This is a genomic window from Agathobacter sp. LCP21S3_B2 (assembly GCF_052118705.1).
Classification (GTDB): Bacteria; Bacillota; Clostridia; order Lachnospirales; family Lachnospiraceae; genus Roseburia.
This window is the reverse complement of record NZ_JBQKGQ010000001.1, coordinates 173,014-288,356: the sequence shown is the minus strand read 5'-3', so window position 1 is coordinate 288,356 and position 115,343 is coordinate 173,014. Positions and strand designations below refer to the sequence as shown.

The 115,343-nt window shown below is 40.6% G+C and carries 104 protein-coding genes (2 of these 104 only partly in view); 5 read left to right on the top strand and 99 right to left on the bottom strand.

Features of this window, described 5'->3' with window-relative positions; genetic code table 11:
• The 34 genes from ACTQ1L_RS01355 to rlmH form a co-directional block, all read right to left on the bottom strand.
• Nucleotides 1–7,522: the 5' portion of an InlB B-repeat-containing protein gene (locus tag ACTQ1L_RS01355; protein ID WP_441365168.1), read on the bottom strand. Its footprint begins 944 nt before the window's first position; the window shows 7,522 of its 8,466 coding nt (coding positions 1–7,522); the start codon lies at nucleotides 7,520–7,522; its stop codon lies off the left edge, out of view.
• 69 nt (nucleotides 7,523–7,591) lie between these two features.
• On the bottom strand, nucleotides 7,592–7,816 hold the full coding sequence (locus ACTQ1L_RS01350; RefSeq protein WP_441365167.1) for a hypothetical protein: 225 nt from the start codon (nucleotides 7,814–7,816) through the stop codon (nucleotides 7,592–7,594).
• 350 nt (nucleotides 7,817–8,166) lie between these two features.
• Nucleotides 8,167–8,802 (bottom strand): AAA family ATPase, encoded by a 636-nt coding sequence (locus ACTQ1L_RS01345; RefSeq protein ID WP_441365166.1) that lies wholly within the window; start codon nucleotides 8,800–8,802, stop codon nucleotides 8,167–8,169.
• A 56-nt stretch (nucleotides 8,803–8,858) separates the two neighbouring features.
• On the bottom strand, nucleotides 8,859–9,797 hold the full coding sequence (locus ACTQ1L_RS01340; protein ID WP_441365165.1) for an RluA family pseudouridine synthase: 939 nt from the start codon (nucleotides 9,795–9,797) through the stop codon (nucleotides 8,859–8,861).
• A gap of 275 nt (nucleotides 9,798–10,072) precedes the next feature.
• Complete coding sequence (locus ACTQ1L_RS01335; RefSeq protein WP_441365164.1) at nucleotides 10,073–10,666, bottom strand: signal peptidase II; 594 nt, start codon at nucleotides 10,664–10,666, stop codon at nucleotides 10,073–10,075.
• Nucleotides 10,667–10,722: 56 nt separating this feature from the next.
• Nucleotides 10,723–11,241 carry a cell division protein SepF gene (locus tag ACTQ1L_RS01330; RefSeq protein WP_321111830.1) on the bottom strand — a complete coding sequence of 173 codons (519 nt, stop codon included), beginning with the start codon at nucleotides 11,239–11,241 and terminating at the stop codon, nucleotides 10,723–10,725.
• Nucleotides 11,242–11,309: 68 nt separating this feature from the next.
• Nucleotides 11,310–12,008 carry a YggS family pyridoxal phosphate-dependent enzyme gene (locus ACTQ1L_RS01325; RefSeq protein ID WP_321111829.1) on the bottom strand — a complete coding sequence of 233 codons (699 nt, stop codon included), beginning with the start codon at nucleotides 12,006–12,008 and terminating at the stop codon, nucleotides 11,310–11,312.
• A 42-nt stretch (nucleotides 12,009–12,050) separates the two neighbouring features.
• Entirely contained in the window at nucleotides 12,051–13,442 is a 1,392-nt protein-coding gene (locus ACTQ1L_RS01320) for an HlyD family efflux transporter periplasmic adaptor subunit (RefSeq protein WP_441365163.1), read from the bottom strand.
• 56 nt (nucleotides 13,443–13,498) lie between these two features.
• The gene (locus ACTQ1L_RS01315; RefSeq protein ID WP_441365162.1) at nucleotides 13,499–13,921 is read right to left on the bottom strand and encodes a twitching motility protein PilT; all 423 of its coding nucleotides are present in this window, start codon (nucleotides 13,919–13,921) and stop codon (nucleotides 13,499–13,501) included.
• Between the two features lie 95 nt (nucleotides 13,922–14,016).
• Nucleotides 14,017–14,991, bottom strand: coding sequence for a D-alanyl-D-alanine carboxypeptidase family protein (locus ACTQ1L_RS01310; protein WP_321111827.1), 975 nt, complete (start codon nucleotides 14,989–14,991; stop codon nucleotides 14,017–14,019).
• Nucleotides 14,975–15,370 (bottom strand): methylglyoxal synthase, encoded by a 396-nt coding sequence (locus tag ACTQ1L_RS01305; protein WP_012742580.1) that lies wholly within the window; start codon nucleotides 15,368–15,370, stop codon nucleotides 14,975–14,977. Before ACTQ1L_RS01305 ends, ACTQ1L_RS01310 begins: the two co-directional genes overlap by 17 nt.
• Nucleotides 15,371–15,382: 12 nt before the next feature.
• Nucleotides 15,383–16,495: an FtsW/RodA/SpoVE family cell cycle protein gene (locus ACTQ1L_RS01300; protein ID WP_441365161.1), complete on the bottom strand. Its 1,113-nt coding sequence runs from the start codon at nucleotides 16,493–16,495 to the stop codon at nucleotides 15,383–15,385.
• Between the two features lie 40 nt (nucleotides 16,496–16,535).
• Nucleotides 16,536–16,727 carry a cell division topological specificity factor MinE gene (locus ACTQ1L_RS01295; RefSeq protein ID WP_321111825.1) on the bottom strand — a complete coding sequence of 64 codons (192 nt, stop codon included), beginning with the start codon at nucleotides 16,725–16,727 and terminating at the stop codon, nucleotides 16,536–16,538.
• A 2-nt stretch (nucleotides 16,728–16,729) separates the two neighbouring features.
• Entirely contained in the window at nucleotides 16,730–17,479 is a 750-nt protein-coding gene (gene minD, locus ACTQ1L_RS01290; protein WP_321111823.1) for a septum site-determining protein MinD, read from the bottom strand.
• Between the two features lie 33 nt (nucleotides 17,480–17,512).
• Nucleotides 17,513–18,169, bottom strand: a complete 657-nt coding sequence (locus tag ACTQ1L_RS01285) for a septum site-determining protein MinC (protein WP_441365160.1) — start codon at nucleotides 18,167–18,169, stop codon at nucleotides 17,513–17,515.
• Nucleotides 18,170–18,182: 13 nt separating this feature from the next.
• Nucleotides 18,183–21,005, bottom strand: a complete 2,823-nt coding sequence (locus ACTQ1L_RS01280; protein ID WP_441365159.1) for a peptidoglycan D,D-transpeptidase FtsI family protein — start codon at nucleotides 21,003–21,005, stop codon at nucleotides 18,183–18,185.
• Nucleotides 20,995–21,516 carry a rod shape-determining protein MreD gene (gene mreD, locus ACTQ1L_RS01275; protein WP_321111820.1) on the bottom strand — a complete coding sequence of 174 codons (522 nt, stop codon included), beginning with the start codon at nucleotides 21,514–21,516 and terminating at the stop codon, nucleotides 20,995–20,997. Before mreD ends, ACTQ1L_RS01280 begins: the two co-directional genes overlap by 11 nt.
• Nucleotides 21,517–21,530: 14 nt before the next feature.
• Complete coding sequence (gene mreC / locus ACTQ1L_RS01270; RefSeq protein WP_441365158.1) at nucleotides 21,531–22,460, bottom strand: rod shape-determining protein MreC; 930 nt, start codon at nucleotides 22,458–22,460, stop codon at nucleotides 21,531–21,533.
• Between the two features lie 23 nt (nucleotides 22,461–22,483).
• Nucleotides 22,484–23,485 carry a rod shape-determining protein gene (locus tag ACTQ1L_RS01265; RefSeq protein WP_321111818.1) on the bottom strand — a complete coding sequence of 334 codons (1,002 nt, stop codon included), beginning with the start codon at nucleotides 23,483–23,485 and terminating at the stop codon, nucleotides 22,484–22,486.
• 23 nt (nucleotides 23,486–23,508) lie between these two features.
• Nucleotides 23,509–24,198: a RadC family protein gene (gene radC / locus ACTQ1L_RS01260; protein ID WP_321111817.1), complete on the bottom strand. Its 690-nt coding sequence runs from the start codon at nucleotides 24,196–24,198 to the stop codon at nucleotides 23,509–23,511.
• A gap of 71 nt (nucleotides 24,199–24,269) precedes the next feature.
• Nucleotides 24,270–25,568 carry a methionine gamma-lyase family protein gene (locus ACTQ1L_RS01255; RefSeq protein ID WP_441365157.1) on the bottom strand — a complete coding sequence of 433 codons (1,299 nt, stop codon included), beginning with the start codon at nucleotides 25,566–25,568 and terminating at the stop codon, nucleotides 24,270–24,272.
• Nucleotides 25,562–26,548, bottom strand: coding sequence for a tRNA (adenosine(37)-N6)-dimethylallyltransferase MiaA (gene miaA / locus ACTQ1L_RS01250; RefSeq protein ID WP_321111816.1), 987 nt, complete (start codon nucleotides 26,546–26,548; stop codon nucleotides 25,562–25,564). The genes ACTQ1L_RS01255 and miaA overlap by 7 nt, the downstream gene beginning before the upstream one ends.
• The gene (gene mutL / locus ACTQ1L_RS01245) at nucleotides 26,545–28,506 is read right to left on the bottom strand and encodes a DNA mismatch repair endonuclease MutL (RefSeq protein ID WP_321111815.1); all 1,962 of its coding nucleotides are present in this window, start codon (nucleotides 28,504–28,506) and stop codon (nucleotides 26,545–26,547) included. Before mutL ends, miaA begins: the two co-directional genes overlap by 4 nt.
• An 11-nt stretch (nucleotides 28,507–28,517) precedes the next feature.
• On the bottom strand, nucleotides 28,518–31,142 hold the full coding sequence (gene mutS, locus ACTQ1L_RS01240) for a DNA mismatch repair protein MutS (RefSeq protein ID WP_441365185.1): 2,625 nt from the start codon (nucleotides 31,140–31,142) through the stop codon (nucleotides 28,518–28,520).
• 65 nt (nucleotides 31,143–31,207) lie between these two features.
• Entirely contained in the window at nucleotides 31,208–32,827 is a 1,620-nt protein-coding gene (locus ACTQ1L_RS01235) for an FAD-dependent protein (RefSeq protein WP_441365156.1), read from the bottom strand.
• Nucleotides 32,828–34,105, bottom strand: coding sequence for an aminoacetone oxidase family FAD-binding enzyme (locus ACTQ1L_RS01230; RefSeq protein WP_441365155.1), 1,278 nt, complete (start codon nucleotides 34,103–34,105; stop codon nucleotides 32,828–32,830).
• Nucleotides 34,106–34,135: 30 nt separating this feature from the next.
• Nucleotides 34,136–34,510 (bottom strand): hypothetical protein, encoded by a 375-nt coding sequence (locus tag ACTQ1L_RS01225; RefSeq protein WP_441365154.1) that lies wholly within the window; start codon nucleotides 34,508–34,510, stop codon nucleotides 34,136–34,138.
• A 49-nt stretch (nucleotides 34,511–34,559) separates the two neighbouring features.
• A complete protein-coding gene (locus tag ACTQ1L_RS01220) occupies nucleotides 34,560–36,224 on the bottom strand; it encodes a putative polysaccharide biosynthesis protein (RefSeq protein ID WP_441365153.1) in 1,665 nt (554 codons plus the stop codon).
• Nucleotides 36,225–36,263: 39 nt separating this feature from the next.
• Nucleotides 36,264–36,761 carry an rRNA maturation RNase YbeY gene (gene ybeY / locus ACTQ1L_RS01215; RefSeq protein WP_321111810.1) on the bottom strand — a complete coding sequence of 166 codons (498 nt, stop codon included), beginning with the start codon at nucleotides 36,759–36,761 and terminating at the stop codon, nucleotides 36,264–36,266.
• On the bottom strand, nucleotides 36,758–37,918 hold the full coding sequence (locus tag ACTQ1L_RS01210; RefSeq protein ID WP_441365152.1) for a hypothetical protein: 1,161 nt from the start codon (nucleotides 37,916–37,918) through the stop codon (nucleotides 36,758–36,760). The genes ybeY and ACTQ1L_RS01210 overlap by 4 nt, the downstream gene beginning before the upstream one ends.
• On the bottom strand, nucleotides 37,915–38,910 hold the full coding sequence (locus tag ACTQ1L_RS01205; RefSeq protein WP_441365151.1) for a PhoH family protein: 996 nt from the start codon (nucleotides 38,908–38,910) through the stop codon (nucleotides 37,915–37,917). Before ACTQ1L_RS01205 ends, ACTQ1L_RS01210 begins: the two co-directional genes overlap by 4 nt.
• A 64-nt stretch (nucleotides 38,911–38,974) precedes the next feature.
• Nucleotides 38,975–39,502, bottom strand: coding sequence for a sporulation protein YqfD (locus tag ACTQ1L_RS01200; RefSeq protein WP_441365150.1), 528 nt, complete (start codon nucleotides 39,500–39,502; stop codon nucleotides 38,975–38,977).
• The gene (locus ACTQ1L_RS01195) at nucleotides 39,492–39,752 is read right to left on the bottom strand and encodes a YabP/YqfC family sporulation protein (protein ID WP_012742602.1); all 261 of its coding nucleotides are present in this window, start codon (nucleotides 39,750–39,752) and stop codon (nucleotides 39,492–39,494) included. The genes ACTQ1L_RS01200 and ACTQ1L_RS01195 overlap by 11 nt, the downstream gene beginning before the upstream one ends.
• 37 nt (nucleotides 39,753–39,789) lie before the next feature.
• Nucleotides 39,790–40,269 (bottom strand): 23S rRNA (pseudouridine(1915)-N(3))-methyltransferase RlmH, encoded by a 480-nt coding sequence (rlmH, locus tag ACTQ1L_RS01190; RefSeq protein WP_441365149.1) that lies wholly within the window; start codon nucleotides 40,267–40,269, stop codon nucleotides 39,790–39,792.
• A 46-nt stretch (nucleotides 40,270–40,315) separates the two neighbouring features.
• Here rlmH and ACTQ1L_RS01185 point away from each other — a divergent pair, with 46 nt between their 5' ends.
• The gene (locus tag ACTQ1L_RS01185; protein ID WP_321111805.1) at nucleotides 40,316–40,807 is read left to right on the top strand and encodes a hypothetical protein; all 492 of its coding nucleotides are present in this window, start codon (nucleotides 40,316–40,318) and stop codon (nucleotides 40,805–40,807) included.
• Nucleotides 40,808–40,848: 41 nt separating this feature from the next.
• On the top strand, nucleotides 40,849–41,427 hold the full coding sequence (locus tag ACTQ1L_RS01180) for a xanthine phosphoribosyltransferase (protein ID WP_321111804.1): 579 nt from the start codon (nucleotides 40,849–40,851) through the stop codon (nucleotides 41,425–41,427).
• 134 nt (nucleotides 41,428–41,561) lie between these two features.
• Here the strand turns inward: ACTQ1L_RS01180 and ACTQ1L_RS01175 are convergent, their stop codons facing one another.
• The 53 genes from ACTQ1L_RS01175 to sigK all read right to left on the bottom strand — a co-directional run bounded on the left by ACTQ1L_RS01175 (nucleotide 41,562) and on the right by sigK (nucleotide 95,191).
• Nucleotides 41,562–46,127 carry a PolC-type DNA polymerase III gene (locus ACTQ1L_RS01175; RefSeq protein WP_441365148.1) on the bottom strand — a complete coding sequence of 1,522 codons (4,566 nt, stop codon included), beginning with the start codon at nucleotides 46,125–46,127 and terminating at the stop codon, nucleotides 41,562–41,564.
• A 2-nt stretch (nucleotides 46,128–46,129) separates the two neighbouring features.
• A complete protein-coding gene (gene ispG, locus ACTQ1L_RS01170) occupies nucleotides 46,130–47,176 on the bottom strand; it encodes a flavodoxin-dependent (E)-4-hydroxy-3-methylbut-2-enyl-diphosphate synthase (RefSeq protein ID WP_441365147.1) in 1,047 nt (348 codons plus the stop codon).
• Nucleotides 47,177–47,202: 26 nt separating this feature from the next.
• Nucleotides 47,203–48,240 (bottom strand): RIP metalloprotease RseP, encoded by a 1,038-nt coding sequence (gene rseP / locus ACTQ1L_RS01165; protein WP_321111837.1) that lies wholly within the window; start codon nucleotides 48,238–48,240, stop codon nucleotides 47,203–47,205.
• An 11-nt stretch (nucleotides 48,241–48,251) separates the two neighbouring features.
• Complete coding sequence (gene dxr, locus ACTQ1L_RS01160) at nucleotides 48,252–49,394, bottom strand: 1-deoxy-D-xylulose-5-phosphate reductoisomerase (protein WP_441365146.1); 1,143 nt, start codon at nucleotides 49,392–49,394, stop codon at nucleotides 48,252–48,254.
• A gap of 85 nt (nucleotides 49,395–49,479) precedes the next feature.
• Nucleotides 49,480–50,283, bottom strand: coding sequence for a phosphatidate cytidylyltransferase (locus ACTQ1L_RS01155; protein ID WP_441365145.1), 804 nt, complete (start codon nucleotides 50,281–50,283; stop codon nucleotides 49,480–49,482).
• Nucleotides 50,283–51,008 (bottom strand): isoprenyl transferase, encoded by a 726-nt coding sequence (locus ACTQ1L_RS01150; RefSeq protein WP_441365144.1) that lies wholly within the window; start codon nucleotides 51,006–51,008, stop codon nucleotides 50,283–50,285. Before ACTQ1L_RS01150 ends, ACTQ1L_RS01155 begins: the two co-directional genes overlap by 1 nt.
• A gap of 155 nt (nucleotides 51,009–51,163) precedes the next feature.
• Complete coding sequence (frr, locus tag ACTQ1L_RS01145; protein ID WP_321111797.1) at nucleotides 51,164–51,718, bottom strand: ribosome recycling factor; 555 nt, start codon at nucleotides 51,716–51,718, stop codon at nucleotides 51,164–51,166.
• A gap of 33 nt (nucleotides 51,719–51,751) precedes the next feature.
• A complete protein-coding gene (gene pyrH, locus ACTQ1L_RS01140) occupies nucleotides 51,752–52,447 on the bottom strand; it encodes a UMP kinase (RefSeq protein WP_012742613.1) in 696 nt (231 codons plus the stop codon).
• A 2-nt stretch (nucleotides 52,448–52,449) separates the two neighbouring features.
• The gene (locus ACTQ1L_RS01135) at nucleotides 52,450–53,277 is read right to left on the bottom strand and encodes a polymer-forming cytoskeletal protein (RefSeq protein WP_441365143.1); all 828 of its coding nucleotides are present in this window, start codon (nucleotides 53,275–53,277) and stop codon (nucleotides 52,450–52,452) included.
• 21 nt (nucleotides 53,278–53,298) lie between these two features.
• Nucleotides 53,299–54,252, bottom strand: coding sequence for a polysaccharide deacetylase family protein (locus tag ACTQ1L_RS01130; RefSeq protein WP_441365142.1), 954 nt, complete (start codon nucleotides 54,250–54,252; stop codon nucleotides 53,299–53,301).
• A gap of 179 nt (nucleotides 54,253–54,431) precedes the next feature.
• Complete coding sequence (tsf, locus tag ACTQ1L_RS01125; RefSeq protein WP_441365141.1) at nucleotides 54,432–55,517, bottom strand: translation elongation factor Ts; 1,086 nt, start codon at nucleotides 55,515–55,517, stop codon at nucleotides 54,432–54,434.
• A 27-nt stretch (nucleotides 55,518–55,544) separates the two neighbouring features.
• Nucleotides 55,545–56,279, bottom strand: a complete 735-nt coding sequence (gene rpsB, locus ACTQ1L_RS01120; protein ID WP_441365139.1) for a 30S ribosomal protein S2 — start codon at nucleotides 56,277–56,279, stop codon at nucleotides 55,545–55,547.
• A 162-nt stretch (nucleotides 56,280–56,441) separates the two neighbouring features.
• Nucleotides 56,442–57,047, bottom strand: coding sequence for a hypothetical protein (locus ACTQ1L_RS01115; protein ID WP_441365137.1), 606 nt, complete (start codon nucleotides 57,045–57,047; stop codon nucleotides 56,442–56,444).
• A gap of 1 nt (nucleotide 57,048) precedes the next feature.
• A complete protein-coding gene (locus tag ACTQ1L_RS01110) occupies nucleotides 57,049–58,014 on the bottom strand; it encodes a DUF6115 domain-containing protein (protein WP_441365135.1) in 966 nt (321 codons plus the stop codon).
• Between the two features lie 20 nt (nucleotides 58,015–58,034).
• Entirely contained in the window at nucleotides 58,035–58,802 is a 768-nt protein-coding gene (locus tag ACTQ1L_RS01105; protein WP_441365133.1) for a FliA/WhiG family RNA polymerase sigma factor, read from the bottom strand.
• Between the two features lie 50 nt (nucleotides 58,803–58,852).
• Complete coding sequence (locus tag ACTQ1L_RS01100) at nucleotides 58,853–59,143, bottom strand: hypothetical protein (RefSeq protein ID WP_441365131.1); 291 nt, start codon at nucleotides 59,141–59,143, stop codon at nucleotides 58,853–58,855.
• Nucleotide 59,144: 1 nt separating this feature from the next.
• Complete coding sequence (locus ACTQ1L_RS01095; RefSeq protein ID WP_441365130.1) at nucleotides 59,145–59,630, bottom strand: chemotaxis protein CheD; 486 nt, start codon at nucleotides 59,628–59,630, stop codon at nucleotides 59,145–59,147.
• Between the two features lie 14 nt (nucleotides 59,631–59,644).
• On the bottom strand, nucleotides 59,645–60,265 hold the full coding sequence (locus tag ACTQ1L_RS01090) for a chemotaxis protein CheC (protein WP_321111783.1): 621 nt from the start codon (nucleotides 60,263–60,265) through the stop codon (nucleotides 59,645–59,647).
• Between the two features lie 69 nt (nucleotides 60,266–60,334).
• Nucleotides 60,335–60,805, bottom strand: coding sequence for a chemotaxis protein CheW (locus ACTQ1L_RS01085; RefSeq protein WP_441365129.1), 471 nt, complete (start codon nucleotides 60,803–60,805; stop codon nucleotides 60,335–60,337).
• A 15-nt stretch (nucleotides 60,806–60,820) separates the two neighbouring features.
• Nucleotides 60,821–62,932 carry a chemotaxis protein CheW gene (locus ACTQ1L_RS01080; protein ID WP_441365128.1) on the bottom strand — a complete coding sequence of 704 codons (2,112 nt, stop codon included), beginning with the start codon at nucleotides 62,930–62,932 and terminating at the stop codon, nucleotides 60,821–60,823.
• Between the two features lies 1 nt (nucleotide 62,933).
• On the bottom strand, nucleotides 62,934–63,995 hold the full coding sequence (locus tag ACTQ1L_RS01075) for a protein-glutamate methylesterase/protein-glutamine glutaminase (RefSeq protein WP_441365127.1): 1,062 nt from the start codon (nucleotides 63,993–63,995) through the stop codon (nucleotides 62,934–62,936).
• Nucleotides 63,996–63,999: 4 nt separating this feature from the next.
• Nucleotides 64,000–64,728, bottom strand: a complete 729-nt coding sequence (locus tag ACTQ1L_RS01070; RefSeq protein ID WP_441365126.1) for a flagellar brake protein — start codon at nucleotides 64,726–64,728, stop codon at nucleotides 64,000–64,002.
• Between the two features lie 12 nt (nucleotides 64,729–64,740).
• Nucleotides 64,741–65,616: a MinD/ParA family protein gene (locus tag ACTQ1L_RS01065; protein WP_441365125.1), complete on the bottom strand. Its 876-nt coding sequence runs from the start codon at nucleotides 65,614–65,616 to the stop codon at nucleotides 64,741–64,743.
• Nucleotides 65,616–66,854, bottom strand: a complete 1,239-nt coding sequence (gene flhF, locus ACTQ1L_RS01060) for a flagellar biosynthesis protein FlhF (protein WP_441365124.1) — start codon at nucleotides 66,852–66,854, stop codon at nucleotides 65,616–65,618. Before flhF ends, ACTQ1L_RS01065 begins: the two co-directional genes overlap by 1 nt.
• A complete protein-coding gene (flhA, locus tag ACTQ1L_RS01055; protein ID WP_441365123.1) occupies nucleotides 66,855–68,897 on the bottom strand; it encodes a flagellar biosynthesis protein FlhA in 2,043 nt (680 codons plus the stop codon).
• A 39-nt stretch (nucleotides 68,898–68,936) separates the two neighbouring features.
• Nucleotides 68,937–70,094, bottom strand: coding sequence for a flagellar biosynthesis protein FlhB (gene flhB / locus ACTQ1L_RS01050; protein ID WP_321111775.1), 1,158 nt, complete (start codon nucleotides 70,092–70,094; stop codon nucleotides 68,937–68,939).
• Nucleotides 70,078–70,857, bottom strand: a complete 780-nt coding sequence (gene fliR, locus ACTQ1L_RS01045; protein WP_321111774.1) for a flagellar biosynthetic protein FliR — start codon at nucleotides 70,855–70,857, stop codon at nucleotides 70,078–70,080. The genes flhB and fliR overlap by 17 nt, the downstream gene beginning before the upstream one ends.
• Nucleotides 70,858–70,863: 6 nt before the next feature.
• Nucleotides 70,864–71,142: a flagellar biosynthesis protein FliQ gene (fliQ, locus tag ACTQ1L_RS01040; RefSeq protein WP_308655767.1), complete on the bottom strand. Its 279-nt coding sequence runs from the start codon at nucleotides 71,140–71,142 to the stop codon at nucleotides 70,864–70,866.
• A gap of 11 nt (nucleotides 71,143–71,153) precedes the next feature.
• Complete coding sequence (gene fliP / locus ACTQ1L_RS01035) at nucleotides 71,154–72,050, bottom strand: flagellar type III secretion system pore protein FliP (RefSeq protein WP_441365122.1); 897 nt, start codon at nucleotides 72,048–72,050, stop codon at nucleotides 71,154–71,156.
• Nucleotides 72,043–72,429: a flagellar biosynthetic protein FliO gene (locus ACTQ1L_RS01030; RefSeq protein ID WP_321111772.1), complete on the bottom strand. Its 387-nt coding sequence runs from the start codon at nucleotides 72,427–72,429 to the stop codon at nucleotides 72,043–72,045. Before ACTQ1L_RS01030 ends, fliP begins: the two co-directional genes overlap by 8 nt.
• Before the next feature lie 29 nt (nucleotides 72,430–72,458).
• A complete protein-coding gene (fliY, locus tag ACTQ1L_RS01025) occupies nucleotides 72,459–73,637 on the bottom strand; it encodes a flagellar motor switch phosphatase FliY (RefSeq protein WP_441365121.1) in 1,179 nt (392 codons plus the stop codon).
• Nucleotides 73,638–73,643: 6 nt separating this feature from the next.
• Nucleotides 73,644–74,621: a flagellar motor switch protein FliM gene (fliM, locus tag ACTQ1L_RS01020; protein ID WP_321111770.1), complete on the bottom strand. Its 978-nt coding sequence runs from the start codon at nucleotides 74,619–74,621 to the stop codon at nucleotides 73,644–73,646.
• An 80-nt stretch (nucleotides 74,622–74,701) separates the two neighbouring features.
• Nucleotides 74,702–75,223 carry a flagellar basal body-associated FliL family protein gene (locus ACTQ1L_RS01015; protein ID WP_441365120.1) on the bottom strand — a complete coding sequence of 174 codons (522 nt, stop codon included), beginning with the start codon at nucleotides 75,221–75,223 and terminating at the stop codon, nucleotides 74,702–74,704.
• A gap of 23 nt (nucleotides 75,224–75,246) precedes the next feature.
• A complete protein-coding gene (locus ACTQ1L_RS01010; protein WP_441365119.1) occupies nucleotides 75,247–76,071 on the bottom strand; it encodes an OmpA/MotB family protein in 825 nt (274 codons plus the stop codon).
• Nucleotides 76,071–76,862 carry a motility protein A gene (locus ACTQ1L_RS01005; RefSeq protein WP_321111767.1) on the bottom strand — a complete coding sequence of 264 codons (792 nt, stop codon included), beginning with the start codon at nucleotides 76,860–76,862 and terminating at the stop codon, nucleotides 76,071–76,073. Before ACTQ1L_RS01005 ends, ACTQ1L_RS01010 begins: the two co-directional genes overlap by 1 nt.
• A 162-nt stretch (nucleotides 76,863–77,024) precedes the next feature.
• Nucleotides 77,025–78,581 (bottom strand): flagellar hook protein FlgE, encoded by a 1,557-nt coding sequence (locus ACTQ1L_RS01000; protein WP_441365118.1) that lies wholly within the window; start codon nucleotides 78,579–78,581, stop codon nucleotides 77,025–77,027.
• An 83-nt stretch (nucleotides 78,582–78,664) separates the two neighbouring features.
• Entirely contained in the window at nucleotides 78,665–79,045 is a 381-nt protein-coding gene (locus tag ACTQ1L_RS00995; RefSeq protein ID WP_441365117.1) for a TIGR02530 family flagellar biosynthesis protein, read from the bottom strand.
• 26 nt (nucleotides 79,046–79,071) lie between these two features.
• The gene (locus ACTQ1L_RS00990; protein WP_441365116.1) at nucleotides 79,072–79,785 is read right to left on the bottom strand and encodes a flagellar hook assembly protein FlgD; all 714 of its coding nucleotides are present in this window, start codon (nucleotides 79,783–79,785) and stop codon (nucleotides 79,072–79,074) included.
• Between the two features lie 23 nt (nucleotides 79,786–79,808).
• Nucleotides 79,809–81,383: a flagellar hook-length control protein FliK gene (locus ACTQ1L_RS00985; protein ID WP_441365115.1), complete on the bottom strand. Its 1,575-nt coding sequence runs from the start codon at nucleotides 81,381–81,383 to the stop codon at nucleotides 79,809–79,811.
• A 22-nt stretch (nucleotides 81,384–81,405) separates the two neighbouring features.
• Nucleotides 81,406–82,305 (bottom strand): MotE family protein, encoded by a 900-nt coding sequence (locus tag ACTQ1L_RS00980; RefSeq protein ID WP_441365114.1) that lies wholly within the window; start codon nucleotides 82,303–82,305, stop codon nucleotides 81,406–81,408.
• 14 nt (nucleotides 82,306–82,319) lie between these two features.
• Complete coding sequence (gene fliJ, locus ACTQ1L_RS00975) at nucleotides 82,320–82,757, bottom strand: flagellar export protein FliJ (RefSeq protein WP_321111761.1); 438 nt, start codon at nucleotides 82,755–82,757, stop codon at nucleotides 82,320–82,322.
• Nucleotides 82,757–84,070 carry a flagellar protein export ATPase FliI gene (gene fliI / locus ACTQ1L_RS00970; protein ID WP_321111760.1) on the bottom strand — a complete coding sequence of 438 codons (1,314 nt, stop codon included), beginning with the start codon at nucleotides 84,068–84,070 and terminating at the stop codon, nucleotides 82,757–82,759. The genes fliJ and fliI overlap by 1 nt, the downstream gene beginning before the upstream one ends.
• Before the next feature lie 21 nt (nucleotides 84,071–84,091).
• Entirely contained in the window at nucleotides 84,092–84,955 is an 864-nt protein-coding gene (locus ACTQ1L_RS00965; protein WP_441365113.1) for a FliH/SctL family protein, read from the bottom strand.
• On the bottom strand, nucleotides 84,948–85,952 hold the full coding sequence (gene fliG, locus ACTQ1L_RS00960) for a flagellar motor switch protein FliG (RefSeq protein WP_441365112.1): 1,005 nt from the start codon (nucleotides 85,950–85,952) through the stop codon (nucleotides 84,948–84,950). Before fliG ends, ACTQ1L_RS00965 begins: the two co-directional genes overlap by 8 nt.
• Nucleotides 85,953–85,958: 6 nt before the next feature.
• On the bottom strand, nucleotides 85,959–87,560 hold the full coding sequence (locus tag ACTQ1L_RS00955) for a flagellar M-ring protein FliF C-terminal domain-containing protein (RefSeq protein ID WP_441365111.1): 1,602 nt from the start codon (nucleotides 87,558–87,560) through the stop codon (nucleotides 85,959–85,961).
• Nucleotides 87,561–87,573: 13 nt separating this feature from the next.
• Entirely contained in the window at nucleotides 87,574–87,888 is a 315-nt protein-coding gene (fliE, locus tag ACTQ1L_RS00950) for a flagellar hook-basal body complex protein FliE (protein WP_321111756.1), read from the bottom strand.
• 29 nt (nucleotides 87,889–87,917) lie between these two features.
• A complete protein-coding gene (gene flgC / locus ACTQ1L_RS00945; protein ID WP_308655786.1) occupies nucleotides 87,918–88,358 on the bottom strand; it encodes a flagellar basal body rod protein FlgC in 441 nt (146 codons plus the stop codon).
• Nucleotides 88,359–88,385: 27 nt separating this feature from the next.
• A complete protein-coding gene (flgB, locus tag ACTQ1L_RS00940; protein WP_441365110.1) occupies nucleotides 88,386–88,775 on the bottom strand; it encodes a flagellar basal body rod protein FlgB in 390 nt (129 codons plus the stop codon).
• Nucleotides 88,776–89,003: 228 nt separating this feature from the next.
• Complete coding sequence (codY, locus tag ACTQ1L_RS00935; RefSeq protein WP_441365109.1) at nucleotides 89,004–89,780, bottom strand: GTP-sensing pleiotropic transcriptional regulator CodY; 777 nt, start codon at nucleotides 89,778–89,780, stop codon at nucleotides 89,004–89,006.
• A gap of 6 nt (nucleotides 89,781–89,786) precedes the next feature.
• A complete protein-coding gene (topA, locus tag ACTQ1L_RS00930) occupies nucleotides 89,787–91,871 on the bottom strand; it encodes a type I DNA topoisomerase (protein ID WP_441365108.1) in 2,085 nt (694 codons plus the stop codon).
• Nucleotides 91,871–92,950 carry a DNA-processing protein DprA gene (gene dprA / locus ACTQ1L_RS00925; protein WP_441365107.1) on the bottom strand — a complete coding sequence of 360 codons (1,080 nt, stop codon included), beginning with the start codon at nucleotides 92,948–92,950 and terminating at the stop codon, nucleotides 91,871–91,873. Before dprA ends, topA begins: the two co-directional genes overlap by 1 nt.
• The gene (locus ACTQ1L_RS00920) at nucleotides 92,947–94,479 is read right to left on the bottom strand and encodes a YifB family Mg chelatase-like AAA ATPase (protein ID WP_441365106.1); all 1,533 of its coding nucleotides are present in this window, start codon (nucleotides 94,477–94,479) and stop codon (nucleotides 92,947–92,949) included. The genes dprA and ACTQ1L_RS00920 overlap by 4 nt, the downstream gene beginning before the upstream one ends.
• A 91-nt stretch (nucleotides 94,480–94,570) precedes the next feature.
• Nucleotides 94,571–95,191, bottom strand: a complete 621-nt coding sequence (gene sigK / locus ACTQ1L_RS00915; protein ID WP_173536574.1) for an RNA polymerase sporulation sigma factor SigK — start codon at nucleotides 95,189–95,191, stop codon at nucleotides 94,571–94,573.
• Between the two features lie 71 nt (nucleotides 95,192–95,262).
• Here sigK and ACTQ1L_RS00910 point away from each other — a divergent pair, with 71 nt between their 5' ends.
• On the top strand, nucleotides 95,263–96,159 hold the full coding sequence (locus tag ACTQ1L_RS00910; protein WP_321111750.1) for an RluA family pseudouridine synthase: 897 nt from the start codon (nucleotides 95,263–95,265) through the stop codon (nucleotides 96,157–96,159).
• Here ACTQ1L_RS00910 and ACTQ1L_RS00905 read toward each other — a convergent pair.
• Nucleotides 96,127–96,726 carry a DUF5662 family protein gene (locus ACTQ1L_RS00905; protein WP_321111749.1) on the bottom strand — a complete coding sequence of 200 codons (600 nt, stop codon included), beginning with the start codon at nucleotides 96,724–96,726 and terminating at the stop codon, nucleotides 96,127–96,129. The two genes, ACTQ1L_RS00910 and ACTQ1L_RS00905, sit on opposite strands and share 33 nt — an antisense overlap.
• Nucleotide 96,727: 1 nt before the next feature.
• Complete coding sequence (locus ACTQ1L_RS00900) at nucleotides 96,728–98,596, bottom strand: alpha-amylase family glycosyl hydrolase (protein ID WP_441365105.1); 1,869 nt, start codon at nucleotides 98,594–98,596, stop codon at nucleotides 96,728–96,730.
• Between the two features lie 151 nt (nucleotides 98,597–98,747).
• On the opposite strand from ACTQ1L_RS00900, the gene ACTQ1L_RS00895 reads away from it, so the two are divergent.
• Nucleotides 98,748–99,059, top strand: coding sequence for a DUF1292 domain-containing protein (locus ACTQ1L_RS00895; protein WP_308655796.1), 312 nt, complete (start codon nucleotides 98,748–98,750; stop codon nucleotides 99,057–99,059).
• Here ACTQ1L_RS00895 and ACTQ1L_RS00890 read toward each other — a convergent pair.
• The 6 genes from ACTQ1L_RS00890 to ACTQ1L_RS00865 all read right to left on the bottom strand — a co-directional run bounded on the left by ACTQ1L_RS00890 (nucleotide 99,056) and on the right by ACTQ1L_RS00865 (nucleotide 109,236).
• A complete protein-coding gene (locus tag ACTQ1L_RS00890) occupies nucleotides 99,056–100,888 on the bottom strand; it encodes an ATP-dependent helicase (protein ID WP_441365104.1) in 1,833 nt (610 codons plus the stop codon). The two genes, ACTQ1L_RS00895 and ACTQ1L_RS00890, sit on opposite strands and share 4 nt — an antisense overlap.
• Nucleotides 100,889–100,901: 13 nt before the next feature.
• Nucleotides 100,902–102,356: a glutamate--tRNA ligase gene (gene gltX, locus ACTQ1L_RS00885; RefSeq protein WP_441365103.1), complete on the bottom strand. Its 1,455-nt coding sequence runs from the start codon at nucleotides 102,354–102,356 to the stop codon at nucleotides 100,902–100,904.
• A gap of 123 nt (nucleotides 102,357–102,479) precedes the next feature.
• Nucleotides 102,480–103,628: a hypothetical protein gene (locus ACTQ1L_RS00880; protein WP_441365102.1), complete on the bottom strand. Its 1,149-nt coding sequence runs from the start codon at nucleotides 103,626–103,628 to the stop codon at nucleotides 102,480–102,482.
• Entirely contained in the window at nucleotides 103,618–104,430 is an 813-nt protein-coding gene (locus tag ACTQ1L_RS00875) for a hypothetical protein (RefSeq protein WP_441365101.1), read from the bottom strand. The genes ACTQ1L_RS00880 and ACTQ1L_RS00875 overlap by 11 nt, the downstream gene beginning before the upstream one ends.
• 8 nt (nucleotides 104,431–104,438) lie before the next feature.
• A complete protein-coding gene (locus tag ACTQ1L_RS00870) occupies nucleotides 104,439–105,677 on the bottom strand; it encodes a DUF5716 family protein (RefSeq protein WP_441365100.1) in 1,239 nt (412 codons plus the stop codon).
• Between the two features lie 16 nt (nucleotides 105,678–105,693).
• Complete coding sequence (locus ACTQ1L_RS00865; RefSeq protein ID WP_441365099.1) at nucleotides 105,694–109,236, bottom strand: DUF5717 family protein; 3,543 nt, start codon at nucleotides 109,234–109,236, stop codon at nucleotides 105,694–105,696.
• A gap of 333 nt (nucleotides 109,237–109,569) precedes the next feature.
• On the opposite strand from ACTQ1L_RS00865, the gene ACTQ1L_RS00860 reads away from it, so the two are divergent.
• A complete protein-coding gene (locus ACTQ1L_RS00860; RefSeq protein ID WP_441365098.1) occupies nucleotides 109,570–110,658 on the top strand; it encodes a pyridoxal phosphate-dependent aminotransferase in 1,089 nt (362 codons plus the stop codon).
• A gap of 167 nt (nucleotides 110,659–110,825) precedes the next feature.
• On the opposite strand, the gene gltA is transcribed toward ACTQ1L_RS00860, so the two are convergent.
• From gltA to ACTQ1L_RS00840, 4 genes are all read right to left on the bottom strand, one after another.
• Nucleotides 110,826–112,217, bottom strand: a complete 1,392-nt coding sequence (gene gltA / locus ACTQ1L_RS00855) for an NADPH-dependent glutamate synthase (protein ID WP_321111739.1) — start codon at nucleotides 112,215–112,217, stop codon at nucleotides 110,826–110,828.
• Nucleotides 112,217–113,107: a sulfide/dihydroorotate dehydrogenase-like FAD/NAD-binding protein gene (locus ACTQ1L_RS00850; protein WP_012742672.1), complete on the bottom strand. Its 891-nt coding sequence runs from the start codon at nucleotides 113,105–113,107 to the stop codon at nucleotides 112,217–112,219. Before ACTQ1L_RS00850 ends, gltA begins: the two co-directional genes overlap by 1 nt.
• 240 nt (nucleotides 113,108–113,347) lie before the next feature.
• Nucleotides 113,348–114,292 (bottom strand): TIGR03943 family putative permease subunit, encoded by a 945-nt coding sequence (locus ACTQ1L_RS00845; protein WP_321111737.1) that lies wholly within the window; start codon nucleotides 114,290–114,292, stop codon nucleotides 113,348–113,350.
• Between the two features lie 53 nt (nucleotides 114,293–114,345).
• On the bottom strand, nucleotides 114,346–115,343 hold the 3' portion of the coding sequence (locus tag ACTQ1L_RS00840) for a CobW family GTP-binding protein (RefSeq protein WP_441365097.1). 82 nt of this gene lie beyond the right edge of the window; the window shows 998 of its 1,080 coding nt (coding positions 83–1,080); its start codon lies beyond the right edge, outside the window; its stop codon occupies nucleotides 114,346–114,348.

Genomic DNA, 115,343 nt, shown 5'->3' with positions numbered 1-115,343 from the left:
CACTACCTTTCGGAATCGTCACTAATTCTACTGCGCCATTCAGCCCAGTTCCTGTCCATCCGGCAAAGGTATAACCTTCACGAACCGGATTATTCAATACGATATTTTCACTATTCACATAATATTCCGTTGGATTGCTCTTTCCTTCCTCCAGAGCACCTTCTTCAAGCTTATAGGATATTGTGTACTTTCTTTGATAATACAGCTTAAGTACCAGACTGCCATCACCTGCAACCACTCCGGACGTAATCGTTTTCATACCTTCATTATCGTAAGAAGGCGAAAATTCATATCCTGAATACACTTTTGCCCTAGTGCTTACATCAACACTATCTCCTGTTGTACCATGCAGGATATCCGTGTCCCTTAAAATTGCAGCTGTATTATCTGTGGTTATCAGATAATGTTCGACTTTGTACATTGTATCTTCATTTGGTCTCCACTGTGCATACAGGACATTCTTTTTTTCTGGGTTTACTACAACTGTGTAATTCGCATTTTCAGAATAACTAATACCTGTACCATCTGCTGACGTATTCCAGCCAGCAAACGAATATCCCAGTCTTTCAAACTTATTTTCAGCTGTTTTCAAGGTAGCTCCTGCCTCTGTAGACACATCTTCCATACTTTCTTTAGCATCCTCTGCATTTTTATCATATACAAGAGTGTATGGTTCTTTCGGCTTCTCTGGGGGTTCTGGCTTCTCTGGGGGTTCTGGCTTCTCCGGGGGTTCTGGCTTCTCTGGGGGTTCTGGCTTCTCCGGGGGTTCTGGCCCCTCCGAAGTTTCTGGCTTCCATGTAGCAACATATACTCTGTTACCAACACTACCTTTCGGAATCGTCACTGATTCTACTGCGCCATTCAGCCCAGTTCCTGTCCATCCGGCAAAGGTATAACCTTCACGAACCGGATTATTCAATACGATATTTTCACTATTCACATAATATTCCGTTGGATTGCTCTTTCCTTCCTCCAGAGCACCTTCTTCAAGCTTATAGGATATTGTGTACTTTCTTTGATAATACAGTTTCAACACAAGACTGCCATCACCTGCAACCACTCCGGACGTAATCGTTTTCATACCTTCATTATCGTAAGAAGGCGAAAATTCATATCCTGAATACACTTTTGCCTTCTTGCTTACATCAACCCTATCTCCTGTTGTACCATTCAGGATATCCGTGTCCATTAAAATTGCAGCTGTATTATCTGTGGTTATCAGATAATGTTCGACTCTGTACATTGTATCATCATCAGGTCTCCACTGTGCATACAGGACATTCTTTTTTTCCGGGTTTACTACAACTGCGTAATTCGCATTTTCAGAATAACTGATACCTGTACCATCTGCTGACGTATTCCAGCCAGTAAACACATAACCTGGTCTTTCAAACTTGTTTGCATCTGTTTGCAAGGTAGCTCCTGCCTCTGTAGACACATCTTCCATACTTCCTTTAGCATCCTCTGCATTTTTATCATATACAAGCATATATGTATCTGCAACATAGTACAGCTTAATAATCAGTGAACCATCTGCAAGTATTGTATCTGCGCCACTGCTCTGTGCCACATAATCGGGCTGATATGTATATCCAGCAAAATCACCCTCCGAATTTTTAGGAGTGAACGAAGCTTTTTGTCCAGTCACACCTGAAAGATATTCTTTTTCAGCATGTTCATCATCTGCCACCCCACCCTGAACCTTAATATGCCATACCGCATAACTGGTATCTTTATTCGGTTCAAATCTTGCAATGAACTTACAGTTTTCATTGTTGGGTACGGTAATACTAATGTCAGTAGCTGAAACCAACGCCACACTTCCCCGATCATCGACACACTTATACCATCCTGCAAAATGATATCCCTGATTTGCATTTGCCTTAAAGGTTACTTTCCCGGTTCCGTTGTAATTCCATTTGACCATCTTGCCTGTTGAATAATCGAAAATGCAGTCAGCGGGAACATAATTGTCTGACACAGAAACTGACACTGTACCTCCACGTATGCTGTCCTGATACTGGTCAGTAACCGCCTGATTCGAATCAGTTGTCTTTACCTGTGCTACTGCTATCTGAAGAAATTTTTTTGGAATCCACTTTGCATATAGGCTAACACAATTCTCATCAGTTTGATCAGTTTGATTAGTTTGATCAGTTTCAAAATTCCATTTATATATGCAGTTTTTATCCTTATACCATCCATCAAATGTATAATAGTCATCTGTTGGATCTTCAGGACATATCACCGCTTTGCCCTTAAGCGAATCATAAACGGAATATATGTTTTCACTACCTACTTTGCGGTTATCCGGAAGATTCCAATAGAATTTCACAGGAATGCCAATATAAGAAAGCTCTATCGTCATCGGATCTTTGTCATTTCCACCTGTTGTACACCTTTTTGTACCGTCATAGTAGGTTGTGGTTCCATTTACAAATTCACTCTTCCACAGCGAATTCTCATTCATCATAATCGTCTTGTCCCCAGACATAAGAGATTCAACCTTGAAGCGATAAAAATATGGATTAGTATTCGGCCAATTATTCCATACTGTAAAACTGTTTTCTGCAGGAACCGGGTCGCTAATTCCAGAAACCTTTGTTTTAATTGGAGAATATCTGTTTTGAATAATCTCCTTAAATTTACCATCATCAAGTCCCGTTCCTGGTTTTGTGATTGAATCATCTGAATTGTACAAAATCTTAATATTTGCACTGGTAATTCCTAATTCTTCAGCCTTATTCTGTGATGGTTTATCCTTGTAGGTAACATTCCACTTCACGTGGAACTCATTTGGATCATACTCAAACGTAAAGTCAAGCTTATCTGTGTTTTTATCCAGATTACGATACTTGTTCTTTACATCATCTTCTGTCGGTGAAGTCATTTTGTAATTTGGAATATAACATATCACCATATACTTATAATCAGAGCTTCCCTTAAGGTTAATTTCATAGTTCGAAGATGTACTATTCCCTGACGGTTCCGGAAAATCCACTTTCTTATCCAAGGACTCTACGTGTACATACTCATCCTTTTGGGAAGGACTTCTATACACTTCTACCGTAACATTCTTTGCCCTCGTATCATCATTCTGTGTCTTGTGATCCACTTTAATTGTTCCACTTAAGGTAAGATCATATTCCCAATGGGCATACACAGTTACGTCATTCATCTGTTTATGCAATGTCTCCGCTGTCACCTTCGTGCCACCGACTTGCTGTGTAAACCATCCGGTAAATCTGTAATTGTCATCTCCCTGCACCTTTGCCACAGGCATATTTCCATAAGCACTCATATAGATAATATCTTTACGTTTGATTGGCTCAGAACTTTCATTCTCAATGAGCACATTTTTGCCCTGTAAATTATCATCGAAATTCAGCTTGTATTTTTTAGCTGACCACTGAGCATACAATATGTCCATGCCCTCTGCAAGCGGATAATAATCCCCTGGTCTGTAGCCGGTTCCACTTCCATCACTCTTCGTGTTCCAGCCGGTAAAGCTATAGCCATTTCTAATAAATGCACTTTCGCTGACTACAACCTTTTGATCTGTCACACCCTTTGTATTGGCTGTAATTCCAATAACATCACTTGCATTTGCCTGATAAAACAGTTCGTCCTGATTTGGTTCATAGTAAAGCTTTAAAACAAGCTGTCCTCCACCATCTATAATCCCATTTAATACTTCTGTTTTTCCATTTTTATTATAGCCTGAAACATAATTGTAACCAGGTACCTCAATACGGGTTGCATCTTTGGTTCTTGTTCCTGTTGTACCAGTATGCCTCGTTTCCTTGTAACATATTTCCGTGCTTCCATCGGGACTTAATTTGTAATGCCGAATCAAATACACGGTATCTGTGTTTGGCTTAAAACGGGCATATACAGTATGATTGCCAGTCATGGAATATGTGTAACTTGCTTCTTCTGATACTTTTTCAATACCCTCACCAGAGGTTTCATACCAACCTTCAAAGGTATAGCCCGGATTGACTGTCACAGACAAAGTTATACTGCTTTGTGCTTCACAAGTATAGCTGTAGCCAGATGACATAATTTGTTTTCTATCCTCAGCTATGGCTGGCAGCGTCACTTCAACATATCCACCAGCATTATTCTGCTGGTAACTTGCAGAAGCACTGGATTTTGTCTGAACGAGTACTGTATCTGTATATTCTTTCTTATTCCACTTGGCATATAAAATTGTATCCGCGGTTACTTTGTCTGTTTCGAAATTCCAGTTCTTGGTACATTCCTTATCCTTGTACCATCCTGCAAAGCTATAGTGCCGGGCAGTAGGATCCGCTGGTTTCATTATGGTTCTGTCTGGAACCATATCATATGATTGCGGGCAAGTGGATGCATCTGCATTTTCATTATTCAAATCAAAAGATACATTGACACCGCGATAATAAATTTTTATTACCATGGTATTACTTGGACGTTCATTTGTTTTATCATAATACATGATTGTATTCTCATCAAACACCGCCTTGTAAAGAGAATCTTCTGTTTTTACCTCTTTCCCTCCAATTGTATAGGATGAAACCCTGGCCTTATAATAGTAGGTGCTTTTTTCTTCATCAGACTGATATTTCCAGACTGGGAAACTTGCTGTACCAGATGTCTTTCTTACCATATCAGTAGCTACTGCCATGGTGTTGTGTTGTACAATATCCTTATATTCATCCGTTCTGGTAAGTCCATATAAAATCTTGACGTTAGCTGCATCAATAATCCGCTTGTCCTCTGGTACTGCAGCTTCGCCGGATGTTACATATTCCACCTTCCAATCTGCTGGAAAATTGTTCGGATTAAATTGCAATTCAAAATCAATCTCATTTTTCGACTCTGTGATTCCTTTATATGGATAGTCTGATCCTGTTCCTTTCGGCTTGACCAGATCATAATTGTCAAGTCGCGTTCCTACACGGTACTCATAGTCACTGGATGAGTCTGTAACAACAAATTCATAGTCAGCCTCCGATATGTCAATATCCCTGCCTTGCTCATCTTTAGCTTTTTTTATATCCTGAATATTAACTTTTTTTTCACTAAAACAGATATATTCGCTATCAGCCTTCCCCTTTAACTTACGGTACAAGTGTACGGTAACACTTTCCGGCCTGCTTTCCGGTGTCTGATAAACATTCTGCCCCTCAGGAATATAAGAATGAATTACTTTGATGTGATCTCCAATTTTAATCGTCCTGGTCCAGTGCGCATATAATGTCACCGACTCTTCCAGTGAGGTATACTTTGTCTCGGAATTTACTTTGTCTCCTCCTACAGGCAAGGTATACCATCCTGCAAATGTATATCCTTTATCACTTTCCGCAGTTGGCAGTGTACCATATCTTGTGTCATATGTAACATTTTTCTCCGACATCTGATTTCCATTAGAATCCTTGATGGTGGTAGTTGCATCTGTCAGATTTCCATTAAAGATCAATTTGCATTTCTTCGCAGTCCACTGTGCATAGAGCACATCCTCTTTTATAGTAAGCTGGTAATCGCTGCCTGGCGAATAGCTGGTTCCCCGTCCGTTCTTTGCAGTGTTCCATCCTGTAAAATCATATCCATCTCTGGAAAAAGAATTACCTGAAACTTTTACCTTTTCAAAAGTATATCCGCCAGATGGAGTCATTGACTGACTGGCACCTGCAAAATTTGCATCGTATTTCAGACTGTCCTGATTGACCGTATAATAAAGCATCAACTGCAATGGATTTCTCTTTGAACAATCCTTTGTCAGAATTCCACTCCGAACTTCTTTATTACCATTATTATCATATCCATTTTTATAAGTATATCCCTCATAAGTATTAGCAACCGCTGCAACCGAATCTCCTACTCCTCCTGGTATCAACACCGGCCCTTCTTGCGAGACAACTCCCCCCGATGAATTCAACTTATAATGGATAATCTGATAGTACGGACTTTCCTCAAAACGCGCTGTAAGTTCTTTTCCCGATATGCCCACAGAATAAGAAATCTTCTGTGATGTACTGTATATCTGATTTCCTTCATACCAGCCTGCAAAATAGTAACCCTCGGCAGGTTTTGCATTCACACTTATGGTTTCATTATTCTGTGCCTTGTAATAATATGCCCCGTTTTTTCCACCAATTTGCAATATTGCTGTACTATTCTGCTCTGGTGTAATAAACTCTACAATTCCACCTTCTGTACCCTGCACATAACTTTCCCGATTCAGCCTTTTGTATTCCGGAATAATATTTTGTCTGTATTTCCACTGTGCAATAAATTTAAGTCCTGCCGTATCCTTTACTTCAATGGACTTTGTGTTTCCCTCTGAATCATTGTATTCAACCGTGAACTTTCCTTCCGTATTTCCCTCCACCGGATTCGTATATTTAATTATGTGTTTTTTGGGAATCAATACTTTTTCCTCTGTATAAGATACGAGCCACCATCCTTCAAAATCTGCATTAGCATAAGTCGGCAGCATTTCGTCCCTTGAATATTTATATTCCCCTGATATTTGCTCAAATCGGTTGGGGTCACCAGTGTCAAAAGATGCATCATTCTCATTCTCATCTCCTATCCAGCTTCCGCCATTGGTCTCATAGACCACCATAGATTTTTTCGTAAAAACAAATCGTATTGCAGTAGCTCCGGTAACACAGTGATTATAAGGGAATAGATCCTTTTCATAAAATACATTATTAATGTATGCTCCAGAAAATTTATAACCTTCATCTGGTGTGGCTTCCAATTTAATATATATATTATTCACTGATTTAGTCGATACAGGGGTCTGCTGTTTTACCTGATATTCTGTTTTTCCTGTCGTTTCCAAATTATCATGCGGAATAATTACTTTAGCCGTTCCACCAACTGTAGCTCTTGCTGTAACCGGCTGAAAAAGCCTGAGCTGAATATTATCTAACAGATTTCCAATTGAAGCAGATGTTCCCGCCTGACTTACTGATACAAATGCAACTGTTGTCCGTGTCTGGTTTTTCGGTACACTGTATATATAATCCAGCACATTGTTTCCAAAGGTCTTTGACTCATTATTGTTGTGGCTGTAATAATTATAACCACATTTATGCCAGGAATCAGGATCCGATGCGATAATCCATACATTCCACTCCTGTGAATAGATATCACTTTGTCTTAGACTAAAATTATCTGATGTTCCTCCCTGAAAGGTTCCACTTTGGTCAAAAGGTCTGGAATATACCGTAATTTTCTGACCAACCCCCTCCATATTTGCCTTATAACCATCGCCTAATGACGAAGAATTTGCCTTTAACCAGTCTACCATCTGCATGAACTGATCCCTACCAGTCTTAGAGGGTTTTGATGCATTGTACTGCTGTTCCGGTCCTATAATAAGAGCCATTGTATCAAGGCCATCCCTTCCTCTGTGTGACAGCCCCCACTCATAAATTGACTCTTCCTGCGTATTTAAATTCTGATATAGCGTACTTTCCTCATTTGCATTTAACTCAGCACCTTGATTTCCTTCATCAGGCTTTAACACTGACTTGTTTTTTAGGTAAATATTATTCTCCTTATAGCATTCTATTTTCTGGTCCGTTGCCGTTGTACTCTAGCCTGGTACCTGTGACATATCGTACATACTATAATTATCTGAACTGTTTAATACCGGGGTTTCAAAACTTCCATTGGTAATGGCATTATTAATACTCAAAGTATTTATTGATTCTTCTGCATTAACCTCATATTTTGGAATGGATAAATTTCCCCAAAAAATACTAACACAAAGAACGAAACAAACTAACTGTCTTATTTTGATTCTTATTTTTCTCTTCATAGCACTTTTCCTCGTATTTCGTAAAATTTTTCAAGAACGCTCCAACGTTCTTGCTGCAAAATACGTGTCAGCTTTGCTGATATCTTCTTCTGCTCATTCCTGCAATCCGCCGGAGTCTTCCCTACTGAGATAAATATACTAATAATTAAAACCTACAATTTTATATAGTATAACAAATAAAGCGTTACAAAAGCGTTACACATAACCATTTAGCATACAGTCTAAAAACAAGTAGCTAGCGTTCCCAATTATATGCTATAATTAATATAAGCCACCGGAACATCTATTTGCATCAGTTCCGATGGCTTTAAATCCATAGCTTTCTATACAACAATACAATTATTATGTGATTATTTATTGTGACTTCTCATGCATTCCCTGTATTTAAGTATAAGCTCAATTGAGTCCTCAACTGATATCTGGCTTGTGTTCAGACACAAATCATAGCTTCTTGCGTCTCCCCATTTTTTACTGGTGTAGTAATTGTAATAGCTTGAACGCTCTTTATCTTTTTTCTTAATTATGTCCTTAGCCTTGTTCTCCGGGACATTGAGTCTTTCACTGATTCTTTTAATTCTGTCGTCCATGTTGGAACGTATGAAGATATTGAGACAATGTGGCTCGTCTGCTAAAGCATAATCTGCACAGCGGCCTACGATAACACAGGGTTCATTTGCCGCAATCTTTTTGATAGCATCAAACTGTGCTAAAAATACCTTGTGGTTCAAAGGCATATCAAGAAACGGTGCTGTGGAATAAGAGCCACCGGTGTATGTGTCCATGACAAGTGAATACAAAAAGCTGTTTGTAGGCTTTTCGTCGTGTGACTCAAATATTTCCTCGCAAAGTCCTGATTCCTTAGCTGCCTGCTGTAAGAGCTCTCTATCATAAAATTTAATTCCAAGTCTTTTAGCTAAATCTTGTCCGACCTGTTTTCCGAGGCTTCCAAATTCTCTTCCTATTGTGTAAATTTCGTTTGATCCCATAATTCAGACCCCCTTATATAAATAATAAAAACTATATCACTATGTGATAATTCAATTTAGTTGTTATTCATATTATATAACACTTCAAGCAAATTGGCAAAGTATTTTGGTAAAGGTGCATCAAATTCCATGTATTCGCCGGTTTTTGGATGAACAAACCCTATAGTTTTAGCATGCAGACACTGTCCTTCCAGGCCTTTGAAGCGGTTTTTTGTCGGGGAATAGCTGGAATACAGCATATCTCCAAGCAACGGATGGTTAATGCTTGCCATATGCACGCGTATCTGGTGTGTCCTGCCAGTCTCAAGCTTAAACTGCATATAGGTGTAGTCACCAAAGCGTTCAATCACCTTATAATGCGTAACAGCCGGCTTGCCATTCTTCTCATTGATGGCCATTTTCTTGCGATCATTGGGATTCCTGCCTATGGCGCCCTCTATTGTGCCCTCATCATCCTTTACATTGCCACAGACAATGCCTACATATATACGGTTGCAGCTATGGTCCTTTATCTGTTCGGATATCTTTATATGGCTTTCATCGTTCTTGCAGACAATAAGGGAGCCGGTGGTGTCCATGTCTATGCGATGCACTATACCGGGCCGTATTTCGCCGTTTATGCCACTTAAAGAGTCCTTGCAGTGGTACATTATGGCATTTACAAGAGTATCGCTGTAATGCCCTGCTGAGGGGTGTACAACCATGCCCTTTGGCTTGTTGACTACCAGTACGTCATCATCCTCGTAGAGTATGTCAAGAGGAATGTCCTGTGGCAGGATAGGTGTCTGTACGGCATCAGGAATTGTGACATCTACTATGTCATCAGTCTTTAGCCTGTAATTTGCCTTTTGGGGCTTATCATTGACCAATATTTGATTTTCTTTTAGTATCCGTTGAAAAAAGGAGCGAGAAATATCCGGATAAATGCTGCTTAGGTATTTATCCAGTCGTTCTCCCTCCTGTTCACTCTGGACTTCAAATGTATCTCTATTCATAGTGAAGCTTTCTCTTTTTTTATTTTAGTAACTAGTAACTATTCAGAATCACTGAGAACAAAAAAGCTGATGTGTCATGCTTGCATGTAAGCAGCAGATTTTCTTGTTCTCAAGGTGGCTCGAATAGAGCCACCCCCACATATATGAGCAAAATTAGTTGCGTAGCAACGAGAAAGCACGAGTATCGTGCGTTTTTGCGAATGTGTGTGGGGGGTCTGAATAGTTACAGTAACTATTTAAAACTACATTGCACACTTTAAAAAGCGCATACCGCACTAATTTTCATGCTTTCTATCAGGAAAGATTACAGAGAAATCATCCTCCTTGTAGTAAAACAGCCCGAGTATGATAAACATAAATGCCGCTACAGTAACATAAATGTCTGCCACATTAAATATTGGAAAATTAATCAGGCAAAAATAAAAGAAATCGACAACATAATTATTAATAATTCTGTCTAAAAGATTGCCTATAGCGCCTGCGATAAAAAGAATCACAACCACGTTTAATAATCCAAATCTCTTCGAGTGAGGTATTTTACAATACCACAGGCAAAGCAGAATTACTACGGCTATCGTTATTACAGAGAAAAATATCATTTTGGCACGCAGAAATGCCATTGGATTGTTATCCCAGTATGAGAAATGAAATATCCTCTGAATAATTGAAAGCAAATCCATACCAAATGCAGCACTTTGATTTTCCAGATATCTAAGTTCAAAAACGCCGGGTATAAGTTCAAAAACACCTTTGCCGGACATCTTTAGCTTTAAAACTGCAAGATATTTTGTAAGCTGGTCAAGTGCAACAAGTAAAAATACCATAATTGCAGCACTGCAAAGCTGTTTTCTGCTCTTTGTTTTTTTCATCACATATATACTCCGTTATTTGATATTTAATACCGACTATTTAATATTGACCGGTATTAATAAGATGCTCCCGGAATATCAAAGGAATCCATAAGATTTTGGATGTCTCCCGATATATCTACGCCGTGAGGTGTGGCAATAAATATAAAATTGGAAACCTTCTGTAAATTGCCATGAAGTGCATATGCAGAGCCTGATGTAAAATCTATGATACGCTGTGCTGTATCTACATTAAGTCCTTCCATATTGATAATTACAGTGCGTCCGTTTAATAAAGTGTCTGTAATTTCTATTTCGTCTTCAATTGAACTTGGTTTTATTACGCATACTTCCATGTCTGATGATACCTGCTTTCTGGATGATTTTGAGATTGGTGTGATTTTTGATGAATTTTTTGCCGGTTTTTCTTTTGGAGCCGGCGGTTCAACCTCTTTTACCCTTTCCTTTCTTCTGAAAGGATTTCTTGGAAGCTCTTCCTCTTCTTCGTAATCATCCATATAATCCTCGTTATCAAATTCTTCGTCATCCTCAGAATTCAGACTCATTTTATCTAAAATTTTATCCATTAAACCCATTGTTAAATATATTCCTTTTCTTATTATTTTGTTTCATGAAAAATCTGTCAGATATTCCTACAGAATAATTATGATGCAATACCATAATCACGTGCTCCAAAAATTCCTGTTCCGACACGTACCATCGTGGCACCCTCCTCTATTGCAACTGTATAATCACCTGTCATGCCCATTGACAAAATATTCATACTGACATTATCTATGTTTTTACCTGCTATGTCAACAGATAATTGTTTAATCCCTCTAAAGTATTGGCGATTATCTTCAGGATTTTCAACAAATGGTGCTATAGTCATAAGTCCTTTCACCCTGATATGGTCAAGCTTTGCAATTTCTTCAACTAAAGCAATAGCATCGGCTTTTGATGTGCCGAATTTGCTCTCCTCACCGGCAATATTGACCTCAACAAGTATGTCACATATAACGTTATTTTTTACGGCCTGTTTTTGTATTTCTTTTGCCAAATGTAATGAATCAACGGAATGAATCAGCGATGTTTTGCCAACAATATACTTAACCTTGTTTGTCTGAAGATGACCTATCATATTCCATCTGATATCTGATGGCATAGTCTCCATCTTATTGCACATTTCCTGTACTTTATTTTCACCAAATTCGCGTATTCCGCAATCATATATTTCCTGAAGCATTTCAACAGGCTTTGTTTTGCTGACTGCAATAAGAGTTACTTCATCTGTATTTCTGCCGGCTCTTTCACACGCTTCGTTAATATTTTTTTGTACTTGTTCTAAATTTTCCTTTAACATGTAAATCATCCCTTCTGTATATGAATATAATACTTGAAATTTTTATTTTCTGATAGTCTGATTCTCCTTTACTGCACTGCCGTCGAGTGCTATATGGTCATATAATGAAATACCAAACGAGGTTTGGGATTCCACTATTGTGTAATTATCATTTTCTGACAGCTTCTTAATCTGCTTAAAAACAGCATAGCCTTTGTTAATGTTGTATACACCGGTCAGCTTATCCTTATCTGTACCAACCGTATAGGTTGACGATGAATCCGGCTGTTGTATTATATCGCCCTCCTTTAAATCATCATCATCGACAAAGTAAAAATCATCATTTTCACTGAAGATTGTCGGCTTTACTATGGTAACGGAATTTGATGATTTGTCCTTAACCATTAAAGACAAATCTGATGAACTTCCACTTTCAGTAAACAGGCTTTTTGGAATTGTAAAAAACTCCTTCTGTGTAATAGCAGAATTAGGGATTTTGAGGCCTGTATTTGAGTTGAGCACCAATTCAATATTTGTAAAACGTTCATTAATGTATCTGATTAATGAATTTTTGAGATTCAGCTTTAAAAAGTATTCATTGTCCTTTTTCAAAATATCAAATGATACGGTTGTAACAAAATCATCCTCACAGAAGCGTATTCGGATGACTGATTTATCATTTAGCATCTTAGCCATATCATCGGACACATTAACCAAAATATTCCAGTTTTCACTTGTAACCAGCTTATATACCGGATCAAGCTGATTAATTGTGCTGTTCTCCGACAGATCATTATTGTTATAATTGGAATTATTGAACTGGTCCAATGTAAAATTATCTGTTGTAACATCCTCGTATCCGTCAATTCCATAGCTCACCACACCGGGTGATGCAGGATTGTAGGTGTAAAATGTATTGTTTGCCTCAGCGTTTGTTATCATATCACTAAGATTGGTCAGTGCATTCTGGCTGAGCTCCTGTGTAAGTGTAGATGCCAGACTGCTTTTAAATGTATATACCTTCGAAAAGCTCTTTTTGTCATACCCCGACGAAAAGCTGTTAATGTCAGAAATAATAGTATCTGCAGCCTTATCTGTTATAGCTGAAGAGTCATTTTGCTCGCCGGTAATTTTTGAAGAAACAGAACCATCTGTGTCCACAGAGTAAACCACATCTTTTGAGCTGACCTTTGAACCATTGGCAACATAATAATTTAATTGTCCGCTCTCCTCAGCATAAACTACGCTCTCGCTTCTGATTATAAGCCCCTTATATATATTGTTGGTCGCAATAGTGCCCTGTTGCACCTCATATTCTGATATAGGCTTTGAAGTAAAATATGTAAATATATGAAATATTACATAGATTATTATAACGAAAAATACAATAAAACCTATATTGAGCTCAAATCCTTTATGATATTTTACTACATTATTTTTCTTCTTACGGGACACGAATTTACTCCTTAAAAAAGGGGTGTGTAATACACACCCCATAGTTATAGTCTACATTATAAAGAAATGATGACCTTCGCCTTTGCACATTCAGGTAACTGCTCGATGTTCTTTGATACGCTTAAGATAAATTTCACCTTAAACTTTTCACTGATGATATCAAGTTTCTCAATTGCCCTGGTTATTGTTCCTTCTTCATCAAGCGATGCTATGGTTAAGAAGCTGTCAAGATACATTTCCTCAAGATCATGATCCTGCGAAACTATTCCGCAGACAAAGCCTAAAAACTCATCACAATTATCTATAGGATAATCCATAACATTAATTAATCTGACCTGGTTGTTCAGCTCATACATATGCTTCTGACTCTTGTCGAGATAAACTATGGATCCCTCTTTGCCCTTTACTGATGAATTCACTTTGTTTAAAAGCTCTTTTGTCTTTCCTTTGCCCTTTTCCCCGCAAATTATTTCTATCATGGCTTTTTCCTCCTATAAATAAATATTGTGATTTTAGATAAAAATTATCCTTGTTTTAATAATATTATAGTATAAATAATCCTAAAACTCAATAATTAATTAGCAAATCCGCTCAATATATCATTCATAAGAGTATAAAGATCTCTCCTGCCGTCTGCCTTGTATACAATGCTTATAATACGCTCATTTTTTGCATTCTGGCTAAGCAGTACCAGGCAATATCCTGCTTCACCGGTGGTGCCGGTTTTTCCTCCTGTTACAGTAATATTTTCCGGTGCTTTATAAGCTCCGGTCAGATATCCGCAAGTGTTTTTAAATGTTTTTGTAACAGCCGCTCCGGATGCATTAGTGTATGATACATCGTGCGTCTGTGAGCTTATGATATTTACGAAGCTCTCAAGCGATATTGCATTTTGGAATATGAGATACATATCATACACTGTAGTGTAATGATTCTCATCAGGCAGTCCGCTTGGGTTTACAAAATTTGTGTTGGTAGCACCAAAGCTTTTAGCTGTATTATTCATCTCCTGCGCAAAGGCCTCTATTGAACCGGAATAGTATTCCGCAAGCGCAATTGCCGCGTCATTACCGCTTTCAAGCAGCAGACCATATAATAAATCGCCTACTGTCATTACGTCACCCTCTTTTAAGCCGCAGACAGATGATGAATTTCCCGGATTTGCGGCATCATGGCTTACAGTGACAGTAGCATTTGTATCGCAGTTCTTTAAAATAATATATGCTGTTATAATCTTTGTTGTGCTGGCCGGATACAGCTTTTCAAATATATTCTGGCTGTAAAGCACCTGATGTGTGTCCACATTAAATGCACCTGCTCCCTCAGCCACAGAAGATGATGAAACCGAATCCGGCCCAAAATTGACGTCATTTGTCACACAAAGCTTCGAACTGAAATAATCCATTCCGTTGTAACCGTTAATATAGTCATTGGCATATGGATCATATGCGTTCTCAATCTTGTCACCGCAGCCTGTCAGACAAAGTGTCAAAATACAGACCAGACAAAATACACTTTTTAATTTGTTAAATTTATTTGTACATCTCACGCCAGTCAAGATCCCCTCTGTCTAAAGATAATATGAGTAACTCTGCAGTTGCAAGATTTGTGGCAAGAGGTATATTATGCTCATCACATATACGGAAAATGCTGTTTACCTCCGGCTCGTGTGGCTTTGGCTTTAATGGGTCGCGAAGGAAAATAACAAGGTCTATGTCATTATGCTCAATCTGCGCTCCAAGCTGCTGAATGCCTCCTAAATGGCCTGCAAGGTACTTGTGTACCGAAAGGTTTGCAACCTCCTCAATCAGACGTCCTGTTGTGCCTGTTGCGTACAAATTATTCTTGCTTAAAATACCTCTGTATGCTATGCAGAAATTCTGCATAAGTTTTTTCTTTGAATCATGTGCAACTAATCCTATGTTCATTGCTAACCTCCCTTATGAATATTTTTTCGGCTGTAACCCTACATTCAAGACAACACCCATTCCCATATACAGTGAAACAAGTGATGTAAGTCCATAACTGACAAACGGAAGCGTCATACCGGTATTTGGCATAAGTCCGGTTGCCACGCATATATTAATAAATGCCTGGAAGCCTATAAGAGCTCCCATGCCACAGCATATCAGCTTTCCGCTTGTATCCTTTGCCTTTCTGGCTATAAGTATACACTCAATTACGATAAGAAGCAAAAGAATTATTATACTGATTGTCCCAACGAAGCCAAGCTCCTCACCGGCTACAGCAAAAATAAAGTCTGTCTGAGGCTCTATAATATAATTGCTGTTCTTCATCGAGGTGACAACCGAATTGTTAAGTCCCTTACCAAACAACTGCCCTGAGCCTATTGCCCAGATGGAGTTTCTCTGCTGTGCTGCTGTATCAGCGTAATTTGTCGGGTCAAGCCACGACATTATACGTGTAGCAGGGTAAAAGCCTTTTTTGATGAGTGCATCGGCATGTGTATATATATAGCTTATCACTATCAAAACTATCGGTACTGAAACTCCAAGTATTGGCATTATTATTTTATAACTTAATCCGCTAATAAACAAGAGGGCAGCGAAAATTAATGCAGTAAGAATTGTTGTTGAGTTGTCCGGCTGTTTTAAGATAAGAAATAAAGGTATACCGGAAAAAATTGCAGATAATGCAAGAGTTCTTACTGTATTTATACTATCCTCAAACCTGGAAAAGAAATAAGCAAAAAACAAAATAAGTATAATTTTTGCAAGCTCAGAGGGCTGAAATCTGATACCTGCGATCTCAAACCAGCGCTGTGCACCCTTTGCATCATCACCTGCAAATAGAACAAGTAACAACAGCACAATCATTCCGGCATAGTATATCCACACGAATTTGAGCAGAAATGTGTAATCTATAAGGGAAAGCACTATCATAATAGTCAGTCCCATTACAAAGCCTATTATCTGCTTGCTTTGCACGGAGTGCTTGGCACTGCCTATCAGCAGAATGCCAATAATCGTCAAAACCACCATATATAATACCAATTGAAAATGATAATTCTTTAGTCTATACTGTTTAAGCATTTTGTTACTTCCTATCTGTTATCTGTAAAACTAATATATGTTATTTATCGCGTAGGATAATTTTAATATCATAAGCATCATCGCTTATATTCAAATGTCTGTGTATGACATTTTTGATTTCCTTTTTTATCTGTGTCATGCTTTCAGCATGAGCGCATGCACTTGAATCCTCTGCAATGATGAGTGCAAGGCGGTTTTTGGCATAATCTGCGGTTCTTTTAAATTTTTTCATATTCAGATTACCTCCGCTTCGCATCTGTCTGATACATTGTTAAGCATCTGCCGTGACAGTATTGAAAACACACGACGTGACTTTGTATGCATCTCACAGATTGGCACACCCCTGTTCTGACATACAATAATGTTTTTGTCAAGTGGTATCGTACCAATGATATTTGCTGAAAGAATATTTGCTATGTCATCTGAAGAAATCATCTGATGTTTTCTCACCATACGCTCATCGTATGCATTAACTACAACCGACACTGACCTGAAATGCTTTGAATCAAGTATTTCCATGCATCGTCCGGCATCATGTATTGCCGATATATGAGGCGTGGTCACAACTATTGCACTATCAGCGGGAGCTATAGAAAAGAAGAAGCCGCTGTCTATTCCGGCCGGACCATCTATCAGACAATAGTCAAAATGTGCTTTTAACTCCTCCACCAGAATTTTTAATCCGGCTTCGTATTGCAAAAGCCCATCCATATGCAGGGCCGCCGGAATCAGATGCAGATTCGGATATTTTTTGTTGCGGACAATTGCCTGTTTTATACGGCATTTATTGCTCAGTACATCAAGCAGGTTATAATTCACCTTGTCCTCAATTCCCATTACCAAATCCAGATTTCTAAGTCCCATGTCAGTATCGAGCATGATAACTTTTTTATCTAACCGTGAAAGTTCAACTCCGATGTTGGATATTACTGTTGTTTTACCAACACCGCCTTTTCCTGAAGTGAAAACTATTGCTTCACCCACAAATTTAAACCTCCGTTAGTTATGATTATAATATTAAATTGAATATATTTGAATTTCACCATCCGTAAACTCTGCAATGAGAGGCAGCGGCTGATGCCTTTTCAAAACTGATTTTTTTGCCCTCGGAGCATTTCCAACAAGCGGTCCTATCCTGAAATTTTCAGGTCTGAAATCATTTGCCATGATAAAAGGATCCTTTATCACTGGGTCATTTCCTGCCAATGCCTGCCCTTTTAAGGCTCCAAGTATAATAATATTGGCTCCCGCCTTGACGATTGCGCCCTTTTTGACATCTCCGTAAACCACGATATTACCGGGCGCAAATACTTTTTCTTTCATAATAACATCTCTTTTGATAAAGAGACAGTTATTGTCACCTTTTTTACCGGATAAATGCATATCATCATATGCCTGCATTTCAGCAATTGTTTCTTTTATCACATCATTTTCAATAAGGTGTGATATATTTACCGATGTATATTCATAAATTGCATCCAGTATTATATTTTTTTCGCGGTCAGTAAGCTCCCTGCCTTCTATCATGATGGCAAAGGGCTCTGTACCTAAAAAATACTCTGATTCACGAAACTTGTTTATGATGCTGACTAGCAGTTCTTCAAACGGCAGTTCATCGTCAAGCACAACACTCACATAGTTTTTACCGCTTTTGAGTACTACCGGTAAAGCCATTGTTTCCTCCAAATTAATCTGTACGGGCACTTGAACCTGATGAATAAACGCCCTCTGCTTTTACAGAAAGAAGGTCATCAAGTGACTCCAGATTGTAATAGTATGAAATTATATTTCTTGATGCTGCAGCCGCATTATGTGAGCTGTAGCCGTATGAGATACGCGTAGCAATCGAAATCTCAGGATTGCTGTAAGGGGCATATCCCACAAAAAGAGCATGGTTCGGGCGATTTTCAACCTGCTGGGCTGTACCGGTTTTTCCGGCAACCTCAACACCTGTGAAACCGCCAAATACATCATGAAGATCCTCAACAACCATTCGCATTCCCTGGTGTATAGCATCCCACTGACTCTGGTTTAAGGTATCTGATATATCTTTAAATTTGGAATCGTACTGTTTTACAGTTTTTCCATCAGCATCCATAATTTTATTCATCAGCTTATAATCATACAGTTTTCCTGATACTACAGCAGTCACATATCTTGACAGTGATACCGTCGTAAAGTTGTTATTACTTTGTCCGATTGCTGCCATTACAGGGTACTGTGTAGCTATGGATGGTGTTCTCTCTACAATTTCAAGACCGGATTTCTCATTAAGGCCGTAAATAGATGCATATTTTTGTATGTAATTCGTACCATCTTCATCATCGTAGGAGCCTGTATCCTTACTTGCCAGCCTAAAGCCTGTTGTATAAAAGAATACGTTACATGAATCACGTAGTGCCTCTGACACATTGTCCATGCCATGTGCTCCTGGATAAATCCAGCATTTTGGCTTATTGCTTATATCTGTAAATATTCCAGTACAGTTTATCTTTGATGAAGTATCTATCACTCCCTCAGCAAGTCCAGCTGTACTTGAAACCATCTTAAAGGTAGAACCCGGTGCTGTCTGTTCCTGGGTGGCATAATTCCATAACGGATTCGACTTATCCTCCCTTAATGCCTGATAGTAATCGGCATCCACAGTATTTGCAAGCTTGTTGTTATCATAGCCGGGATAGCTGACCATGGCCTTTATCTGTCCGGTGTTTATGTCTGTTATGACACATGAGCCTGTACATGGGTCAAGGGCGAGCTGTGCCGGGGTAATTTCTATGTTATTAATCTTGTCCATCAGAAAAGCATAAGGACTGATAGAACCGTTGGCTATATTGTTAACTGTCGCATCATCATAATCTAAAACACCCTGGTCAAATAATAAAAGGCATAGCTGCTGACCTGTAACGGCACCTGAATTGACCATATATTTATAGATTATCTTGGCAAAATCCTTATTTGTTGACAATCCGTTTTCAATATATGAACAAAGTGCTGAATACACCTCGGATGAGTCGGCATACTTTTGATTCACATCAAGCTTTGTTATATCTATCCACTGCTTTGATATGCAGTATTTGAGATAATCCTTTGGTGATACAGTGCCTGCCTTCCATGCTGTGTATGTGGAATCAGATGAATCTATCTGATCAGACAGTAATAATCCGTCATCACTGAGCATAGACATTACACAGGTGAAATAATCAAGCACCTGCTCTGACATACCGGATGTTCCTGTATTTCCGTTTTGAAGCTCATTGTCTATCGTGCCAAGCGCCCCCTGAAGCTGCTCACTGAAGCTGGTGTATATAGACTGCTCTGTAGCAGAGGCATCAGCCGCATTAAAATGGTTCAAATCAATTACGTTGTTATTCAATAAAGCAAAATATACATCAGTAATAGGAATCTCGCCACTTTTAATTTTAGAGTAGACAATTCCTGCGATTTCCTGCTCAAGAAGCTTGTAGGTTGCCTCCTGCAGTTTTATATCAATACTCAGATACACATCATTTCCGGAAACCGAATTTTTCTGGCTGATTACATCGGTAATCTTACCAACGTTATTGACATATACCTGTTTCTCACCGTTTTTACCACGGAGATAGCTTTCATAGTATTGTTCGAGCCCTGACTTTCCAACCATGTCATTTTGTGTATATGAGCTGTCATCCTCTGACAGTTCATTGTACTCATCAGTCGAAATCTTACCGGTATAACCCACAATTGGTGAAATATATTCAGCATAATTGTATTTTCTTATAGTGTCCTCCTCAATTGAGACACCTGTAAGAGTATCTGAATGCTCATTCACATAGGCAACTATTGTATCGTTTACATCCTTCGCAATGGTCGTAGTCTTGTACTTTGTAAAGCGGTTCTGTTTGATAGCATATCTTACAACAACAATGTCATATATTGTCTGCTTATCATATTTATCACTCACATCAAAGCACTCATTCTGATTAGAACGAAGGAAATCTATGACATTCTCGGCAGTTGCATTAGCCTCATCAAAACCAAGCTTTTTATTATATTCAAGCTTTTCATATTTCTTGCCGAAAACATCCGAGAGAAACCTTTTACGTGATGTCTCAGATGTAATATTAAAGCTGTATGTACCGTCTTCATTGAGGTCAATAGGAAAATCCTTATAGATTTCTCCACCGTTTTTCTTTATGACGGCAATAAGCTCCTTAAGCTCCTTGTTTAGAAGCTTGTTGTGCTCTTTTGTTGAAGAATAATTACCGTTATCAGAAATAACAACCGAGTAGGCAAGCTGATTAAACGCTAAAAGATTGCCATTACAATCATATATATTGCCTCGCGAAGCATCTATTGAAAGTGGCTTTTTAATAAGCATTATAAAGTTTTTCTGATATTCAGCTCCATTAACAATCTGAAGACTGAAAATTCTTTCTGCCAGTATTGCAAATAAAAGAATTATTACTGCTGCCAAAACAAACAGCCTGGAGCTGAAAAATTTTTTCAGATAATCTTTTATATCATAAATCAAATTTCTTTGCTCTCCTTTTCTCGTGTTCTTCAAGCTTCTGATTTATCTTAAGAAATAACAGATACAAAAGTATACTGACAACCATTGTGTATACAAAATCAGGAATAATTATTGACTTAAGATAATACCAGAACTGAAATCTGCCTCGAAGCAGAAACATTATAAAATATACAAACAGATTGTATATCAGATCACTGCCTCCAATAAGGAGCATCGGAAGCTTGATATCATCCGGATAAAATCTTTTTTGGAAAAAACCATTGATAAAACCGATATACATATATATTAGAGCATATACACCTAAATAATTTCCGCAAAAAATGTCAATAAGAAGTCCACTGAATAATCCTATCCACAGTCCCTCTTTTTTGCCACGCATAAATCCAAACGATGATACTGCTATTATTAACAGATTTGGTGATATACCGGCTATTGCAAAGGATTTAAACAAGGTAGTCTGCAATACAAAGCATATTGTAATTATGATGAATAATACTATTTTACGTCTCATTATGCTCCTCTATCCTACTCTGTTGTGGTCTGTGTCGAATTTTCAGTACTTTCTGTAGCCTGAGTATCATCTGAACCTGTGTTCTTGAGCTGTGTAATTACCATTACATTTTCAATATGTTCAAAATCAACGACAGGTGTGATGGTGCCGGACTTGGTAAGGTTATTGGAATTGTTCTCAACAGATGTGACATATCCCACCAAAATTCCCTGCTGGTATCTGTCTGAAACGTATGATGTCACAACAGGATCTCCGACCTGTACTTTACCATCATCATCCTTGAGCTCTGTAAATGTGATAACCTTATTTTCGTTCATTGTCTTTATATTACCGCTTACAGTAAGATTATCCTCTGTGGTTGAAACCATGCAGCTCACCTTGCTTGAATCATCAATAATACATCTGATCTTGGCATAATTGTTGCCGGCATCGGTGACAATACCAACCAGACCGCTTCCGGCAAGCACATTCATGCCGACGTCCACGCCGTCTTTTTTACCCTTGTCAATGGTAAAGGTTGAAAACCAGTTGCCACTGTCCTTTGCTATAACACTTGCAGCAACCTTTTGATAGGTCGGATATTTAGCATCAAGGTCAAAAAGCTCTCTGTAATTATTTAACTCATACTGCTCGAGCTTATTGGTGGTAAGCTGTGTGGTAAGCTCCTCAACCTGTTTTTTCAGCTTTTTATTTTCAGATTTAATCTTTCCCAATGTACGAAACTCTGTTATCTTGTCCGAAATGCTGTTTCCCAGATTATTAATGCCCTTCTGCATAGGTACGAATACATATCCGGCTACATCCTGCAACGGCCCTCCGGATATGTTCAGAGTAAGGCTTAAAAATATTGTAAGAAAACATACTCCGGTCATTATAAGAAGAGTGAATCTTGCTGGCAGCTTATTATTACGATTTCTTTTTCTTTTTCGAAATTTACTACTCATTTGAACCTCTGATTAGGATTTTGTTATTTTATGCTGAACGGAAGTGTCTTGTATTTTGATTCGGAAACAATCTTAACAAGGCCTCTTACAGCACTTTCCTCAGGAAACTCTGAAGGAATTACCTTTATTCCTGTAATCTGCTCAAAGAGCTGACCAAGTCCCTGAAGCTTTGAACCGCCACCGGTGATATATATTCCTGAATGAATAATGTCCTTTGCAAGCTCCGGCGGAGTTTTCTCAAGTATCATTTTTATGGATGTGCATATTGATTCAAGATTTGACTTCATTGCCTCATATATGGCTTCAGAAGATATCTCCATCTCTATAGGAAGTCCGCTTAATACGTCACGTCCCACAACCACCATCCTGTCCTCACGTCCCGGAAGGGCTGAGCCTATTGTCTCTTTTAATGATTTGGCTGTTTTCTGGCCTATTACAAGGTTGTATTCTTTTCTGATGTAGGAAATAATCGACTCATCAAGTCTGTTGCCGCCAAAATGAAGCAGGTCACTGAGCACCAATCCGCCAAGTGATATTACAGATGTCTCTGTAGTATCAGCTCCCATGTCAACAATCATGACTCCAGTCGGTTCATTTACGTCGATATCAAGCCCTACAGCATCAGCTATAGGCTTCTCACAAAGCAGCACCTTCTTTGGCTTTGCCTTGCTCTTATAAAAAATCTCATAGAATGCTCTTTTTTCTACAGGCGTAATATCTGTAGGAACAGCTATTATAAACTCAGCATTCTTTATTCTTGCCTTTATTCTGTGCTCCAGAAAATCAAATATCATTTTCTGGAGAAGATTATAATCTGCGATAACTCCCTCTACCACCGGGAATTTGACCAGAATATTTTCAGGAGCTTTTTCAAACATGGCATATGCTGAATTGCCATATGAATATATCTGATTTTTATTCACTACCGCAATAGTATTTTTCTCAAGCATTGTCTTGCCTGTTGCCTTTGAATATACCTTGAAATTGTTGGTTCCCAAATCAATTCCATAAACGTTATTACTCATAATGATTCTACCTCGTCTTCTGTTTATATAATTTTATTTTCATAGAAGCTGTAATATTCGTTATCTCCGATGATAATGTGGTCACAAAGCTCTATTGAAAAAATCCTTGAGCCCTCCGCCAGCCTGTCTGTAACAGCTATATCATCTTTGCTGGGAGTACAGTCGCCACTGGGGTGATTGTGTAAAAGAACTATCTTTGACGCATTTTTCTCCAAAGCAGTCCTCATGACGGAACTTATGTCCACAACAGACGAACTGAGTGAACCCTTGGATATGAATTTGTCACCTAAAAACCGGCTTTTTACATCAAAATAGGCACATATCACAACCTCCTGCTGCAGATGTCTCATCTGCTCCATATAATAATCAGCTATTGTGACAGGTGTATTCATGCGTATGCTGCGTGCCCGTTTTGCTTTTGAGATGCGCATCGACAGCTCTGCTACAGCCTTAAGCTGTATTGCCTTAATCTGTCCGATTCCCGAAACCTGAATAAGCTCATCATATGACATCTCATAAAGATTTAAGAGGTTGCCATGCCGGCCGGAAAGTATCTCCTGTGCTATGTCTACAGCACTTTTGTCCTTTGTGCCGGTTTTGATAATGATGGCCAGTAAATCTGCATCGGACAGTCCGGATGTCCCAAGAGATAAAAATTTTTCGTAAGGACGCTCGGATGCCGGTAATTCTTTAATTGTTTTGTTTGTCTGCATTTAATCCCTTTCGCTTCTCCCAGGCGATTGACAACGGATTTAAGCAAAGTTTTCAGTTAATTGTAGCACACCTAATCAAGCTTAACAAGATTTCTCTCATAAAGTTTTTGTAAAGACATTAAAATTCCAAGCTTTGCATGGTACCATGTGAGTCCTCCCTGGAAATAAACCGCATATGGAGGCTTCACAGGACCGTCAGCAGAAAGCTCAATGGATGAGCCCTGCACAAATGCGCCTGCTGCCATGATGACATCGCTGTCATATCCCGGCATAGCCCATGGCTCAGGTGTCACATAGCTGTCCACCGGTGCTGCTGCCTGTATGCCCTCGCAGAAAGCTATCATAGCATCGCGGTTATTGAACTCTACAGCCTGTATGATATCGTGGCGGCTTTCAGTACCGTCAGGGACTACCTTAAAACCAAGTTTTTCATAGATTTTTGCGGCAAAGATTGCTCCCTTTAATGCTCCGCTTACGACAGTCGGTGCAAGGAAAAAACCCTGATAAAATGACTGGATGACTCCGAGTGAGGCTCCGACCTCTTTGCCAAGCCCCGGAGATGTGAGACGGTATGCGGCATTTTCAACACATTCCTTTTTGCCGACAATATAGCCTCCGATCGGTGCAAGTCCGCCTCCCGGATTTTTGATCAGTGAGCCAACCATCATGTCCGCTCCAACCTGGATAGGCTCTGTATCCTCAACAAACTCACCGTAGCAGTTATCGACCATACAGATCACATCAGGCTTTATGCTCTTTACAAAGGCGATGAGCTCGCCTATTTTTTTGACCGAAAGTGTAGGTCTTGTAGCATAGCCCTTAGAGCGCTGGATTGTGACAAGCTTTGTTTTTTCATTGATGGCTTTCTTTATTCCATCATAGTCAAACTCACCGTCAGGCAGTAAATCAACCTGCGCATATGTGATGCCGTACTCAGCAAGTGAGCCCTTTGAAGGGCGTATGCCTATTACCTCTTCAAGTGTATCGTAAGGCTTTCCGACAGGGCTTAAAAGCTCATCGCCCGGGCGCAGGTTTGACATGAGTGCAAGTGCAAGTGCATGTGTACCGCAGGTAATCTGAGGCCTTACAAGTGCATCTTCTGCGCCAAAACAGTCTGCGTACACTCTCTCAAGTGTATCCCTTCCGAGGTCATTGTAGCCGTAGCCGCTTGATGCCTGGAAGCACTCTGCGCTCACCTTGTTTTTCTGCATGGCGGCTATGACCTTAAGCTGATTATACTCAGCATTTGTGTCTATTTTTTCAAAACGCTCCTTAAGCTCCTTTTCTACAGAGGTTCCGAAATCCAAAACCTCCTTTGATATTCCAAGTGTCTCATACTGCCTGTAAATGGCTTCATTGGTATCTAACAAATTATAATCCTCTTTTCTGCTAAAATTTCTTGTATTTTATTTAATATTTTATTATCATCATATGAATATTCATTTTTTTCTATCCATATGGTATCTTTTTCTCTCCTAAACCAGGTTAGCTGTCTCTTTGCAAAACGCCTTGACTCAAGCTTTACCTTGTCCACAGCCTCATCAAGTGAATATTCTCCATCGAGATATGCAAGGATTTCCTTGTAGCCTATGCCCTTCATGGATACCATATCGCTCGTACAGCCCATTGCCTTTAGCTTTTTCACCTCATCGACAAGTCCGTTTGAAACCATGATATCAACTCTCTTATCTATCCGCTCATAAAGCCTTTGTCTTACATCATCCAGTACAAAATAGGCGAAGCTGTATGGAGACTGCTTGGCTCTTTCAGTCTCATTGTGCTTTGAAATTGGCTCATGGCAGGTGTGATAGTATTCAATTGCCCTGATGACGCGCTTTACGTTATTCTCATGGATGCTCTCGTAGGATGCAGGGTCGATATCCTTAAGCTTTTCATGCAGTGCATGGTTTCCGTGCTCATTTGCAAAGTCGTACAGGCTCTTTCTGTACGATTCATCCACATCCTGCTTTGTGAAATCAATGTCATACAAAAGCGCCTGGATATAAAAGCCGGTGCCGCCGACAACTATCGGTATCTTTCCTGCTTCGTATATCTCATTAAGTGCTTTTTTTGCCATATCCTTGAAGATAAATACATTGAACTCGTCAGATGGCTCAAGCTCATCTATCAGATAGTGCTTTATGCCGTCCATCTCATCGACTGTAACCTTCGCAGAGCCTATATCCATGTATTTGTATACCTGCATGGAATCCGCGGATATTATAGCACCATTTATTTTTTTTGCAAGCTCAATCGATAGAGCTGTCTTTCCTACTGCTGTCGGTCCTGTCAGGACAATCATCGGTTTTTGTGTCATATTGCACCTCTGTTCAAATGCGTATGTTGTCATACGATACGTTTGAATTTCTTTTCTATCTCATATTTGCTCATAGAGATGATGGTGGGTCTGCCGTGTGGGCAGTTGTAAGGATTGTCGAGTGACAAAAGCTCATCTATCAGCTCATTTATCTCAGGAAGAGTAAGCTTGTCATTGCCCTTGACTGCTGCCTTGCACGACATGGATGCGACCTTTTCCGTGATGATGTCAGGAGTCTGCCTGCCTGTCGCATTGGAAAAATCATCGAGCATCTCTATAAACAGATCCTTCATATCTATGTTAAACAAATTATCTGGAATAGCACTGATCATGTATTCCTTGCCACCAAAATGCTCCACCTCATAGCCAAACTGCTCTATCTGCGGCCTGTATTTCTCAAGCATCTCGCTTTCCCTTGCATCAAGAGTCATGACAATCGGAGGGCTTATGCGCTGTGATGTAAAATCCTTATTTGCAAGTCTTGCCATTGTTTTTTCATACAGTACCTTTTCATGGGCTGCATGCTGGTCTATGATATAAAGCTTGTCCTCAAACTCTATGAGCCAGTAGGTCTTAAAGAGCTGGCCTATGATGGAAAACTGCTTCTTGGAGCTTTCTGTTAGAAAAACCTTGTCGTAATCGCCAAGTGTCTGCTGGGTGCCGGTGACAACCTGTGCAGGTTCATACGCGGTGGAAGTCTCAGGCGTTAGTTCCACTGAATTGCCGGTGCCAGCAACAAGCGCAGATGTAGATGCTTTAGCAGTCTGCATCTTTGATGTGTTATCTGTGAGTTGCTCATTAACAGCAGGCGCTTTTGCAGCAGGTTCTATTGCTGAGTAATCTTTTACTGCTGACGTCACGCTCTGTCCGTACACACTCCTTGATTCCGCTGCCCTCACCTCATTGATACGCCTCTTCTCAAACGGCTCCGGTATTGGCTCCTTATACTCATGCACTATCTTTTTAGGCGCCGGCGTACTGTCTACAGGCACCTCGGGAATCATCTCCTTATGAGATAGAATTGCATATATTGTGTCACACAATTCGACATATATCTCATTGTTGTTGTCGAACCGAAGCTCCATCTTGGTCGGATGCACGTTAACATCCAGCTCACTGAAAAATGTGAAGTAAAGCACTGTAAACGGATACTGATGCTGCATTAGAAAGCTCTTGTAGGCCTCCTCTATTGCACGTGACAATATATTGCTCTTTACATACCTGCCGTTTATGAAATAATTCTCATAATTTCTGTTGCCCCTTGTGATGACAGGCTTTCCTATAAAGCCCTCCACCTTAAAGTATTCGCATTCATGCTTCACCTCAAGCAGTGATGATGATATCTCGCGTCCGAATATATGGTATATTATATCCTTTCTGTTGCCGTTTCCGGAGGTATGGAGCTTTGTCTGGTTATTGTTTATGAACTTAAACGATATATCAGGATGTGAAAGCGCAAGCTTTTCAACCATATCGCTTATGTAGCTGCCCTCTGTCTGTGCTGTCTTTAAAAACTTACGTCTTGCCGGAACATTATAAAACAAATCCTTTACTATGAAGGTAGTACCGTCCGGAGCACCGATTTCCTCGTTGGAAAGCTCCTTCGAGCCCTCAATCACATATCTGGTGCCGGTGAGCTCATCGTATGTCTTTGTGATAAGCTCAACGCGGGCAACGGCCGAGATGCTTGACAGAGCCTCACCTCTGAAGCCGAGAGACTTTACAGTAAGTAAATCCTCTGCCGAGCGGATTTTGCTCGTGCTGTGACGGTAAAATGCAACCGCAACCTGGTCTCTTTCAATTCCGCAGCCATTGTCAGTGATACGGATAAATGAGATTCCACCTTCCTTTATCTCCACAGTGATGGCTGTGGAGCCTGCATCTATGGCATTTTCCACCAGCTCCTTTACCACGGAGCACGGACGCTCAACAACCTCTCCTGCAGCTATTTTATCTATTGTTTCCTGATTTAATATGGCAATATTTGGCATTTTAATCCTTTCTACCAGCGGTTTTTAACCTTGTTCTGGAGCTGATACAGCTTGTTTAACGCATCAAGTGGTGTCATGTTGCCTATGTCTATGCTTCGAAGCTCGTCAATTATATCATCATCCTTCACTGTGTCGAAAAGCGAAATCTGTGTCATATCAACCTCGTCAAGGTGCTCCTTTTTATGCTTGTGGCCAGTGTCAACAGATATGTTTTTTACGGTATCTGTGATATCATTTGCAAGAAGCTGCTCTGCGATTTCCTTGGCACGCTCTATGACTGAATCCGGCAGCCCTGCAAGCTTTGCAACCTGTATGCCGTAGCTTCTGTCAGCTCCGCCCTTTACGATTTTTCTTAAGAAAACTATATCATCGCCCTTTTCCTTTACAGCGATGCAATAGTTATTTACACTGTCAAGCTTGCCCTCAAGCTCGGTGAGCTCGTGATAATGGGTTGCAAAAAGCGTCTTTGCTCCGAGGAGCTTTGGATTACTTATATGCTCTACAACTGCCCAGGCGATGCTTAGTCCGTCAAATGTACTCGTGCCTCGTCCAATCTCATCGAGAATGAGCAGGGATTTGGCGGTTGCATTTCTTAGTATATTTGCCACCTCGTTCATCTCAACCATAAATGTACTCTGGCCGCTTGCAAGGTCGTCAGATGCACCGACTCGCGTGAAGATACGGTCTACGATGCCGATATTTGCAGTTTGTGCAGGTACAAAGCTTCCAATCTGTGCCATGAGAACGATAAGTGCTGTCTGTCTCATGTAGGTGGATTTACCGGCCATGTTTGGTCCAGTGATGATTGAGATTCTGTTTTTGTGCTGATCCAGATATGTATCGTTTTCTATAAACATGTCATTTGTAATCATTTTTTCAACTACAGGATGACGTCCGTTTTTTATGTCTATTATTCCGCTTTCATTTATCTTTGGCTTGCAGTAATTATTCTGGCTGGCAACAAGCGCAAGCGAAGCAAAAACATCAATCTGTGCTATAGCTCTGGCGGTTTTCTGAATCCTTGAAACATTGTCGGAAATCTGTTTTCTTACATCACGAAACAGCTCATACTCAAGTGATGTGAGCCTGTCTTCAGCTCCAAGAATGGTATCCTCAAGCTCTTTAAGCTCCGGTGTTATGTAGCGCTCTGCATTGGTAAGTGTCTGTTTTCTCACGTAATAATCTGGGACCATATCCTTGAAGGAGTTTGTGACCTCAAGGTAATATCCAAAGACCTTGTTATACTTGATTCTTAAGTTTTTGATGCCTGTTTTTTCACGTTCACCGGCTTCAAGCTCTGCAAGCCATGTCTTTCCCTTAGTTTTTGCGTCTCGAAGACGGTCAACCTCCTCGTTGTAGCCAGCTTTTATGATATCTCCATCGCGCTGCGAGATAGGAGGCTCATCCTCAATGGATGAAAGTAAAAGCTCATATATATCCTTAAGCTCGTCGAACTCTTCATTAATCTCATCGGTAAGCTCACACGGTATGTCTGAAAGCTGCTGCTTTATTGGTGGAAGCATTTTTAAAGAATCCCTGAATGCAATAAGGTCGCGCGGATTGGCTGACTGGTATGTGATTCTTGTGATGAGACGCTCAAGGTCATAAATAGGATTAAGGTATTCCCTGATTTCATCTCTTGTGATTTCGTTTGCATTAAGTGCTTCGATAAGCTTCTGGCGCTTTATTATCTCTGCCTTTTCGATAAGAGGCTGCTCGACATAGGTGCGAAGCAGTCTTGCTCCCATAGCAGTGCGTGTCTTGTCGAGTACCCAAAGCAGGGAGCCTCTCTTTTGCTTTTCTCGAAGTGTCTCAACCAGCTCCAAATTACGTCTTGATGAGCTGTCAATTATCATATATTTGCCTATTGAGTACGGATGAAGCTCAAGTATATTGTCGAGCGAGTTCATCTGCGTCTCGTAAAGGTACTTTAACAGTGCGCCGGCAGCTATGACTCCACTCTCATAATCCTCAAGCCCCAGAGCATTTATTGTCTGTACATGAAAATGTGAAAGCAGTGTCTCATTTGCAAGACCATCAGAAAAATACCATGAGTCGAGTGCTGAAACAGTAATTGACAGTCTGTTTTTCATATCGTCAACATCTATTCCGCTCATGTAGAAGGCCTCATTACATATGATTTCCGATGGATTAAATCTGCTCACCTCATCTAACAGCTTTCTTTCCGCATCCACCTCTGTCGTGAAAAAATCACCTGTTGTGACATCACAGGTTGCTATGCCGTATTTGTCCTCAGTGTATACAATCGACATTATGTAATTGTTTTTTGCCTCATCTAAAGAAGCCATATCAGTGTTTGTGCCAGGTGTCACAACACGGATTACCTCTCGCTTTACGATTCCCTTTGCCTGCTTTGGATCCTCCATCTGCTCACAGATAGCTACCTTGTGACCGTTTGATACGAGTCTGTTGATATATGAGTCTGCCGCATGAAACGGTACTCCACACATAGGAGCTCTTTCTTCAAGTCCACAGTTTTTGCCTGTGAGTGTAAGCTCAAGCTCCTTTGAAACCATTATCGCATCATCAAAAAACATCTCATAGAAGTCTCCTAAGCGATAAAATAAAATACAATCCTTATATTGTTCTTTTGTCTGCAGATAATGCTGCATCATTGGTGATACTTCTGCCACGAATATTTCCTCTCTTTATGTGTATAAATATTATTCATGTGTATATATTATTCGAAATCCGGCCTATATTTTTTAATAATTGCTTCTGCGACCTTTATGCCGTCGATTGCCGCAGATGTAATGCCTCCCGCATAGCCTGCGCCCTCTCCGCAAGGGTATACACCCGAGATGTTGCTCTCAAAGGATTCATCTCTTTTTATGCGAAGCGGAGAAGATGTGCGTGTCTCCATACCGGACAAAATTGCATCTTTTCTGTCAAAGCCATGTATCAGATGACCAAAATGTTCCATTCCAAGCTTGAACGACTGCTCCATGTCAGCGTTCATCAGTCCATTCAGCTTTGCAAAGACGGTGTTTCCCTTTGTACAGGAGCCAAAATCACCGTATGCTGTTGTTAATTTGTCATCACAGAAATCACCGAAAAGCTGCTGTGGTATTAAACCATTGCCTCGCTTATAATTTTCTGTTTCGAGCTTTTCCTGATATCTCACTCCGGCGAGGGCATCATCTGCTCCGAAATCCTTCGGCGAAACAGATACTATGATGGCACTGTTTGCATTTTTGCTGTTTCTGTCGTGATAGCTCATGCCGTTAACCGCCGTGTGATTTTTGGTTGACGATGAGTTGACCACATATCCTCCCGGACACATGCAGAATGAATAGACTCCTCTGCCATTCGGAAAATTGGAGGTAACCTTGTAAGGGCTTGGAGGAAGTATGATTTTCTTTTGAATACAATACTGTGATTCATCTATCATGCGCTGCGGATGCTCCACGCGAAAGCCGACTGCAAAGCTCTTGCACTCCATGTCAAAGCCTTTGTTGTAAAGCATATCAAATGTATCTCTGGCGCTGTGTCCGAGTGCCAGAACGCATACATCTGTCTTTATTTCACTATTACTGTTACTGTCAGAATCCGTGTAAACACTTAATAGCTTTTGGGAAACTATGTCAAGATTGTTTACACAGGTGTCAAATACAAATGTAACCCCTTTGTCAACCAAAAATTCACGCATGTTGACAATTACTTCTGAAAGTACATCAGTACCAATATGTGGCTTGTTGTCATAAAGTATGGACGGATCTGCCCCAAAGCGCACAAATGTCTCAAGCACAAGACGATTTCTGCCCGAAGGATCCTTTACGGATGTATTCAGCTTGCCGTCTGAAAAGGTTCCGGCACCGCCCTCACCAAACTGTACATTGCTTTTGGGATTAAGTATGCCGCTCTCCCAGAATTTTTGTACATCGCAGGTTCTTTTCTCAACCCGGCTGCCACGCTCGATAACTATCGGGCGAAAACCTGCCTCTGCCAATATATATGCACAAAACAGCCCTGCAGGACCTGCCCCTGCAATAACAGGTCGCCTGTCAAGCGGTATATTTCCGTGCGCAGGTATCCGGTACTCTTTTTCTTTGTATATGAGCACAGATGAGCTGGATGCTCTTTTTACAATTGCTTCTTCGCTATTTTTTGTATCCTCTATCTCTACAGCAACTGAATATGTATAGAACAGCTCAGGTTTTTTACGCGCGTCAAGTGATTTCTTTAATATGCGGTATGTAAAGCCTGTCTTGGCATTGAGCTTAAGCATTTTTATTATTTTCTTTTTTAATGCCTCATCACTGTGCGTGACGGGGAGCTTTATCTGGTTAATTTTAATCATTTACTGCATTTCTCCTGCTATATATCCACTTGTCCATGCCCACTGCAGATTGTAGCCACCGCATATGCCGTCCACATCAAGCAGCTCTCCGCAAAAGTAAAGCCCCGGATGGATTTTGGACTCCAATGTACGTACATCTATTTCCTTTGTACATATGCCGCCTGCACACACCTGTGCAAATTCGGCTCCTCTTGGCTTTTTTACCGAAACGGCTGTATGCTTTATAGAGTGGGTGAGACTTTTACAATCATCATCTGTCAACAGCCTTCCCTTTTTGTCAGGAGATACACCTGATTTGTGTATCAGCTCAAGAAGAAGCTTATTGTTTAAAAGTCCGTTAAGCATCTCATTTAGCGAGCGGTTGTCTGTCGTTGTAATGCTTCTGTCCTTTATGTACCCATTAAGCTCATCATCACTGAAAGCCGGCAAAAAGTCAATTATCACCTCGACCCTTTGACCTTTATCGAGGGCTCTTGACATAAGACTTGAAATCTGAAAAACCGGGATGCCAGAGATGCCATAGTCAGCTAACTGCAGCTCCCCTGTATTTTGCTCTGTCATTTGACCGTCTATCATGGAAGCGACGGTGGCATCGCACCTGACACCTGTGATTTTTTTGAAATTAAGGCCATCACAGCTAAAGCCGCAAAGCGCGGCTAATGGCTTTTGGATATGATGTCCGAGAGCTTCTATCTGTCGAAACAGGCTTCCGTCACTTCCAAGCTTTGGGGAAGCCGTAAGGCCACACGCTATGATAAGCCTTTTGGACTTAAAGCTGCCCTTGTCTGTTTGGATGCTGTAACCGGTCAGGTCATATGCTTTCTTATTATTAGATGCCAGATTTGCAACAGAATTTGTGTCATCAGCCGTAATCCTTGCAGCCTTGATTTCTGTAATACTAATGCCTGTTTTCATATCCACATGAAGCCTCATAAGCTCCATTCGAAAGGCTGCCACAACAGATGCTGCCTGCCTTGAATTTGGATAAATGTAGCCACCATTGTCATATGCAGGTATTCCAAGTTCTTTAAAAAAACGTATTGTGTCTGCATAATTAAATTGCGACAACCCGTTTTTAATCAGCGATTTACTGCCGTGGAATTTGTTTACGGACATATCAGTGTTTGTGAAATTACATCTGCCGTTTCCTGTTGCAAGTATTTTCTTTCCTATATCATCCTTGTGCTCTAAAAGTGCCACACGTGCTCCCTTTGATGCAGCAACTGCTGCCGCCATCAGCCCGGATGCACCGGCACCTATTATAATTACATCGTACATATTCTTTCCCCTAACTGATTTATTTTAACATTAACTTGAATAGCTTTCAAGAAAATCGTACAAATCAGTTTCGTTAAAAAAGTAGAGTCCGTTTGTCACTTTATTTTTTACCTCTTCGGGCAGCTCTTCAAAATACACGCCTGTGTCAAAGTATTTTTCACTTGCTGAGCCGTTGTATACAGACAGCATTCCGGAGTCATTTTTGATGCAGTATTTTGCATTCTTAGCCTCATTTGATGTCAGAAGGCTTTCTTTTTTATTTTTCTCTTCTTTATCATTTTCATTACTTTGTGCAATTATCGCAGCCTTGTCTGCAGCTTTTTGCGTATTGATTTTTTCTATCATAACAAGTGCAAGAAGAATTACAACAATAGTTAAAAAACAGATACTGATTTTGCTTTTCATATTATCACCTCAAAATCAGTATCTGTAAATTTTTGTTATTTATTCAATTTTATAATAAATGACATTTTTTTGCCACTTTTATGATAAGTGTGCCCTTTGGAAAATGTCTAAGCTCATCCTCAGTCAGTCCCTTGAGTAAAAGCAGCGCCACTGCATATGAGATAACCGCAATGATTGCAGCAAGAATGAAGGCGATAATCTCAATATGACAGGCCTTGTAAAGTATAAAGTATACTATATACGAAATAACTCCCATTATGAGCGAGCTGATGGCAGGTATGATAAAGGTCTTTTTTATTTCCTGCTTAAAGCCGCTGTACTTCTTTAAAGCCATGCTGTTCATAAAGCACATGAGCAGTGCAAAAAACGTATTGGCAAGCACAACTGCATGTATATTGAGCCTGAATATGAGCATAAGCAGTATGAGCACTATGACATGCGCTACAATCGATATCGCAGCGTTGATTACCGGAACTTTGAGCCTGTCAATGCCCTGCAGCAGTCCGTTTGACAGTGTGGAAAGTGAGTAAAATACTACCGCAACCGCACCGACATACATCATAAGTGATGCCTCAGCATTTGTTGCACGGGTGCTTGAAAACAGTATATTAAATATCGGCAGTCCAAACACGGCAAGTCCTACTGCACATGGGAATGCGACAACCATAATAAAGCGTGTGGAAAGATTAATCTGTCCTCTCACTGCCTCCATATCGTCTCTGTGATATGCACCTGTAAGCACCGGAACAAAGGATGCTGCCATGGCTGATGCTATGGATATAGGCACATTGATTAAAAGCTTGTACTTTCCGGTGTATACACCCCACCATACGTCTATATCATTCTGAGTGTATCCCTGAAGCAGTGCAACCTGCTTGAATATACCCTGGTCTATTATGCTACTGATATTGTATATAGTAGTACTTAAAAGCACCGGAATAACCGTAATTACAAGAATCTTCATTGTGTAGCCAAATGAGCTCACCCTGACATTTCGTTCTCTTTTCATCTGTCTCTTGAACACCTTCATATAGATGGCAAAGATAAATACTACAAATAAAAGTGCTGCTACAGAGCCAAGCACTGTTCCAAGTGTACCGCCTGCTGCACCGTAAGCAGCGGCATAGTGCTCCTTGTCACCAAGCACTGCTCCAATCCTTGTACCTGTACGGTATAGCACATATGCAGCCCATACACTGACTATGGCATTTACTATCTGCTCTATTATTTGTGAGACGGCACTCGGCATCATAGTACCCAGTCCCTGGAAAAAGCCTCTGATGACACCAAGCACTGCAACTACCAAAAGCCCCGGAGCCAGTACTCTTAAGGCAAAAATACTGTATGGTGTGTTAAGAAGCGTTGTCGCAAAAAAATTGCCACCAAAAAACAGTATGAGAGCCACTGTTGTGCCACTGATGGTTGCAAAAAGCAGAGCGCACTTCAGTATCTGATACGTCGCAGTTCGCCTCTTTTTTGCCATCTTGGCTGAAACCATCTTTGATACAGCAAGCGGTAAGCTGTATGATGATATAATAAGCATGACATTATATATTTCAAAAGCTGTGGAATAATAGCCGATTCCAATGTCACCCAATATACGCTGCATCGGTATACGATATATGAGTCCTATTATTCTGCTTATGATAGATGCTACGGCAAGTATAGAGCCCTGTACTAAGGCATTGCTTGCCCCGTTATTTTTTTTAGACATTTATAAATCCTCTGTTTCAATTGATAACCAGCTTAAATATTAGCGTGTTATACCTAAAGCGTCAAGTATTTTTCTCTGGTGCTCTTCCATTACGGCAGCCTCATCAGCCTCCATATGGTCATATCCGAACAGATGAAGCATGCTGTGTGTAATCAGAAAGGCAAACTCTCTTTTTTCGCTGTGTCCGTATTCTAAGGCCTGTTCCTTTACCTTGTCAACGGATATGATTATGTCACCGAGCATGACTTCACCTGTATCTGGATTGAAATCATCCTCATTCTCATCTGAAAGGAAAGAAAAGTCCCCGGGTGTTTCATATGAAAGCATCGGAAAAGACAGTACATCTGTAGGTCTGTCTATCTGCCTGTATTCCTTATTGATGGCATGTATTCCGGCGTTATCTGTCAGTGTCAGATTAACCTCCGCCTCATAAGGAAAGAGCTCATGTTCAAGCGAAAACTCAACAACCTCTTTTGCCAGAGTCTCATAATCAAAGTCAAAATCAACCTCTGTTTCCTTTTCGAGAAAAAAACTCATTTTAGTAATTCCTCCTTTTTAAGATAATCCCTTATTTTTAGAAAATGATTCATGCTCAGTCCGGATTCATCGTATATTCCCGACGCCGAGAGCTCGTTTAAGAGCTGAATAATAAGAATATCATGATTCCATTCACTGTCTGCAACATCAGCTTTTATGTGATCAAGCTTCACAATAAGCGCATCTACCATATGCACAAGAGCGGATTCCGGTGTCTGCGGCTTCCGAAGCTTTCCATAATACTCATACAAAATATTGGTGAGCTGTTCCGGAAAATACATTGCTTCAGCACGTTCAACTCCGTAGATTATGCTCTTTTTTTTCTGCCACTGCCCTATGCGGTAATAAAAGCCTCCGGCCGCACAAAGTGCTGTGTTTAAGCCTGCCGCCTTTGCCGCCTTGACTGCAACCGTGGATACGAAATTGCTATGATTATATTCTGAAAACGAATGCTCCTTAAGTTCCTTAACCGCCGAAAAATCATCCGATATAATAGCTATAAGCTTGTCGTTAACCTCGTCAGAGGTTTTCGGCCTGAATATTCTCGCACACACAAAACCCACAAAAGCAGATAAAATGCCGCCGGCGCCACCGGCAACAAAAGCTTTTTCAGAAAATTCCTTTGTCGACATATAATAGAATATGCCGGGAGTCACAATGCTTAGACATATAATAATAATATATATACATATCTGAAGCTTGTCCTCCCTGAGCATTCTGGCAAGCATAACACCTGCAAGAACCAAAAAAAGCTCGCATATAAACTCATAATAATCTCCTGATACAGTAACCGCAAGAAGAATACAAAAATATGAGCCGCATACCAATGAAAGAATCTCATTTCCTGCAAGACAGAGCAAAATGGCTAAAACGATTACCGGTCTGCTGTACAGCGGCAGTATTCCAAAGCCTGCGCATAACATACAGCAAAACAAAAAGACTAACGCAAACCTGACATAATCCGTCCTTCTGTTATTGGAAAACAAAAGTTTTGCTCTCTCATACTCTAGTTCAAATAATATAAGCATAAAAAATATAATATCTATAAAAGCAATACAAATCCATTCGTCCGGATACAAATCGCCTAATAGGCTAAGCACAAATGACAGGGCAATAGTGGATAAAAATATCGCAACAACCGATACAACCCTTCTCAATTGCTCTTCCTCTGCTTTCTTACAGTCTTTGCAGTCTGCTTATTTTCATAATCATCATATGCCTGAACGATTTTTTGTACAAGCGGATGACGCACGACATCCTTGCTTGTCAGATTGCATATGCCTATATCATCTATGTTTTTAAGCACCCTAAGTGCCACATCAAGCCCTGATTTTGCTCCCGGTGCAAGATCCTTTTGTGTCGCATCACCTGTCACGACAACCTTTGAGCCAAAGCCGATTCGTGTAAGAAACATCTTCATCTGTGCAGGAGTTGTATTCTGTGCCTCATCAAGTATGATAAATGCATTGTCAAGTGTACGGCCTCTCATGTACGCAAGAGGAGCCACCTCAATAAGGCCCTTTTCCATGTTGCGCTGGAAGCTCTCAGCTCCCATTATCTGATAAAGAGCATCGTACAATGGTCTCAAATATGGGTCAATCTTGCTCTGCAGATCTCCCGGCAGAAAGCCAAGCTTCTCGCCTGCTTCAATCGCAGGACGTGTCAGAATAATACGGCCCACCTGCTCATTTTTAAAAGCTGTTATAGCCATTGCCATGGCAAGATAGGTCTTTCCTGTTCCGGCAGGCCCCATGCCAAACACAATCATGTTTTTCCTGATTGCATCGACATATTCCTTCTGGCCTATGGTTTTTGGCTTTACAGGCTTGCCATTTATTGTGTGACAAATGATATCCTTGTCAATCTCAACAATCTCACTGCCTCTATGCTCCTCTAAAAGTGCAAGTGCATAGTTTACGTTCTGCTCTGTAATGACGTTGCCTCTCTCAGCCAGCGCAATGAGCTGCTCGAACACCTCTTTTGCCCCATCAATATTTCCCTGCGCTCCGATAATCTTTAAGGAATCATCTCTTAAGACAAGCGTTACGTGCAGTGTGCGCTCTATTTTCTTGGCAAATGCATCAAACTGCCCAAAGACGTTTGGTATATATTCGCCCGGTATTTTTATAGATACTTCATTTAAACTCATTAGCTCATGTGCCTTTCAATCAAAATATTTTCCATTATAACATAAAAATAAAATTTGTCATAATTTACCTATAATTTATTCCCTCTGATATATCAATTTTCATGGTATTTTTTTCTATGTATATACTGCACCATGTGATATCGGGATATTTTTCCTCAAGTTTCTTTTCAAGGAGGCTGTAATCTGCTCTCTTGTGGCTGCCTATTGTTACATTTTCACTCTCCATAAAGGAGATGACCGACTTATCATACGTGAAACGGTTTCCTTCAGGCACAATGTGCCAGATTCTTGTGCAGATGAGTGCATGTATACAAAAAATGCCGGTAATTGCAGCCGTAATAATACGTATTTTATATAGAAATGCTCTTATCGCAAAGTACCCCTGTCTTTTTACCACGAGAAGCCTTGTATGCGTCTTTTTCAGGTGAGGCTTCATTAGAAAAATATCTTCTGTACTGCAGCAGGCCTCATATTCCTTTGGACTTACAAATTTAAGGTTCCATATTTTTATATGGTTTGCGGTGCACAGATTTATGAAGCGCCTGATATTGCAGCCTGTCAGCCTTACTGTTGCATAAGCTTTAATACTCATATATAACACCCTTTAAATGACCGGCTATTATTATTAAATCCTTTGTAAATTCCTTGATTTCAAGGCGGCTGCCGGATATTTTTATGGTACTGTCTGCTGCCCTTACAGTTACGGCCTTGTCCGAAAATGACAGAATACCCTTGTGGTTTTCTATAGTCAACTCATTATAACCATATGCTGTTACAATTGGAAGCCCTAACACTATGTCCTTTGGAAGCTCGAACGAATCAGTTACTTTTTGCATCTTCATATATTAACATATGTTTATTTAGGCTGAATTATGCCGGTTATTTGTGGTACGGCTCATTATTGCTGATGCGAAACGACCTGTAAATCTGCTCCAGTAAAATTACGCGCATGAGCTGATGGGGGAATGTCATTTTAGAAAATGAAAGCTTATAGTCAGCGCGCTTCAATACATCATCGGACAGCCCCAGAGAGCCTCCTATTACAAAAACAAGATGGCTTTTGCCTCCTGTCATAAGATTATCTATTTTCTGTGACAGCTCAACCGAATCAAGCTGTTTTCCATCTATCGCCAGACAAAATACATATGCATCGTCTTTTATATTTTTAAGAAGCCTCTCACCTTCTTTATTTTTTACGATGTCTATCTCTGTCTGTGTGGCCTGTTCGCTTGTCTTTTCATCGGAAACCTCAGTGATTTCAAGCTTACAGTAACGGCTTAGGCGCTTTGAATACTCAGCAATCGCATCTCTGTAAAATTTTTCTTTAACTTTTCCTACACATAATATTGTAATTTTCATCGTTTCATTATAACATATAACTATAATTAAACAATATGGAGGGCGTATGAAAATATACGTTGATGAACAAAAACGATACGATGATACAAAAGCAACCGGACAGTGCTTCACCGCAGTCGGTGCGATAGGGCTTATTGCTATTGTGTTGCTTGATACAGGAGTTATAAAGCTTGCCGCTTTAGACTCGGTAAACAAGCTCATGATTTCTATCGTAATGGGGCTTGTTTTCTTGATATTTTTTATCATAGGAATGAAGTCATTTATGGAGCTTAAGGACATTTCAAAAAAAATTGACCGGAATAATTCCCTCGAAGAGGAAATCATGGAATACGTGACCGTCACTCATAGGGACGAGCTTATGACTTTAGCGTCATCGAGTGAAAAAGGAGATGCCTGCTCAGGTGATTTATACTACAAAAGAGCTGAGCTTATCACATCAGTCATTACTGAAAAATACAGCCTGCTTGAGGAAAGCTTCCTCGATCATATGGTTGAAGAAATTTATTCTAAAATTTATAGTGATATTGTCGAAGAATAGTGCTATAATAATAACAATTTATTTTTTATGAGGTGAACAAAATGAAAGAACTGCAAGATCGAATTCTCAAGGATGGCCAGGTTATTGACACAAATATCTTAAAGGTCAACAAATTTATCAACCATCAGGTAGATCCGGTGCTTATGGAGCACATCGGTGAGGATTTCGCAAATCACTTTGCCGATAAGGGAATCACAAAGGTTGTCACAATAGAAAGCTCAGGAATTGCTCCTGCACTTATGGCAGCAGCCAAGATGAATGTACCGCTTGTTATTTTAAAGAAGCAGCCTTCAAAGACATTACATAATGATTTATATCAGACACAGGTTACTTCATATACAACAGAGAAGAGCTATGAGCTTACACTCTCACGCGATGTTATCTCAGAGGATGACAATATTCTTTTGATTGATGATTTCATGGCTGACGGAGAGGCTGCTACAGGTGCCATCAGACTTCTTCGCATGGCTCACGCTACAGTTGCCGGTATAGGAATCCTTATTGAGAAGTCATTCCAGCCTGGCAGAAAAAAGATCAACGAGCAGGGCTATGAGGTTTACTCACTTGCACGTATCAAGTACATGGATGAGTATCAGATAGATTTTATTGAAGAAAATTAAAACAAGATTTAATATTTAAAATCAATACATATTATACGCAAAATCCACTACCCTATTTACAGATTTATAAGTCTGTCAATGAGTAGTGGATTTTTATTATTGTTAAAGTATATGTTTTATGCTAAACTGCCAGATTATGCTCCGAAATCGAAAAGTGAAAGCTGGTTTGACTCCGGCAGTGAACCAAGCAGTCCCAAATCTGACATGAGGTCTACGGCTGTTCGCGATACATGAGTTCTCTCCCTGAAATCGTCCTTTGAGAGGAATGGTCCGTCCTTTGCCGCTTCCGAAATATAAATAGCGGCATTGTCGCCTAGTCCGTCAATACTGTTTATGGCTGGCATGAGCTTACCGTCAATTATCTGGAAACGGTTAGGGTGAGCCCTGTATATATCAAGAGGCATGAAATCAAAGCCTCTTGCATACATCTCCTGTACGATACGCATGTCCTTAAATATATCCTGCTCCTTGTTTGACAGCGTGTCTTTTCTTTTCTTATAGTCCTTCATGTAGTTTTCGAGTCGGTCCTTTCCCTGACACATAAGCTCATATGAAAAGCCTGTAGCACGGATTGAAAAGTATGCTGCGTAGTATGCAAGCGGATAGAAAACCTTACAGTAGGCGATTCTCCATGCCATCATAACGTATGCCGCAGCATGAGCCTTAGGGAACATGTACTTGATTTTCTCGCATGACCAGATATACCAGTCAGGTACACCGTGTGCCTTCATATCCTCCTTCCACTGTGGCCACTGAGGGCATTTGCCCTTGGCAATAATGCCCTTTCGCACTTTTTCCATGATGTTGAAGGCTTCCTCAGATTCAAGTCCCATGGAAATCAGATATGTCATAATATCATCTCTGGTGCAGATACAGGTTGAAATGGTAGCTGTGCCTTCCTCGATAAGAGTCTGTGCATTGCCAAGCCATACGTCGGTACCGTGTGATAATCCGGCGATACGAATGAGGTCAGAAAACTCCTTTGGCTTTGTATCAAGGAGCATGCCCATGGCAAAATCGGTACCAAACTCCGGTATACCTAAAGCTCCAAGCGGACATCCATCGATATCCTCAGGCTCTATGCCCAAAGCGGAGGTGTTCTGAAACAGTGACATGACAGCCTTGTCGTCAAGCGGAATCTTTGTTGGGTCAACACCTGTCAGATCCTGCAGCATACGAATCATGGTAGGATCATCGTGTCCAAGTATATCGAGCTTTAACAGGTTGTGGTCGATTGAATGGTAGTCAAAATGCGTTGTCGTGATGTCAACGGTCATATCATTCGCAGGATGCTGTACAGGAGTAAAGGTATTAATCTCCTCACCCATCGGCAGCACAACTATACCACCAGGATGCTGTCCCGTAGTACGTCGAACACCGACGCAGCCCTGCACTATCCTGTCTATCTCGCAGTTTCGCTTTCTGACACCGCGCTCCTCATAATAGTTTTTAATGTATCCAAATGCGGTCTTGTCAGCAAGTGTACCTATGGTTCCGGCTTTAAAAGTCTGGCCCTCTCCGAAAATAACCTCGGTATATTTGTGTGCCTTTGACTGGTACTCACCGGAGAAGTTCAGATCGATATCCGGCTCCTTGTTTCCCTTAAAACCGAGGAAGGTCTCAAACGGAATATCAAAACCCTCCTTGCTTAACGGTCTGCCGCACTTTGGACAGAGCTTATCCGGCATATCACAGCCACCACGGCCTGAAAATGCCTGTACCTCTGGTGAATCAAAATCACTGTATTTGCAGTGCGTACACAAATAGTGAGCATGCAGCGGATTAACCTCTGTAATACCTGACATGGTTGCAACAAACGAGCTTCCTACGGAGCCTCGCGAGCCAACCAGATAACCATCCTCATTTGATTTCCACACAAGCTTCTGTGCGATGATGTACATTACGGCATAGCCGTTTGAAATAATAGAGTTAAGCTCTCTGTCAAGACGTTCCTTAACTATCGGCGGCAGCGGATCTCCGTACATCCTGTTTGCCTTGTTATAGCAGATTTCACGAAGCATGCCGTCAGAGTTTTCGATAACCGGCGGACATTTATCAGGTCTGACCGGTGAGATACGCTCACACATATCTGCTATCTTATTGGTATTGGTGATGACTACCTCTTCAGCCTTTTTGCTTCCGAGATATTCAAACTCCTTTAGCATCTCCTCTGTGGTCCTTAAGTAAAGCGGAGCCTGCTCATCTGCATCCTTAAAGCCTTTACCGGCCATGATAATACGACGGTATACCTCGTCCTCGGGATTTAAGAAATGTACATCACAGGTTGCAACAACCAGCTTTCCAAATTCTTCTCCAAGCTTTACGATTCGCTTATTTATATCGATAAGGTCATCGTTTGAAGCAATATCGGAATCCTCGTCACGTATCATAAATGCGTTGTTGCCAAGAGGCTGTATCTCCAGGTAATCATAGAAATTCACAAGTCTTGTGATTTCCTCCTGTGGTCTTCCGTTTAAAATAGCCCTGTAAAGCTCTCCTGCTTCACAGGCTGAGCCTATTAAAAGCCCATCACGATACTTGTTAAACTCTGATTTTGGTATTCTCGGTCTCTTATTATAATACTTGATGTGTGACAGCGAGATAAGCCTGTAGAGATTGGTACGCCCCTGGTCACAGGTTGCAAGAATGATGGCATGGTATGTAGGCATCTTCCTTATCATCTCAACAGATGATTTTGCCAGGGCATTTACCTCATCTAAGCTTGATATGCCCCTGTCCTTTAGCTTTTCTATGAATTTGACAAATATCTCTGCGGTACATGCGGCATCATCCACCGCTCTGTGATGATGGTCAAGCGAGATGTTTAGAGCCTTGGCCACTGTATCCAGCTTAAATCTGTTTAGCTGTGGCAGAAGCACTCTCGCAAGAGCCACCGTGTCCACAATTGTAGGATTACACTCCATGCCAAGCAGTGCGCAGTTTCGCTTTATAAAGCTCATATCAAAGTCAGCATTGTGGGCGACCATGGTGCAGTCCTTGCAAAACTCCATAAACTGTGGCAGTATGACATCCACTGTTGGAGATGTGATAACCATGTCATCCCTTATCGAGGTGAGCTCCTCAATCCTGAACGGAATAGGTACCTCAGGGTTTATAAATGTGGAATAGCGGTCTACAATCTCTCCACCGATTACCTTCACCGCACCTATTTCTATGATTTTATTCTTTTCCGGAGAAAAGCCTGTTGTCTCTATATCAAATACCACGTACTTATCATCCAGCGATTGACCGGCGGCATTCTCCACAATATCCTTTGTATCATCGACCAGATATGCTTCCACACCGTAAATGACCTTGAATTTATCATCCACAGTATGGTTAGCATCAGGGAATGCCTGCACATCACCGTGGTCCGTAATAGCAATGGCCTTGTGCCCCCAGCGCATGGCACACTTCACAATATCCTTTACGTCAGACACGCCATCCATGTCACTCATCTTGGTGTGACAGTGAAGCTCAACACGTTTTTCGGCAGCAGTATCCTCTCTCTTTGAGGTAAAGTCAGGTATTTTTTTAAGCCCGACTATTGAGCTTATTGACAAATCACTGTCATATTTATCTACAGTCACAACTCCCTTTGCCTTAACAAAGTTGCCCGGGGCAATATATGCAAGAATATCTGCTACGTCATCATTTCTGGCAAAGAGCTTGAGCATGATGGTGTCTGTAAAATCAGTGACCGCAAACATGATGATAGTCTTTTCGTTTCTGATTTCGCGGGATTCAACCGTAAGAATCTTTCCCTTTATTGTAACCTCACCGATAGGACCGTCAATCTTTTCAATGGACATCTCCTCATCATCAAAGCTTCTTCCGTATACGATATCCGGGTCATTGTCATATTTACGCCTGAAATCTCCCTTGCGCTCGAACTTCTTCTCAAATTTCTTCTCAGGCTTTTTATCAGTGCCGGCCGAATTACTCCTTGAATTGCTGTCAGAGTTTGTTTTTGCCTCTTTTTTCCTGTTTGCAACTTTAGTTGCCTCAGTTTTACTATCATTTATTGTACCGGATGCATTCTCACTGCCTCCTACAAACATTGCACCGTCATCGACAGCCACTTTAGCATCTTCATCACCGTCATCCTTTGCCATGGCAAATTTAGTGCGGGCGACAATATTTTGCACCTCCTGCTCAATCTGCTTGTCAGCATTCTGACGGTATTTGCTGATTTTTGGTTTTTCGTACTGCAGCTTAACGATAAAATCCATCCCACAGCGCTCGCAGAACACCTTCTCAAGAAATTCTATGATCGAATTGCCTCTGGTCTTTGCGATTATTGTCTCCTCAAGTGTGACTGTGACATGTGTATCGTCGGTAAAGCTCCACTTTGAGGTGCGCAGCAGATTGTACAAAAGCACACTGTGACTGTTTATTTCGTCAAGAATACTGTCAAAATAGACATCAAAAAGAGTCTTCGGTGTGTACTGCGAAGACAACTCGTAAGACTCTATAATTTTTACTGTAATATCTTTACTTTTAAATATCTGTTTTTTAATGCTTTCCTCGAGCTTCCAGATATTTTTTTTGAAAATAAGGCGTTTTGCTTTTACATATATTTTGTAAAAATCTCTTGCATGGTTTACGGAAATTCTGGTGACATCTGCAGTTTCCAGCAGATTCTCCATATCCTTGTCCAGCTTAAGTGTAGGGAAAACTTCCTTAAATGTCTTTGTCAAAATTATTCACCCCAATGGTCAAGCTCATATTTCAATGCACCCAAAAGCTCACTCTCAGGCACCTTTTTAAATACCTCACCGTGTTTTATGATAAGACCCTCGCCGATTCCTCCGGCTACGCCAAGATCTGCTTCCTTTGCTTCACCCGGTCCGTTTACCACACAGCCCATGACAGCAACCTTTATGTCAAGGTCATATCCTGAAACCATTGTCTCCACCTGATTTGCAAGCCCGATAAGATCTATCTGTGTGCGGCCGCAGGTAGGACATGAAACAACCTCTATGCCACCCTTTCTAAGACCAAGAGTTCTTAAAATGAGCTTGGCAGACTTGATTTCCTCGAGAGGACTTCCTGTGAGAGACACACGTATTGTATCACCGATGCCCTGATTTAGTATCAGTCCAAGTCCGATAGCTGACTTTATATTGCCGCTTATTATTGTACCTGCCTCTGTGATACCCACATGGAGCGGATGAGTAGTCTTATCTGAAATAAGCTCATGTGCTTTAACACACATCATGACATCTGATGATTTGATACTAATGACCAGATTGTCATAGCCCATATCCTCTATGAGCTTTACCTTGTCCAGAGCGCTCTCCACAAGTCCCTCTGCTGTCACACCATGATATTTCTCTACCAGGTCTTTTTCAAGAGAGCCACTGTTTACACCGACACGGATAGGGATATTTCTCTCCTTTGCTACATCTACCACAGCCCTTACTCTGTCAGCGCTTCCTATATTGCCGGGATTGATTCGGATCTTGTCGGCTCCGTTTTCAATCGCAGCTATTGCAAGCTTGTAATCAAAGTGTATATCCGCAACAAGCGGTATGCTGATTTGTTTCTTAATCTCCTTTAGTGCCCTTGCAGCTTCTATCGTAGGCACAGCACACCGGATTATATCACAGCCTAAGTCTGTCAGCGCGTTTATCTGTGCAACTGTGTCAGCTACATTATCAGTCTTTGTATTTGTCATTGACTGTATGAGAATCGGATTTCCTCCACCGATTACTTTATTTCCGATTTTTACTATTTTTGTCTCCATGTGTATATCTCCAATCTGTTATAAAATCAGACTATTAGCTTTCTGATATCATTGAACATGACAATAACCATCAGAAGAAGTAAAAGCACTATGCCAACGAGATGCACATAGCCCTCCTTCTCAGGGTCTACTCTCTTTCTTCTTATGGCTTCAACTATCAAAAATACAAGTCTGCCACCATCAAGTGCCGGCAGTGGCAGCAGATTCATCACACCGAGGTTTGCAGAAATCAGCACGCCCCAATTGAGCATATTTAGTATGCCAAGCCATACTCCGGACATAGAAACTGCCTGCTCATAGGTATCTCCCATGTTTTTTACAATGCCGACAGGTCCGCTTAAGTTATTTACAGAGGCAGCCCCGGTACAGAGCATTTTAAGCCCCTCTATTGTTGTATAGATGTTGTATTTCACCTCGTAGCAGCTATAAAGCAGTGCCTTTCCAAAGCCGGGCTTTGTACGCTCTCCCGACACGTTAAAGCCGTACAGATACCTCTTTGTTGTCTCGTCATATTTAGGCTTCAGTGTGGTGGTGTGCTTTTTGCCATCCCTAAGGTAGGTCACATCAACTGTTTCACCCTCGTGAAGCATCGAGTAGAGACTTATCTCGCGATAAAAGTGTATATTCGTATTGTTCAGCTTTACAATCTCATCACCGGCCTTGATACCGGCCTCCTCAGCCGCATAGCCCTCAATAACACCTGCAAGCTTTGGACTGTCATAGCCTACAGAGCAGATGATAATGAGAGCAAAAATAAATGCCATGATAAAATTAAAAAACGGTCCCGCGAAAACAACGCTTATGCGCGCCCACACGGATTTGTTGTTGAAGGCCCTGTCATCACCTGAGCTTTCATCCTCACCCTCCATGATACAGGCTCCGCCAAACGGAAGCAGCTTTATGGAGTATTTTGTCTCTCCACGCTGTACTCCAAAAAGAGTCGGTCCAAGTCCCAGACAAAATTCATTGACCTTTATGCCATTTGCTTTAGCAAGCCAGAAATGTCCGAGCTCGTGAAAAATTACTATGATGCTGAATAATATGATTGCAATAATAATACTAATAATGTTCAAAATTACCACCTTTTACTGATATAGTCATATGCGCACTGCTCTGTATCAAGTATCTCATCCACTGAAGGATTTTCAATAAATGATGCATTCTCCATACATGCCTCGATTATATCGATTATTTCCAGATATTTAATCTTTTTATTCAAAAACAGTGCCACTGCTCTCTCGTTTGCAGCATTGAAGGCCGTAGGAATATTGCCTCCTGCCCTTGCAGCCTTCATGGCGAGAGCAAGCCCTTTAAAGGTATCAATATCCGGTGCCTCAAAGGTCAGATCCTTAAGCTTAAAGAGATCAAGCCTGTCACCGGAAAGCGCAGGTCTGCTTGGATAATACAGTGCATACTGTATAGGTATACGCATATCAGGAGTACCAAGCTGTGCTATAACTGCTCCATCCGCATACTCAACAGCCGAGTGAATGACACTCTGAGGATGCACTACAACCTGAATCTGCGACAAATCGACGTCAAAAAGCCATTTTGCTTCAATCACCTCAAGCCCTTTATTGACCATGGTTGATGAATCAATAGTGATTTTTTGACCCATCGACCAGTTAGGATGCTTTAGTGCGTCCTCCACCCTTATACCTTCAAGCTCAGAGAGCTTTCTGCCCCTAAACGGACCTCCGGATGCTGTCAGAAGAATCTTTTTAATCTGATTCATAGAATTTCCCTGCAGTGACTGGAAGATGGCACTGTGCTCACTGTCAACCGGAAGAATGGACACACCATACTCCTTCGCAAGCGGAATAATGATATGGCCCGCTGTAACGAGGGTCTCCTTATTTGCGAGTGCGATGGTCTTTTTTGCCTTGATGGCGGCAATTGTAGGACGGATGCCAAGCATACCGACAATTGCCGTTACAACTATATCGCAAGGCTCAATGGTGGCACATCTAATGAGACCGTCCATGCCATAGCCTACTTCGATATCAGTATCTGCAAGGCTTGTGCGAAGCTTTTTGGCATCGTTTTCATCACTTACACTGACAAACTGTGGCTTAAATTCTCTTGCCTGTTTCTCTATAAGGGAGAGATTTCTGCCACATGAAAGTGCGACAACCTGCATATCGCCGTGCTCTCTTACGACATCAAGTGTCTGTGTTCCGATAGAGCCGGTTGAACCAAGTATTGATATTTTTTTCATGATAATTCCTCGATTTATATTTTTCTCAGTGGTTCTGAATAGTTACCTTAGCTTTTTGTTTTCAATGGTTCTTAAATGTTACTTTTTAACTTAAAAAGAAGCTAGCCAGATAATAAATGATTGGTGCTGTGATAATCATGCTGTCAAAGCGGTCTAAAATACCACCATGTCCGGGTATCAGATGTCCGTAATCCTTGATATCATAATTACGCTTTATGGCTGATGCACACAAATCTCCAACCATTGAGATAAGGCCTGCAACAGCAGCTATAACAGCAAGTATAGCAATCTCTCTGCCGTCTATATTCATATGATTTCTGAATATAAAGCAGTATAAGGCTGTAAGAAGCGCACTGCCGAGCACACCACCTACTGCACCCTCTATAGACTTCTTTGGTGAAAGCTTTGGTGCCATTTTGTGCTTTCCAATCAGCACTCCGACGCAGTAGGCACATGTATCACAGCCCCAAGAGCATAAAAATACCAAGAAGGCAAGGTAAAGTCCGTTGTTGAGTGTACGTATCTGGTAGACATATGAAAGCATTGTTCCTACATAGAACATACCAAAAAAGGCTGCCATGAGCTGCTTTGCATCATATTTCGGGTATGAAAGCACATACACGAACATCAGTACGATAAGAAAGCCCATGAAAAGCATCATTACATCAGGTATGAAGCTCCACCTTAAGTTGATGTAAAACAAAATCAAAGCAATATACGGAACAACCGATAAGAGCGATTTTTCAAATTTAAACACCCTGAAAAGCTCAAACATACCTATACACGAAATCAGAAGTGTTGAAAAAAGAAGCACCTCGTTTCCTGTTACTATAAGAAATATAGCGGCAATTACAAGAACTATACCACTAAGCAGTCTTGTCTTGAACATTATTTATCCTCCGTGTCATTTGTTTCTTTTAATCCACCAAAGCGACGGTCTCTTTTATTATATGCATCTATAGCTTTTTTAAGCTCATTTTTATCAAATGCCGGCCACGGAACGTCTGTAAAATAAAACTCAGCGTATGCAAGCTGCCAGAGCAGGTAGTTTGACAGACGCTGCTCCCCGCTTGTGCGGATGAGTAAATCAGGATCCGGAAGCTCTCTTGTGTCAAGATATGATGAGAATGTATCTGCATCTATATCATCTGCCGAAAGCTTTCCGGCATCATGGTCAGCTATCATATGCTTTACAGCACGTATCATCTCATCTCTGCTTCCGTAATTAATTGCAATTGTCAGGTTAAGACCTGTATTTACTGATGAAACTTCTTCAAGGTTTCTTATTTTCTCCTGAAAATCCTCTGAAAGCCTGCTTATCTCACCAATTACGCGCACACGCATATTGTTTTTATTGGCAGTCTTTATACAGTTTTTAAGATAGCTTTCAAGAAGCCTCATTAGTGCAGCAACCTCAGACTCAGGACGATTCCAGTTCTCGGTGGAAAAAGCATAAAGTGTCAGATATTTAACACCGAGGTCATTTGCAGCCTTACATATATTCTCAACATTTTTGGCTCCTACCGTGTGACCGTAGTTTCTTGGCATACCCTTGCTTTTTGCCCAGCGGCCGTTTCCGTCCAGAATGATTGCTATATGTTCCGGAGTACTCATATTTAATTTCCTTTCGTTTATGTATATTATATGTTTACAAGCATGACGCATCATTTATTTGCTGGTCACACAGTTAAGTGTGAACAGTAAAACCATGAATAAGCAAATAAGGGACACGAATAACATGTCCCTTGTTTGTATACGTGATATAAATACTATACAGTAAGTATCTCTTTACATTTTGCATCAACCGCAGCGTCAACCTTTGCGACAAACTGATCGGTAAGCTTTTGAGCATCATCCTCGAGGCCTTTAATCTCGTCCTCTGAAATGCCTTCCTCTTTGCCGGTTTTCTTGATGCTGTCGATTGCATCCCTTCTGATATTGCGGACAGCAACCTTAGCTTCCTCACCTTTTTTCTTGATGTCCTTTGCAAGCTCCTTACGTCTTTCTTCTGTGAGCTCAGGGAAAACAAGTCTGATAAGCTTTCCATCATTTGTAGGATTAATACCGATGTCAGAGCAGTTGATTGCTTTCTCAATCTCCTTAACCATAGAAGCCTCCCATGGCTGAATCTGAATCATTCTAGGCTCCGGAACACTTACATTGGCAACACTCTGAATTGGTGAAGGTGTGCCGTAATAATCTACACGAAGCTTGTCAAGAATATGTGGATTGGCTCTTCCTGCACGGATGCCTGCATACTCTTCCTCGAGATTATTTAATGTTTTTTCCATTTTATCCTGGAAAGGGTTTAATCTTGAATCCATATTATCCTCCTGATATGCATTATATGCAATTTACTATACAGTAACCTTTGTACCATTAAATTTGCCTGTAAGAGCATTTACAATGCTGTTTTCCTCATTGAGTCCGAATACATACATAGGCATCTTGTTCTCAAGGCACATGATAGACGCTGTGAGGTCAACTACTGCTAGCTTCTTCTCAACAACCTCTTCGATTGAAAGCTCATCATACTTCTTTGCAGCAGGATTGGTCTTTGGATCACTGTCATATACTCCGTCAATAGCCTTGGCAAGGTAAATACCATCTGCCTCAATCTCAATTGCACGAAGCACTGTGGCTGTATCTGTTGAGAAATAAGGATGACCTGTACCACCTGCAAAGAAAACAACCATATCATGTGCGAAATACTTGTTTGCTCTGTCCTTAGAGAAAAGCTTTGTCATGTTGCCGCACTCAAACGGAGTAAGAACAGCTGTCTTCATTCCGACATATCTGAAAATCTCAGATACATAAATGCAGTTCATAACTGTAGCAAGCATACCAATCTGGTCAGCCTTTGTGCGGTCGATGGTCTCACTGGTTCTGCCTCTCCAGAAGTTTCCACCACCGATAACAATACCTACCTGTGTACCATTATCAACAATCTGTTTAACCTGTTTTGCAACCTCAATGACGGTTGCCTCGTCAAAGCCGTGGTGCTTATCACCTGCAAGTGCCTCACCACTTAATTTTAATAATATTCTACTCATATTTATTTGCCCTCGAAAAGTCCTTGAACATCAATATCAGCGTATGTCTGAGAACAGAAGCCCTCAATAACAGCGCCGTTGTTAATCTGTACTGAACGTGACTTGATATTACCCATGATAACCGCTGAAGTATCTACCACAACCGGTCCCTGAACATCAATATCACCCTTTACAGCTCCTGCAATAACTGCTGAAGATGCTGAAATATTGCCGATGATAACAGATCCTGCACCTATCTTGACAGTTCCTGTTGAAGCAATTTCACCCTCAACCTTTGCTACATCAGCGAAAAACTCTGATGAATTTGTGTTACCATTGATTGTTCCTGTAACAACAATCTTGCCATTACACATTACATTTCCGTTGATTGTTCCCTGAATATCAAAAGAACCTGATGACTGCATATCACCTGTCAGTACAGTGCTAGCTGTTATAACAGATGTCTCGTCCTGAACCTCTCCTGAAATAATTGTGTTGTTAACCTCAGGAATATTGTTAACTGCTGGTATCTCATTCATTTGTGCAACTTGCTCCTCTTCTTGTAAATTTTTAATTGTCTGCTCTGCAAAATTTTCGCTTGGTGTAGGCTTAACTACCGGTTGACTCTTTGGTGTCTCATCAACATGCTCAAGTAAACCGTTAAGCTTTGCAAGCTCTGATTCAACATCAACGTTCTCGCCAATGGTATCTACTACAAGATTCTCTGCGGTAGGTCTTGATGTATTCGCCGCAGTGGCATTCGGCTCTGCCTCTCTCTCAGGCGTTTCACCCGGAACAAGCTCATTAACTGCCTGTGAAAAATCATCCTTAAATTCTTTGAATAATCCCATTAATATTTCCTCCGTTTATTTTCATTGTCCAACACTATCTGCTTTGATGTATTGAACTTTATATGTACTATCATCAATCGGCAAAATCTCTGCACCCATATTGTTAAGTGCATCAATTAATGGTCCTATAGCCTCTGCCGTGGTTGAACTGTTTGAATCATCATGTAATAACACAACCGAATTATTATATTTGGCAATTCCGGAAGTTACATTAGACACAATATTGTCAGTTGTACAGCCATCCGCCGTATCGCCTGAGTTTACATTCCAGTCATAATATGTAATATTTTTGGAATTAAGTATCTTAACCAAGTCAACCATATCGACATTGCTGATTTGGTTCATGCTACCGCCCGGAAAACGATATATCTGTGGTGTAACACCTGTTAAATTTGAGATATATCCGGAAATCTCTGTCAGATCCTCAGTAAATGACTGTGTTGATTCATATATTTTACTGTATGAATTACTATATGAATCCATGGCAATTGTGTGCCCTTCATTCACTATTCGTCTGTAAACCTCTTCATATTTGCCGGAAGTATCGGCCGTGACAAAAAAAGTTGCCTTGACATTGTATTTTGCAAGAGTATCTAAAATCACTCCCGTGTTATCCCCGGGGATACACTCAAAGGTAAGGTATACCTTTCTTGCATCCCCTTCATGATACACGTTGTCCTTTGAATCAAGCTGTTTCACAACAGTCTGCTTCGAAGCATCAGCTTTCTCAACCTCGGAGCCCTCATCAACCGGTTCTGTGGTATTTACGGTTGACGATACTGCATTATTAAGCTGCAACTCTAATTTGTAAATTCTGGAATTGAGCTTAACAACCATAATTCCAAGTACTACAACTGCAAGTAGTGATATTGCCATCCATATTGCAATTGTCATTATAATACTTGTCTTAATCCGGCTCACTCTTTTACGGCGCTGCTGTTGCTGCTCAGCAATTTCTTTGTCTTTTGAATCCATATGCTTCCCCCGTGTTATGAGTGATTTTGCAACTATCTGTAAATTGATAGTCACATGATTCTTATATTATTTTATCATATTTTCGCAACTTGTAAAGATATAAAAAATCCGCAAAAGTTTAAATTAGCTTAAACTTTTGCGGAACAGCATTCGTTTAATCTGCGTATGCAAAAAATCTTTTAGACTCCTGCCATCTGAGCTGCTACCTCAGCTGCGAAATCCTCCTGTTTCTTTTCCATACCCTCACCAACTTCAAAACGAACCATCTTTGCAATAGTAAGATCCTTTGAAACTGACTCAAGATACTTGCCAACTGACTGTTTTCCATCTTCAGCCTTAACATATGTCTGGTCAAGAAGGCAAATTTCCTTTAACTGCTTAGAGACACGACCCTCTACTAAGCCATTGAACATCTTCTCTGCTGTGATTGAATCCTTATCTGCCATAGCAAGCTCACCAAGTTTTGCCTTTGCAGCATCTGATAAGAAATTCCATACATAGTTCATGTTGTTCTTATGCTCGTTGAAGTTGTTGATATCATCATCGCTCCAAAGCTTCTCATTAATAGCCTTGTCAATTAACTTATTGAGAATAGGCTTTGGAAGAGTTGTAGCATCATTTAATGCACTGTCAACAGTGATCTCTCTAAGCTTTGCAAGCTCATCATCAGAAATATCATTTCTGCTGATGTACTGTGGGTTCATAGCTGCAACCTGCATAGCGATATTTGTTATTGCTTCTTTAGCTGTATCATCTGCTGCACCATTTGCTGCGATGATAACACCGATTCTTCCACCACCATGGATGTAAGAAGTAACAACATCACCTGTAACCTTTGCAAATCTACGAACAGATAACTTCTCTCCGATTGTAGCTGTCTTCTCTACAAGAAGCTCACTAAGTCCGTTTGTTGCAAGAAGAGCGTCGATATCCTCTCCGTTTACACCACCATTTAAATCAGAAGCAAGTGCTGTATCAGCTACAGTCTGAACGAACTCCTGGAATGTCTCGTTCTTTGCAACGAAATCGGTCTCAGAGTTAACCTCTGCTACAACTGCAACGTTTCCGTTTACGGCAACACGTGCAATTCCTTCAGCGGCAATTCTGCTCTGCTTCTTTTCCATCTTAGCTGCACCGCTTTTTCTTAATACCTCAACAGCGGCATCCATATCACCGTTTGTCTCTGTTAAAGCCTTTTTGCAGTCCATCATACCTGCGCCTGTCATTTCACGCAGTTCTTTTACCATACCTGCTGTAATAGCCATTTGATTATCCTCCGATATTAATCTGTTTTATTCCTCAACTGTCTCTTCAGAAGCTTCCTCAGCAGTAACCTCTTCCTCAGCTCCCTGCTTTGCCTCGATAACAGCGTCTGCCATCTTAGATACAATTAATTTAACGGCTCTGATAGCATCATCGTTTCCTGGGATAACATAATCTAACTCGTCCGGATCACAGTTTGTATCAGCAATACCGATAAGAGTGATTCCAAGTGCCTGAGCCTCTTTGATACAGATACGCTCCTTCTTAGGATCTACTACGAAGATTGCATCAGGAATTCTCTTCATATCCTTGATTCCACCAAGATTCTTCTCAAGCTTCTCCCACTCCTTCTTGAGTGCGATAACTTCCTTCTTAGGAAGAACATCGAATGTGCCATCCTCTGCCATTGTCTCGATAGCTTTAAGTCTTGCAATACGGCTCTCGATTGTGCGGAAGTTTGTAAGCATTCCACCTAACCATCTCTCGTTTACATAGTACATACCGCAACGCTCTGCCTCAGTCTTGACAGCATCCTGAGCCTGCTTCTTTGTACCTACGAAAAGGATTGTACCACCCTGAGCAGCGATATCAGATACTGCATCATATGCCTCATCAACCTTTCCTACAGACTTCTGTAAGTCTATGATGTAGATACCATTACGCTCTGTGTAGATGTAAGGAGCCATTTTAGGGTTCCATCTTCTTGTCTGATGTCCGAAATGAACACCTGCCTCGAGTAACTGTTTCATTGAAATTACGCTCATTTTATTTACCTCCGTTTGGTTATTAATCTTCCGTGTGTTTCCAATTAGATCAGCCACCGGTAAGCGTTATCCGGCACCGGCGATCATCCGCACACGTGCTTTATAGTATTTAAGCCTTTGGAATTATAACATACCAAAGGCTTATGTGCAAGCAATATTTTATTATTTTTGTGTAAGTATATTAATTATATCGTCATATGAAGCTCCATAAGGTATCTCATGGCTGCCATCAGCTATAAAATGATCCACACCCTTTTGTCCCATATAAGCCCTGAATTTCTCTGCATCATCAATAATACCTCCCGCCTGTAATCTTTCAGCAATCATCCTGCAGGTATCTCCACTGCCAACTGTAACTGTGAAGGTGGTATTCTGCTGTGGCTGTGTAGCATCTGATGCAGCACTGTCCGTTGCAGCAACATCCGAAGGAGCTGTTGTATCAGCATCCGCTGTACCGGCGATATTGTCTGCATCGGTATTGTCGGTGCCGGTCTGTGTATCCTCAGCCGCTGACGTGTCTGCTATTGTTGTATCCGGCTCTGATGTGTCTGTTTTTTTATCTGATTTTTTATCAGTTTTATTATCGGTCTTTTTATCGTTCTTCATCCCGGATGAGTCTTCTGTTTCAACCATTCCGAGAGCCTTTGCTTTTTCAATTATTTCCGAATCTGAAATTGATGAACCATGATTGCGATATCCCACCATCATTATAAAAACGGCAAATATAATCCCAAGTCCAAGTCCACGAAGATAATATTTTAGTCTCACTTTATTTTCCCTCGTTATATAAATCAATCACTAGCTTAACCTCACCCTTGCCAAGCCCAAGTTCTTTTGCTATTTCCACGATATTTTTTCCTGATTTGTAAAGTCTCAGTATCTGCGGATTATGGTTAATCTCTGAAATATCATAAACCCTGCCGCTCTGCACATCTGTGTCTGACAGATTCCGGGATTGCATTGCTGTATTCGAAGCTGTCATATTCTGTGCTGTCATATTTGAAACCGCCACATTCTGAGCCACTGCATTTTGAGCTGCCATATTTGGAACCACTGTATTTGGAACTGCAGTATTCCGAACCACCGTATTTTGTGACACTATATTTTGTGCTGCTGCATGCTGTGACATCATATTTTGTGCCGATACATTCTGTTTTTTTACGCTTGCTGTGTTTTTTGTTCCTGTAACAATATCTGAAGAAGCAATGCCTCTGCTCTCAGTTACCGCCTGACGATTTGATACAGGTGCAGCATTAACCACCGGCTTTGCATTTAACACTGTTTTGTTTGACAGATTATTGATTTTGGATGCTTCAACCGATTCAAATGTCTTTTTTGCCTGAGCAGTAATTTTTTCAATATTACCGGATAGACGTGTGAGCTCTTCATGTTTATCGTTGAGCATACTGTATAAAAACATTATCTCATTGTGTGATTTATTAATCGAATCCAAAACCGTATCAGAATACTCATTTATAGCCATAATCTTCGAATTTGTTTCTTTTTCTAAATCTCTTTTACTCTCATCCGTTTTCGAGGCAATATGCTCGTCTAACATTCCGTCTATCGCCGACTCAGCATTTTTGATCTCTTTTTCTGTTATAACCTTTAATTCTTCAGCGCTCATATCCGCAATTTTATCCAAATCGTTTTTAGACAGCTTATCCTTTACCATAAAGCTGCCTATCAAAAAAACTATTCCTACCAATACGAGTGTTATTTCCAAAGTAGTCATATTATCCCCTTCATCATGTATTAATCTGTTGTCAGAATATCCATATACGGTCCCATAACCTTGCGCATTTTTATCAGACCCTTGGTATGAAGCTGTGAAACTCTCGATTCCGACACATCAAGTATATTGCTTATCTCCTTCAGCGTCAAATCCTCATAATAATACAGCTCAATAACCTTTCGCTCTTTTTCAGTGAGATTATCAAGAGATTTCACCAGCATTGTCTTAAGCTCTTCCTTTGCGACAAGCTCTTCAGGCTGTGTGAAATATGAATTGTGTGTGGCATCCATCACCGGCTCAGGTCCTGCCTCCGTAAACTCATCAAGTGAAATGACATTCGTAACCTTAAGCTGTGACTGCCAGTTGCACAGCTCTTCTCCTGATATGTCAAGCTCCATGGCAAGCTCCTCATCACTTGCAGTTTTGCCGGTTCGAAGCTCAACCTGCTTGATAGCCTCGTCAATTTTGCGCTGTCGCTGCCTCACAGTTCTTGGAATCCAATCCATTTTTCTTATCTGATCAAGTATTGCTCCTCTGATTCTCAGGCTTGCGTATGTCTCAAATTTGACATTTTTCTCCATGTTAAATTTGTCAATTGCATCAATAAGGCCAAAAATTCCATAGCTCACAAGATCTTCGTATTCAACATTGTGTCCCAGATACATGCTAAGACGCCCCGCAACCAGCTTCACCAGTTGTGCATATTCAATTATGAGCTGTTCCCGCAATGCTGGTGTGGGATTCTTGCGATAATCATCCCACAGCTTCTCTTTATCTACTGTTTTCATTGTTCCCCCTGAGTTCGGCAGACCGGTATAATATAATAAAATCCAATGATTTATTCATCAGAATTTCCGTCATCTGAACCGGCTGATGTGTCATCTGTATGGTCACCAGGTGTGCCATCTGCCTTTTCGGATTCATTTTCATTCGTATCCTTGTCAGCCATTACATTTAATGCTTTATCAAGCACAAGCTTCATAGCACCGCCTATTACATAAAATATAACCAGAACCGAAAGAAGTCTTGTGGTAAATGTCATCAAATCAACTCTCTGCTGCAAAGAAAGTATGCTGCATACAAAGCCCGCCAAAAGCATCACAAGCGGAGGCAAAAATTTACTTTTCATATCAAATCACCTTTTCTGATTTACCGACAGCTTTAATTATATAATTTCCCGTCTCACAGTCAAGTATAACAGTTCTTCCATAGTTTAGTCCAGTATCTTCTGCTTTTAATGGAATTTTTAATGAAGAAAGCATCTGTTTTGCCATCTCGGTATTTCTATCGCCAACACATCCAATTGCTGTGGTGCTTGCCATTTCGAACATTTTCGCTCCACCGGCAATTTTGGCAACAAGTCTCCTTGGATTTGCCCCAGCCTTAACAATCTGATTGTAAAGCTCTTTGATACCGGTGTCTCCAAATTTTGCAATGTTTGTATTATTGCGCAGCTTTGTACTGTCAGGCAGCATATAATGCACAAGCCCCCCAACCTTGATAACAGGGTCATATAAAGTCAATCCAATGCATGAACCAAGTCCAAGTGTAGTCAGGCAATCCGGTGCTTTAGCTATCTGTAAATCAGCCATCGCTACTTTTATTGTTTTTGCCATAATATAAGCTTCTCCTACATACTGATTCCCAAAGCCGATAAGATATTGTCATACGAATCAGGGTCAGGCATCAATATAAAATAACCATTCATCATAACCTCGTTGCCAAATTCCGTTTCAATAAATAATGCATTGTCTCCATACTGTCCAAACTGTACAGCCGGAACACTGAGTATTGAGGCTGCCATATCAACTGCAATATACGGAACTGACGGTTTGATTCTAAGATTTGTAAGTGTTGAAAGTGCAGACAGATATGATCCGGCAATAATATTGCCTATTTCCTTCATTGCCGAAAGATCCATCTCATCGAACGGCTCATTATATTCAGGAGCTCTTCCCATAAGCTTATTCACCAGAAAATGAGCTGCTGGAATTTTCATAAGAAACATCATGCTGCCTGATATATCCTGCTCCACTTCAAGAAAAATACCTACTATGGTTTCTTCCTCGGGACAGATTGCATCGCCAATCTTTGTTGCGTCCACAAGCAGCACCTTCGGTACCTTCATAGACATAGATGTGCCAAGCATGCCAGCTATTGCTGTCGTTGCATTTCCAGCCCCGATATTTCCAAGCTCTTTAAGCACATCCATATACATTTCATTAACATTGTCTAAAGAAAATCTGCTCATAAAATATTTATCCTTATACTGTAAAACTCATATAGTGAGGCAGCTACTGCCTCACTATACATGGTTCATTTAATTATTTTCTTTTTCTCCTACGATAGCACCAATCTCCAAAAGTGAAATCAGTTCATCACCATTTTTACCAATTCCATTTATAAAGAGTTCTTCTCCTGTAGATGAAGCATCAATATTCGGTTTATCGATTTCATCGACCACAAGCGTAACAACCTCGCATACCTCATCAACAATAAGACCAATCTCACCCTTTTCCTCAAGCTTCAATATAATAATCCTTGTCTGAGATGTATATACATCATCATCAAGTCCCATTTTGATTCTGGTACTCATTACAGGAACTATATCACCTCTTAGGTTAATAATACCCTTAAAATACACCTGAGCCTTTGGAACACGTGTAATTTTCTGCATTCTGACAATATTGTCAACATATCCTATATCTATACCAAATTTTTCTTCTCCGACTTTGACGGAAATATATTGCCTGATTTCTTTTTCCTGTACATCAAATTCATTATCTGCCATGTATCCGTCCTCCAATTACATAAGTGTATTGACATCAAGTATTAAAGCCACATCACCGTCTCCGAGAATAGTTGCACCGCTGATGAGCTTGTTTCCATTAATATACTTGCCAAGAGATTTGATTACTATCTCCTGCTGTCCTACCAGGTTGTCCACAACAAGTCCCGCCTGCTGGTCACCCTTTTGTACAATAACAACAGTAAGGTGATCAGGCTCCTTCTCCTGCGGTTCAATATCGAGCATCTTATCAAGTCTGATAATAGGAATAACACTGCCACGGAGATGAATAACCTCTTGGGCCTGGACATACTTTATATCCTCAACAGGTATATCCTCAATGTTAGATATGGAACCGAGTGCAATAGCATATATCTCATCCCTTATTTCAACCATAAGAGCCTGGATAATTGCAAGTGTAAGAGGAAGCCTTACTGTAAACGTGGTTCCCTTTCCGAGCTCTGTAGATACAGATACATCACCGCCCAACTGCTCAATTCCCGACTTCACAACATCAAGACCTACACCTCGGCCGGAAATATCTGTAATCTTTTTAGCCATTGAGAAGCTTGGCATAAACAGGAAATTGATGATATCCTTCTGAGATAAATTCTCAGCCTGGTCTGCAGTCACAAGACCTCTTTGTATAGCCTTACTCTTGACAGCCTCCGTATCAATACCGTTACCGTCATCACCCACCTTGATAACAACATTGTTTCCCTCCTGATATGCATTCAGGAAAATTGTACCAACCTCAGGCTTTCCTCTTTCGAGTCTGACCTCATTACTCTCAAGTCCATGATCCGCTGAATTTCTAAGCAGATGCTGCAGTGGATCTCCAATCTGATCTACTACGGTACGATCCAGCTCTGTATCCTCACCTGTAATTACAAGCTCCATCTTTTTATTAAGTGTACGCGATAAATCCCTGATCATTCTAGGATACTTCTGAGTCACGCTCTCAATAGGAACCATTCGAACCTTCATTACTGACTCATGAAGATTTGTGGTAATTCTCTCAAGATATTCTATCTGCTCATGGAATGACTGGTTATTTCCGTTAGATCCGTCCGAACCGCTAATGGCAACCAGACTGTTTTTCGCAATAATAAGCTCTGAAACCTGATTCATAAGCATATCAAGCTTTTCGATGTCAACTCTGACAGTTCTGCTGGTGGCAGGTTTTTTATGGTGAACAGCCTGTTTTTGTGCTTCTTTTGCAGGAGCTTTTTCATTCTGGGCTTTAGCGGTCTTAGGGGTCTCTGCAGGAACATCTGCTTTAGGCGCAGTTGTCTCCTCCTGTTTAGGAGGCTCCTCTCCCTCGACATGGAACGTTGTCAGCTCGCGGCCTACAACCTTTTCTATCTCTGACACATCTGCTGCAGCCTTTTGTATTTTCTCAAACGACTCTCCTGTTGCCACAAAAAAGCTGAATGACAGCTCAAACTTTTCATCCTCTATATCCTGTGAGCTTGGTCTGTAAACCACAATCTGTCCCATTTCTTCAACTGCTCTGAATACAAGAAATGCTCTTGCAGCCTTAAGTAGGCAGTCAGATGCAACTGTAACTGTAACACCATATATTTTCTGTCCCTGTGCAATAGCCTCATCCACAAGTTTCTTTTCGTTGTCAGTGAGCTCAATTTCTCCGAGAGCGTCTGACTGATTTTCACTTTGTGCCGAATCCGGCTGTGCCTGTGCAACCGGCTCCTCCTTTGGAGTATTGTCTGCAGGAACCTCACCATTTGCCTTTGCAATAAAATCGTTCAGTTCCTTAATAATAACCTCATTATCCTCTGTTCCCTCATCCGAGGTTTCTTTAATATTCTCTACATAACTGTCGATAGCATCAAGGCATTTAAATAAAAGGTCAATCATAGAACTGTCAACCTTAATCTTGTCGCTTCGAACCTCCTGAAACACATTTTCCATATCATGTGTGAGATGCTGCATTCTTTTGAATCCCATGGTACCTGCCATACCCTTTAATGAGTGGGCTGCACGGAAAATCTCATTTATGGTATCCTTATTCTCCGGCTCCTGCTCGAGAGTCATAATGCAATCTGACAATGTCTGGATATGTTCTGAACTTTCATCAATAAATATTTCGAGATACTGGCTTACATCCATTTTATTTTACCCCCACGTTTTTTGTGATTGTTTCGGCAACCTTAGACAATGCAACAACCTCATCCACAACGCCGGCCTCATAAATAGCTCTTGGCATCCCATATACAATGCATGAATTCTCATCCTGTGCAATTACATGTACGGATTTTTTCTTGCCAAGTGATAATATACCGTTTGTTCCATCAGCACCCATACCAGTGAGCACAACGCACACTGCCTCATCAAAGCCCGTCTGGCCCAGCGAATCAAACATAATATTCGCACACGGCTTGAGTCCTCCGATAGGTGGCATGTCGCTATATCCAATCACATGTGCGGCACCTTTTCTTTTTACCACAATGTGTTTTCCTCCGGGTGCGATATAGACAACACCCTTTTTCAAAAGTTCGCCGTCTTCTGCTTCTTTAACCTGAACTTTACTGAGCTCATTAAGTCTTGCAGCCATGCTCCTTGTAAAGCCGGCCGGCATATGCTGCACAAGTACGACCGGTGCATCAATATCAGCCGGGATCTTTGGTATAACACTCTGGAGTGCTTTTGGTCCTCCTGTAGACGAAGCAATCGCGATAATCTTGTTTTGTCCAGGCTTCTTAAGTCTGTTTACTGAAGCCGCCGCTGTTTTATCAGCAGCCACTACCAGAGATGGCTTTTTTAAATGAACTCTTGCTTTTGTTGCAGCATACAGTACATCAAGCAATGCTTTTTTAAAAGCGTCGCCTTTTGCTTCGATTATGTTACTTGGCTTTGTAACAAAATCTATAGCTCCAAGCTCCAATGATTTTATAGCTTCATTCGCACCCTCAACAGTAAGTGTGCTCGCCATAACAATATTGGCCTTTATCTTTTCCTTTTGAAGCTGCTGCAATAATTCAAGACCATCCATCCTTGGCATGTTGATGTCCAAAACCACTCCGTCATACTTTTTGGTGCGGAGCTTTTCCAATGCTTCAAGACCATCCTTGCATGTGTCTGTTACCTTAAATTTATTGTCTGAATTGATTATATCACACTCCACCCTTCTCAGGAGTGCAGAATCATCAACCACTAAAATTTCTAAACTCATAAGACTACTCCATTTCCCTGCGCCGTATTCTTCTCTCTTCCTCAAATACATAACGCACTATTTTCTCTCGATCAGCAATCTTCTCAAAAATAAACCTTATCCTTATAAAATATCTCGTCTCATCGAGGCTCTTTTCACAATTCACAACACAGCCGAGTATGTCAAAGACCTCATCTGTATCATTTACATTCAGCATAAAGCGGACCATCAGAAAGCTCCCCAGCTCAATCGGTTTATTGTCGGAGCAACGGATACCTCCACCGCTTATATCAAGTATAACCGAATCATACCACGGGGATTTTTCTATCCCTGCAGTACCCTTATATATCATATCACAAAAAGCCGCTTCACTGTTATAGATATTTTCATCATATTCCAACATGCTATAGCGCATATTAATCATACACGGCATTCTGAAAAAATCCCGCCTTTGTATTCGCTTTAACTCATTTACCAGCTCTACGACAAGAAAATAAAGATTTTCTTTTTTATAACGCTTTCTGACTATTGCACTGCCTTCTAAAAGAACTTTATCCGACGTATAAAGTATAAAGCTAAACGGCTCTCCCACCTGGAGAAGAACTATCCTGCCGGCAGAAACCGGCATAGTAATCTCCCACATTTTCTCTGAAATCAGATCCGAAAACATGCTTTTATACACTGCATCATTTTCCGCATTGGTAAGAGAAATATCAAGTTTATCTCCTGGCAAAATTTTCTTTGTAAAATCCATATCAACCCTCTTTTATTGTTTCTTTAAAAAGCTCGAAAAGATATGCGCGATTGATTTTTTAACTGTATTCTGTGCCGGTTCATTTCCTAGCAGCTTTTCGGCAATATCATCATAAGCCCTGGAAGCCTTGGAAAAGGGTTCACATATAGAAACAATCTGTTGCTGTCTGACGGCCTTTTCAACCGACACATCCGATGGAATATATCCCAGATACTCAAGTCTTCCCTTCAAAAACTGTATTACCACAGAATTGATTTTATTGTATACTATATTAGCATCATCCCTGGATGTAACTTTATTTGCTATTACTTTAATTCTGGTATTATCCGGCACAAAATTCTTTCTTTTATATAATGCTTTAAGCAGTGAATACGAATCAGTAATAGACGTCGGCTCCGGCGTCGTAACAAGAATAATCTCAGAACTTGATGCCACAAACTCCATTACCTGATCTGATATTCCTGCCCCTGTATCAATAATAATAAAATCATACATACTGTTGAGCTCATCAATTTTATGTACAAGAAAATGTATCTGTTCCGGTGTCAGATTATTCAGCCCGTCAACACTTGATCCTGCTGATATAAAATCAATGTCACGCGGTCCTCTTGTTATGATATCTTTAATCGTGTGTCCATCATACATCATATCCGCAAGTGTATATTCAGGAACAACTCCAAACATGACTTCAACATTTGCCAGTCCAAAATCAGCATCAAATATAATAACCCTTTTTCCGGCCTGACTGAGTTTTGCGGCAAGATTGACGGAAACATTCGACTTACCAACCCCGCCCTTGCCACTTGTGACGGTAATAACCCTGGCAATATCAACGAAATTCTGATTTCTAATCTTTATAACATTTCTAAGCTGTTCGGCCTGATCCATCAAATTCTGCCTCCTAATAATTGTTTTACAATTTTCTGGGTATCAAATATCTCAATATCGTCAGGTACATTTTGTCCGTCGGTAGCATATGATATATTCGCGCCTGAATATAGCTTTATATTCAGAAGATTTCCATATGATGAAGTCTCATCAAGCTTTGTAAAAATAAGCTTATACTCGGCAATTTTACCGTAAGCATCCACTATAGCTTTAAGATCATTATACTTGGTTGTCGCGCTGACCACCAGATAAACACTCTTGTCATAATCCGGCTCAATTCCGGCTATAAGATTTTTAATATCACTCTTCTGCTCTTCGTTTTTGTGGGAAAAGCCCGCAGTATCCACAAATATAACATCAGCCTGTTCATGTTTTTCTATTGCATCATTCAACTCTTCCTTTGAATATATTACAGACATAGGGGCATCCAGTATATTTGCATATGTGCGAAGCTGTTCTGTAGCCGCAATACGATAAGTATCGGCTGTAATAAATGCAATTTTTTTATCATGCTCTACCTTAAATTTAGATGCAATCTTTGCTATTGTAGTAGTTTTTCCGACACCTGTCGGTCCTACAAAAAATACAACCTTTGTTTTTCCCGGTGTAAGCTTTATTGTATCCGGCTGTCCAAAACGCAAAATAAGCTTCTGATATACATTTGACAATATAACATCCATGCTGTTGCCGGGACGCAGAAATCTTTCTATTTCTTCAAGAATCTGATTTATGTATTTTTCATTTACATCGTTATCAAGAAGTGTTCTGTATAATATCCTTACAAATTTAAGCTCGTCACCATTTTGAGATTTTAAAACCGGCTTTTCGAACCCTTCGACCATAGCTGCCAACGAATCCAATCTCTCCTTTTCGCTGAACACCTTTGTGTTTTTAGCCTCATCTGACGACTTTTCACTTGTCTCAGGCTTTTTGTTTTTTTCTTCGTTCAAATCCATTTTCTTGTCAAAGGCAGCCTCAAATGAAACCTGATTAACTGGTTTAAGCGGTGGCAGAGGTATTTTCTCATCAGCCCTGATATCAATAATTCCTGTCGGCCTTGCCTGCTGTTTTTCATCCATTGCAGCTGTCACCTCATATGTGGAACTCTTAAAGATTCCGAAAAATCCCTTCGGCTTTATTTCCTTAACATTCATAATAACGGCACTGGATCCAAATGCCTCTTTTGCCTTTTTTATGGCCTCTTCTTTTGAATTACCTGTAAATTTATTAATAGTCATTTATGCAGTCACCATTCCTACCGACTGAAGCTCAACATTGGATTCAACCTCATTATATGAAATAACAATAAGATCCTTAAAATAATCTTCAGTCAATTTTTTAAAGTACATTCTCACAATAGGAGATGTAATAATAATAGCACTCTTTCCCAAACTTTCCAACTTCCCAATCTCAGTTTCTACAGATTTCATGATTGCCTTTGTCTTATCCGGATCCAAAGCCAGATAAGAGCCCTGCTCTGTCTGTTTTACAGAAGACATAATTTCCTGTTCCACAGTCGGATCAAGGGTAATAACACTCGTGGTCTCATTTGCCGGAAAATATTTACTTGAGATGGCTCTCTTTAAGCCCTGTCTTACATACTCTGTAAGCACATCAGTATCTCTTGAGGTCTGCGCATGGTCTGCGAGAGTCTCAAATATTGTCAGCAGATCCCTTATAGAAATACCCTCAGTAAGAAGATTCTGCAATACTTTCTGAACCTCTCCAAGTCCGAGCAGCTTAGGGATAAGCTCATCAACAATAACCGGGTTAGACTCCTTAAGATTGTTAACAAGATTCTGCACATCCTGTCTGGTGAGAAGCTCTGCAATATGTGAACGGATAACCTCTGTAAGATGTGTTGCAATAATCGAAGGAGGATCCACAACAGTATATCCAAGGCTTTCCGCACGCTCTCTCTGGCTTTCTGTAATCCAGATGGCCGGCAGATGAAATGACGGTTCAAATGTAGGAATTCCGGTAATCTCTTCCTCCACATATCCCGGATTCATGGCCATATAGTGATCAAAAAGTATCTCTCCCTCCGTCACCTGTATACCCTTTATCTTTATAATATACTGGTTTGGATTAAGCTGGATATTGTCCCTCAGACGAATGATAGGTACCACAGTTCCAAGCTCCAATGCTATCTGGCGCCTGATCATCACGACACGATCAAGAAGATCTCCGCCCTGATTGACATCAGCAAGTGGAATAATTCCGTAACCAAACTCAAGCTCAATAGGATCCACCTGCAGCAATGACACAACATTTTCGGGCTTTCGTATCTCCTCAGCATCGTTTTCCGCCTGTGCTGTTTCCTCCTCGATACTTTCTATTCCGGCATTCTTTTCAATCCTTTTGGCAGTTACAAAAAATGCCACTGAAAGACCTATGAAAAGCCACCACTCATTGCGAAGAGGTGTGACAACTCCCAGGAAAATAAGCACCGCACCAACTATATAAAGCACCTTTGCCGTTCCAAAAAGCTGTCCCAGCAGTTCTGTGCTGAAATCCCTTTCATTTGAGCCCTTAGTAACAAGGATACCTGTTGAAAGTGATATCAAAAGTGATGGAATCTGCGAAACAAGTCCGTCACCTATGGTTAAAAGTCCAAACTTCTGTATGGCCTCACCGGCAGCAAGTCCCTGAAACATCACTCCCATGACAGTTCCGCCTACAAGATTTATCATAGTGATAATAAGACCTGCAGTAGCATCTCCTTTTACATACTTTGTAGCACCATCCATGGCTCCAAAGAAGCTTGACTCCTTTTGAATCTTCTCACGCCTCTCCTTTGCCTCCTTGTCAGTAATCGCACCTGTATTAAGATCCGCATCTATAGCCATCTGTTTACCCGGCATGGCATCGAGCGTAAATCGCGCAGTAACCTCGGCAACTCGCTCTGAACCTTTGTTTATGACAACAAACTGGATAATAATGAGCACTATAAATACAATTGCTCCAATAACCAGATTTCCTCCACCGACAAACTGTCCAAACACATTTACAACAACTCCGGGATTTCCGGTTGAAAGAATAAGACGTGTAGATGACACATTCAAAGAAATCCTGAAAATAGTAGTAAATAACAAAAGTGTCGGAAAATATGACATATCGAGCACTTCTTTTACAAATAAAACACTGAATAGAATAATAAGAGCCACCGAAAGATTAAACGCCAGCATTACATCAAGTAAACCGGAAGGAATAGGCACAATAAAGAAAATGACTGCACAGAGCAGATAAATTCCAACACCAAGATCGGATTTTTTTAACATATTCTATTCCTCCTTTCCCTTATTTGTTATTTCAAATTTCTAATGATTTTCTTTGTAAATCATAGCAAGTATCTCAGCCACCGACTGATAAAGTTCCGGTGGTATCTCCGCTCCAAGCTCCACGTTATGAAACAGCATTCTTGCAAGAGGTTTATTTTCAACTATACGGATATTATTATCCCTTGCAATCTCTTTAATCTTCATTGCAACATAATCCTGTCCCTTCGCCGTCACGACCGGTGCCTGATTGGTATCTGCATCATACTTTATGGCAACAGCAAAATGAGTCGGGTTTGTAATTACAACATCAGCCTTCGGTACATCCTGCATCATTCTGCGCTGTGAAGCCTCCTGCATTCTCTTACGCTGCTGACCCTTTATTGCAGGATCTCCTTCAGTATTTTTGAACTCATCCTTGACCTCCTGCTTTGTCATCTTCATATCCTCGTTGAACTTGTGTTTATTGTAAATATAATCCACAATTCCAACAATCAGATATACTATGCTTATTTTAAGCCCAGTGTTTATTATTATATCACCAACCAGTGCCACCGCTCTTTTGAGGGGGAGCTCATACAAAATAAAAATATCATTCTGATGAGATTTGATTGATGAGTATGCCATGTATAAAATCACACCTATCTTGAGCACAGACTTAATCAGCTCAAAAATGGCATCCTTTGAGAAAATACGCTTAAAACCGTTTATTGGATTAAACTTATCAAGCTTCGGAGCCATGGGTTTCGTGGTTACCTTCCAGCCGACCTGGACAATACTCACAAGTATAGTAACAACAACTCCAAATATAAAAAACGGAAGGCATGTAAGTAAAAACTGCAAAATAATGTCATTCATAAAATTCCTGACTGTAACTGAAGACATATCTTTTTGAGTCTCATTCAAAAAATCAGGCATCCTGTTATATATGTAAGAAAAAAATCCCAATAGCTTTTCACCTACAAATGACATAAACACCTTCAGTACGAGAAAAAGTACAATAAGGTCAAATGCAGCCGTAAGCTCCTTACTTTTTGCAACCTTACCCTCATCTCTTGCATCTCTTAATTTCTTATCGGTAGCAGGTTCGGTTTTCTCACCGCCCTCACCATCCGCAGCAAACCACTGAAGATTATAATGCAGGACAATATTTAATTCATTATCCGTATAGCTTTGTGCTTTTTCAGTACATTCCCTCAATTATTGATACCACCATTGTTTTTATCTCGGTAATTATAAAATTGGCAATACTTGGAACGAGATATATTGTCAGAAACAAAACAACAAATCCGACAAGAATCTTTATCTGTATACCAACAGAAAACATATTCATCTGTGGCGCAACCTTAGCCATTATACCAAGTATACAGTTAAAAATCATTATACATGCAAAAAAAGGTAAAAAAATTCTAAATCCAATAATAAATAAATCGCCCACATATTTTGTCATGGAAGACATCAGATGCTCAAAATTAAACTGTGCTCCTCCAAGCGGTACAACCGAAAATGAGTCACACACTGCCCTAAGCAGGTAATCATGCATATCAGACACCAGAAGCAGTGCAAGAATGACGTAATAATAGAAATTGCCGGTAACGGTTGTCTCTGAATTCATTGAAGGGTTAAACTCTGTAGCCATAGACAAGCCGATATCCATATCAATAATATTTCCGGCAAAAATAACAATGGAATTACAAATATTTGCTGCAAAACCAATCAGCAGACCTGTAATTCCTTCTTTTACAACCAGCACCGCGTAACCTACCGCACTGACATAGGAAAGCTCTGGTCTTTCTATGATATTGTACATAAACACTGCCGTAATTGCCGATAATCCAACCTTTAGCCGGCTGAGTACAGCATTATCCCCGAAAAAAGGGGCTATATATACAAAAGAAGCTATACGCACCAAAATAAGTAAAAAATATTCAAAATTAGCAACCGAAAATGAATAACTAACCATATCTCTTTATCCCATGCTCAGATAATAACTGAATTTTGACCATAAATCAGTCATGAAACCTGACATATTATCAAGCATCCATGCTCCGCAAAGCATCAACGCAATAAAGATTGCAAGCATTTTGGGAACAAATGTAAGCGTCTGTTCCTGAATTGACGTAACTGTCTGAAAAATACTGACTATCAAACCAACAATTAATGAAACAAGCAAAAGCGGAGCTGATGTGATAATAATATTATATATAGCTTCCTTTGCTATATCCAAAACTGCCTCCTGGGTAATCATAAGTCCACCTCCTAGTAAAACGTCTTGACAAGATTACCGATAATTAAATCCCATCCATCTGCCAGAATAAAAAGAAGTATCTTAAACGGCATCGAGATGGTCGTTGGCGGAAGCATCATCATACCCATCGACATGAGCACAGATGAAACCACCATATCAATAACAATAAATGGAATATATATTAAAAAGCCTAATATAAATGCTGTTCTAAGCTCACTTAATATAAAAGCCGGAACAAGTGTAGTAAACGGAACATCCTTGTAATCATCATATTCCTTACCGGATATATCTACAAACAGCTTAATATCCTTTATCTGTGTCTGTCCGTACATAAACTCCCTAAAAGGACCCTCTGCTTCTTTAAAAGCCTCCTGCTGGGTAATCTTTCCCTCATCTAAAGGCTTAATTGCCTTTTCATTGATAGTAGAAAAAGTCGGCCACATAATAAAAAGTGTCAAAAACAATGCCAGACCGACAAGCACCTGATTGTGCGGTGCTGTCTGCGTTCCAATGGCTGTTCTGACAAAATGCAGGACAATTATAATCCTTGTAAACGATGTAAGCATTATGAGAATGGAAGGTGCAAGAGAAAGTACGGTAAGCACCAAAAACATGCGGATAGGCGTAGATAACGAACCAGACTCATTATTGTAGTATATATTAAGTCCATCCGTCTTATCTGATGTGGCATTGGCAAGATCCTTGTCCCCTGCATCCATGCTTGTAACATCCTCCAAATCTTTTGTAACATCATCAGTGGATATGTCACTTCCGGATGTAGTCTGACTCGCCGCAACACTCGTCGGATTAAATATACATAATGAAAATGTAACTATGAGAACAGCAACTGCAAAAACAAATGAAGCCTTACAATATACTGTCTTAAATTTCTTCATGAATCTATTCATGTTTGCTCCTGTTATCGTATTTTTCCTTCAATCTGCCAAATATTTCGGCAAAAGGATCCTGCTTATCATTTTGATTGTCAGGATTCATAAAAGATAAATCCTTCAGTTCTTCCTGTTTAAGCTCAGTCAGATAATGAACCTCATCCTTTCCTATAGATACAACAAGGTATTTTTCACCGGCCTGAACTATGCTGATCATTTTATTATTCCCAGCGCTTATAGTCTCGATAATACGGAGATTTTTGTTAAAGCTCCGTCCTTTCTGAATACCTGCCATCCATCTTGTGGTAAAATATGTAATTATAAGGACAAAGATAAAAATAACCAAAACAGTTATAAGCTGAACAAAACTGTCTAAAGATGATAAAATCAATATCATTTTTTAACTTCCTATACTAATTACGCAAATTAATTAATCGCTTTTGTGGCATTGATTATCTCTGTAATTCTCACGCCAAAGCTTTCTTCAATAACAACGACCTCACCCTTTGCGACAAACTTGCCATTGACCAGTACATCAACAGGCTCGCCTGCAAGCTTGTTGAGCTCGATAATCTTTCCCGGTCCGAAATCAAGGATTTCAGAAATAGACTTTTTAGTACGTCCAAGCTCTACTGTTACCTCAAGCGGTACATCCATAATCAGATCAATGTTCTCAGGCTGATATGCCTGATTAGGCATCGCACCAAACGGTGTGAACTGTGCCGGCTGCACATTTACAGACTGTCCCATATTATTTTGTCCCATCATGTTTGAATTCATCATATTAGGGTTCACCATGTTAGGATTAGACATGTTTTGATTCATCATATTCTGATTCATTGCATTTTGGTTGTTCATATTATTATCAACAGACTGCTGTGGTGCTGCGGCTGCAGTATTTGCGGCCGCAGCCTCCTCTTTGACATTCTGTGAGTCAAGCTCCATATTTTCAGTAACACCCTTACACATATCCTTTACAAAATCAGGTGGGTACAACTGCATTATTTCACTGTCCACAAGGTCGCCAATTTCCATTCTAAACGAAATTTTGACAAATTCATTTGCGAGGAAGCTATCGATCTCGCCCTCATCCAATGTATTTTTCAAATCAACAACCTCTGCAATAGGCGGACTGATGTCTATTGTACGATTAAGCATTGAAGATAATGAGGTGGCGGAAGATCCCATCATCTGGTTCATAGCCTCACTGATTGCGCTCAGATGAAGCTCTCCTATCTCTCCACTTATGTTGGTACCGTCTCCTCCCATCATAAGATCCGTGATAACTTTTACATCCTTTTCTTTAAGGACAAGAATATTACTTCCGTTAAGTCCCTGTGTATATCCGATTTTAATAAATACACACGGTCTTTCGTAATCATTTACAATATCATCCCAGCTTGAAAATGAAACTACAGGTGTAGAAATCTCAACTCTTCTGTTTACAAGGGAAAACAATGTTGTTGCTGCTGTTCCCATGCTGATATTGGCAATCTCGCCTATGGCATCCTTTTCAGCATCTGTCAATAATTCATCGCCAGAACCGGAAGTACCGTCGTTATTTAATAATGCATTAATTTCTTCCTGCGATAAAACTCCATCCATGATTTATTACTCCTCTCTGACTACCGATGTTATCCTTACTGCATATTTGTCTCCGGTTGTTCCCGGTAGTGCAGTGAATTTTTTGATATTACCAACATAGATATCCAACTCATCATCTACATTTCTGTCCAGTCTTATAATATCTCCCGCAACAAGAGACGAGAAATCCCTAACTGATATAACACTCTTACCGAGCACAGTCCTTACCGGAATCTGCGCTTTATGGATAAGGCTCTCTATCGCATGTCTATAGTTGGAATCATCCTGATTCTGTATGTTTGAATACCAATATCTGGTATTTAACTTTTCAATAACAGGCTCAAGCGTAATGTATGGGAGACAGACATTCATAAGTCCCTCAACATCGCCAATCTTAATATTCATTGTAACAATTGCAATCATCTCACTCGGCGAAATAATCTGAGCATACTGCGAATTGGTCTCAATTCGTTCCAGATGAGGCTTTATATCAACCACATTCTCCCAAGGCTCAATGAGCAGGTTAATACATATAACAAGAATCCTCTCTATGATCAAAAGCTCTATTTCTGAGAAGTCCCTGGTTTTTTCCAGACTGTCTCCTCTTCCGCCAAGCATTCTGTCAACAATGGCATATCCAAGACCTGCCGCCATCTCAACGATGATATTACCCGTTAATGGGGCAAAATTGACAATTCCAAGCAATACCGGATTTGACAGTGCATTAGAAAACTCCGAATATGTAACTGCCTCTGAATTCATCACTTCTACCTGTACAGATTTTCTCAAATAAACTGGAAGATTAGTAGTAAGCAGTCTTCCATAATGCTCAAATATTATTTCCAGTGTTCTTAAATGTTCCTTGGAAAATTTGGATGGGCGGGCGAAATCATAGTCCTTAACCTGCTGTTCATTATTTTCTTTTATTTCATCTACATCCAGCTCACCGCTGCTTAAAGCATTGAGCAGGTTGTCTATTTCGCTCTGGGATAAGACATCACCCATCTGTTAATCACCACCTGTGCTTATAATAATGATATGGCTGCTGAAATTTGAACAGCCATATTTATACATAATCTGCCAATTTATTGTGTAAGTGAAGATACAATATTGACATCAACAATATAATCTGCTCCAAAATCCTTTTGAAGTTTTTTCAGAATTTTATCATGAACTGCACTCTTATCAGCATTATACTGTTCCATGCTGTATTCACCGATAACATCTGTAACTTCCTTAAGGATAACATTCTTTTTAGTTGAAAGATCCTCTTTGTACTGCTTATAGCCATCGCTTTCCTTGTTTAAAGAAAGTGATATGCCACAAACCAGTATATGCGTGCTGTTATCATCAGAAGGTGCAAAACTGAATGTGAGATTCTCCCCATCCGCATTTAAAGCATAATCTGCAATCTGCTCCTGTGGAATCTGTGACGCTGATGTTGCCGCTCCGCTCTTTAAATCGAGTGAAATAGCCTGACATACCTGATCTATAAGATTATTTGCTTTTTTCGTCTCAGGTAATATTGTGAAAATAAGCAATGCTGTAAGCACAAGATTTGCAAATACAAGTGCAAGAATAAGAACTGAAATCAAATTTTTTTTCATATCTTTTCCTTCCCAAAACTAAATTAATTATTCAAATCCGAATTGTACGAATTATATACTTTTATCTCTACACGCCTGTTTCTTGCGCGTCCGTCAGCTGTTGTATTATCCGCTACCGGATCATAGTCACCTCTGCCTGACGACTTAATATGAGACGGATCCAGATTTGTGTTGGTTCTGATGTAATCAGCCACACTGAGCGCACGATACATCGAAAGCACATCATTACTCTCAAACCTCGACCTTGAAGAAACAGGTACATTATCCGTATGTCCCTCAACCTCAATCAGATTATTCTGATATGAAGCCAAAATTGTTGAGATTTTATTTACAACAGGATATGCTTCCTGCATAATCTCAGCTTTTCCGGATTCAAAAAGCAATGCTCCGTTAAGACTAAGCTGCACATATTCAGCATTAAAATCCACATCCACCGCATCCTCAAGACTGGTGTTTTCGAGCTGCTTCTCAATCTCCTCAGACATCTTTTCCGATTCTGAAAGTTCCATCTGTTCATACTGTTCCTCGGCATTTTTTTCCTCGCCCTCAATGGTACTCTCTGTATGAGACTTCGAATTGGCCAGGTCATTGTAATACTTGTCCAAGAATTCAAGCTGACTGACTCCGGCACCAACAAGCTTTCCATCCCCTATAGATGTGCCGCCTGCCGGCATAATACTTATACTGCTGGATAATGACGCTATGACGAGCTGGAACTTTTCCGCATCTACAGTTGACATAGAAAACAGAAGCACGAAAAAGCAGAGTAACAGGTTCATCAGATCAGAAAACGTGGATTGCCACGCCGGTGCACCCTTCGGTGGATCCTCTGGTCTTTTCTTAGCCACTATTCCTCACCTCCACCATCAGTTGAAAGATCCTCTCTCTTATCAGGTGACAGGAATGATTTAAGCTTTTCCTCAATCACACGTGGGTTCTCACCAGCCTGTATAGAAAGTAATCCCTCTATAACAATTGTCTTGATGGCAACCTCAATCTCATTATTTGCTTTTAATTTATTTGCAAAAGGCGCACAAAGCCAGTTGGCAATAAGAGAACCATAAAACGTGGTAACAAGCGCGACCGCCATGTTTGGACCGATGGTTGAAGAATCCTCAAGGTTCTTTAACATGTTAATAAGTCCTATAAGAGTACCAATCATACCCCAGGCAGGACCCTGCTCGCCCCAGAACTCCCAGAATGTAATGGTTTTCTTATGTCTGTCCTCCATGCTTATCATGTCTGTCTCAAGTATTCCACGGACAAGCTCTGCATCCGTACCATCAACAACAAGCATGATTCCCTTTTTAAGGAACTCATCCTCTATACTGTTTGCTGCTTCCTCCAGCGCTAAAAGTCCCTCTTTACGACTGACATTGGATAATTCAATTATTTTATTGATGGTCTCACCCGGATCCACTGTCTTCTCCTTGAACGGAAGTGCGATAGATTTGAGTCCCGCAATAAAACCGGGCAGCTTGTTCGAGCACATAACCGCACTTAACGAACCACCGATTGTAATGATTGCAGACGGTGCATCAAGGAAATTTATTAACGCTCCGACTCCACCATTTTGAATGATACCAAATAATACCATTCCAATACCAAGTATTACTCCTAAAAGAGATGCTATATCCACTTATATACACCTTCCCTGTTTTAAATTATTGGTCAAAAAGACCTTCTAATTGATTTTACTAAATTTTGAGAGAAATGTCTATGTATAATTTGACATTTTCTATAAAAAACACAAAATATTGGGGAACGACGTATATCGTCCCCCAAGTCCTGTCAAAAATTACTATCTCTTAAGATTAATAAGCTCCTCAAGCAGTGTATCTGATGTTGTGATAACTCTTGAGTTTGCCTGGAAACCACGCTGTGTTACTATCATATCTGTAAACTGTGACGACAAATCCACGTTTGACATCTCAAGCTGTCCTGAAGCAATTGAGCTTCCGTCTCCTGAGATTTCCACCCCGATTCCATCAAAATCGCCGGAGTTGAGAGTTGTCTGATAACAGTTATCTCCCACTTTTTCAAGACCTGATGCGTTCGCAAACTGTGCTACTGAAATCTGGCAGAGTAAAACTGTATTGCCGTTATCATATGAACCATAGATTTTTCCGTCATCATTTACCGAAATGCCTGTTAAAGCTCCAAGAGCTTTTCCTTTTCCGGAACCATCCTTTATGTCTCCGTTCATGCCTCCGATTGTAGATGTTCCGTTATTGTTATAGTTCATTGATTTACTGAAATCCACATCTATATCGCTGAATTTACTTCCGTTTTTGGAAGCACTCTGTGTATTAAGCACTGACAGATTAAGCTTAATAGAATCTGCTGCAGCCGAGGTCGCACTGGAAATGGATGTAAATGTACCTTCACTCTGATCAAAAGCTAAAGAAGCATTCTGAAAAATGTCCTGAACGTCAATCGGTTTACCATTATAATAACGATACTCCGTTTTTACAGTTCTAGGCACCTGCTTAGTTTGCTGTGTTCCATCCTCATTCATAACCGGCCTACCCTCAGCATCTGTTACTGGTACAGTATCATATATTTGCTTACCATTTGCATCCAAAACCGGCTTATCAAGAATTGTTGTTTGGAAATTACCATCCTTATCCAGATCAAACAATGAATTTCCCTTTGAATCAACAATATCTGTAAGCTTTACATCATATGTACCATCAGTGTTTGTCTTCTTAATGTTGAACTTTGCTGAATAGTTGTATCCCAGATCATCAAAGAACGGAATTGTTATAACACGGCCTGAATCCGCTGCCTGAGCATCATTTTTATCAAGGACACCGGATACATATGCCTTTGTTGTAGCCTCCGGTGCTGATGTCTTTGTCGCAGACGACATAACTCTCAGTGCAGACACCTGGTCCTGCATCACATTTCCATTGGCATCAACCTGCCAGCCCTGCAGGGTATATCCTGTGGAGCTCATACACAGATAACCGTTACCATCAACATAGAAGTCTCCGGCACGGGTAAAGAACTTGTTTGCCCCATCACTTACTATAAAAAAGTTTGTAGAATTTTTGTCATTTAGTCTAAGATCAAATGGATTACCTGTCGTCTCGGCAGAGCCTGCTCCTGTAATATTAACAGCAGTTGCTCCCGAAACCACTCCAAGTCCTATCTGCTTTGCGTTCTTTCCACCGGTGCCGGAAGCCGCATTTCCAAAGGTTGCTCCCTCTGTTGTCTGGTACATTATCTCACTAAAACGCACAGATGAAGACTTAAAAGCCTCTGTGTTAACATTTGCGATGTTATTACCGATAACATCCATTCTTGTCTGATGTGTCTTAAGTCCTGACACAGCAGAGTAAAGTGATCTCATCATAGTTGTTTGTCCTCCTATACTACAGATGGACGGTTTGGCTTTATCTGTCATTCAAAAGCCCCTTGCCTCCTTAAAAGGTCCGGCTACATAATTACCGCTCCATCAATGTTTGTAAATACGTTTGCGTTTGTTTCTTCCTGATCCATTGCAGTGACCACCGTTTTATTTGGCACATTGACAATAAATGCAAGATTGTCAACCAGAACAAGTGATTCATTAACGCCCTTCTTTTCCGCCTCTGTAACGCCATTTGTAAGGCGTACGTTCTGTTCGTCTGACAGATTGATATTTCTCTGGCTAAGTCTTTGCGTGGCATGCTTTGAAAATTTAAGTGGCTTTTGCTTCTGTCTGAGCACATCCTCAAAGGATACCTCTGAACCCGCATTCTTTTGCGTCTTTGTTCTGTTCAGATACTGATTAGTCATCTGTTCAATGGATGAATATTGATTAATTATATTTTTCATAATTCACCTCATATTTATGAACATCATTATTTCTGAGTATCATTTTTGTCGTTTTCATCTTTTCCTGTTGTATCTTTTTCTTTTGCTACAAGCTCTTTCATTTTCTCCTCGTAACTTTGAAGCTTGCTGTAATCAGAAGCATTGATAAACTGCTTCTCATAATCCGTAAGCCCATCATACAGCTTTCTGATTGCCTCAACATCTGCTTTTGATGAGGTTGTAAGGTTTTCAAGCTTAGGAAGCTTTGTGATAAGATTTGAAAAAGTACTTGAATTTACGATTGCATCATAGTACTCATCTGTTGATACCGAATAAATACTTGAATAATCGTACATTTTTTCATTTATGGATAACTGGATTTTACCATCCTTGAATGAAATATAATCAACCTTACCACTATAATAGCCCGAATCGCTGTCCTCGTCCGTCACAACAACTTCTTTTCCAACCAGTGACATTGCTGCATTCTTCTGAGTCTGCTCTGATGATGCTGACAAGGAATCCTTCATTGAAAGCGAAGCCTCAAGCTGTGAGAAAGTAGCCATCTGTGCCACATAATCCGTATTGCTGGTAGGCTCAAGCGGATCCTGATACTGCATCTCAGCACTTAAAAGCTTTAAGAAATCATCATATCCTAGATTTGTACCGCTTGTCTTAGTGCTGTCAGTCTTTCTGTTCTGGGTTGGTGTTGTAGAGGTTGTGTCAAGCTTACCGTTTGTCACATTCGCTGTAACCGCCATATTTTTCTCCTTTCAAAAATTAATTATGCCATGAAATCAACGGAATTTCCGTTGTCTCTCATAATCTGTGCCGCAAGCCCTGCCTCATCGGAAGCTGTTTCATTATGGCCAGTTCTGATTCCACCATTACTGCTGCTTTGATGAGTAAACTGCTGTCCATCCTGCCTGCCGTTTTCATTGCCTGCATTCTGTTCCAGATTTCGCTCAAATTCATGGGTTGCAATGGTTATCTCCACATCGTTTACTCTGATGTTGGCGTCCTGCAGATTTTCCCTTAAAGCTGCCATCTGTGACTCAAGAGCATTTTTAACAGTTTCATTTGACACTGCAATCCTTGCTGTTATCTCGCTGTTTCTTTCAGTCACATTTATATACAGCTTTCCAAGATTTTCAGGATTAAGCTGCATTTCTATCACTGATTCACCTGTTGTTTTGGCTATGCTTATCTGATCCACAATCTGCCTGATAATATCAGTTGTATTAACCGATGTGTATTTAGGCTGCACATCAAAGGCTTCAAAAACGCCCTCAGGCTGCATCTGTTCATTTATCATGGTATGCAGTACTCTGTTTTCACTCTTATCGTCAAAGCTGCGCTCATCTGATGAGCTGTCGCTGTTTAAGTCAGTCTTCATGACCTGCTTTTCAGATTTTAAGCTAACGCTTTCATCACTTACCTGCTGTGATAATGTATCCTCTGCCAAATCCGTCCTATCCCTTTTGCTGTCTGTCGGCTGCATTTCGGTTTCAGATGAATCTATACTTTCTGATGACACTGCTGTTTCTGATATGTTTGAAGCTTCAACCTCTGCGGTTTCTAACATACCTTGCGACCCTGATACAGTGTTGTCTTCGGATGCGCTTATGGTCTCTGATGTACCCATGGTCTCCGACTTTACCTGTGGCTGTTGGAATACCGGTTCTTCAGTCTCATCTGTTACATCAGAAATCTGTACCTTTGCAATATCTTCCTCCGCCGAAGCTGTATTTATCTCACCCGGATTGTCAGGCTCCGAAAAAATCTCAAGCACCTGTGGGTTTTCCAGCACTTCCATATTTGAAACTTCTTCCAGCAATGCCTGATTTTGCGAGACAATATCCATCACATCAGCATACAACCCGGTAAAATCACTATTTAACACCAGCTCCTGAGGATTGTTTTCTATCCCTGTAGCATTTGCAAACAGCGCTGTAAGATTTTCCGGCTGAAGCAGCTCCATTGATGTAATGCCAAGCATCTGCATTATTTCACAAAGCTTATCCTCCGTTATGTCCAAATCCTCTGTCACCTTTTCAACTATCTGCGATGACACTCTTTTAGTAATTTCATCGGCATCAGCCGTTGACAGTCCGCTGTCATCCGCCTTTTGAATATCAAACGTCCGCGTAAATACATTGCTGCTATCCTTACATGTCACATCAGCCCTGTCGACACTGCTCTTGTCATTTGTGCCATTGTATGTCTGCTTTCCAAGTATATTCTTAAAATCAAAGCCTGTGGATTTTGCTGACATGACCTGTTGCACCGTCTTACCTGCTTTTGATGCCGTTGTGACAAGGTTTAATGCTGCTACCGCAGATATATTTGTATCTGCCATTCTTCTCCTCCTTTCCTTTTGATTATTTTGTGGTGCTGTCAGTATTTGTAGGATTCATAATCTTTGTGACCTTTGCTGCGTTATTCGAATCCATTTTACCAAGTATATTACCTCTGGACTGTGCATCCATTGCATTAAGAATCTTGGCGACAAGCTCAAAATTATCTGTCATGCTGTCAAATATAGCTGCAGCTTCCTTTGGCTTCATCTTCGAATATGTCTGTGCGTAATCCTTGATTTGATCATCCTCCTGCAACTGTTCACACACCTGCTTATATAAGACCTCTGCGTTAGCCGGATCTATGCTCTCGTAGTAGTCCTTATATTCTTTTATATCGGGTGCTTTGTCAGAAAAAACAACCTCTTCGTCATATTTTTCCTTTTCCTCTTCAAATTTATCCTGCTCATCCTTATACTTGCTAAGGTCCTGTATCTGGGCATTCAGATCATTTATGGTCTGTGCGTCAGACTGTGATTTTGTGTTAGCCTCATCAAGTTCTTTTTCCAGCTCCTTTATCCTTGCAACAGCCTCATCGACATTTTTATATCCTGAATTTTCGGAAGAAGACTCAGTTGTGGCATAATCATCACCTGTATCCGGTAAAATTTTGTTTATTACAGGAACATCCTTCAAAGCAGGAGTCAGGAATGTGGAGCCGAAACCTCCAACATCAGCCTTTATCAGTATTGCAAAAATACCGAGCCAGATAACAATAATCAATATTGTGGCAAGCACAAGCACTATTTTGCCTGAGGCTGAATCATTATCATCAGAATCTATATCTTCACCGCCATTTTTTTCGAGCTTTTTTTGACGTTTAGCTTCTTTCTTTTCAGCCTTTTTTCTCTTTTTTTCTTCTTTTTTGTCAGGCTTGGATTTAATATCTTCTTTCGAGTCCTCTACTTCATTTATCTCAGCCATAATTCCTCCAAATATTAATTGTTATATGTAAAGCTGACAAGCTGGTCAATTTCCTTTGACTCATTGTCTCTTTCTTCCTTTTGAAACTCATCAAATTTCTTTTCGCGCAGCTTTTCATGGGTCTTACGCTCCTTCATAAGCTCATTGAGTGCATATCTCTTGATTTCAAGCTCATCCTCGGCCTTTTTTACATTGGAAAGCTGGGTTCTGATTGCTGATTTGATAGAATTTATATCCTTTTTCAGATTGTTTATATCTCTAATATTAAGCTCCCCGCAGAGCGATTCCTTAAGCCTCGTTTCATATCCCACACGCTTAAGTACAAGCTCATCAAGTCTGTCTTTTTCAGTCTGATATTTACGGTTTGCTATAGAAAACTCGTTTTTTGCCTGTGTTTCGAGTTTCATTTTTATTTCCAGTATGTTCTGCATGCTGTACTTAAACTTTGCCATTATTCAAATACCTTTTCTAAAAGCTCCAGTTCTTCATCAAAACTGAATTTTTCATCTGTTCCCTGACAAAGAAAATTATTAACTGCAGCAATTTTTTGAATCGCGTAATCAATATCGGGATTTGAGCCTTTTTTATAGGCACCGATATTGATGAGATCCTCAGCCTCATTGTATGTGGCAAGCACATTTTTTAATTTGCCGGCCAGGGCCTTATGCTCTTTAGTGGCTATCGAGCTCATAACACGGGAAATACTCTGAAGTACATCAATGGCTGGATAATGATTCTTGTGCCCAAGCTTACGGTCGAGCATTATGTGACCGTCTAAAATCGAACGCGCCGTGTCTGTAATAGGTTCATTAAAATCATCTCCATCTACAAGCACTGTGTATAAACCTGTGATAGAGCCTCTGTCAGCCCTTCCGGCTCTTTCCAGAAGCTTCGGCATCTCAGAATATACACTTGGAGGATAACCTCGCGTAACCGGCGGTTCTCCGGATGCAAGCCCCATCTCTCGCTGAGCCATCGAAAAACGGGTCAGTGAATCCATCATCAAAAGCACATCCTTACCCCTGTCCCTGAAATATTCCGCAATACTTGTAGCAGTTTTTGCAGCCTTATTTCTAATGAGTGCAGGCTTATCAGATGTAGCAACAACTACTACCGACCTTGCCATTCCCTCAGGTCCCAAATCTCTTTCTATGAACTCTCTTACCTCTCTGCCTCGCTCTCCGATAAGAGCTATCACATTGATATCAGCTCTCGTATTTCTTGCAAACATACCAAGCAGGGTACTCTTTCCTACTCCGGAGCCTGCAAAAATACCTATACGTTGACCCTTGCCAACGGTAATAAGTCCGTCAACAGCCTTTACACCAAGCGGCAACACTTCACTTATTATTTCCCTCGACATAGGATCCGGCGGCGGAGCCTCAATAGGATAAGCCTCCGGAAGCTTTATATCATCACAATCCGCATCCGTAATTCTGCCTATGCCGTCAACTGTATGTCCAAGCAGCTCATCACCAACACACACTGAGAGCGGATGCCCTGTATTTTCAACGATGCACCCGGCACCGACTCCATCCACATTATCAAAGGGCATCAGAATAAGATGTGAATCACGGAATCCCACAACCTCAGCTGTCACAAAATCACTTCTGTCATTATCAAGAAAAATCTTGCAAAGATCATTTAATCTTGCCTCAGGACCCACAGATTCAATTGTCAGACCTACAACCTTGGCAACCTTACCAAAACATTTGTAATACTCGCCATTTATAAGCTGTAAATATTTTTCTGCTGTTTTTAACAATTATGTAGCCCCTTCCTTTTCCTAGCTGCACAGGGCCTTAATATCATTCACCAGATTATTAAGCTCCATGTCTATGCCACAGTCAAAAACTCCAAAGCTTGTCTCTATTTGACAATCACTCGCCTCAAGATTTGCATCATTAACCACCTCAATATCAATATCATTTCCTATACGCTCTTTTATCTCATCAAGGTGCGAAAGCATAAACTTATAATTCGTGTGGGCTACATGAATTCTGAATTCCCTGCCCACTTCGACCTTTGATATTGTATTTTTGACCAGATGAAGCAGTATCTCCTTGCTCTTTCCAAACTGGATATGGAACACCTTGTCAAATACTCTGATGATTGCCTCAACAAGGTCTGACTCAAGCTCGTCTGAATATTTTGTATATTCATCCTCCAGGGATGCCTTTTTCTCAGCAAGCTCTCTTTCAATATCAGCTTTTTTTTGCTCAAATTCGTTTTGCTGCTCTTCAAGTCCATCGGCATAGCCTTTTGACTTATTGTCGGCATATAATATCTGAGCACGCTGTTTCGCCTCAGCCATAAGCCTGTCTGCCTCAGCCTTTGCGTCATTTATAATTTTGTCAGCCTCAAGCCTCGCGTTTTCAAGCAGCTTTTCTTTTTCAATATCAGCTTTCTGTTCGATGACCACATCTGCATTTAAGCCTTCACTAAACTCTTCATTAGTCTGCCCTACGTCAGTCATCGGATCAGCTGTCTTATTTTCTGCTTCCGTTTCTGCCGCACCGGCATCCATTCTGGTACCAACATCAGACTTAACAGACTCAAGTATCAGCTTTCTGAGTGCTGAATTATTATTTATTATTCTAACCTTTTTCTGCTCATCAGTCACATAATACTGCTTTAATATATTAGACAACTATATCATCACCTCCACCTCTGGAAATAACGATATCTCCCGAATCCTCAAGTCTGCGGATAACAGCAACTATCTTCTGCTGTGCCTCCTCAACATCCTTCATACGCACCGGACCCATAAAATCCATATCCTCTTTGATCATGGCCGCAAGACGTTTTGAAAGGTTCCTGAAAATAACATTTTGTACTTCCTCTGTGGAGCTCTTAAGTGCAAGCTCAAGATCAGCGTTCTCAACATCTCGCAATACTCTCTGGATAGATCTGTCATCAAGCAGCAGAATATCCTCGAATACAAACATCTTCTTTCTGATTTCATCTGCAAGCTCAGGCTCTTCAATCTCGAGAGACTCCATAATACGCCTCTCTGTAGAGCGGTCTACGCTGTTTAATATATTAACAATTGAATCGATACCACCAACAATTGTGTAATCCTGGTTGACAAGTGATGAAAGCTTTCTTTCGAGCACTCTCTCAACCTCCTTGATAACATCAGGTGAAGTTCTATCCATCTGCGCAATACGTCTTGCAACATCAGCCTGCTTCTCAGGCGGTAACGCACCGAGAATCATAGCTGCCTGACCGGATGAAAGATATGACAGAATCATGGCAATTGTCTGTGGATGCTCATCCTGTATAAAGTTAAGCAACTGGCTTGGCTCTGTCTTTCTGACAAATTCAAACGGACGAACCTGCAGCGATGCAGTAAGCTTTGAAATAACACCCTGTGCTTTTTCCTCTCCAAGGGCTTTTTCCAAAAGCTCCTTTGCATAGCCAATACCGCCCTCAGCAATGTACTGCTGGGCAAGACATACCTGATAAAATTCCTCCAAAACCTCATCTTTATCGGACGGAGATACACTTCTTGTATTTGCAATCTCCAAAGTCAGGCTCTCAATCTCATCCTCTTTAAGATGCTGAAAAATGGATGAAGCCTTCTCAGGTCCTAATGTAATCAACAAAATAGCAGCTTTTTGTATGCCACTGTAATTATCACTCATAAAATATTACTCCCAATCTTCATTGAGCCAGTTACGTAAAAGTAACGCGGCTGCTTCCGGATTCTCATCGACAAATTTCTCAATAAGCAAGCGTGTCTCCGACTTCTCGCTATAACCGATATCCTCAAGCGGTTCGTTTGTCTCTGTGGTCTGTTCCAGGAGTGAATCAACAGAAATCTCTTCCTCCTGTGGTTCCTCCTGTGTTGAGCGTGTGCTCTTAAACACGACAAATCCAAGTAAAGCAAATATAAGAACTGTTATAACAATCTGTAAGATATCACTAAGTGAACGTGCATTTGATGTCTTATCTATAAACTCAGGCTGTTCATACACAAGAAAAGAAACCTGCGAAATTCCTGTAGCATTTTGTACTGATGTGATAAGATCCTGGTCTACATCAGTAACCTTTACAGGGTCAGCATGTTTTGATTTGTACTCCTCCCATGTTGTATCCTTAAGTTTACCGTCTTTTTCCAATGTACTTTCATCATACACCTTGTATCTTGTTGCAACCACTGTGATTGATGAAGAATCATATTTGATGGTTCCTCCATCATTCTTACTTGTTGTTATTTTCTCATCATTGAGATATTTCTTATCGGAATCAGTGATGGATGACTCGGATGGTGTTCCATCCGGTGTAGTGTAGGTTGTATCATCGCTGTTTGAATCGGTTCCCGGGGTTGCTGCCTGTCCGTTTGTAGCATCAGACTGATAATCCGATTGGCTATCAAGCAGTCCCGTATCCGTCTGTCCCTCAGGCAATGTGTAGTTTTTCTGTGCAATCTCAGTCTTGCTGAAATCAATGTCCAGATTCATTCCAACCTCAATGCCGAAAAAAACATTTGATTTTTCAAGGGTTTTCTTGACCTCGGACTTAACCTGTTCCTCAAGCTTCTGTTTGTATGACAACTGAGATGACGCAATTCCTGCCGACGATTCGGTATCTCCACCGGAATACAGAACATTTGCCTTTTTATCAATAATCGTAATGCCCTTTGTAGTATCGTTCCCCAAAGCTGTGGCAACAAGTCTTGCTATAGCGTAAGCCTGATCATCAGATATTGAGTCCTTAAGTCCCAATGTAACGGCTGCTGTAGCCTCCTCATCAGACTTCAGAATCGTGCCATCCTTATCAGGCATGGTGATATCCACACTTGCCTCCTCAATATATTTTTGTTTTTCCAGATGATCCTTAAGCTTATCCTCCAGATAGACCTGATATTTTTTCTGTTTGTCAGCTTCAGTAGTGGAGAAACTGCCATCAGTGACATTATCTATCGAATACGCCTGAGCAGGTATACCATTGTCTCCCAAAGCCATAATCGCATTAACCTCATCTGATTTATTAACATAAAACACCAGATTACTGTCCACATCATATGTAATATTGTTATCCTCAAGCACATTCTTGATACTCGAGGCGTCAGATGCACTTTCTGCCTCCACAAGCTCAACCTTTGTCGGTCTTGAAAGCACAACTGCAAGTATGACAAGTGCCACTATAACCACCGAGACCGCACTTATCATAAGCGTGCGCTGCTTAGTATTAAATTTTTTCCACCATGCTACCACTTTATTAAGTATAGCTTGTATACGTTCAGGCATTATTCATTACTCCTTATATTGACATTTGCATAAGCTGTTTATATGCGTCAATAATTTTATCTCTTACCGCAACTGTATACTGTAATGCAACAGATGCCTTTGTTTCTGCAACAAGCAGATCATGTGTATTGTCTGATTCTCCGAGGGCAAATCTGATCTCCTCCTGTTCAGCGCTGTTTTGCAGATCATTTGTCTCCTCAATGCTTCCCATCACTGCCGACAGCACATCCGAAAACGAATTGCTTTCTTCTGTCTTTTTCAAAGAAGAATTATCCAGAATCGAGCCAATCTGATTTGTTGAAATTCCGTTAATACTTGATATATCCATCAAATCACTCCTTAAAAATCATATAGTCTTTACTTACCAATCTGTAAGCCCTTTTCAGCCATAGCCTTACTTGATTCAAACGCTGTTGCATTTGCTTCATATGCACGCGTTGCATCAATCAGATTAGTCATTTCCGTCACAGTATTGACGTTCGGGTACGAAACATAACCATCAGCATCAGCGTCCGGATTTGAAGGATCGTATTCCTTGATAAAATCCGTCGAATAATCTGACTTGACACTGCTGACCTTTACTCCGTTTCCAACTGCCGCATTCTTTGAAGCTGAATAAACCTGGCTGAACGGTGTAACATTTTTCTCTGAAAAAGTAACTATCTTTCTGCGGTACGGACCTCCTGATGCCGTAGATGTTGTGTTAACATTTGCAATATTCTGGGCAATAATGTCAGTACGGAACCTTTCCGCTGTCATTCCCGATGCACTTATATTAAAAGATTGAAATAATCCCATCCGGTAAACCTCCTAATCATCCTAAAATCATCCGATTGCTTTCCTCATGCGGTCGAACTGTGAATTTATGCTGCTTGTAAGCCCCTCGTACTTAATCCGCTCTGAGGCAAGCTCAACATTCTCCGTATCTATATCTACATTGTTTCCATCCAGCCTGTACGAATAATTTGAGTGATCTGTATATACATTCGGAGTCAGCTTTGACAAATCCAGCTCTCCAAGCTTACGGTCAAGTGACTTGTGCTTGCACCTTCCAAGCTCCTCGGAAAGCACACTCTCGAAATTAAGATCCTTGCGCTTATACCCCGGTGTATCAACATTTGAAATATTATTTGTTATTATTGATTCTCTTTTCCAACTGGCATCTGCTGCCTTTGTCAGGACATTGACGTAATCAAACGCTGTAGAATATATCATTAATAAGCCTCCATACCTTCCAGATTAATTTATATATTCCATAAGTACTCTATCATATTTATTATAAAGTAAAATTCACAAAACACAAGACATTTTTGTTGTTTTTTACACTATATTGTATAATTTTGTCGAATTACGTACTATATATACTCTATTTAATGCCTGGTTATTCAAAAAAGACCCATGACATATAAGTCACAGGTCTTTTTACTATATTTCTTTACTAATTCAGGAATTTTTATTGCGGATTTTATTAAGCTCATCAAATACCACATCATTTACAACCTTAATGTATGTTCCTTTCATACCTGACGAACGTGACTCTATTACGCCTGCACTTTCAAACTTGCGGAGTGCATTAACAATAACAGACCTCGTAATACCTACCCTGTCTGCAATCCTGCTTGCAACAAGAATACCTTCATTACCATCCAGCTCATCAAATATATGAATTATCGCTTCGAGCTCCGAATAAGAAAGTGTGCTGATTGCCGAACGGACAATAGCCACCTTTCTCTTTTCTTCCTCATTCTCCTCGTTGACTGAGCGCATCATCTCAAGTCCCACCACAGTAGTTCCGTACTCTGTCAGAATGATATCGTCTATGTCATACTCTCTCTCACTTCTGTACTCAAACAGCGTTCCAAGCCTCTCTCCCGCAATATCTATCGGTGTAATGATAGCCTTGTACATTTTTGTATCATCACCAAATCCCAATGTCTCCAGGTTTACATTTTCTTTTGTGGAAAGTATTCCAAGAAGCCTCTCATTTAAGTCAGAATCAATATAGCCGCCAACTTCATCAACAATAAGCTCATGCAGCTCATCAACATTTTTGCAAACGCTTGAGCCAAGTACCTTTCCTTTTTTGCTTATAACAAGAATATCAGAATCAAGTACACCCGTAAGCACCTGACAGATATCGTTGAAAACAACCTTAGAAGAGCTGTTATTGTGCAGCAGCTTGTTGATTTTTCGTGTTTTATCTAATAATTGTACTCCCATTAATTGTTATTCCTCTCTTTCCGGCATTTTATCAGTCACGTAACCGCACTGCTCATCAGCGCAGGCTATTTTGTTGCCTTTGACTATCATATATCCTCCACATCTAGGACATTTTTCCTTCACAGGCCTTCCCCAGCTCATGAAATCACACTCCGGATTATCTATACAGCCATAGTATTTTCTACCTTTTCTCGTCTTTTTAAGCACAATATCCTTACCACATTTAGGACATGGCACACCAATTTTTTCAAGATAAGGCATTGTAAATCTGCAATCCGGAAATCCCGGACATGCCAGAAATTTGCCATGTGGGCCATATTTTATCACGAGATTTCGTCCACACTCAGGACATATCTCATCGGTCACCTCATCCTGTATTGTTACCTTTTCAAGCTCCTTCTCCGCCTTGTCTATCGCTTCCTTCAAATCAGGATAAAAATTCTCAACAACCGTTTTCCAGTTTACATTGCCATCAGCCACAGCATCTAAAAGAGACTCCATATTTGCAGTAAAATTCTCATCCACTATGGTTGGAAATGAATCCTTCATGATAGAATTAACAACCTCTCCTATCTCTGTCACATAAAGGTTTTTATTTTCCTTTGTGATATATCTTCTAGCGAGTATTGTTGAAATGGTAGGTGAATAGGTACTAGGTCGTCCTATGCCAAGCTCCTCGAGTGTCTTAACAAGAGACGCTTCTGTATAATGTGCAGGCGGCTGGGTAAAATGCTGCTTAGGCTCAAATTCTTCAACAGTAAGCTTCGAATCCTCTGTCAAAGGATTTTTAAGAACTGGCTGCTTTTCCTTTTTTGCATCATCAGCTGCAGTGTATGCAAGCTCAAATCCGTCAAAAACAAGCCTTGAGGTTGAGAAGTTAAAAACATAATCTCCCACTGAAATCTTTACGGTTGTCGTCTCATACTCGGATTTCGCCATACGGCTTGCGGTAAAACGCTTCCATATGAGCTGATAAAGCCTAAACTGGTCTCTTGAAAGCGAATCCTTAATCTCAGAAGGTACTCTGTTGATATCAGTCGGTCTGATTGCCTCATGCGCATCCTGAATATTTTTGCTGCTCTTTCTCACTCCGTCTCCGCTTGAAAGATATTTGTCACCATAGCTATTTGAAATAAAATCCTTTGCCATAGCCTCAGCTTCATCTGACACACGGACAGAATCCGTACGCAGGTATGTGATTACACCGACAGTTCCCTGTCCCTTTATATCAACTCCCTCGTATAACTGCTGTGCTATACGCATGGTCTTTGATATAGGAAAATTCAAGGCCTTTGAAGCCTCCTGCTGCAAGGTACTTGTTGTAAACGGAAGCGGTGCCTTATTGGTGCGCTGTCCCTTTTTGATGCTAAGTACCCTGCATTCTTTGCCCCTTATCTCATCAAGTATCTTATCCATCTCTTCCTTGGATGAAATAGCTATCTTATTGTCGCCTTTTCCATAAAGCTTTGCTGTAATAGGCTTCTTTTCGCCCTCTACATCAACCGTAGCATCAAGACTCCAATACTCCTCCGGGATGAATGCGTTAATTTCATCTTCCCTGTCGCATATGATGCGAAGCGCAACAGACTGCACTCTTCCTGCACTAAGGCCTCTTTTGACCTTGGCCCAGAGAAGAGGACTGATTTTGTAACCGACAATACGGTCCAAAACTCGTCTGGCCTGCTGTGCGTCAACAAGATCCATGTCTATCTTTCTCGGATGCTTTAACGATTCTTTTACAGCATTCTTTGTGATTTCGTTGAAGCTGATACGGCTGACATCCTTTCCCTCCAGCTTTAATGCGTGAAGCAGATGCCATGAAATAGCTTCTCCTTCACGGTCGGGATCGGTTGCGAGATATATTTTTTCAGCCTTCTTAGACTCCTTACGAAGCTTTGCAAGTATTTCTCCTTTTCCACGGATTGTAATATACTTTGGTTCAAAATCTCCGTCCACATCAATTCCGAGACTGCTCTTTGGCAGATCCCTCACATGTCCGTTTGAAGCCATTACTTCATAGTTTTTGCCCAAAAATTTCTTTATAGTCTTTACTTTTGCAGGCGACTCTACGATAACCAGATACTTTGCCATTATAAACTCCTTATATAGTAATTTGAAATTGATTCCTTAACAAATCCCTTATTTATGAGACTGTTCAAAATTTCAAAGAGCTCCGCCAATTCATACGGTACTTTTTGTGATAATGTCCCAATACCGATAGGACAAAAATCGAGTAAACTATACACCAATGCCTCCTTTTTATCAAGTAAATTTTTTCTGAAATCCATCTGTGTACATTCCGTAAGCCTTGTCATTGTTATATCTGAGACAAATTCATCAATATTATAAATTATGTCTGCCCCCTGCTTTATAAGCCTGTTACAGCCATAGCTGAGCGGATCTGTAATCCTCCCCGGAACCACATATACATCCTTTCCCTGCTCCATTGCAAAATCAGCCGTAATCAATGAGCCGCTCCTGTTTTTTGCCTCTACTATAACTACTATGTCGGAAAGTCCGGAAATCACTCTGTTTCTCATCGGAAAAAACATTTTCTGCGGTCCTGTGCCCGGCACAAGCTCACTTATTATGCCACCTGACAGCCTGATTTTATCGTACAAAAATCTATTTTCCCTGGGATAACACACATCAGCTCCCGAACCAAGAACTGCATATGTACTCCCCTCTGCCTCAATACAGCCTAAATGGGCATCTCTGTCAATTCCTCTTGCCATCCCGCTTATTATCTGTATTCCCTGCTTCGAAAGGGCTCTTGAAAGAGCTCTTGTAACCTCACAGCCATATGCGCTTCTGCCTCTTGCACCAACTATCGATACACATTTGCGGTTCTTATCCGGCAGTTTTCCTATATAGAACAGACTGTACGGAGGATTATTTATATTTCTCAGCTTGTCCGGATACTCCTTATCCTCTATTGTAACAAGATTTATATCCTTCTGCAAAAACATAGACCATTCTCTGTCTATATCAAAGCTTTCTGCTGACTTTTTGACAAGCTTTCTGTCCTCGTCCGTGAAAAAGCGTATATCCTTAAGCTCATTTTGTGACATAAAAAACAGCTTTTCTGCCGTAATACCACAATCATACAGCAGCTTTTTCTTTGCATTGCTTATCTCCATAAGTCCTGAAAGCCAAAGCTTAAATTTCATCCGCACGCACCTCCCCAGAATTTTTCATTGATGCTTCTGTAGCATATTGCCTCGTTGAGATGCTTTGTCTTTATGTCTTCACAACTCTCCAGATCAGCGATTGTCCTTGCAACCTTTAATATTTTATGATAAGTACGCGCGGTAAGCCCAAGCTTTTCATACATATTCTCCATATAGCTCTGTTCGCGTTTGTTGAGATGGCAGTATTTTTCCAGCTTATCCGTTGTTATTTTGGAATTATATAAAAACGTCTCACCTGCATACCGCTTTTTTTGTATTTCATGACATCTTATCACACGCTTTCTGATATCCTCTGAGGTTTCATTTGCCGATGCACTGCTTATCTCATCAAAGCTAAGTGGTGTTGCTTCCACACATATGTCTATTCTGTCAATTATAGGCTGCGATACCTTGTCAAAATATCTCCTGAGTGTAGGCTCTGAGCACCTGCATCTTTGCATATCGGGATAATAACCGCAGCTGCAGGGGTTCATCGCACCAAACAGCAGAAAATTTGCAGGATAAGTCACATTTCTCCCCGCCCTCGAAAGCCTTATGCAGTGTTCCTCAAGAGGTGCTCTCAACAAATCAAGCATGCCTCCCTTGAACTCTGCCAGCTCATCCAAAAACAGCACACCGTTATGTGCCAGGGAAATTTCACCCGGGGAAATTTTGGTGCCACCGCCTATAAGAGCTGCCTGTGTCACAGAATAATGCGGGTTTCGAAACGGTCTGTCAACCTTTAACGTATTGTCGTTGTCCAGTAGTCCGCATACGCTGTATATCTTTGACAGCTCAAGCTTCTCATTTTCTGTAAGCGGCGGTAAAATAGACGGCATACGTTCTGCTATCATCGTTTTGCCTGCTCCCGGAGGCCCCACAAGCAGTATATTATGCATACCGCCTGCTGCCACTTCACATGCTCTTTTTATGAATTTCTGACCGTTTACATCTGCAAAATCAGCATATTTTCCACCACAGTCCCTTGATTCAGTTATACCTGATTTAAAAAAGTCATCACTTCTTTCAAGGTTCTCGATTATATCCTTCAGATGGTTTATCCCATATATCTTTGCACCACATACAAGTTTCCCCTCGTTCTCATTTTTATGCGGAATAATAAAATGTTCAATTCCCCTTCCGTATTCATCAAAAACTATCGGAAGAATACCGCTGACAGGCAGTATTTCACCATTTAAATTGAGTTCACCGCAAAGAGTACACCCCTTTAGCTTTTGCTCATCAATAATACCCATTGCAATCATAATTGCCACGGCAATGGGCAGATCAAAACCTGTACCGGCTTTTCTTATATTTGCCGGTGAGAGATTGACTGTAATTCTCTTTGCCGGAAGAGCAATCCCGCAATTGTGAAGTGCTGTTTTCACCCGTTCCTTTGCTTCCCTTGCTTCCGGTGTCAGGTTTCCAACCATATCAAATACAGGCATTCCTGTAGAAATATCCACCTCAACCTGCACCGGAATGGCATTAATTCCGTCTAAAACAGCCGTTCTGACTGTACTGTACATATATTCTCCTATTCCAATTGGGATAAAATGCATAGACAAATGCATAAAAGACATGGCTATATAATACCATACTTTATGATTTTGTAAACACTTATTCAAGCATTTTTTTTAATTTTTTCAAGGCAGCTTTTTCTATTCTTGAAACATATGATCTGGATATTCCAAGCTCCTTCGCAATCTGCCTCTGGGTCAGCTCGTCATTGCCGTCTAACCCAAATCTTTTTACAAGAATATAGTATTCACGTTTGGATAGCATCTGTTTCATGCCATTTTTTAGCTTTTTAAGTTCATTCGCCCGTGAAATATCCTCGAGCACATCATTTTGATCATTTTCTATTACATCAACAAGATGTATCTGGTTTCCCTCCTTGTCTGTGCCTATAGGCTCGAATATCGACACATCGCCCCTTGATTTTCTCTTGTTTCTGAAATACATCAGAATCTCGTTTTCTATACACCGGATGGCAAATGTTGCAAATCGGTTCCCATAATCGGGTTTAAACGATGAAACTGCCTTGATAAGCCCTATAGTGCCTATGGAAATAAGCTCCTGTGTATCCTCCTCTCCTGCTGCATATTTTTTAGTAACATGTGCCACGAGGCGCATATTGTGTAATATCAGTTCATCCCTTGCCTCTTTATCATTTTGCGCAAGTTTATCAAGACATATTTTCTCCTGTTCTTTACTTAGCGGTGATAAAAATGTATTCACAAAGGCACCTTGACATTTTTTGCTTATAATATCATATGTAAAAATAATTAATTTGTGATATAATCTTTGCCATGGAAAGAATAATTGACTTTAAAACGACCCGTAACGACAACGAAAAAACGGTAGAAGCCTTCCTTAAGGAACATGGTTTCACACATCAGGTGCTTGTAAATCTAAAAAAAACAAATAACGGTATCACAAGAAACGGTATCTGGGCTTACACAAACGAAAAAATATCTGCCGGCGACAAAATAAGTGTTCATATTGTCGAAAACTGCAATTCAGACAATATCCTGCCAATAAAAATCCCGCTCGACATAGCCTATGAGGACGACGATTTCATCGTGATAAATAAGCCTGCCGGCATGCCGGTGCACCCCTCAATGGGCAATCATGACAATTCTCTTGCCAATGCCCTTATGTATTATTTTAACAGTCAGGGGGCATCATTTGTGTTCAGGTGTATAAACCGGCTCGACCGCGACACGACAGGACTGACTATAGTTGCAAAGCACGCCCTCGCAAGCGGGATTTTGGGCAAAGCCGTCGCAAGGCGTGATATCCACAGAACCTATTATGCCGTCTGCAGCGGCTGTACCCCTGACTGTGGACGCATTGATGCTCCAATCGCAAGGAAATCAGACTCAGCCATAGAGCGGTGTGTAGACTTTGACAAGGGTGAATATGCCATCACTGACTATACAAGGCTTAAGTACAATCCTGATAAAAATCTCTCCCTCGTGAAGCTTAAGCTTTTGACCGGGCGAACTCATCAGATACGTGTACATATGAAATACATCGGTTTTCCGCTTATAGGTGATTTTTTATATAACCCTGATTATACGTACATGGACAGGCAGGCTCTGCATTCCGGACGGCTTGAATTTATACATCCTGTCACAGGCAAAAAAATAGACCTCATATCCGATATTCCATCAGACATGAAGTCTCTCTTCAAGCTTGTTTAGGGATTTCTTTTCGTAGGGCACCTTTCCCTTAAGCACTTCATTTTTAATATATGAATATGTATAGTCTTCGCCCTTAACCGAGAGCATAACTAACAGATACTCAAGAAGTGCTTTAGTATCCTCATGAATCATATAGTGTGCTACACTTTTCTGATAATATATAAGTGCACTGCTGTCAGTATATTTTTCTTTCTGATAGTTTTTGGAGGCACTTACTCTGTCTATAAACATCTCACAGACGTACTTTATGGGCATTTTCATCCCCTCCATTGGTGTATGGATGTCCTCACCAGGCTTTGGAACCGCATAATCAATCCAATACTCCAGATGATGCTTATTGCGCCCTTTATGATGCAGCCATGCCGCCGAATACCCCTTATCAGCTCTTTCCGCATTATTGGGGCTCATATAGCCCTTATAATATCTGCAGCCCACCAGAAACTCTGTCGGAGTGTATTTCGACAGGTCATGTAGCAGTCCCTGCTTATAAAGGCCAATCCGAAAACAGCCTGCCATAACCAGAAGCTTATGATGTGTAATTGTCATAAAATGCCTGATTGCATTCATATTATTTTCCCAAAAGTATGCATATTGACTGCGGACTCACATCCGCATACTGCTGATTTTCACACACAGTCTCATTCTCATAAAACGGAGTCTTAAGGCTGCTGTCGCACACCGCATACCATTTCATTCCTTTCTTAAGCTTAGGAAGCGCGAGCTTCTCTCTTGATGAATAAAAATTATATGCAACATAAATATAATCTCTGTCCTCATCGCTATAATCACCGCAATACATAACCCCCACACACAGCATTGTCGGGTCGCACTCGCCTATCCATGCATTCTTACCGTGATAAGAGATGTCAGGATATCCCACCGCCTTATAATCGCAAAATTTGTATGGCTTTGCCGACGAAATCACAGGATGCTCATTCCTGAAACGGATAAGTCTCGTCAAAAACCGCACATTCTCTCTCCTGCTGCTTTCGTTTGCCCAGTTTACCCAGCCTATAGAGTTATCTTGACAGTAAGCGTTATTGTTTCCGCTCTGGGAATTGCAAATCTCATCCCCTGCCATAATCATAGGAACCCCCTGCGCCAGAAAAAGCATAAGCATGGCATCCTTCCACTTTATGCCTCTGATATCTCTTACGTATTTCTTCTTAGATGGACCTTCAAAGCCATAATTATTGCTGAAATTCCACGACGTTCCATCTGTATTGTTCTCGCCATTGGCCTCATTATGCCGGTCATTATACATAAACAGATCCGTAAGCGTAAAGCCATTATTGTCGGCTATATAATTGATAAAGCCAATATTTTCCCCCTGCTTGCGCTGCTGGTTTAAAAGCTCATTCATATTACAGTTTATATGATTTAACATCATTCTGGCCGGAAACTGGTACTCTGCCCTGTCGATATAGAGATTCTCATATCTTCTGTCCTTCGGAACCACAGACATGTCAAAGCTGTCGTAAAGTATTTTTGTACGGCTAAGCATTGCATCCTGGATAATAGCTGTAAGAGGCAGCTTGTTTCCGAGCAGCCTGAAGCCGTCAACATGAAATCGCTGTACCCAGTAATGCAGCGCACTTAGTATAAGATTATAGTCTGTATTATCCGGAAAATACATTTCCATGATACACTCCATGTTGTTTTTATGAAGCCTTTGTACGAGCCTTGCAAACTCGTTTGCGGCATCAGACGGCTCATTTGCATAAGATGCCTTTACAGCAAAATAATTTCCCCTTGTGTATCCCCAGAAATTGACCTTTTCATCTGCTTTGTCCAAATGCCCCGGCTCTGTTTCTGTCCGCATCTGAGAATATTTTGGCTTTACATAATCAGGTACAACGTGCTTAATGGGAACCGTCATTTCCTCAAATTCATAGACCGGCATAAGAAGCAATGACGTAAATCCCATTTTTTTGATGTACCTTATACGGTCTGAAACCGCCTCAAACGTTCCGGCATGCTTGTTCTTTTGGAATGTATCCATCGAAAAGCCTCTCACATGAAGCTTATACAGCTTCATCCTGTCACGACCTATCTCCGGCTGGATATCCTTTTTCCAGTCAATGGCAGTCTTGTCGATGCCACACTCTATCTCATAATCCTTTTCAGCTCTGTCACAGTCATTCCATTTTTCCCTTCCATATATTATGGTTGCATATGGGTCAATGTGTCTTACACCATTTATCAGGTAATAATATGAAAATTTCTCACAATCGAAGTCATGAATCCTCACCGACCGAAGTGACCCGAGCGAATATTGTGCCGGCACCTCTATATTGTATTTTTTCTTTTGAGCTATGTCTGTAAGGACAATGTTGCACTCATCCTCTTTTTGTGCAGCGAAGGTAAACACTGCTGTATTTCCTTCCTTGTATGCACCTATTCTTATAAAGTTTCCCTCTGTCAGTCTGAATCTCATGCAGCACCATCCAATCAATTTTTTATATCTCTAATTATACTAGTTTTGACTTTTTTTGTATAGAATTATTTGTTATAATATATTTATTGGGTTATAGCTTCTATGCCCAATGCACAATACTGATAATACATTTAAAAGAAAGAGGTATCATATGGCAGAAAAAGCAACCCCTGTAACACCTGAAGAGGCTGACGATATCCGCGTAACACTCGATCTGGACAACGGCAGCGTAGAGTGCAAGGTTATCACTATTTTTGAAGCTGATAAACAGGACTACATAGCACTTTTACCATTAAACGAGGACGGCAGTGACAATGAGGACGGCGATGTTTATCTGTACCGCTATTTTGAGGATGAAGAGGGACTCCCTAGAATTGAAAATATCGAATCCGATGAAGAATACGATGCAGCAGCCGACAGATTCGATGAGCTTTTGGATGACGAGCTGTTTGACGAGCTCTAGTTCTTTTCTTTACACTCACCAATGAATCGGGAAGCCATGGCTGTTTTATCATTGACTGACTTTACAGAGTATATTGACAGATTTGTCTTTGCTCTTGTCATTCCCACATAAAACAGCCTGCGCTCCTCCTCGATATCCTTTTCAAGCACTGCTTTCTTATATGGCATTATCCCCTCATTTGCATCAATAATATACACATTCTCAAACTCAAGTCCCTTAGAGCTGTGAAGAGTCGCAAGTGTCACGGCGTCAGGATTTGTACTCTTATTCTGCGCCAATATTTTTAACCTTGCTGAATATTCCTGTATATGCTCATACCATTCCTCAAAGGTTGCATATCCCTTCGCTCCGGCCTGAATTTCATCAATCACATCAAACAAATCATCCCTGTTTATATTGCGATACTGTGCATATTCTGTCAAAAAGTCATCATAGCCTATGCCCTTTCTGATATAATTTATACTGGCATATGGGTTCATATGGCTCATGAGCTGCATATCATATTCGAGTTTTTCAATACGTTCGGCTATCCATGGCTTTTCATCAAACAGCTTAATCCACTCATCAAAGGCCACATCCGGTTCACACAGACTGTCTCTGGAAAGATAGCGCTTTGGTCTGTTCATAATCTGCAGGAAATCACTGCGTTTTCTGCTTCCCTTTGATATCCTCTGATATGTAAATATATCACGTGCAATCCAATGCTCATATATGTTTGGTATATTGTCCCTTGTTTTAAACGGAATATTATAGCCCATAAGCTGTTCTATAAGTGCTCTGGGCTGCGTATTTGTCCTGAAAAGCACCGCAAAATCACTAAAAACAGCTCCATCCTTCATTTTTTTATCTATATCACGTATCAAAAACAGATTTTCATCTTTCCTGTTCTCAAAATTCACGAAGGCTACAGGCACATCCGACTTGCTGGCTGCGATTATTTTCTTTTCAAATCTTTCCTTGTTGTGAGAAATCAGATTTAAGGATGTATCAACTATGTATTTACCACATCTGTAGTTTGTATCGAGAAGAATCCGCTTTGCGTCCGGATAATCCTTCTCAAATCCGAGCATAATCTCCGGCTTTGAGCCCCTGAACCTGTATATGGACTGGTCATCATCGCCAACTATAAACAAATTATTCTGTGGAAGCGCTAGCATCCTTATAATCTCATACTGCAGACGGTTTATATCCTGAAACTCATCTATGAGTATGTACTTATATTTGTTCTGCCACAGCGCAAGGATGTCTTTTCTCTTTGTAAACAGCTCATATGTGTATGAGAGCATATCGTCAAAATCGATAAGCCTGCTTTCCCTTAATCTGTTCTCATATTTTTTATAAATATCCCTGAATATCTCCTCTCCGCATACGCTTGAATAGAAATTCTCAATATCTATACGGCTGTTTTTTATAATACTTATTTCAGCTAAAAGATTGCCGATAAATTCATTTTCATCCTTGTATTCCAAACGATAATATGACATTATTTCCCTGATAAATTTATATCTTGTCATCTCATCAGCTATATTTGCACTTGTAAACCTGTAGGCATATTTGAGTATGGTAAAAAAGACAGCATGAAAGGTTCCAAACGACACATTCACCCTCTCATCACCCATTAGCGCATTAAAACGCTCCTTCATCTCGCCGGCGGCTGCCTTTGTAAATGTAATAACAAGAATTTCCGAAGGATTTACATGATGTTTCTTTATTAAGTTTTTTGTTCTGTGTGTGATAACAGCGGTTTTCCCAGACCCCGGACCCGCCAAAACAAGCATAGCGCCATCAGTATGTTCGATGGCGCCAAGCTGGGCTTTATTAAAATCCATATGATACCTTTATCTAGTTATTAGAAAGCTTTTCTATACCATTCTTTATTCTGGCTATAGACTCCTCTTTGCCAAACACCTCCATAAGCTCTGTAGCTCCGCCCGGTGTCATCTGTTTGCCTGAAACAGCTGTACGGATTGGCCACATAACATAGCCTATCTTATACCCCTTTTCTGTGGCATATGCCTTAAGAGTCTCAAAGAGCGAATCATTTGAGAAATCATCACAGCTTTCAAGAATAGGAACCACATCGTTTAATACCTCAAGTGATGTCTCTGGGTTCGTCTTCATCTTCTTGTGAGTATACATGGCAATATCATAGTCCGGCAGCTTTTCAAAGAAATCGATATGTTCCTTGATATCAGGGAATATCTCAATACGTGTCTGAACCATCCTTGCTATCTTCTTAAGGTCATAATCCTTTGTGACAACCTCCTTAATGTATGGCAGTGCCATATCGTAGAATTTGTCAAAATCAAGCTTCTTTATGTACTCGCCATTCATCCATTTAAGCTTTGTGAAGTCAAATACAGCAGGTGATTTGCTCATATGATGATAGTCAAACTTCTCAACAAGCTCAGGAAGTGACATAATCTCCTGATTGTCTGCCGGGCTCCATCCAAGAAGCGCCACAAAGTTTACAATGGCCTCTGTAAGGAAGCCCTGATCCAGTAAATCCTCAAAGGATGAGTGACCGCATCTCTTTGAAAGCTTATGATGCTCCTCATCTGTAATAAGCGGACAGTGTACATATACAGGCACATCCCATCCAAATGCCTCATAAAGTCTGTTGTACTTAGGTGATGATGAAAGATATTCGTTTCCTCTGACTACATGTGTGATGCCCATCAGGTGATCATCGACTACGTTTGCAAAATTGTATGTAGGATATCCGTCAGATTTGATAAGAATCATATCATCAAGCTCTGCATTATCCACTGTGATATCTCCGTAAATCTCATCCTCAAATGTGGTTGTGCCCTCTGTAGGATTGTTCTGTCTGATAACATATGGCTTGCCGGCCGCAAGATTTGCTTCAATCTCCTCCTTTGACAGGTGTAAGCAGTGCTTGTCATAGATAGAGATTTCCTTGCCTGCAACTGTTGTCCTAAGGCTGTCAAGACGCTCCTTGTCGCAGAAGCAGTAATATGCCTCTCCCTTGTCAATAAGCTCCTTTGCATACTTCATGTAGATCCCCTGTGCCACACGCTCACTCTGCACATATGGACCACATCCTCCATCCTTGTCAGGTCCCTCATCATGGACAAGACCTGTCTCTTCGAGTGTCCTGTTTATAATATCAACAGCACCCTCCACCTGACGTACCTGGTCTGTATCCTCTATACGGAGAATGAAATCTCCTCCCTCATGCTTTGCAATCAGATATGCATAAAGTGCAGTTCTCAGATTTCCTACATGCATTCTTCCTGTAGGGCTTGGTGCAAATCGTGTTCTAATCTTACTCATTGAAATGTGCTCCTCTATATTAATATTTTTTGTAACCATTAATAATCCTCTTATAAAATCATCTTACAGTTACTGTTTTAATCATTTTTCAAATTGAAATTATATAACAATATGGACATTTAATCAATCCTCATATTCAAGTTCCATATTAAGCTCGGCAATTTTATTTAAAATCCGGTTGATTTCATTAATCTTGTCTCCAACCTGTTCTCTATGTGACAATATTTCCCTTCTAAGCCCGGTAACAGCTTCAATATTATACTTCATGCGGCCTCTGAGCTTTTGTCTTCTGCCTATAAGCTCATGCTTCAGCTCTACCATCTCGCGGTGATCTACAATAGCATTTGTATAATTAAGCCATACTCTTGCATCATAAAAATCATTGGTCTGAAGCACCCGAAGCAGCTTTTTACTGTTATATTCCAACTCCTCATTCGTCTGTCTGAAACGCTCTTTTTCCTTTACTGCAAGCAGATACTGCTCATATATATATATCAGTTCCTTTGAGTTTTTTATGTGATATTTCTCATAAGTGTAATCTATCGTATTTTTCACATTCACATATTTAATCTTGACCCTGTTTTCGAGTACAATAGCCCTGTTCTTGTTTACATTACAGCTTCGTATCTGTCTCTGCTGTTCCTGATACGAATAAAACACGAATGTTCCGGCAAAAGCAGCTATAATTGCGCCGACAAATGTAAAAACTGTTGTATCAACATCAAGCTGAAATCGAAGAGTCATACAAAGTACAACAACTGTCACAAAAAACGCAATAACAAAAACGGCATAAATTCTAACCTTCTTTTGCGCTGCCACAGCCTCATCCTTTTCAATGTCAAGCTCCATCTTTTCACTCTCAAGGAATCTCAAATCCCTGTTTATGGCATCAAGATTTCTCTCGTTTTTTTCAAGTCTTTTTATTGCCCTGGGTATCTCAGCCTCAAGCTCCTGCATCTGCACATACTGGCTGTCTGATATTTTGTTTTCGGTTTTTAGAAATTCCGACCTTTTTCTTTCAAGCTGTGCTATGCTTGCGGCGGCATCGCACATGAGCTTTTTGTCCGGGTCCTTCATATTTTCCATACGCTCTATATCCGTAAGATAATTTGTAACCTGCGCATACTCTTCCCTGGCGGCCTCGAATTCTCTTGCCGCATCTATCATCTGTTCACAGGCATCAACCACCTGAAACTCTGCTGATTCCTGTTTTATTATTTTTTGCGTATTTTCCTCTTGCTGATTTGTTTTTTTTCGATGTTTAAATAACATGTGAACGATATTCCTCTTTATATTTTAAAATAATGTCTGCCTTTTCTCTAGCTGACATATTTTTAATCTCTGCAGCTTTGGCATCTATCAATGAGCTCTCACTGCCCGAATAAAATCCCTTTATCACATCCTCTAATTTAACAAGCTCCGATTCATCTACCTGGTAATCCTCTACAACCGCATTAAATTTATCATCATCACCCATACATTTGTATGAAATAAGACATGACCACAACGATTTTCTGTTTTTGTTGTACTGATAAGCTTTTCTGAAAAAAACCGCTGCTGTTTCGAACAGAAATAATCTTGCATATGCACAGGCCATGTTGTTATATACGTTGCCGCAAAGTGCTGTATCAGCAGTTTTGGCTTCCTCCGATGACAAAAGCTTCCTATATTCAATAATGGAATTTTGATACTTTCCCGCTTCCATAAGACTGTCTGCCCTAAGCTTAGCGCATTCAAATGAACTTTTCCCCTCAAGCTCTCTTAATATATCGTGAACCGATGATATCTGCGTGGCACTGCAATAGCCTGAATATTCAAGTATTTCAGTGACAAATGCTGACAAACGGCCATTGGTTGATATAATCATTTTAAGATGCTCCGCAAGCTTTTTAAGGTTTGCCTGATTTTCTATCCACGTACAAAGCTCCTGATTCATGAAGCTTTTATCCAGCAGATATACGTTATTTATAATATAATAATCAAGCTCTTCTATCGAATATATATTTATCGACACACCCTCCAGATAAAAGGGCATGGCTGCAATTGGTCCATTGCAAAGTAATAGCTCTCCCATATGCCCTCCTACATAGTCATTTCATAATGCCACACTTTACCGGAGCTTCTGAAGATTTCTCCAAAGCCCAGGTCTTTAATCTCAATATCAATCTTATCATCCGACACAGGTGTCGCTGTAATTCTTATTCGCGTAGCCCTGTCAGGTCTCACAGGCATATCTGTCAGCTCAAGCGTCTCTATCTTTGCCTCCCTGCTTTTTGGAAGCTGCTTCCAGAAATCCACCTCATATGAGTCTCCAATAATAACCTCACACTCTCCTTTAGCCTCAAACCAGTTTGTCCCTGCACTGATTAAATTGTAAAAAGAAAGATTTCCTCTATCCTTTACCTTAAGGCTCAAATTGAATTTCATCTCATTCTCAACCATATAGACAAAAGGCCAACTGTCTTCATTATCTCTTGTACGCGCAGCATAACAGGCCCCCTTAGAAAAAAGGTTGTTTCCCATAAAAACACGGCGTCCGCTGCACAATATAGTTAACGACTGCTTCATCCATGACTGTGAAAATCCATCTCCGACCAGATACACCGTTGAGACAGTATGGTTTTTTAATGTATCTTTTATAATTCCCGTAAAATAGCTGTCCCAGTCGTTCTCTTTAATTGTATCATACACTCTCTCGTCAATTGAAATCACCTGCGGTGTTGTCCTTGTATCACGCTTCAAACCCATACAGCTCAGATTATCCCTATCCTTTTCAAAAAGAAAAACATCATGAAGCCACAGAGATTTTTCCTGATTCAGGGTATAATAATAAAAGCTCTCCTTATGGTCTATAATCATAAGCTGCTTAGAATTAAGCCCCAGCTTTGGCAGCAGACCGACAAACAGCTTCACGTTTTCTTTGGTAAGTTGCTTAAGACATATGGCCAGTCTGTCACACACTGAGGGATTACCCATCTTGGAAGGTAAAGCAATAAGCTTTTTAATAAATAAAGCAAGCAGGTCCTCCGCCATAAAGACTTCATCTTCAATAACGATTTTTTCCTTAGACATAGCTCTCTTTAGCAGATTATCAATGCATACCAGCTCAGCATTTTTTGACATTTTGCGGGCTTCATCACCATAATACCACATTCCCATGTTCTTTCTTCTGGCAAGCACCAAAGGAATCTGATACACCATTGAACCCGCAATTGTGCTGGCCGTCTCCGGCTCTTTCATATTAAATTGAAGAAAGCTTACCATAGCATATTTATCATTGATATCAATGCCTATATAGTAAGAATTGCTTTTTCTCTCCATCTGTATCCTTTCCTCTTTACATCAGTGTAAATATCTGCTTTGTCAGGCTGTCTTTTTTGCGGTATTCACTGACATTATTGCAAAATGTTTCATCATCAAGCAGTGTATTTGATATTATTATCTCATTTGTAAGATTATATCTGCTGTGGTCAGCTCCACCATATATGTTGTTGCAGATGAGTCTGCTGCTCTCTTTAATCAATACCCTTCCGTCACTCTCCTGTGTAATATAATACCTGATCATCTCGCCAAAGAACATGACAAAGGTTTTGACATAAATTCCACCATAAACAGGCTGCAGCTCCTCCTCTGTAAAATCATCCCCATCCTCATCGCGACTGTAATGCAGTACCACACGGCAATTCTCCTCAGTAGCCATATATTGAAGAAAAACTTTGTCATACAGATAATATTTCTGCACCAATCTGTAGTCAAGCCTTGCAAAAAAATCAAAATACATATTGTGGCAAATATAGTTGTCAAGCAAAGCATCCTCTATCTCATATTCTACGGAGGATATTTGACTTTTTACTGACATATGCTTTAAAAGTGCGAGCTTACACGCATCATTAAGAGTGCGTCTGCATTCATATCTGTTTTCAATAATATCAAAAATAAAATCACAATCTGAAATATTTGAAATCATATAGTTATTTGCCAGCACTGAAATATACGCCAGCACAAGCATATCATTTCCACCCTTGTCATAATACGACATAAATATTTCGGATATTCCGGTCAAATCCCTGTCTGTATATACAGCCTGCTCAATAATCCTTTCATCAAGCCTGACTGATGATACAGAAAACCGTTTTGCCGCATTCCACAAATCTATCATCATATCCGTAGGACCGGAATAGTTATCGCAAAGATATTTAAGCATCGTATCATTATATTTTCCTGTCATAAATGCCGATGCCGAAAGACTGAGCATAAACTCGTCTTCCTCCTGGCTTGCAGCAAGCGCATTCTCGCAAAGCGTAACCTTTGAGACTGCAGACATCTGGTCGATTCCATAATCCTGCACAATATCATATGCTTTTTCAAACATATGGTTTTCAACAAGCATTTCAATCATATATCTTCTCGTTGCAGCAGACAAAAGCTCGCAATCAATGCTCTGCAGAAGCTGCTTTATATCTTTCGCTTTATCATGAATACGATAATATTTAAGAATCGCAGCAATCATTTTATCCCTGTAGGCGTCAGAAAATTCTTTATTGCAAATTAACTGTTTAAAATATATACTGTCACTTTCCTTAAGTCCTGAATAATCCGTAACATTTCTGAGGTGAAATGCTATATATGGAAGCTCGTTTGGTGCATGCTCAAGACACTTATTTAGATACTTTTCCGGATTCATAAGTCTTTGCATACGATATGAGATGCTGTCCACATACCGGTACCCCTTTTCATCCTCAAACAAGATGACATACCGGTCTGAAAACAACTGAAAATATGCTGTCTGGTCTATAACCGGCACTATCTGCGGATTCTCCATCTGACTCTGGTAAATAACAGCTCTTACGATATGTCTGTCAAACACTATCAGCTTATATGAAAATATAATATATGATAAAGAAACAGCTAACTCATCATTGATAAAGCCAAGCTCAAGCATATCATCATAAAGCACTGCAAGATTATCATCCATATGTGACTGTTTTGCCTGTTCCATTGCAAAGCGTGTCATTGTACTGCGATATTTATGATATATTTCCGGTTTTTTTGTTTTGGCTGCAATTATATTATTATAAAGCACTGCAAGCTTACGGTATGGCAGATTATTATCGTACTGAAAATACATCTGCACAATATCAGGAACCGAAGAAATCTGTCTATCCTCCATTGTGATAAGAAATGACTCATATAACCCTGTTATTCTCAGCTTAAGCTCTATTGCCTTTTCAAACCATTCATGATATCTGACATCATTCTGCTGTCCCTTAATTAAATAACTGCATATAATACCAACGTATTCATCAGACGGACAGACTTCATAGGCTGCTGTCAGTAAATCAAACACTTTTTTTTCAAAACCCGATGAGAGCTCCACCACCTCGAATATCTGCTCTGCAAGTTCTTTACTTAATGCCTTGTTCTTTACTGCCCATCCTAAAATCCGAAGCTCAAATGTGCCAAGCTCCTTTAACAGATACGGATCCTTCCACATCAGATAATATGCCTCTACATACATAAACGGTGATGAGCACCCATTCAGTATCCAATATCTTATGTCCTTTAGCTTACCTGCATCATTATCAAAATACTGCTCTCTCAAAAACAGAAGAACCCAGAAAAGAAGACTGCTATCAGGATTTTCATAGAAAATAAGCTCAATCTCATGCGTCATCCTGTCAACATATGACGGTTCCCGCTCCAGCAGAGTCTTTAAGTACAGATAATATCCCCATACAGGAGCTTTTTTATCACTAAATTCTCTCTTAAAATCATTAAGAATCCATTCTGCCTCCTGGCGCTGACGGTTTATAATATACGCCTGTGCCTTCATCAATTCATAAAGAGGTTCCTTTGGACAAAGCGCATGAAGATGCTTAAGCTCACCTATTGTCTCATTTGCCCACAAGCCGGTGACAATTCTCTTTAATCTGTAGCTTTGGTACAGTTGTGTAACGCCAACCACGCTCTTTTTAATATCATTTCTTATGCTTTTATTTTTGCTTTTATTTTCATTTGCATGCGCTGCAACCTCAATTGTAAATGTCTGATGTACACACTCAATAAAAATGCGTCCAAAATTATTGCCTGCGTGCATACGCTCATTATCAATTATATAACTATAGACATAGGTTTTTCCAATAAAATCATCAAAGGTCAATGCCTGTCTAGACAGCTTAATAAACTCACAGTCAGTACGGACATGAATCTCCGCATATCCCCAGTTCATGCGCGTAATCTCAAAGCTGCCACTTTGATTTTCAGCTGAAGCCTCAAACTCCTCCTTTGTTTTGTCAACCTTTATTGAGACCGGCTTTTTCTTATGAACGCCGACCAAAAACTCTTCCATATTACGTGAAGACGGCTTAGCAGCCATAATCCCACGATAAATCATGTTCTCAACAACCATATCTTCCGATATAATATTAAGAAAATTTCTGTTATAGAAAAGATGATATGCCTCTGTCCAGTTATTTTGGGCAAGCTTTGTAAAATCATCAAGATTTTTAATTACTCCCACAGAGGTTTCTGCATAAAGTTTTGTGATTCTTGCGCAAAAAGAAAGACTGTACTCAATCTGATTACATACAATCACAAAGCTGCCCTCGCAGGCATCGCCCTCTACGAGACCCTTACTGTTAAATTGATAACGAATCCTGACTTTCTCGCCCTCGAAATGCGGATTCAGACATTCCATCCTCGGATTAGTCGAATAAACTATACCACGGATTTTTATCTGATTCGTACTTTCTATTACAAAGCTTCCCGCTTCGCTTCTTCCCTCAATGACCGAAAGGTCTATTGTCTCCTCTGAAAACGCCAAAATCGGTTTCGTGCCATTAAATCTGCCGGCAGCTATCTGCCCTATACGTGCTCGCACAATTGTTACCCCGTTTACGTTAAATGTTGATTTTTTATACACTTATTATATAATGATATGAGGGTCAAAAGGTATTTTGCCCCTCATTTATGATTAATCAGATTACTACATGCTACGCATTCCCGTAATCTGACTACACCTCGAAATCCGCTAATTTCCTGCGTCCACGCAGCAAATTGCTACTTTCTCGGTGTAGTGCGGGTCACTAAGATATACATCGAATTGCATGCAAGCATGCATCGATGATACCTTTTGACCCTTTAATCATATAATGTAAATTATATACGATTTGCTATGCTGTTGCAATGCAAAACAGAAAGGAAATTACAGCTAATGATAGAACAAAAGGAGCATTTTCACGGCAGTGACCTTGAAAAAATAGAAAAAATATACGGTATAAAGAAAGAAAATATTGTGAGCTTTGCAGCAAATGTCAACCCACTCGGTGAATCCGGTAAACTAAAGACGGCGCTGTCTGAGCGCATTGATGCAATCACAAAATACCCTGACAGGGAGTATACTTCTCTCAGAAAGGCTATCGGCAGCTACTGCAAGTGCGATTACAATCACATAACAGTCGGAAATGGATGCACGGAGCTCATCTCACTTTTCATTCAGATTACAGCCCCTAAAAAGACACTTCTGCTTGGTCCGACTTACTCTGAGTACGAGCGAGATTTAAGGATAAACGGCAGTGATATCTCATACTATTTTCTTAAGGAAAAGGATGATTTTAAGATTAATCCGGATGAATTCATCTCTGCAATCACAGCTGATACCGACCTTGTCATCATCTGTAATCCCAACAATCCGACCGGCAGCCTTATCACACCGGATAAGCTCAAAACGATTTTAACCCACTGTAAAGAGACAAATACTTACGTGATGATAGACGAGACATATATAGAGTTTGTGCCGGATGTGGATGAGCTTTCAGCAATCCCTCTGACGGCCTTGTTTGACAATGTGATTATACTGCGCGGCACATCCAAGTTTTTTGCCACTCCGGGGCTTCGCCTGGGCTATGCCATCACATCAAATTCACAAATTCTTACAGACATAAACACAAACAAAAATCCGTGGATGATTAACTCACTCGCCGTTGTCGCAGGTGAAACCATGTTTTTGGATGAGGAATATATAGACAAAACAAGAAGCATGATACTTTCAGAGAAAAACAGGTGCAAACAGCTGATAGAGGAATCACATAAATTCAAGCTTTATCCATCCTATAGCAATTTCTATCTGCTTAAGATACTTGATGAAGGTGTGGATGCACATATGCTCTTTGAGCGTGCCATAAGGCAGGGCATGATGATAAGGGACTGCTCTACATTTCCCGGACTCAAGGAGCGGTTCATACGATTTTGTATAATGAAGCCAGAGGATAATACAAGGCTTATTAATTGTCTTACACAATGATGCTAAATGCCTTTATATAAACATAACATATAACTTAGTATATAAATTTTATAAACAGGTGGCTAAAGTATCCTCTAAACGTATAACCAAAAAGCTTCCGAAAGGATTTAATCCAGCCGGAAGCTTTTTTTATAAAGTAAAACATAGAATATGCTTTAAGCTCTATATTATTTTGCAGATAAGAACTCGTCAATACCCTTTGCTGCTGCTTTTCCTGCCCCCATGGCAAGAATAACCGTTGCAGCACCTGTTACGGCATCTCCACCTGCGAATACACCCTCTTTTGAGGTTGCACCTGTATCCTCAGTAGCTACGATACATTTTCTCTTGTTTGTATCAAGACCGACTGTTGTAGAAGAAATAAGTGGATTTGGAGATGTACCAAGTGACATGATCACTGTATCGCACTCCATCTCATACTCAGATCCGGCAATCTCAACAGGACTTCTACGTCCTGATGCATCAGGCTCTCCAAGCTCCATCTTGATAAGCTTAACACCCTTAACCCAGCCATTCTCATCAACAAGAATCTCTGTAGGGTTCTCAAGAAGATCAAAGATAACTCCCTCTTCCTTAGCATGATGTACTTCCTCCTTACGTGCAGGAAGCTCTGCCTCACTACGTCTGTATACAATGTGTGTCTCTGCACCGAGACGAAGAGCTGTTCTGGCTGCGTCCATGGCTACGTTTCCACCACCTACAACTACAACCTTTTTGCCCTTTGAGATAGGAGTCTCATAACCCTCTTTAAAAGCTTTCATGAGGTTATTTCTTGTAAGGAACTCATTAGCAGAAAATACACCGTTGGCCTGCTCTCCAGGGATTCCCATAAATCTTGGAAGTCCTGCTCCAGAACCGATAAATACAGCCTCAAAGCCTTCTTCCTCCATAAGTTCGTCAATCTTAACTGACTTTCCGATAACTACATTTGTCTCGATTTTAACACCAAGTGCCTTGACATTCTCTACTTCTGCCGCAACAACCTTGTCCTTTGGAAGACGAAACTCCGGTATTCCGTAGCTTAATACTCCGCCGGCAGCGTGAAGTGCCTCAAAAATAGTTACATCATAGCCAAGCTTTGCAAGGTCTCCGGCACATGTAAGTCCTGCAGGACCTGAACCGATAACAGCAACCTTTTTGCCGTTTTTCTCTGCGGCTGTCTTTGGCTTGATGCCATTTTCTCTGGCTGTATCAGCAACAAATCTCTCGAGCTTTCCGATTGAGACAGGATCGCCCTTGAAGCCTCTGATACACTTGCCCTCACACTGGCTCTCCTGTGGGCATACACGTCCACATACAGCAGGAAGTGCTGATGACTCTGAGATAATCTCATAAGCCTTTGTGAAATCACCATTTTTAACCTGCTCAACAAATGCAGGAATATTGATAGAAACAGGGCAACCCTTCATACACTGTGCATTTTTACAGTTTAAGCATCTGCTTGCCTCTGCCATTGCCTCTTCTTTATTGTAGCCGTAGCAAACCTCTTCAAAGTTTGTGGCACGAACCTTTGGATCCTGCTCTCTGACAGGTACTCTCTTTAATACATCGACTTCCATTATTTGTCACCTCCGCAGTTTCCGCAGCCACCGTGATGTGTTGCGCCCTCTTCATAGGCAAGCTTAGCTCTGCCTTCCTCTGTCTTATATTGCTGCTGTCTCTTCATAGCCTGATCGAAATCAACAAGATGTCCGTCGAACTCAGGTCCGTCAACACATGCGAACTTAACCTTTCCATCCACGATCAGACGGCATGCACCACACATACCTGTTCCATCAACCATGATTGGGTTCATTGAAACAATTGTAGGAATCTCAAGCTTCTTTGTGAGCAGACATGTAAATTTCATCATAATCATAGGTCCGATAGCTACACAGCAGTCATATGTATTGCCGGCATCAACAAGTGCCTGAAGCTGCTGGCTGCCGTTACCGTGGAAGCCGTATGAGCCATCATCTGTACAAACATAGAGATTCTTTGCAACAGCTTTCATCTCATCCTCAAAGAAAAGGATATCCTTATTTCTAAAGCCCATGATGACATCAGCATCCACACCATGCTCTTTAAGCCACTTAACCTGTGGATATACAGGAGCTGTACCAAGACCTCCTGCGATAAATACGATGTGCTTTTTCTTTGTCTCCTCGAGGTTATCCTCCTGACAAAGCTCTGATGGACAGCCGAGGGGTCCGACGAAATCCTCTAATGAATCTCCCTCATTAAGAGCCATCATTCTCTCTGTTCCTGCACCGATAGTCTGTACTACGATAGTAACAGTCTCTTTTTCCCTGTCATAATCACAGATGGTAAGTGGGATTCTCTCTCCTACCTCATCTGTCTTTGCGATGATAAACTGACCAGGCAGACACTCTTTTGCAACTCGTGGTGCCTTTATATCCATAAGGATAATATTGTCAGCCAATTTTTCTTTTCGAACTATTGGATACATAGTCTTCCTCCTAGTTAAATCTTATCCCATTACATATGTAATCTGATACTCAATTATTTCATACTTTTTTAATTTTAAATGAAATGATATAATTTTTCAATATATTTCTTTAGATATTCCATAAAAATATGTTATATGCTTATGAAATTGTGTTATCTTTTGACATTCGACCAGTACTTTATATCAAAAACAGGAACCAATTCATGCAAAAAATGAACCGATTCCTGTATTTATCAACTTTTATGAGAAGTATACAAGCTCATCCTGCGGCTTCTCGGCTGGCTCGATGGAAACCGGATAAAGCACCGGTCCCTTTCCCTTGTACTCTCTTGCAAACTCCACATGCACCCTTGCGGTGATGGTAATCCACGATTTGTGAGGGATGCTGCTCTCATCCTCATACTTGCACTTAAAGCCTATAAAGGTCACATCCTCTATACAGCAGGTCATCGCAAATCTGCCCGGTACCATAACGCCCTTTCTAAGCTTATCAGGATTGTATACAAGAGCAAGAAATTTAACAACCTTGCCGTCGTACTTTTTATAATTCTCCATGGCATCCATATACCAGATGGCATAATCTGCATCAGAAAGCTCAATCACATCCTGATTTATGTCAAACGGCAGCTCCTCCGGACGCTCATCAATAGTACCGTCCTTGCGCTCATAGACAATCTGAGCCTTTCGGTTGATATTCTTGATGGTACGCCTTAAGTGGCCTCTGTCTGTATCATCATCTGTCCTGTTAAATATGACAACATCACTCGCAAATACCTGTTCCTGCATCATCGCGCGCATATTGTTCATATAAAGATCAAATGTGGTGGAATCAACTGTGGCGAGCGACTGCACGATAACCCAGCCCTTTGGCAGCTCGGCCTCTATAATCTTATCAATGCCCCATGTGCCGTTGTACTCGATAAATACCTGCTCAGGCAGATACTGCATGTTGAGCTCATTCAGCTTAGCTGCTGTAAACTCATCCTCAGAGTCAATCTCTGCAACCTGGAAATTGGCAGCCTTAAGCTTGTCCATATCATACTCCACATCGCCATCCTCGCACATAATGATAAGCCCCTTTGAGCCATTAGCGAAATCATTCTCAAAAATGGTATCCTTGATCAGTGAAGTCTTGCCACTGTCCATGAATCCGGTAAATAAATATACTGGAATCTCTTCAGCCATTTTGTTAGTTCCTTTCTGATTATTGTGTTAATGTGTAACTATTTAAAATATACTTAAGCAAGTCCAAAGAGCTCTTCCAACTCATGCTCGTGGATATCTGTTCCGATAACAACAATACGTCCTGTATAGTCAGGCTCGCCGTCACGAATCTCATACTCACCCGGAACCATATCAAAGTAAATCCACTTGCCGTCTGTGCCCTCTACCATGCCCTTTGAACGTAGAATCTTGTCATCCTCTACAAACTGCTTAAGGATTTCCTCGAGCTTAGCGCGCTCAAACTTGTGAGGAGTCTCCTTGCCCCAGCTTGTAAATACATCATCAGCATGATGATGTCCGTGCTCATGATCATGGTCATGACAGCCACAGGTGCAGCCCTCGCCGTGCTCGTGGTGATGCTCGTGTTCATCGTGATGGTGCTCATGCTCATCATGGTCATGGTGATGCTCATGCTCATCGTGGTCATGATGATGGTGATGATGCTCTGCCTCATCCTGTGCATGACGTGCCTCTGCAAGCACCTTCATCTCAAGATTGTCCTGACCCTCCATAGTCCTTAGTATCTGCTCTCCTTTAATAGCATCCCAGTCAGTAGTGATAACCGAAGCCTTTGGATTTAAAGCCTGAATCTGCTTTACGCAAAACTCAAGCTGCTCAGGTGTAGCATTCTGGCTGCGGCTTAAGATAACTGTTGTGGCATACTCTATCTGATTGTTGAAGAACTCACCAAAGGCCTTCATCTGCTTGCTTGCCTTAAGCGCATTTACAACTGTAACAAGTGCATTGAGCTTGACCGGCTGCTCTTTTTCGATATCTATAACTGATTTCATGACATCTGATAATTTGCCTACGCCGGAAGGCTCGATTAAGATACGGTCCGGATGATACTTAGTAATAACCTCATTTAAGTTCTTACCAAAATCACCTACCAGTGAACAGCAGATGCAGCCTGAGTTCATCTCAGTAATCTGGATGCCGGCATCCTTTAAAAAGCCACCGTCTATACCAACCTCACCGAACTCATTCTCTATGAGAACTATCTGCTCACCCT

What these genes read in the sequence shown, in the direction of transcription:
- ACTQ1L_RS01350 (WP_441365167.1), bottom strand. Translation starts at nt 7,816, where the DNA reads ATGAAGAGAAAAATAAGAATCAAAATAAGACAGTTAGTTTGTTTCGTT.
- ACTQ1L_RS01345 (WP_441365166.1), bottom strand. Translation starts at nt 8,802, where the DNA reads ATGGGATCAAACGAAATTTACACAATAGGAAGAGAATTTGGAAGCCTC.
- ACTQ1L_RS01340 (WP_441365165.1), bottom strand. Translation starts at nt 9,797, where the DNA reads ATGAATAGAGATACATTTGAAGTCCAGAGTGAACAGGAGGGAGAACGA.
- ACTQ1L_RS01335 (WP_441365164.1), bottom strand. Translation starts at nt 10,666, where the DNA reads ATGAAAAAAACAAAGAGCAGAAAACAGCTTTGCAGTGCTGCAATTATG.
- ACTQ1L_RS01330 (WP_321111830.1), bottom strand. Translation starts at nt 11,241, where the DNA reads ATGGGTTTAATGGATAAAATTTTAGATAAAATGAGTCTGAATTCTGAG.
- ACTQ1L_RS01325 (WP_321111829.1), bottom strand. Translation starts at nt 12,008, where the DNA reads ATGTTAAAGGAAAATTTAGAACAAGTACAAAAAAATATTAACGAAGCG.
- ACTQ1L_RS01315 (WP_441365162.1), bottom strand. Translation starts at nt 13,921, where the DNA reads ATGATAGAAATAATTTGCGGGGAAAAGGGCAAAGGAAAGACAAAAGAG.
- ACTQ1L_RS01305 (WP_012742580.1), bottom strand. Translation starts at nt 15,370, where the DNA reads ATGAACATAGGATTAGTTGCACATGATTCAAAGAAAAAACTTATGCAG.
- ACTQ1L_RS01300 (WP_441365161.1), bottom strand. Translation starts at nt 16,495, where the DNA reads ATGCTTAAACAGTATAGACTAAAGAATTATCATTTTCAATTGGTATTA.
- ACTQ1L_RS01295 (WP_321111825.1), bottom strand. Translation starts at nt 16,727, where the DNA reads ATGAAAAAATTTAAAAGAACCGCAGATTATGCCAAAAACCGCCTTGCA.
- ACTQ1L_RS01285 (WP_441365160.1), bottom strand. Translation starts at nt 18,169, where the DNA reads ATGGCTTTACCGGTAGTACTCAAAAGCGGTAAAAACTATGTGAGTGTT.
- mreD (WP_321111820.1), bottom strand. Translation starts at nt 21,516, where the DNA reads ATGAGACGTAAAATAGTATTATTCATCATAATTACAATATGCTTTGTA.
- mreC (WP_441365158.1), bottom strand. Translation starts at nt 22,460, where the DNA reads ATGAGTAGTAAATTTCGAAAAAGAAAAAGAAATCGTAATAATAAGCTG.
- ACTQ1L_RS01265 (WP_321111818.1), bottom strand. Translation starts at nt 23,485, where the DNA reads ATGAGTAATAACGTTTATGGAATTGATTTGGGAACCAACAATTTCAAG.
- radC (WP_321111817.1), bottom strand. Translation starts at nt 24,198, where the DNA reads ATGCAGACAAACAAAACAATTAAAGAATTACCGGCATCCGAGCGTCCT.
- miaA (WP_321111816.1), bottom strand. Translation starts at nt 26,548, where the DNA reads ATGACAACATACGCATTTGAACAGAGGTGCAATATGACACAAAAACCG.
- mutL (WP_321111815.1), bottom strand. Translation starts at nt 28,506, where the DNA reads ATGCCAAATATTGCCATATTAAATCAGGAAACAATAGATAAAATAGCT.
- mutS (WP_441365185.1), bottom strand. Translation starts at nt 31,142, where the DNA reads ATGATGCAGCATTATCTGCAGACAAAAGAACAATATAAGGATTGTATT.
- ACTQ1L_RS01235 (WP_441365156.1), bottom strand. Translation starts at nt 32,827, where the DNA reads ATGATTAAAATTAACCAGATAAAGCTCCCCGTCACGCACAGTGATGAG.
- ACTQ1L_RS01230 (WP_441365155.1), bottom strand. Translation starts at nt 34,105, where the DNA reads ATGTACGATGTAATTATAATAGGTGCCGGTGCATCCGGGCTGATGGCG.
- ACTQ1L_RS01225 (WP_441365154.1), bottom strand. Translation starts at nt 34,510, where the DNA reads ATGAAAAGCAAAATCAGTATCTGTTTTTTAACTATTGTTGTAATTCTT.
- ACTQ1L_RS01220 (WP_441365153.1), bottom strand. Translation starts at nt 36,224, where the DNA reads ATGTCTAAAAAAAATAACGGGGCAAGCAATGCCTTAGTACAGGGCTCT.
- ybeY (WP_321111810.1), bottom strand. Translation starts at nt 36,761, where the DNA reads ATGAGTTTTTTTCTCGAAAAGGAAACAGAGGTTGATTTTGACTTTGAT.
- ACTQ1L_RS01205 (WP_441365151.1), bottom strand. Translation starts at nt 38,910, where the DNA reads ATGAGTTTAAATGAAGTATCTATAAAAATACCGGGCGAATATATACCA.
- ACTQ1L_RS01200 (WP_441365150.1), bottom strand. Translation starts at nt 39,502, where the DNA reads ATGAGTATTAAAGCTTATGCAACAGTAAGGCTGACAGGCTGCAATATC.
- ACTQ1L_RS01195 (WP_012742602.1), bottom strand. Translation starts at nt 39,752, where the DNA reads ATGAAGATGCAAAAAGTAACTGATTCGTTCGAGCTTCCAAAGGACATA.
- rlmH (WP_441365149.1), bottom strand. Translation starts at nt 40,269, where the DNA reads ATGAAAATTACAATATTATGTGTAGGAAAAGTTAAAGAAAAATTTTAC.
- ACTQ1L_RS01185 (WP_321111805.1), top strand. Translation starts at nt 40,316, where the DNA reads ATGAAAATATACGTTGATGAACAAAAACGATACGATGATACAAAAGCA.
- ACTQ1L_RS01180 (WP_321111804.1), top strand. Translation starts at nt 40,849, where the DNA reads ATGAAAGAACTGCAAGATCGAATTCTCAAGGATGGCCAGGTTATTGAC.
- ispG (WP_441365147.1), bottom strand. Translation starts at nt 47,176, where the DNA reads ATGGAGACAAAAATAGTAAAAATCGGAAATAAAGTAATCGGTGGAGGA.
- dxr (WP_441365146.1), bottom strand. Translation starts at nt 49,394, where the DNA reads ATGAAAAAAATATCAATACTTGGTTCAACCGGCTCTATCGGAACACAG.
- ACTQ1L_RS01155 (WP_441365145.1), bottom strand. Translation starts at nt 50,283, where the DNA reads ATGTTCAAGACAAGACTGCTTAGTGGTATAGTTCTTGTAATTGCCGCT.
- ACTQ1L_RS01150 (WP_441365144.1), bottom strand. Translation starts at nt 51,008, where the DNA reads ATGAGTACTCCGGAACATATAGCAATCATTCTGGACGGAAACGGCCGC.
- frr (WP_321111797.1), bottom strand. Translation starts at nt 51,718, where the DNA reads ATGGATTCAAGATTAAACCCTTTCCAGGATAAAATGGAAAAAACATTA.
- pyrH (WP_012742613.1), bottom strand. Translation starts at nt 52,447, where the DNA reads ATGAGTAGAATATTATTAAAATTAAGTGGTGAGGCACTTGCAGGTGAT.
- ACTQ1L_RS01135 (WP_441365143.1), bottom strand. Translation starts at nt 53,277, where the DNA reads ATGGGATTATTCAAAGAATTTAAGGATGATTTTTCACAGGCAGTTAAT.
- ACTQ1L_RS01130 (WP_441365142.1), bottom strand. Translation starts at nt 54,252, where the DNA reads ATGGATTCAAAAGACAAAGAAATTGCTGAGCAGCAACAGCAGCGCCGT.
- tsf (WP_441365141.1), bottom strand. Translation starts at nt 55,517, where the DNA reads ATGGCTATTACAGCAGGTATGGTAAAAGAACTGCGTGAAATGACAGGC.
- rpsB (WP_441365139.1), bottom strand. Translation starts at nt 56,279, where the DNA reads ATGAGCGTAATTTCAATGAAACAGTTACTCGAGGCAGGTGTTCATTTC.
- ACTQ1L_RS01110 (WP_441365135.1), bottom strand. Translation starts at nt 58,014, where the DNA reads ATGACTACTTTGGAAATAACACTCGTATTGGTAGGAATAGTTTTTTTG.
- ACTQ1L_RS01105 (WP_441365133.1), bottom strand. Translation starts at nt 58,802, where the DNA reads ATGAAAACAGTAGATAAAGAGAAGCTGTGGGATGATTATCGCAAGAAT.
- ACTQ1L_RS01100 (WP_441365131.1), bottom strand. Translation starts at nt 59,143, where the DNA reads ATGAAAAGTAAATTTTTGCCTCCGCTTGTGATGCTTTTGGCGGGCTTT.
- ACTQ1L_RS01095 (WP_441365130.1), bottom strand. Translation starts at nt 59,630, where the DNA reads ATGGCAAAAACAATAAAAGTAGCGATGGCTGATTTACAGATAGCTAAA.
- ACTQ1L_RS01090 (WP_321111783.1), bottom strand. Translation starts at nt 60,265, where the DNA reads ATGAGCAGATTTTCTTTAGACAATGTTAATGAAATGTATATGGATGTG.
- ACTQ1L_RS01085 (WP_441365129.1), bottom strand. Translation starts at nt 60,805, where the DNA reads ATGGCAGATAATGAATTTGATGTACAGGAAAAAGAAATCAGGCAATAT.
- ACTQ1L_RS01080 (WP_441365128.1), bottom strand. Translation starts at nt 62,932, where the DNA reads ATGGATGTAAGCCAGTATCTCGAAATATTTATTGATGAAAGTTCAGAA.
- ACTQ1L_RS01075 (WP_441365127.1), bottom strand. Translation starts at nt 63,995, where the DNA reads ATGAGTTTAGAAATTTTAGTGGTTGATGATTCTGCACTCCTGAGAAGG.
- ACTQ1L_RS01070 (WP_441365126.1), bottom strand. Translation starts at nt 64,728, where the DNA reads ATGGATTTTACAAAGAAAATTTTGCCAGGAGATAAACTTGATATTTCT.
- ACTQ1L_RS01065 (WP_441365125.1), bottom strand. Translation starts at nt 65,616, where the DNA reads ATGGATCAGGCCGAACAGCTTAGAAATGTTATAAAGATTAGAAATCAG.
- flhF (WP_441365124.1), bottom strand. Translation starts at nt 66,854, where the DNA reads ATGACTATTAATAAATTTACAGGTAATTCAAAAGAAGAGGCCATAAAA.
- flhA (WP_441365123.1), bottom strand. Translation starts at nt 68,897, where the DNA reads ATGTTAAAAAAATCCGATCTTGGTGTTGGAATTTATCTGCTCTGTGCA.
- fliR (WP_321111774.1), bottom strand. Translation starts at nt 70,857, where the DNA reads ATGGTTAGTTATTCATTTTCGGTTGCTAATTTTGAATATTTTTTACTT.
- fliQ (WP_308655767.1), bottom strand. Translation starts at nt 71,142, where the DNA reads ATGATTACCCAGGAGGCAGTTTTGGATATAGCAAAGGAAGCTATATAT.
- fliP (WP_441365122.1), bottom strand. Translation starts at nt 72,050, where the DNA reads ATGAATAGATTCATGAAGAAATTTAAGACAGTATATTGTAAGGCTTCA.
- ACTQ1L_RS01030 (WP_321111772.1), bottom strand. Translation starts at nt 72,429, where the DNA reads ATGATATTGATTTTATCATCTTTAGACAGTTTTGTTCAGCTTATAACT.
- fliY (WP_441365121.1), bottom strand. Translation starts at nt 73,637, where the DNA reads ATGGATGGAGTTTTATCGCAGGAAGAAATTAATGCATTATTAAATAAC.
- fliM (WP_321111770.1), bottom strand. Translation starts at nt 74,621, where the DNA reads ATGGGTGATGTCTTATCCCAGAGCGAAATAGACAACCTGCTCAATGCT.
- ACTQ1L_RS01015 (WP_441365120.1), bottom strand. Translation starts at nt 75,223, where the DNA reads ATGAAAAAAAATTTGATTTCAGTTCTTATTCTTGCACTTGTATTTGCA.
- ACTQ1L_RS01000 (WP_441365118.1), bottom strand. Translation starts at nt 78,581, where the DNA reads ATGATGAGATCACTTTACTCTGCTGTGTCAGGACTTAAGACACATCAG.
- ACTQ1L_RS00995 (WP_441365117.1), bottom strand. Translation starts at nt 79,045, where the DNA reads ATGAAAAATATAATTAATCAATATTCATCCATTGAACAGATGACTAAT.
- ACTQ1L_RS00990 (WP_441365116.1), bottom strand. Translation starts at nt 79,785, where the DNA reads ATGGCGGTTACAGCGAATGTGACAAACGGTAAGCTTGACACAACCTCT.
- ACTQ1L_RS00985 (WP_441365115.1), bottom strand. Translation starts at nt 81,383, where the DNA reads ATGGCAGATACAAATATATCTGCGGTAGCAGCATTAAACCTTGTCACA.
- ACTQ1L_RS00980 (WP_441365114.1), bottom strand. Translation starts at nt 82,305, where the DNA reads ATGGCTGAGATAAATGAAGTAGAGGACTCGAAAGAAGATATTAAATCC.
- fliJ (WP_321111761.1), bottom strand. Translation starts at nt 82,757, where the DNA reads ATGGCAAAGTTTAAGTACAGCATGCAGAACATACTGGAAATAAAAATG.
- fliG (WP_441365112.1), bottom strand. Translation starts at nt 85,952, where the DNA reads ATGAGTGATAATTACAGTGGCATACAAAAAGCTGCTATTTTGTTGATT.
- ACTQ1L_RS00955 (WP_441365111.1), bottom strand. Translation starts at nt 87,560, where the DNA reads ATGCCTGAACGTATACAAGCTATACTTAATAAAGTGGTAGCATGGTGG.
- fliE (WP_321111756.1), bottom strand. Translation starts at nt 87,888, where the DNA reads ATGGATATATCAAGTATTAACGGAATTTCAACAAATCAGATTGGCTCG.
- flgC (WP_308655786.1), bottom strand. Translation starts at nt 88,358, where the DNA reads ATGGGATTATTTCAATCTTTTAATATAAGTGCATCGGGAATGACAGCG.
- flgB (WP_441365110.1), bottom strand. Translation starts at nt 88,775, where the DNA reads ATGATATATTCTACAGCGTTTGATTACGTCAATGTCCTGACAAAGGCA.
- codY (WP_441365109.1), bottom strand. Translation starts at nt 89,780, where the DNA reads ATGGGAGTACAATTATTAGATAAAACACGAAAAATCAACAAGCTGCTG.
- topA (WP_441365108.1), bottom strand. Translation starts at nt 91,871, where the DNA reads ATGGCAAAGTATCTGGTTATCGTAGAGTCGCCTGCAAAAGTAAAGACT.
- dprA (WP_441365107.1), bottom strand. Translation starts at nt 92,950, where the DNA reads ATGAAATTTAAGCTTTGGCTTTCAGGACTTATGGAGATAAGCAATGCA.
- ACTQ1L_RS00920 (WP_441365106.1), bottom strand. Translation starts at nt 94,479, where the DNA reads ATGTACAGTACAGTCAGAACGGCTGTTTTAGACGGAATTAATGCCATT.
- ACTQ1L_RS00910 (WP_321111750.1), top strand. Translation starts at nt 95,263, where the DNA reads ATGGAAAGAATAATTGACTTTAAAACGACCCGTAACGACAACGAAAAA.
- ACTQ1L_RS00905 (WP_321111749.1), bottom strand. Translation starts at nt 96,726, where the DNA reads ATGAATGCAATCAGGCATTTTATGACAATTACACATCATAAGCTTCTG.
- ACTQ1L_RS00900 (WP_441365105.1), bottom strand. Translation starts at nt 98,596, where the DNA reads ATGAGATTCAGACTGACAGAGGGAAACTTTATAAGAATAGGTGCATAC.
- ACTQ1L_RS00895 (WP_308655796.1), top strand. Translation starts at nt 98,748, where the DNA reads ATGGCAGAAAAAGCAACCCCTGTAACACCTGAAGAGGCTGACGATATC.
- ACTQ1L_RS00890 (WP_441365104.1), bottom strand. Translation starts at nt 100,888, where the DNA reads ATGGATTTTAATAAAGCCCAGCTTGGCGCCATCGAACATACTGATGGC.
- gltX (WP_441365103.1), bottom strand. Translation starts at nt 102,356, where the DNA reads ATGAGTAAGATTAGAACACGATTTGCACCAAGCCCTACAGGAAGAATG.
- ACTQ1L_RS00880 (WP_441365102.1), bottom strand. Translation starts at nt 103,628, where the DNA reads ATGTTATTTAAACATCGAAAAAAAACAAATCAGCAAGAGGAAAATACG.
- ACTQ1L_RS00875 (WP_441365101.1), bottom strand. Translation starts at nt 104,430, where the DNA reads ATGGGAGAGCTATTACTTTGCAATGGACCAATTGCAGCCATGCCCTTT.
- ACTQ1L_RS00870 (WP_441365100.1), bottom strand. Translation starts at nt 105,677, where the DNA reads ATGGAGAGAAAAAGCAATTCTTACTATATAGGCATTGATATCAATGAT.
- ACTQ1L_RS00860 (WP_441365098.1), top strand. Translation starts at nt 109,570, where the DNA reads ATGATAGAACAAAAGGAGCATTTTCACGGCAGTGACCTTGAAAAAATA.
- gltA (WP_321111739.1), bottom strand. Translation starts at nt 112,217, where the DNA reads ATGGAAGTCGATGTATTAAAGAGAGTACCTGTCAGAGAGCAGGATCCA.
- ACTQ1L_RS00850 (WP_012742672.1), bottom strand. Translation starts at nt 113,107, where the DNA reads ATGTATCCAATAGTTCGAAAAGAAAAATTGGCTGACAATATTATCCTT.
- ACTQ1L_RS00845 (WP_321111737.1), bottom strand. Translation starts at nt 114,292, where the DNA reads ATGGCTGAAGAGATTCCAGTATATTTATTTACCGGATTCATGGACAGT.